This window comes from Halorientalis litorea (genome assembly GCF_023028225.1).
GTDB lineage: Archaea > Halobacteriota > Halobacteria > Halobacteriales > Haloarculaceae > Halorientalis > Halorientalis litorea.
Genome location: NZ_CP095482.1, coordinates 380806 through 492193, shown reverse-complemented (window position 1 = coordinate 492193; position 111388 = coordinate 380806). Strand labels below are relative to the sequence as shown.

General features: G+C 65.0%; 107 protein-coding genes, 3 tRNA genes and 1 pseudogene (1 of these 111 cut by a window edge). 63 read left to right on the top strand and 48 right to left on the bottom strand.

Going from position 1 to position 111388, the window contains the following annotated elements:
• The 3 genes from MUG95_RS02700 to MUG95_RS02690 form a co-directional block, all read left to right on the top strand.
• Nucleotides 1-355, top strand: partial view of a DUF7998 family protein gene (locus MUG95_RS02700; protein ID WP_247009535.1) — the 3' portion only. 212 nt of this gene lie to the left of the window's left edge; the window shows 355 of its 567 coding nt (coding positions 213-567); its start codon lies beyond the left edge, outside the window; the stop codon is at nt 353-355.
• Between the two features lie 111 nt (nt 356-466).
• Nucleotides 467-694 (top strand): DUF2249 domain-containing protein, encoded by a 228-nt coding sequence (locus tag MUG95_RS02695; protein WP_247009534.1) that lies wholly within the window; start codon nt 467-469, stop codon nt 692-694.
• Nucleotides 694-993 carry a cupin domain-containing protein gene (locus MUG95_RS02690; RefSeq protein ID WP_247009533.1) on the top strand — a complete coding sequence of 100 codons (300 nt, stop codon included), beginning with the start codon at nt 694-696 and terminating at the stop codon, nt 991-993. Before MUG95_RS02695 ends, MUG95_RS02690 begins: the two co-directional genes overlap by 1 nt.
• On the opposite strand, the gene MUG95_RS02685 is transcribed toward MUG95_RS02690, so the two are convergent.
• Nucleotides 990-1274 (bottom strand): glutamyl-tRNA reductase, encoded by a 285-nt coding sequence (locus tag MUG95_RS02685; RefSeq protein ID WP_247009532.1) that lies wholly within the window; start codon nt 1272-1274, stop codon nt 990-992. The two genes, MUG95_RS02690 and MUG95_RS02685, sit on opposite strands and share 4 nt — an antisense overlap.
• Complete coding sequence (locus MUG95_RS02680) at nt 1274-1552, bottom strand: DUF2249 domain-containing protein (protein ID WP_247009531.1); 279 nt, start codon at nt 1550-1552, stop codon at nt 1274-1276. Before MUG95_RS02680 ends, MUG95_RS02685 begins: the two co-directional genes overlap by 1 nt.
• 115 nt (nt 1553-1667) lie before the next feature.
• Between MUG95_RS02680 and MUG95_RS02675 the strand changes: the two genes are divergently transcribed.
• Nucleotides 1668-2318, top strand: coding sequence for a helix-turn-helix domain-containing protein (locus tag MUG95_RS02675; RefSeq protein ID WP_247009530.1), 651 nt, complete (start codon nt 1668-1670; stop codon nt 2316-2318).
• Between the two features lie 3 nt (nt 2319-2321).
• Here the strand turns inward: MUG95_RS02675 and MUG95_RS02670 are convergent, their stop codons facing one another.
• Nucleotides 2322-3374, bottom strand: coding sequence for a radical SAM protein (locus MUG95_RS02670; RefSeq protein ID WP_247009529.1), 1053 nt, complete (start codon nt 3372-3374; stop codon nt 2322-2324).
• A gap of 76 nt (nt 3375-3450) precedes the next feature.
• Nucleotides 3451-3750 carry a CGCGG family putative rSAM-modified RiPP protein gene (locus tag MUG95_RS02665; protein ID WP_247009528.1) on the bottom strand — a complete coding sequence of 100 codons (300 nt, stop codon included), beginning with the start codon at nt 3748-3750 and terminating at the stop codon, nt 3451-3453.
• Between the two features lie 136 nt (nt 3751-3886).
• Between MUG95_RS02665 and MUG95_RS02660 the strand changes: the two genes are divergently transcribed.
• The 5 genes from MUG95_RS02660 to MUG95_RS02640 all read left to right on the top strand — a co-directional run bounded on the left by MUG95_RS02660 (nt 3887) and on the right by MUG95_RS02640 (nt 7395).
• Nucleotides 3887-4285 carry a MoaD/ThiS family protein gene (locus MUG95_RS02660; RefSeq protein ID WP_247009527.1) on the top strand — a complete coding sequence of 133 codons (399 nt, stop codon included), beginning with the start codon at nt 3887-3889 and terminating at the stop codon, nt 4283-4285.
• A gap of 169 nt (nt 4286-4454) precedes the next feature.
• Entirely contained in the window at nt 4455-5573 is a 1119-nt protein-coding gene (nirK, locus tag MUG95_RS02655) for a copper-containing nitrite reductase (protein WP_247009526.1), read from the top strand.
• A 105-nt stretch (nt 5574-5678) separates the two neighbouring features.
• Complete coding sequence (locus tag MUG95_RS02650; protein ID WP_247009525.1) at nt 5679-6251, top strand: hypothetical protein; 573 nt, start codon at nt 5679-5681, stop codon at nt 6249-6251.
• 77 nt (nt 6252-6328) lie between these two features.
• Nucleotides 6329-6892 (top strand): hypothetical protein, encoded by a 564-nt coding sequence (locus MUG95_RS02645; protein ID WP_247009524.1) that lies wholly within the window; start codon nt 6329-6331, stop codon nt 6890-6892.
• 68 nt (nt 6893-6960) lie between these two features.
• On the top strand, nt 6961-7395 hold the full coding sequence (locus MUG95_RS02640) for a CBS domain-containing protein (RefSeq protein WP_247009523.1): 435 nt from the start codon (nt 6961-6963) through the stop codon (nt 7393-7395).
• A gap of 162 nt (nt 7396-7557) precedes the next feature.
• On the opposite strand, the gene MUG95_RS02635 is transcribed toward MUG95_RS02640, so the two are convergent.
• From MUG95_RS02635 to MUG95_RS02620, 4 genes are all read right to left on the bottom strand, one after another.
• Nucleotides 7558-7746: a DUF7576 family protein gene (locus tag MUG95_RS02635; protein WP_247009522.1), complete on the bottom strand. Its 189-nt coding sequence runs from the start codon at nt 7744-7746 to the stop codon at nt 7558-7560.
• A gap of 71 nt (nt 7747-7817) precedes the next feature.
• A complete protein-coding gene (locus tag MUG95_RS02630; protein ID WP_247009521.1) occupies nt 7818-8666 on the bottom strand; it encodes an SDR family oxidoreductase in 849 nt (282 codons plus the stop codon).
• 76 nt (nt 8667-8742) lie between these two features.
• A complete protein-coding gene (glmU, locus tag MUG95_RS02625; protein ID WP_247009520.1) occupies nt 8743-9924 on the bottom strand; it encodes a bifunctional sugar-1-phosphate nucleotidylyltransferase/acetyltransferase in 1182 nt (393 codons plus the stop codon).
• A gap of 399 nt (nt 9925-10323) precedes the next feature.
• A tRNA-OTHER gene (locus tag MUG95_RS02620) sits at nt 10324-10427 on the bottom strand.
• 97 nt (nt 10428-10524) lie between these two features.
• Between MUG95_RS02620 and MUG95_RS02615 the strand changes: the two genes are divergently transcribed.
• Nucleotides 10525-11202: an SOS response-associated peptidase gene (locus MUG95_RS02615; protein WP_247009519.1), complete on the top strand. Its 678-nt coding sequence runs from the start codon at nt 10525-10527 to the stop codon at nt 11200-11202.
• 196 nt (nt 11203-11398) lie between these two features.
• Here MUG95_RS02615 and MUG95_RS02610 read toward each other — a convergent pair whose 3' ends face one another.
• On the bottom strand, nt 11399-13231 hold the full coding sequence (locus MUG95_RS02610; protein WP_247009518.1) for an FAD-binding protein: 1833 nt from the start codon (nt 13229-13231) through the stop codon (nt 11399-11401).
• A 240-nt stretch (nt 13232-13471) separates the two neighbouring features.
• Here MUG95_RS02610 and MUG95_RS02605 point away from each other — a divergent pair, with 240 nt between their 5' ends.
• Complete coding sequence (locus tag MUG95_RS02605) at nt 13472-14248, top strand: SDR family NAD(P)-dependent oxidoreductase (protein ID WP_247009517.1); 777 nt, start codon at nt 13472-13474, stop codon at nt 14246-14248.
• A 168-nt stretch (nt 14249-14416) separates the two neighbouring features.
• Nucleotides 14417-15484 (top strand): two-component system sensor histidine kinase NtrB, encoded by a 1068-nt coding sequence (locus tag MUG95_RS02600; RefSeq protein ID WP_247009516.1) that lies wholly within the window; start codon nt 14417-14419, stop codon nt 15482-15484.
• Between the two features lie 72 nt (nt 15485-15556).
• Here the strand turns inward: MUG95_RS02600 and MUG95_RS02595 are convergent, their stop codons facing one another.
• From MUG95_RS02595 to sdhC, 3 genes are read right to left on the bottom strand one after another with little or no spacing between them, the layout of a single operon-like run.
• Nucleotides 15557-16435, bottom strand: a complete 879-nt coding sequence (locus MUG95_RS02595; protein ID WP_247009515.1) for a succinate dehydrogenase/fumarate reductase iron-sulfur subunit — start codon at nt 16433-16435, stop codon at nt 15557-15559.
• Nucleotides 16436-16438: 3 nt separating this feature from the next.
• Nucleotides 16439-16801, bottom strand: coding sequence for a succinate dehydrogenase hydrophobic membrane anchor subunit (locus tag MUG95_RS02590; protein WP_247009514.1), 363 nt, complete (start codon nt 16799-16801; stop codon nt 16439-16441).
• 1 nt (nt 16802) lies between these two features.
• Complete coding sequence (gene sdhC / locus MUG95_RS02585) at nt 16803-17195, bottom strand: succinate dehydrogenase, cytochrome b556 subunit (RefSeq protein WP_247009513.1); 393 nt, start codon at nt 17193-17195, stop codon at nt 16803-16805.
• Between the two features lie 170 nt (nt 17196-17365).
• Between sdhC and MUG95_RS02580 the strand changes: the two genes are divergently transcribed.
• Nucleotides 17366-18022, top strand: coding sequence for a DUF6517 family protein (locus MUG95_RS02580; RefSeq protein WP_247009512.1), 657 nt, complete (start codon nt 17366-17368; stop codon nt 18020-18022).
• A 30-nt stretch (nt 18023-18052) separates the two neighbouring features.
• Here the strand turns inward: MUG95_RS02580 and MUG95_RS02575 are convergent, their stop codons facing one another.
• Nucleotides 18053-19075 carry a succinylglutamate desuccinylase/aspartoacylase family protein gene (locus tag MUG95_RS02575; RefSeq protein WP_247009511.1) on the bottom strand — a complete coding sequence of 341 codons (1023 nt, stop codon included), beginning with the start codon at nt 19073-19075 and terminating at the stop codon, nt 18053-18055.
• A gap of 91 nt (nt 19076-19166) precedes the next feature.
• On the opposite strand from MUG95_RS02575, the pseudogene MUG95_RS02570 reads away from it, so the two are divergent.
• Nucleotides 19167-19403 (top strand): annotated as a pseudogene (locus MUG95_RS02570) (RimK/LysX family protein); the annotation flags it as partial.
• 34 nt (nt 19404-19437) lie between these two features.
• On the opposite strand, the gene MUG95_RS02565 reads toward MUG95_RS02570, so the two are convergent.
• Nucleotides 19438-20049: a DNA-3-methyladenine glycosylase family protein gene (locus MUG95_RS02565; protein ID WP_247009510.1), complete on the bottom strand. Its 612-nt coding sequence runs from the start codon at nt 20047-20049 to the stop codon at nt 19438-19440.
• Between the two features lie 307 nt (nt 20050-20356).
• Between MUG95_RS02565 and MUG95_RS02560 the strand changes: the two genes are divergently transcribed.
• Entirely contained in the window at nt 20357-21652 is a 1296-nt protein-coding gene (locus tag MUG95_RS02560; protein WP_247009509.1) for a twin-arginine translocation signal domain-containing protein, read from the top strand.
• Nucleotides 21653-21751: 99 nt separating this feature from the next.
• Here the strand turns inward: MUG95_RS02560 and cysE are convergent, their stop codons facing one another.
• The 3 genes from cysE to MUG95_RS02545 all read right to left on the bottom strand — a co-directional run bounded on the left by cysE (nt 21752) and on the right by MUG95_RS02545 (nt 24974).
• A complete protein-coding gene (gene cysE / locus MUG95_RS02555) occupies nt 21752-22348 on the bottom strand; it encodes a serine O-acetyltransferase (RefSeq protein ID WP_247009508.1) in 597 nt (198 codons plus the stop codon).
• A 184-nt stretch (nt 22349-22532) separates the two neighbouring features.
• Complete coding sequence (locus tag MUG95_RS02550; RefSeq protein WP_247009507.1) at nt 22533-23684, bottom strand: acyl-CoA dehydrogenase family protein; 1152 nt, start codon at nt 23682-23684, stop codon at nt 22533-22535.
• 138 nt (nt 23685-23822) lie between these two features.
• Nucleotides 23823-24974 (bottom strand): acyl-CoA dehydrogenase family protein, encoded by a 1152-nt coding sequence (locus MUG95_RS02545; protein WP_247009506.1) that lies wholly within the window; start codon nt 24972-24974, stop codon nt 23823-23825.
• A 239-nt stretch (nt 24975-25213) separates the two neighbouring features.
• Between MUG95_RS02545 and MUG95_RS02540 the strand changes: the two genes are divergently transcribed.
• From MUG95_RS02540 to MUG95_RS02530, 3 genes are all read left to right on the top strand, one after another.
• A complete protein-coding gene (locus MUG95_RS02540; RefSeq protein WP_247009505.1) occupies nt 25214-27214 on the top strand; it encodes a 3-hydroxyacyl-CoA dehydrogenase/enoyl-CoA hydratase family protein in 2001 nt (666 codons plus the stop codon).
• 242 nt (nt 27215-27456) lie between these two features.
• A tRNA-Glu gene (locus MUG95_RS02535) sits at nt 27457-27568 on the top strand.
• A 318-nt stretch (nt 27569-27886) separates the two neighbouring features.
• Nucleotides 27887-29872, top strand: a complete 1986-nt coding sequence (locus MUG95_RS02530) for an AMP-dependent synthetase/ligase (RefSeq protein ID WP_247009504.1) — start codon at nt 27887-27889, stop codon at nt 29870-29872.
• A gap of 30 nt (nt 29873-29902) precedes the next feature.
• Here MUG95_RS02530 and MUG95_RS17080 read toward each other — a convergent pair whose 3' ends face one another.
• The 8 genes from MUG95_RS17080 to MUG95_RS02490 form a co-directional block, all read right to left on the bottom strand.
• Entirely contained in the window at nt 29903-30556 is a 654-nt protein-coding gene (locus MUG95_RS17080; RefSeq protein WP_247009503.1) for a helix-turn-helix domain-containing protein, read from the bottom strand.
• Nucleotides 30557-30677: 121 nt separating this feature from the next.
• On the bottom strand, nt 30678-32111 hold the full coding sequence (locus MUG95_RS02520) for a DASH family cryptochrome (RefSeq protein ID WP_247009502.1): 1434 nt from the start codon (nt 32109-32111) through the stop codon (nt 30678-30680).
• Nucleotides 32112-32206: 95 nt separating this feature from the next.
• Nucleotides 32207-32596: a secondary thiamine-phosphate synthase enzyme YjbQ gene (locus MUG95_RS02515; RefSeq protein WP_247009501.1), complete on the bottom strand. Its 390-nt coding sequence runs from the start codon at nt 32594-32596 to the stop codon at nt 32207-32209.
• Nucleotides 32597-32627: 31 nt separating this feature from the next.
• Complete coding sequence (locus MUG95_RS02510; RefSeq protein WP_247009500.1) at nt 32628-33209, bottom strand: DUF7344 domain-containing protein; 582 nt, start codon at nt 33207-33209, stop codon at nt 32628-32630.
• Nucleotides 33210-33626: 417 nt separating this feature from the next.
• Nucleotides 33627-35627, bottom strand: coding sequence for a SpoVR family protein (locus MUG95_RS02505; RefSeq protein ID WP_247009499.1), 2001 nt, complete (start codon nt 35625-35627; stop codon nt 33627-33629).
• Nucleotides 35624-36937, bottom strand: a complete 1314-nt coding sequence (locus MUG95_RS02500) for a YeaH/YhbH family protein (RefSeq protein ID WP_247009498.1) — start codon at nt 36935-36937, stop codon at nt 35624-35626. The genes MUG95_RS02505 and MUG95_RS02500 overlap by 4 nt, the downstream gene beginning before the upstream one ends.
• On the bottom strand, nt 36928-39210 hold the full coding sequence (locus MUG95_RS02495; RefSeq protein ID WP_247009497.1) for a PrkA family serine protein kinase: 2283 nt from the start codon (nt 39208-39210) through the stop codon (nt 36928-36930). The genes MUG95_RS02500 and MUG95_RS02495 overlap by 10 nt, the downstream gene beginning before the upstream one ends.
• Complete coding sequence (locus tag MUG95_RS02490; protein WP_247009496.1) at nt 39210-41282, bottom strand: PrkA family serine protein kinase; 2073 nt, start codon at nt 41280-41282, stop codon at nt 39210-39212. Before MUG95_RS02490 ends, MUG95_RS02495 begins: the two co-directional genes overlap by 1 nt.
• 561 nt (nt 41283-41843) lie before the next feature.
• On the opposite strand from MUG95_RS02490, the gene MUG95_RS02485 reads away from it, so the two are divergent.
• Both MUG95_RS02485 and MUG95_RS02480 read left to right on the top strand, forming a co-directional pair.
• Nucleotides 41844-42227: a DUF5820 family protein gene (locus MUG95_RS02485; protein ID WP_247009495.1), complete on the top strand. Its 384-nt coding sequence runs from the start codon at nt 41844-41846 to the stop codon at nt 42225-42227.
• A 70-nt stretch (nt 42228-42297) separates the two neighbouring features.
• Complete coding sequence (locus tag MUG95_RS02480; RefSeq protein WP_247009494.1) at nt 42298-42756, top strand: UPF0179 family protein; 459 nt, start codon at nt 42298-42300, stop codon at nt 42754-42756.
• Between the two features lie 22 nt (nt 42757-42778).
• Here the strand turns inward: MUG95_RS02480 and MUG95_RS02475 are convergent, their stop codons facing one another.
• The 4 genes from MUG95_RS02475 to tafE all read right to left on the bottom strand — a co-directional run bounded on the left by MUG95_RS02475 (nt 42779) and on the right by tafE (nt 46657).
• Nucleotides 42779-43570: a M14 family metallopeptidase gene (locus MUG95_RS02475; RefSeq protein ID WP_247009493.1), complete on the bottom strand. Its 792-nt coding sequence runs from the start codon at nt 43568-43570 to the stop codon at nt 42779-42781.
• 104 nt (nt 43571-43674) lie between these two features.
• A complete protein-coding gene (locus MUG95_RS02470) occupies nt 43675-44814 on the bottom strand; it encodes a signal peptidase I (protein ID WP_247009492.1) in 1140 nt (379 codons plus the stop codon).
• A 69-nt stretch (nt 44815-44883) separates the two neighbouring features.
• A complete protein-coding gene (tafF, locus tag MUG95_RS02465) occupies nt 44884-46041 on the bottom strand; it encodes a TafF family fimbrial protein (protein ID WP_247009491.1) in 1158 nt (385 codons plus the stop codon).
• 55 nt (nt 46042-46096) lie between these two features.
• The gene (gene tafE, locus MUG95_RS02460) at nt 46097-46657 is read right to left on the bottom strand and encodes a TafE family fimbrial adapter protein (RefSeq protein ID WP_247009490.1); all 561 of its coding nucleotides are present in this window, start codon (nt 46655-46657) and stop codon (nt 46097-46099) included.
• A 173-nt stretch (nt 46658-46830) separates the two neighbouring features.
• Here tafE and tafA point away from each other — a divergent pair, with 173 nt between their 5' ends.
• Together tafA and MUG95_RS02450 are read left to right on the top strand one after the other, a co-directional pair.
• Nucleotides 46831-47517, top strand: coding sequence for a fimbrial protein TafA (gene tafA, locus MUG95_RS02455; protein WP_247009489.1), 687 nt, complete (start codon nt 46831-46833; stop codon nt 47515-47517).
• 213 nt (nt 47518-47730) lie between these two features.
• Complete coding sequence (locus tag MUG95_RS02450; protein ID WP_247009488.1) at nt 47731-49455, top strand: sensor histidine kinase; 1725 nt, start codon at nt 47731-47733, stop codon at nt 49453-49455.
• A 133-nt stretch (nt 49456-49588) separates the two neighbouring features.
• Here the strand turns inward: MUG95_RS02450 and MUG95_RS02445 are convergent, their stop codons facing one another.
• Nucleotides 49589-50470, bottom strand: a complete 882-nt coding sequence (locus MUG95_RS02445; protein ID WP_247009487.1) for a response regulator — start codon at nt 50468-50470, stop codon at nt 49589-49591.
• 487 nt (nt 50471-50957) lie between these two features.
• On the opposite strand from MUG95_RS02445, the gene MUG95_RS02440 reads away from it, so the two are divergent.
• The 3 genes from MUG95_RS02440 to MUG95_RS02430 all read left to right on the top strand — a co-directional run bounded on the left by MUG95_RS02440 (nt 50958) and on the right by MUG95_RS02430 (nt 55200).
• The gene (locus tag MUG95_RS02440; protein ID WP_247009486.1) at nt 50958-51527 is read left to right on the top strand and encodes a DUF7344 domain-containing protein; all 570 of its coding nucleotides are present in this window, start codon (nt 50958-50960) and stop codon (nt 51525-51527) included.
• On the top strand, nt 51524-53815 hold the full coding sequence (locus tag MUG95_RS02435) for a hypothetical protein (protein ID WP_247009485.1): 2292 nt from the start codon (nt 51524-51526) through the stop codon (nt 53813-53815). Before MUG95_RS02440 ends, MUG95_RS02435 begins: the two co-directional genes overlap by 4 nt.
• A 155-nt stretch (nt 53816-53970) precedes the next feature.
• Complete coding sequence (locus MUG95_RS02430) at nt 53971-55200, top strand: DUF5305 domain-containing protein (protein WP_247009484.1); 1230 nt, start codon at nt 53971-53973, stop codon at nt 55198-55200.
• Between the two features lie 31 nt (nt 55201-55231).
• Here the strand turns inward: MUG95_RS02430 and MUG95_RS02425 are convergent, their stop codons facing one another.
• Complete coding sequence (locus MUG95_RS02425; RefSeq protein ID WP_247009483.1) at nt 55232-55714, bottom strand: DUF309 domain-containing protein; 483 nt, start codon at nt 55712-55714, stop codon at nt 55232-55234.
• 62 nt (nt 55715-55776) lie between these two features.
• Nucleotides 55777-56688, bottom strand: a complete 912-nt coding sequence (locus tag MUG95_RS02420) for a sensor histidine kinase (protein ID WP_247009482.1) — start codon at nt 56686-56688, stop codon at nt 55777-55779.
• Nucleotides 56689-56829: 141 nt separating this feature from the next.
• Here MUG95_RS02420 and MUG95_RS02415 point away from each other — a divergent pair.
• From MUG95_RS02415 to MUG95_RS02405, 3 genes are all read left to right on the top strand, one after another.
• Nucleotides 56830-56913: transfer RNA gene (locus MUG95_RS02415), tRNA-Leu, on the top strand.
• A gap of 292 nt (nt 56914-57205) precedes the next feature.
• Nucleotides 57206-58414 carry a hypothetical protein gene (locus MUG95_RS02410; RefSeq protein WP_247009481.1) on the top strand — a complete coding sequence of 403 codons (1209 nt, stop codon included), beginning with the start codon at nt 57206-57208 and terminating at the stop codon, nt 58412-58414.
• 93 nt (nt 58415-58507) lie between these two features.
• Nucleotides 58508-59644: a DUF63 family protein gene (locus MUG95_RS02405; RefSeq protein ID WP_247009480.1), complete on the top strand. Its 1137-nt coding sequence runs from the start codon at nt 58508-58510 to the stop codon at nt 59642-59644.
• Here the strand turns inward: MUG95_RS02405 and MUG95_RS02400 are convergent.
• From MUG95_RS02400 to MUG95_RS02390, 3 genes are all read right to left on the bottom strand, one after another.
• Complete coding sequence (locus MUG95_RS02400) at nt 59641-61356, bottom strand: YcaO-like family protein (protein ID WP_247009479.1); 1716 nt, start codon at nt 61354-61356, stop codon at nt 59641-59643. The genes MUG95_RS02405 and MUG95_RS02400 overlap by 4 nt on opposite strands.
• Before the next feature lie 38 nt (nt 61357-61394).
• Entirely contained in the window at nt 61395-62213 is an 819-nt protein-coding gene (gene tbsP / locus MUG95_RS02395) for a transcriptional regulator TbsP (protein WP_247009478.1), read from the bottom strand.
• A 201-nt stretch (nt 62214-62414) separates the two neighbouring features.
• The gene (locus MUG95_RS02390; RefSeq protein WP_247009477.1) at nt 62415-64106 is read right to left on the bottom strand and encodes a hypothetical protein; all 1692 of its coding nucleotides are present in this window, start codon (nt 64104-64106) and stop codon (nt 62415-62417) included.
• A gap of 144 nt (nt 64107-64250) precedes the next feature.
• On the opposite strand from MUG95_RS02390, the gene glyA reads away from it, so the two are divergent.
• From glyA to MUG95_RS02375, 3 genes are all read left to right on the top strand, one after another.
• Complete coding sequence (gene glyA, locus MUG95_RS02385; RefSeq protein WP_247009476.1) at nt 64251-65498, top strand: serine hydroxymethyltransferase; 1248 nt, start codon at nt 64251-64253, stop codon at nt 65496-65498.
• Between the two features lie 62 nt (nt 65499-65560).
• Complete coding sequence (locus tag MUG95_RS02380) at nt 65561-66703, top strand: hypothetical protein (RefSeq protein WP_247009475.1); 1143 nt, start codon at nt 65561-65563, stop codon at nt 66701-66703.
• Between the two features lie 46 nt (nt 66704-66749).
• Nucleotides 66750-67316, top strand: a complete 567-nt coding sequence (locus tag MUG95_RS02375) for a twin-arginine translocation signal domain-containing protein (RefSeq protein WP_247009474.1) — start codon at nt 66750-66752, stop codon at nt 67314-67316.
• Nucleotide 67317: 1 nt separating this feature from the next.
• Here MUG95_RS02375 and MUG95_RS02370 read toward each other — a convergent pair whose 3' ends face one another.
• A complete protein-coding gene (locus MUG95_RS02370) occupies nt 67318-67998 on the bottom strand; it encodes a helix-turn-helix domain-containing protein (RefSeq protein WP_247009473.1) in 681 nt (226 codons plus the stop codon).
• An 83-nt stretch (nt 67999-68081) separates the two neighbouring features.
• Between MUG95_RS02370 and MUG95_RS02365 the strand changes: the two genes are divergently transcribed.
• From MUG95_RS02365 to MUG95_RS16835, 3 genes are read left to right on the top strand one after another with little or no spacing between them, the layout of a single operon-like run.
• Nucleotides 68082-68693 (top strand): methyltransferase family protein, encoded by a 612-nt coding sequence (locus MUG95_RS02365; protein ID WP_247009472.1) that lies wholly within the window; start codon nt 68082-68084, stop codon nt 68691-68693.
• Nucleotides 68694-68738: 45 nt separating this feature from the next.
• Entirely contained in the window at nt 68739-69632 is an 894-nt protein-coding gene (locus MUG95_RS02360; protein WP_247009471.1) for a bifunctional methylenetetrahydrofolate dehydrogenase/methenyltetrahydrofolate cyclohydrolase, read from the top strand.
• Nucleotides 69633-70127, top strand: a complete 495-nt coding sequence (locus tag MUG95_RS16835) for an NUDIX hydrolase (RefSeq protein ID WP_256463862.1) — start codon at nt 69633-69635, stop codon at nt 70125-70127.
• 44 nt (nt 70128-70171) lie between these two features.
• Here the strand turns inward: MUG95_RS16835 and MUG95_RS02350 are convergent, their stop codons facing one another.
• The gene (locus tag MUG95_RS02350; protein WP_247009470.1) at nt 70172-70891 is read right to left on the bottom strand and encodes a DUF7117 family protein; all 720 of its coding nucleotides are present in this window, start codon (nt 70889-70891) and stop codon (nt 70172-70174) included.
• Nucleotides 70892-70976: 85 nt separating this feature from the next.
• Here MUG95_RS02350 and MUG95_RS02345 point away from each other — a divergent pair, with 85 nt between their 5' ends.
• Nucleotides 70977-71123 (top strand): DUF8555 family protein, encoded by a 147-nt coding sequence (locus MUG95_RS02345; protein ID WP_247009469.1) that lies wholly within the window; start codon nt 70977-70979, stop codon nt 71121-71123.
• 200 nt (nt 71124-71323) lie between these two features.
• Here MUG95_RS02345 and MUG95_RS02340 read toward each other — a convergent pair whose 3' ends face one another.
• The gene (locus MUG95_RS02340; RefSeq protein ID WP_247009468.1) at nt 71324-71599 is read right to left on the bottom strand and encodes an amphi-Trp domain-containing protein; all 276 of its coding nucleotides are present in this window, start codon (nt 71597-71599) and stop codon (nt 71324-71326) included.
• A gap of 221 nt (nt 71600-71820) precedes the next feature.
• Between MUG95_RS02340 and MUG95_RS02335 the strand changes: the two genes are divergently transcribed.
• The gene (locus MUG95_RS02335) at nt 71821-72096 is read left to right on the top strand and encodes a PadR family transcriptional regulator (protein ID WP_247009467.1); all 276 of its coding nucleotides are present in this window, start codon (nt 71821-71823) and stop codon (nt 72094-72096) included.
• Nucleotides 72097-72105: 9 nt separating this feature from the next.
• Here MUG95_RS02335 and MUG95_RS02330 read toward each other — a convergent pair whose 3' ends face one another.
• Complete coding sequence (locus MUG95_RS02330; RefSeq protein ID WP_247009466.1) at nt 72106-73287, bottom strand: AI-2E family transporter; 1182 nt, start codon at nt 73285-73287, stop codon at nt 72106-72108.
• A 108-nt stretch (nt 73288-73395) separates the two neighbouring features.
• On the opposite strand from MUG95_RS02330, the gene MUG95_RS02325 reads away from it, so the two are divergent.
• Nucleotides 73396-74724: a class-III pyridoxal-phosphate-dependent aminotransferase gene (locus tag MUG95_RS02325; protein WP_247009465.1), complete on the top strand. Its 1329-nt coding sequence runs from the start codon at nt 73396-73398 to the stop codon at nt 74722-74724.
• A 19-nt stretch (nt 74725-74743) separates the two neighbouring features.
• On the opposite strand, the gene MUG95_RS02320 is transcribed toward MUG95_RS02325, so the two are convergent.
• The gene (locus MUG95_RS02320; protein ID WP_247009464.1) at nt 74744-75070 is read right to left on the bottom strand and encodes a ribbon-helix-helix protein; all 327 of its coding nucleotides are present in this window, start codon (nt 75068-75070) and stop codon (nt 74744-74746) included.
• 86 nt (nt 75071-75156) lie between these two features.
• Here MUG95_RS02320 and MUG95_RS02315 point away from each other — a divergent pair, with 86 nt between their 5' ends.
• Nucleotides 75157-76053 carry a hypothetical protein gene (locus MUG95_RS02315; RefSeq protein WP_247009463.1) on the top strand — a complete coding sequence of 299 codons (897 nt, stop codon included), beginning with the start codon at nt 75157-75159 and terminating at the stop codon, nt 76051-76053.
• 52 nt (nt 76054-76105) lie between these two features.
• Nucleotides 76106-77020 carry an HhH-GPD family protein gene (locus tag MUG95_RS02310; RefSeq protein WP_247009462.1) on the top strand — a complete coding sequence of 305 codons (915 nt, stop codon included), beginning with the start codon at nt 76106-76108 and terminating at the stop codon, nt 77018-77020.
• Nucleotides 77021-77049: 29 nt separating this feature from the next.
• On the opposite strand, the gene MUG95_RS02305 is transcribed toward MUG95_RS02310, so the two are convergent.
• Complete coding sequence (locus MUG95_RS02305; RefSeq protein ID WP_247009461.1) at nt 77050-77448, bottom strand: hypothetical protein; 399 nt, start codon at nt 77446-77448, stop codon at nt 77050-77052.
• Nucleotides 77449-77587: 139 nt separating this feature from the next.
• Between MUG95_RS02305 and MUG95_RS02300 the strand changes: the two genes are divergently transcribed.
• The 10 genes from MUG95_RS02300 (at nt 77588) to MUG95_RS02255 (ending at nt 89657) form a co-directional block, all read left to right on the top strand.
• The gene (locus tag MUG95_RS02300; protein WP_247009460.1) at nt 77588-78178 is read left to right on the top strand and encodes an NADPH-dependent FMN reductase; all 591 of its coding nucleotides are present in this window, start codon (nt 77588-77590) and stop codon (nt 78176-78178) included.
• A 172-nt stretch (nt 78179-78350) separates the two neighbouring features.
• Complete coding sequence (locus MUG95_RS02295) at nt 78351-79004, top strand: YIP1 family protein (RefSeq protein WP_247009459.1); 654 nt, start codon at nt 78351-78353, stop codon at nt 79002-79004.
• A gap of 23 nt (nt 79005-79027) precedes the next feature.
• On the top strand, nt 79028-79291 hold the full coding sequence (locus MUG95_RS02290) for a hypothetical protein (RefSeq protein WP_247009458.1): 264 nt from the start codon (nt 79028-79030) through the stop codon (nt 79289-79291).
• Between the two features lie 53 nt (nt 79292-79344).
• Entirely contained in the window at nt 79345-81537 is a 2193-nt protein-coding gene (locus tag MUG95_RS02285; RefSeq protein WP_247009457.1) for a DHH family phosphoesterase, read from the top strand.
• Between the two features lie 54 nt (nt 81538-81591).
• Nucleotides 81592-83262: a tRNA uridine(34) 5-carboxymethylaminomethyl modification radical SAM/GNAT enzyme Elp3 gene (locus MUG95_RS02280; protein WP_247009456.1), complete on the top strand. Its 1671-nt coding sequence runs from the start codon at nt 81592-81594 to the stop codon at nt 83260-83262.
• A 103-nt stretch (nt 83263-83365) separates the two neighbouring features.
• On the top strand, nt 83366-85168 hold the full coding sequence (locus tag MUG95_RS02275; protein ID WP_247009455.1) for a histidine kinase N-terminal 7TM domain-containing protein: 1803 nt from the start codon (nt 83366-83368) through the stop codon (nt 85166-85168).
• 51 nt (nt 85169-85219) lie between these two features.
• Complete coding sequence (locus MUG95_RS02270; protein WP_247009454.1) at nt 85220-85942, top strand: MBL fold metallo-hydrolase; 723 nt, start codon at nt 85220-85222, stop codon at nt 85940-85942.
• Nucleotides 85943-86008: 66 nt separating this feature from the next.
• Nucleotides 86009-87040, top strand: coding sequence for an NAD(P)/FAD-dependent oxidoreductase (locus MUG95_RS02265; protein ID WP_247009453.1), 1032 nt, complete (start codon nt 86009-86011; stop codon nt 87038-87040).
• A 48-nt stretch (nt 87041-87088) separates the two neighbouring features.
• Nucleotides 87089-89248, top strand: a complete 2160-nt coding sequence (rqcH, locus tag MUG95_RS02260; RefSeq protein WP_247009452.1) for a ribosome rescue protein RqcH — start codon at nt 87089-87091, stop codon at nt 89246-89248.
• A gap of 40 nt (nt 89249-89288) precedes the next feature.
• Nucleotides 89289-89657, top strand: coding sequence for an Ig-like domain-containing protein (locus MUG95_RS02255; RefSeq protein ID WP_247009451.1), 369 nt, complete (start codon nt 89289-89291; stop codon nt 89655-89657).
• A gap of 1 nt (nt 89658) precedes the next feature.
• Here MUG95_RS02255 and MUG95_RS02250 read toward each other — a convergent pair whose 3' ends face one another.
• Nucleotides 89659-89886 carry a DUF7385 family protein gene (locus MUG95_RS02250; RefSeq protein WP_247009450.1) on the bottom strand — a complete coding sequence of 76 codons (228 nt, stop codon included), beginning with the start codon at nt 89884-89886 and terminating at the stop codon, nt 89659-89661.
• Nucleotides 89887-89987: 101 nt separating this feature from the next.
• Between MUG95_RS02250 and MUG95_RS02245 the strand changes: the two genes are divergently transcribed.
• The 4 genes from MUG95_RS02245 to MUG95_RS02230 all read left to right on the top strand — a co-directional run bounded on the left by MUG95_RS02245 (nt 89988) and on the right by MUG95_RS02230 (nt 93854).
• Nucleotides 89988-90623: an IS6 family transposase gene (locus tag MUG95_RS02245; RefSeq protein ID WP_247009449.1), complete on the top strand. Its 636-nt coding sequence runs from the start codon at nt 89988-89990 to the stop codon at nt 90621-90623.
• 80 nt (nt 90624-90703) lie between these two features.
• Nucleotides 90704-91714: a nicotinate-nucleotide--dimethylbenzimidazole phosphoribosyltransferase gene (locus MUG95_RS02240; protein WP_247009448.1), complete on the top strand. Its 1011-nt coding sequence runs from the start codon at nt 90704-90706 to the stop codon at nt 91712-91714.
• Complete coding sequence (locus MUG95_RS02235; protein WP_247009447.1) at nt 91711-93039, top strand: cobyrinic acid a,c-diamide synthase; 1329 nt, start codon at nt 91711-91713, stop codon at nt 93037-93039. Before MUG95_RS02240 ends, MUG95_RS02235 begins: the two co-directional genes overlap by 4 nt.
• 83 nt (nt 93040-93122) lie before the next feature.
• The gene (locus tag MUG95_RS02230) at nt 93123-93854 is read left to right on the top strand and encodes a histidine phosphatase family protein (protein ID WP_247009446.1); all 732 of its coding nucleotides are present in this window, start codon (nt 93123-93125) and stop codon (nt 93852-93854) included.
• On the opposite strand, the gene MUG95_RS02225 is transcribed toward MUG95_RS02230, so the two are convergent.
• Nucleotides 93851-94675 (bottom strand): alpha/beta fold hydrolase, encoded by an 825-nt coding sequence (locus MUG95_RS02225; protein ID WP_247009445.1) that lies wholly within the window; start codon nt 94673-94675, stop codon nt 93851-93853. The genes MUG95_RS02230 and MUG95_RS02225 overlap by 4 nt on opposite strands.
• A gap of 149 nt (nt 94676-94824) precedes the next feature.
• Between MUG95_RS02225 and dacZ the strand changes: the two genes are divergently transcribed.
• The gene (dacZ, locus tag MUG95_RS02220) at nt 94825-95637 is read left to right on the top strand and encodes a diadenylate cyclase DacZ (RefSeq protein WP_247009444.1); all 813 of its coding nucleotides are present in this window, start codon (nt 94825-94827) and stop codon (nt 95635-95637) included.
• A complete protein-coding gene (locus MUG95_RS02215; RefSeq protein WP_247009443.1) occupies nt 95637-96416 on the top strand; it encodes a mechanosensitive ion channel domain-containing protein in 780 nt (259 codons plus the stop codon). Before dacZ ends, MUG95_RS02215 begins: the two co-directional genes overlap by 1 nt.
• Here MUG95_RS02215 and MUG95_RS02210 read toward each other — a convergent pair.
• The 4 genes from MUG95_RS02210 to MUG95_RS02195 all read right to left on the bottom strand — a co-directional run bounded on the left by MUG95_RS02210 (nt 96413) and on the right by MUG95_RS02195 (nt 100420).
• Nucleotides 96413-96913 carry an acyltransferase gene (locus tag MUG95_RS02210; protein ID WP_247009442.1) on the bottom strand — a complete coding sequence of 167 codons (501 nt, stop codon included), beginning with the start codon at nt 96911-96913 and terminating at the stop codon, nt 96413-96415. The two genes, MUG95_RS02215 and MUG95_RS02210, sit on opposite strands and share 4 nt — an antisense overlap.
• A gap of 64 nt (nt 96914-96977) precedes the next feature.
• Nucleotides 96978-98264 carry a phosphoribosylamine--glycine ligase gene (gene purD / locus MUG95_RS02205; protein ID WP_247009441.1) on the bottom strand — a complete coding sequence of 429 codons (1287 nt, stop codon included), beginning with the start codon at nt 98262-98264 and terminating at the stop codon, nt 96978-96980.
• A gap of 101 nt (nt 98265-98365) precedes the next feature.
• Nucleotides 98366-99559, bottom strand: coding sequence for a methyl-accepting chemotaxis protein (locus MUG95_RS02200; protein ID WP_247009440.1), 1194 nt, complete (start codon nt 99557-99559; stop codon nt 98366-98368).
• Between the two features lie 150 nt (nt 99560-99709).
• Complete coding sequence (locus MUG95_RS02195; RefSeq protein ID WP_247009439.1) at nt 99710-100420, bottom strand: bacteriorhodopsin; 711 nt, start codon at nt 100418-100420, stop codon at nt 99710-99712.
• A gap of 143 nt (nt 100421-100563) precedes the next feature.
• Here MUG95_RS02195 and MUG95_RS02190 point away from each other — a divergent pair, with 143 nt between their 5' ends.
• The 8 genes from MUG95_RS02190 to MUG95_RS02155 all read left to right on the top strand — a co-directional run bounded on the left by MUG95_RS02190 (nt 100564) and on the right by MUG95_RS02155 (nt 110903).
• Nucleotides 100564-101034 (top strand): chemotaxis protein CheW, encoded by a 471-nt coding sequence (locus MUG95_RS02190; RefSeq protein ID WP_247009438.1) that lies wholly within the window; start codon nt 100564-100566, stop codon nt 101032-101034.
• A gap of 55 nt (nt 101035-101089) precedes the next feature.
• A complete protein-coding gene (locus tag MUG95_RS02185; protein WP_247009437.1) occupies nt 101090-101485 on the top strand; it encodes a response regulator in 396 nt (131 codons plus the stop codon).
• The gene (locus MUG95_RS02180) at nt 101482-105084 is read left to right on the top strand and encodes an ATP-binding protein (RefSeq protein ID WP_247009436.1); all 3603 of its coding nucleotides are present in this window, start codon (nt 101482-101484) and stop codon (nt 105082-105084) included. The genes MUG95_RS02185 and MUG95_RS02180 overlap by 4 nt, the downstream gene beginning before the upstream one ends.
• Nucleotides 105081-105737: a hypothetical protein gene (locus MUG95_RS02175; RefSeq protein ID WP_247009435.1), complete on the top strand. Its 657-nt coding sequence runs from the start codon at nt 105081-105083 to the stop codon at nt 105735-105737. The genes MUG95_RS02180 and MUG95_RS02175 overlap by 4 nt, the downstream gene beginning before the upstream one ends.
• Nucleotides 105737-106999 (top strand): chemotaxis protein CheC, encoded by a 1263-nt coding sequence (locus MUG95_RS02170; RefSeq protein WP_247009434.1) that lies wholly within the window; start codon nt 105737-105739, stop codon nt 106997-106999. Before MUG95_RS02175 ends, MUG95_RS02170 begins: the two co-directional genes overlap by 1 nt.
• Nucleotides 106996-107553, top strand: coding sequence for a chemotaxis protein CheD (locus MUG95_RS02165; RefSeq protein WP_247009433.1), 558 nt, complete (start codon nt 106996-106998; stop codon nt 107551-107553). The genes MUG95_RS02170 and MUG95_RS02165 overlap by 4 nt, the downstream gene beginning before the upstream one ends.
• 5 nt (nt 107554-107558) lie before the next feature.
• Nucleotides 107559-108725: a hypothetical protein gene (locus MUG95_RS02160; RefSeq protein WP_247009432.1), complete on the top strand. Its 1167-nt coding sequence runs from the start codon at nt 107559-107561 to the stop codon at nt 108723-108725.
• A 63-nt stretch (nt 108726-108788) separates the two neighbouring features.
• Nucleotides 108789-110903 (top strand): thioredoxin domain-containing protein, encoded by a 2115-nt coding sequence (locus MUG95_RS02155; RefSeq protein ID WP_247009431.1) that lies wholly within the window; start codon nt 108789-108791, stop codon nt 110901-110903.
• A 1-nt stretch (nt 110904) separates the two neighbouring features.
• On the opposite strand, the gene MUG95_RS02150 is transcribed toward MUG95_RS02155, so the two are convergent.
• Nucleotides 110905-111324 (bottom strand): thioredoxin, encoded by a 420-nt coding sequence (locus MUG95_RS02150; protein ID WP_247009430.1) that lies wholly within the window; start codon nt 111322-111324, stop codon nt 110905-110907.
• Between the last annotated feature and the right edge of the window lie 64 nt (nt 111325-111388).

Below are 111388 nucleotides of genomic sequence, written 5' to 3'. Positions count from 1 at the left end.
GAACCTCGACGCCCGCCACCCCGACGCGGGCCTGCGGTACGCCCGTTCGACGGACGAGGCGGGGGTCCTCCGCGTCGAGTTCACGCCCACGACGGAGTTCTGCCCGCAGAGCGACACGCTGGCGAAGGGCGTCTTCCGGGCGTGGAACGGCCTCACCGACCGCCACGAGTACGACCTCGTGCGCGTCCGGGTGGCCGACCTGCACCACCGGAGTGCTGTCATCAACCAGCAGTTGCGCGACCACGAGACCCGATTCGCCGAGTCGGGGGTCCTCCCAGACTCGCGTGCCGGCGGCTACGACGAGGGCGTCCCGAACGAGGCCGGGTACGACCGGGAACCCGACACGCCGTTCTGACTCCGCGTCGGACGCCGGTATCGGCGGACCAGACAGACACTGAACCGGGTAGCAGGACTCGAACACGTTCGGGGAAACTGGGAGACGTGTGGGACGGGAACGGTCGTCCGTATGCCCGAAATCGACGTTCGTGACGTGCCGCCCAAGGACCGTCACCCGAAAATCATGGACACGTTCACGGAGATGGACAGCGGCGAGACGCTGCGGTTGGTCAACGACCACGACCCGAAACCGCTGTACTACGAGATGGACGCCGAAGTCGACGCCTTCGACGCCGAGAACTACGAGGTCCGCCGCGAGGGCGTCGAGAAGTTCGTCGCGGAGTTCCCCAAGAAGTGATGGTGGACCGCGCCTCCCTGCCGGCCCTCTCCGACGGAACCCACGCTCGGCCGTTCCCGGACGGCGAACCCGATGTCGTTCGCCTCGCACTCGACGCCGGTGAGTCCATCCCATCACACACTCATCCGGAGCGTCGCATCGTCTTTCACCTGTTGTCGAGCACGCTCGCGCTGACCGTCGACGACGAGACGCACCACCTCGACGCCGGTGACATCGTTCGGTTCGACGGCCGCTCGGCCGTCTCGCCGGACGCAATCGAGGACAGCGAGGCGTTGCTCGTCCTCGCCGAGCGGAGCTAGTCCTCCCCGAACAACGCGAGTGCGACGCGGGCCACCTCGTCGTCGCCCGACCCGGTCTGTCGGAGTGCCCGCTCGGCGGGGGCAGTCAGTCGTGCCGTCAGCCGCGTCGCCAACCGCTCGACCGCCGCGCGCTTCTCGGGCGTCACGTCGCCGCGCGCGTCGAGCGTCGCGACTGCCCGCTGTACCTGTTCGTCACGGACCGTCGTGGCACGTTCCTCGATGGCGGCGACCCCTGTCGCCTCGGCGGCGGCCGGCTCTGTCGGTACGTCGGCGTCTGACATTACTCGGCAGGCCAGATGGCGGTCACGACGGCGTCGTCCGTCTCGACCGTCGTGTAGGTGTAGCCCCGGTCGTCGAGTTTCGGATAGAGGTGCTGTGGGGCACGGTCGTTGAACTGGACGAGGACCGTCCCGGCGTCGAGTTCGGTCAGGCGTTCGAGCGTGTCGGTCAGGGGCTTGGGCGGCCCGAGGTCGCGTACGTCGAGCTGTTCCCGTGGCGCGTCCGCCGGGACGTCGGTCGATTCGAGTGCTCGCTGCCAGTCGTGTGCTCGTTCCGGCATGTATTACGGTTCGGTCCCGACCGCCCCAACCCTTATCCCGAACAGGTTCGCACGGACAGTCGAACATGTTCGGAGCCACCTACTGGACGATGCGACCGGAAGTCTCCAACGACCAATGCCACGCGCGAAACTGAGAGTCAGGCTACCGCGGCAGATGTGGGTCGGGGCCATCTCGACGGAGTACCCCGACGTGGAGTTCCGGGTACTGGCGGCCCTCCCGACGGATGACACCGGGGTCGGACTGGTCGAACTCACCGGGCCGAACCTCGACGCCGTCGTCGAGGCGATGGGCGACACCGACGCAGTCCTCACACTGGACATCTTGGGTGAGTCGGCCGACCGGGTCCTCGTTCAGTTCGAGACGAGCGAACCGCTCCTGTTGTTCTCGGTGCGCGAGTCCGGCGTGCCGCTAGAACCCCCGGTAGACATACAGGACGGCCGTGCGACGGTGGAGGTGACCGCCTCGCAGGACCGCCTCTCGCAGTTCGGGACACAACTCGAACAGTTCGGGATGTCGTTCGACGTGGAGTACGTCCAGCCGTCGGCCGAATCGGCCGACGACCTGTTGACCGACAGCCAGCGTGACTTGGTCGTCGCCGCAGTCGAGCAGGGGTACTACGACACGCCGCGGACGTGTTCGCTGACGGAACTCGCCGACCACGTCGAGATGGCGAAATCGACCGTCAGCGAGACGCTCCACCGGGCCGAGGAGGCGATAATCAAGGAGTTCGTCGCCGAGTTCCGGGCCGAACTCGTCGAGGATTGAAACTCAGTCACTGCTCGCACCGTAGCCGTCCGGTTCGTAGGGACAGAGCGGGTCGGCCGCCAGCGGGTCGCCGGTGTGCGCGTACGCCCGCGACCGACTCCCACCGCAGACGCCACGGAACTCACAGGCACCGCACTTCCCACGAAGTTGTTCGCGGTCACGCAACCGCGCGAACAGGTCGGCACTCCGGTAGATGTCCGTGATGTCGTCCTCGCGGACGTTGCCCGCCGACTGCGGCAGGAACCCCGACGGGTACACGTCCCCGGTGTGGCTGACGAACGCGAAGCCGTCGCCCGCGACGACGCCCCCGCGCCGCCTGAGGCCGTCGTCGGCGTCCCGCTCCTGCAGTTTCACCCGCCGGTAGTGTGGGGCTTCGGTGGTCTTGACCCCGAACGGTTCGTCGTCGGCCACGTCCGCGAGCCACCGCATCACGTCGTCGGCCCGTTCCGGGTCGATAGGGTCGAGTAGACGACCCCGCCCCACCGGGACGAGGAAGAACACGCTCCAGAGGACGGCCCCGAGGTCACGGACCACGTCCCGGATGGCCGGCAGTTGCTCGACGGTCTGTGCACAGACTGTCGTGTTCACTTGGAGCGGCAGGCCCGCCTCGCGGGCGTGTGCGGCGGCCCGGCGCGTCTCGGCGAAACTCCCCTCGACGCCACGGAAGGCGTCGTGGGCCGCCGCGTCGCCGCCGTCGATGCTCAGAGCCATCCGCCGCAGGCCCGCCGCGTCGAGGTCCGCCACCACGTCCCGGGTCAGCGACGTGGTTCCGCTGGGCGTCAGCGACATGCTCAACCCGATGTCGTCACCGTGTGCGACCAGTTCGGTCAGGTCCGGTCGCTTGCAGGGGTCGCCGCCGGAGAGGACGACCAACTGGTTCTCGCCGAACTCGCGGGCGGTGTCCAGCAGTTCTATCCCCTCTGCAGTCGTCAACTCGTCGGGGTGCCGGGCCGGTTCCGCGTCGGCCCGGCAGTGTTCGCAGGCGAGGTCACACGCTTGCGTAACCTCCCAGATGAGTACGAGCGGTCTGTCGTCCGTGTCGACTGTCGGTGGCATACGTGGGCTGGGTCTGGGTCGGTCATATCGCTGTTCGGGATTCCCACCGTCCGGGAACCCCCGTTCGGCTCCCGGGTCACTCGACGTGGACGCGCGTCACGTGGCCGCCACAGCCACACTGCTCGACGTACTCGTACTCGACGCTCGCGGCCAGTTCGTCGAGTTCGTCGTACAGGTACGTCTCCGGGTGGCCGTGGCCGCCGTGGGTGACGAGGTTCACGTGGTACCCCGACGCGGTGTGTTCGATGGCCGACTTCGCCTGTGCGAGGACCAACGACCGGTCCTCCCCGTGGTGTGGCTCTTCGAGGTTCGCGGACCACGAGTTCTCGTGTACGGTCTCCGTGATGGGTTCGACATCGTCGTGTGAGACACTCATCGTGAACGGACGTTCCCCCGCCACGGATGAAACCCTCTCCCCGAACACGTTCGTCCGAGCGAATCCGACGCAACGGCCGATGGTGCCGAACACGTTCGGGGAAGGCGTTTTTGATCGCGAGTAGTCATCGGTGGGCATGGAAACCGCCACCACGACGCCCGACGCGGAGACGGTCCAGACCACCGTGACGGTGAACTGTACTGGACACGTGCGGCGGGCCGTCGGCGAGCCACGACTCGACTTTACCTTCGAGGGTAACACACTCCGTGCGTTCCTCGACGCCTTCTTCGCGGCGTACGACGTGGCCGACATGATTATCGCGGAGACGGAGACGGAGGCGACGACGGCCGGTTGGGCACCCGAAGACACGAGTATCCTAGGGACGTGGCGGAAGAACCCCGAAGGCGAGCAGACACGGGCGTACGCACGGGTCTGCGTCAACGGCCGGTTCAACGAACACCTCGACGGACTGGACACGCACCTCGACGACGGTGACAGGGTTGCACTCATCTACCCCTTCATGTTCTGCCTGTAGCGGGACTGTCCGGGCCAGCGTGACACCTATATAAACCCCCGTGCGAACCGGTTCGGGAAAATACACTCGTCCTTCTCGCGGGCTGAGAACGCTTCTTAGGCCCTGATAACGGACTTCTCGGTTTATCCCTCTCCCAGTAAGAGATAGACCTGTAACGAGGTGACTCCCAATGCTAGAATCCACCCGGCGGCGGATGTTAGAAGCGCTCGGCATCGGCAGTGCGGCGGCGTTGGCAGGCTGTAACGCCAACGACGCACCGCAGGCGAGCGATACCGCGACGGCAGGCACAGAGAGTTCGATGGCCCAGTCGACCGATACGGACCGGGTGGCCGCGGACCCGACAAACCTCCCGGACCCCGTGGACTGGAACTCCCCGCAGACCCACGAAGTGACGCTCACCGTCGAGGAGGTGACGGCCGAAATCGAACCCGGCGTGACGTTCGACTACATGACCTTCGACGGCCAGATTCCCGGGCCGATGGTTCGCGTCCGGCAGGGTGACACCGTCGAACTCACGATGGAGAACCCACCGGAGAACGCCATGCCGCACAACGTGGACTTCCACGCCATTTACGCCACCGGTGGCGGGGCAGTGGCGACGACGGCCGCCCCGGGCTCCGAGAACAAGATGCGGTTCCAGGCCCGCTACCCCGGAGCTTACATCTACCACTGTGCCGTCCCGAACCTCGACTACCACATCAGTGCCGGGATGTTCGGGATGATACTGGTCGAACCGGAGGACGGTCTCCCCGAAGTCGACCGCGAACTCTACTTCGGCCAGCACGAACTGTACACGAACAAGGGCGTCGGCGAGGAGGGCCACCACGGGTTCGACATGGACGCGATGGCGAACGAACAGCCGACCTACGTCCTGCTCAACGGCGAGAAGTACGCGTGGGCGGCCGCAGGCCGTGGGCCGGTGGAGGTGCAACAGGACGAGACCGTTCGGGTCTTCCTCGTCGACGGCGGCCCGAACTACTCCAGTAACTTCCACCCCATCGGGAACGTCTGGAGTCGGGCGTACCGCGACGGCGGACTTCCCGAGGACCAAGACCCCGAAGAGTACGCCGACAAGAACATCCAGACGATGAAGGTGCCGCCGGGGAGTTGTATGATCGGCGAGATGGAGACGCCAGTCCCGGAGCGTATCAAACTGGTCGACCACGCGCTCAGCCGCGTCGCGCGGCGGGGACTGATGGCCGAAGTCGACGTGCTCGGCGAGGAAGACGATGACATCTACGACCCCGACTTCGACGGCTCCGAGAACGACGGTCCGCGGTACGGGTAGTGCCGTAGTGTTGGAAATCCAACAACACCTAACAGCCTGCAGTGATGCGTTTCAGCCCTCCTAACCACGACAATATATAAATACAATCAGTGTGTGCGACATTGTATGGCAGACGAGGTGGTGGACCCGCTGGGGCAAGCGTTCCGCCGACAACGCAAAGCCGTTGTCGACGGGCAGTTCCTCCTGTGGCGAGGGATGATACTGCATCGACAGGTTGATGAAGTGCTGTTGACCGGACTCGAAACGCAGACGGATGCTGCGGTAAGCACCGTCGAGACGGCCGTTGCGGGCGTTCGAACTGTTCTCGACCCGATTGACCGCTTGCTCACGGTGGATACGGATGGGCAGAGTACGGTCCGTGGAACCATCGACAGACCGCTCGAAGCCGCGATTTCCACCGCCGAGACGGCCGGTGACCAGACCGTAGACGTCGCGGAACGGTGGGCGGCGCAGGTCGAGGACGAAATCCGCGAGCGAATCCTCAGGCTCAACAGCCGTCTCAACGAGTTGATGGAGTCCCACGAACGCATCGAACAGCAACTCAAGGACGTGGCCGGGCAGTACGACGACCCGACCGGCGTCAGCCAGGATCTCCACGAGCGTCTCACCGAACTCGGCGAACGGGTCGCCGAACTCCGCGAGCGCGTCGCCGAACTCCGTGCGAAACTCGAAGGCTGACGCCGACTGGTCCGGTGACTGCTTCGTGGAACGCAGAGATGGAAGCTTTCATACCCTAGGACGTTCGTATAAAAGGTATGGCAGAAGAGAACTCGAATCCAGTCAGTCAGGTGTTCGACCTTCAGCGACGCGCGCTCGAACGGAGCCAAGACGCGATGAAAAACGGGCTGGAATACCAGCAACGACTCAACGATACCGTGCTGAACGCCATCGAAGGCAACACCGACACCGGCGAGCGCGGGACGGAGATGACACGCGAGGCCATCCACAGTACGCTCGACGCCATCGAGCAACTGCTCCCGTCCGACGACGTGGACCTCGACCAAGTTCGTGACACCATCGACGAGCAGTTCGACGCCGCCGAGGAAGCGACCCAGAAGGCGACCGAACAGGCTCAGGAACTCACCGAAACGGGCATGGAGAGTGCCGAGGAAGCCGCCGAAACCTACGTCGACTCCGTCGACGAGCAACTCGACACGCTCATGGAAGCCCACGAGGACTTCGAGGAGCAGACCCTCTCGTTCGTCGACCGGACCGAGGAACAACTGGAGCAGCTCCAAGAACAGGCCGGCGAACCGCTCCAGGGTATCGAGGAGATACAGGAGCGGATGCAGGACCTGCGCGACCAACTGCGCGACTGAACCTTTTCGAGTCGTCGCCCTCGGTGTGGGGGACTACGCTTAAGAGTCCGGCGTCCGACCCTCTTGCTATGACAGACGAGACGCCAGTCAGTGAGGTCATGAGTTCTCCCGTCGAGACGGTGGACCCCGAGACGACCATCGAAGAAGTCGCTCGGATATTCGCCGAGGAAGGGGTCGGCTCGCTCGTCATCGGCGACGACCCGATTACGGGCATCATCACCGAGTACGACGTGGTCAAAAGCATCGGCGAGGGGAAAGACCCGGAGACGACCACCGTGGGCGAACTGATGTCGGAACCAGTCGTGACCATCCGTCCCCAAGACACCGTGGAGAACGCGGGCGACCGGATGGGGAACAACGGCGTGAAGAAACTCCCCGTGACGGAGTCCGGTGTCCCCGTCGGCATCGTCACCACGACGGACCTCGCACACTTCCTCCCGCACCACCGACTCGAGATGGCGAGTCAACCCGAGACGGACGTTCCGGACGGCGAGTTCGAGTGACCTAGCATAAACCGGCCACACATCGCCGGCGAAATCACTAATCGGACGCCGAACCGAGAGTAAATTGCCAGTGGAGTGCGTGTCGCGCTCCTGTCCTCTCCCCTCACTGGCATTCAAACGTTCCCCACCCGCTTCCGAGAAAACACGGCGGCGGGCCTGTCGTTACGAGTCGCCGTCCCAGTTCATTCGGCACCTTTCGTCACAGAAGTGCGCCGACTGCACGGCATCGTCCTCTATCCACGTGATTACGCGATGGGTTCGCTCGTTTAAGATTTGTTCACCACAGGTTGCACACGTCGGGGCATCCTCCGGTGATACATCTTCCCCGACATCCGAAGTTGGGTCGACCATTGAGTGTACCTGCGAAAGCGACCTACTTAATCCCACATATCGCGGCCGACCAGTTCCTGGGTGGGTCGAGGTCAGGGACGTTCGTAGTCGGGGTCGAACATCATCGCCGACGTCGGTCCGGGGTCGCCCTCGGTCAGATTGTACTCCGAGAAGTCTTCGACGCCAGCCTCCCTCAGGATGTCCTCGTCGTACACCGCGTTGCCGGTGAACTCCGCCGGGTCGCGCTTGAGTATCTCGGTCACGGTGTCGGCGACGATCTGAGGCGTCCGCCAGTCGTCTTCAGTCCCCATCCCGAAGTACCGCGTCGCACGCGTGTCGATGGCGGTCACCGGCCAGAAGGAGTTACAGCCGATGTCGTCGCCGCCGAGTTCGTTGGCCAGCGAGAGCGTGATGAACGACATCCCCATCTTCGACCACGAGTAGGCGGCCTTCCCCGGCGAGCGGTCCATGGCGACGGGCGGCGCGTTCGTCAGAATCCAGGCGTCCTCCTCGGTGTCCCGGAGGTGGTCGAGGAACGCTCGGGCGGTGAGATACGTCCCTCGGACGTTCACCTCGTTCATCAGGTCGAAGCGGTTCGCAGGCATATCCTCGACGTTCTGTATCTGGATGGCACTGGCGTTGTTGATGACGATGTTTACCTCGCCCATCTCCTCGATGGCCTCCTCCGCGGCGGCTTGGACGTTCTCCGCGTCCCGGACGTTCACCTGAATCGCGTGGGTGTCGACGCCCTTCTCGGCACACTCCTCGGCCGTCTTGTGAATCGTCCCTTCGAGGTCCGAGTCCGAGTCGTCGACCGTCTTGCCCGTCGAGACGATGTTACAGCCGGCCTCGGCGAGGTCGAGTGCGATTGCCTTGCCGATTCCCCGCGTGGTTCCGGTGATGAACGCCGTCTGTCCACTCAAGTCTGGCTTGTCGAGCATCCGTGGCGTGTGAATCGGTTCCACCACACAAATAGTTCCCCCAACCGTCAGTCTCGGGCTGGCAGTTTATCCCCGTCTACCGGTCTCGTGTCACTGATTCTCCGGGTTTCGTCGTCGCGCCGGGCGAGAGCGTGACGCCCGCGTCGAGGCTGGTGTTTATCGCCGTCTTCGCGCCGTCGCCCGCGACGACGCCGAACTTCCGTCGGCCAGTCGAGACGCGTTCGCCTTTCACCGTGAGTTTTACCGCCTCGTCGTCGTGGCGGAGGTTCGCAACCTGCGTCCCGGCCCCGAGGTTCACGTTCCGCCCGAGTACGCTGTCTCCGACGTACGAGAGGTGTGGCACGTTCGTCCCGGCCATCACGACGCTGTTTTTCACTTCGACGCTGTGCCCGACGTGGACGTCCTCACCGAGGAGCGTCGCACCCCGGATGTAGGCGTTGGGGCCTACGTCCGCACCCGACCGCACGAGTGCCGGTCCCTCGACGACGACGCCGGGTTCGATGCGTGCCCCTTCCTCGACGACGACCGGTCCCCGCAGGTCTGCGTCCGGGTCCACGTCGCCGTGAATCGCCGGGTCCAACTCGCCGAGTTTCCACTCGTTGGCTTCCAGCAGTTCCCACGGCCGTCCGACGCCCAGCCATCGGTCGATGGGCACCGCCCTGACCGCCGTGGACTCGACGACGCGCTCCAGTACGTCCGTTATCTCGTGTTCGCCCCGTTCGCTCCGGGGAACGTCCAGCCACTCCCGCGCCTCGGCCGGGAAGACGTACGCACCGACGTTGACGCGATTCGATGGCGGGTCCGACGGCTTCTCCACGATGCCCCGAACCTCGCCGTTGACCACGTCGAAGACGCCGTAAGGCCGCGGGTCCTCGACTTCGTAGGTGCCTACCGCCGGCCCACCCGAGAACAGGTCGGCCAACCCGTCGGGGTCGTACAGGTCGTCGCCGTTCAGCACCGCGAACGCGCCGTCGATGTGGTCTCGGGCCGCCCGAACCGCGTGGGCCGTCCCCAACTGTTCCTCCTGTACGGCGTAGGACACCGGCACGCCGCGGTAGGCGTCCCCGAAGTAGTCCCGGACCACCGCCGCCTCGTACCCGACGACGAACACGAGTTCGTCGACGCCCGCCGCTACCGCGGCGTCAGCGGTGTGGGCGACGAGCGGACGGTCGGCTACCGGCACCATCGGCTTCGGGAGCGCGTGGGTCAGCGGCCGCATTCGCGTCCCTTCGCCCGCCGCGAGAATCACTGCCTGCATGCACGGCCCTGCCGCTGGCACGGGCAAAGACCTGTCGACTGTTCGCAACTGTAGGCGACGACTTGTCCCCCGACAGCCGCTGGCTTCCGTCGTGACTCGGTGCGACGACTTCCGGAGTGGGTTTTGAACTGGACGGAGCGGGATTTGAACCACGCCCTGACGTACTCGCTACGCTGTGTGCGTCAGGTCTCATTCAAATCCCGGCGTCAATCACAACCGAGTGCATCGCTTGGCGATGAACTGCCTCGCTGAGAATCGATTGGATGGAAGGGGCGGGATTTGAACCACGCCCTGACGTACTCGCTACGCTGTGTGCGTCAGGTCTCATTCAAATCCCGGCGTCAACTCAGAACTCGGGTTCCGTTCGCCGAAGATACGGCTCACGGGCGAGTTCTGAAGTGGAAGGGGCGGGATTTGAACCACGCGAAGCCCAAAGCGGGGAAACCGATGGCCGGTGTTCTGGCAGTCCGACCGTCGGCGCTCTACCACTGAGCCACCCTTCCGAGCGATGTTTAGTACGCCTGCGACGTGTATTAACCCTATGGTGTCCGTTCACACGGCCCCGGAAGCCACAACTTCCCGGCACCCGTCTCACGGGGTATGTGTGGCCGAACCTCGCTGTTCGCTCCGGCATCGGACCTGCGTTCCCGGTTCGACGCGGCCGTCCCGGACGCGTACCGTCCCCGCTACAACGTCGCCCCGACAGAGCCCGTCGAGGTGATTACGGCCGACGCGCCCGCGGAGATACAGCGGTTCTACTGGGGTCTCAGGCCGTCGTGGGCCGATGGCGACGACGAGGGGCTCATCAACGCCCGTGCCGAGACTGTCGCCGAGAAACCGGCCTTCGCCGACGCGTGGGAGTCCCGCCCCTGTCTGGTCCTGTCGTCGGGATTCTACGAGTGGAAAGACACCGAGCGCGGCGGGACACGTCCGTACCGTGTCCATCGTGCAGACGACGTGGCGTTCGCTATGGCGGGCATTCACGAGCGGTGGACGGGCGACGGCGACGCACTCGACACCGTGACGATACTGACCACCGAACCGAACGACCTAATCGAGCCGCTCCACCACCGGATGGCCGTCGTCCTCCCACGTGACGAAGAGGAGACGTGGTTGACTGGCGGCCCCGAGGACCGGCATGCCCTCTGTCGACCGTACCCCGACGACGACCTCGACGCCTACCCCATCTCGACGGCCGTGAACGACCCCGCGAACGACTCGCCCGGTATCATCGAACCCGACGAGAGCGAGCAGTCCGGCCTCGGCGAGTTCGTCTGAGCGGCTATGGTAGCGGCGGGGCAGAATAGCGTCAGTCGCGGTAGCGTTGCGGCGACTATCGCGGTGTGCGGGGCGGCGGAACCGTAGGCACGAGCACAGCACCCGAGAGCGCGTGCCGTACTGTCGGTAGCGTTTCCCCACGTTTCTGCAAGCGGGGGTTCACCGCTTGGCGAACCCCCCGCAGTGCAAAGCGAGTTCAGTACGAGCGTTCTTTCGGCTCGTAGGTCTTGTTCTCGCCCTCGAGGATGACGTCCTTGTAGTAGAGGTCCGGGTTGCCGTCGTTCCACGCGAGCATCGTGTGCTTGAGCCACTCCTCGTCTTTCCGCTCTTGGTGCTGTTCGCGCCAGTGGGCACCGCGGAACTCCTCGCGGGCCAGCGCGCCGAGGGTGATGGCTTCTGCGAGGTCGATGATGTTTCGCGTTTCGATGGTGTGGACGAGGTCCGTGTTGAACGTCCGCGACGGGTCACGGACGTAGACGTCATGATACCGCTCGCGGGCGACACGCAGGTCCTCCAGTGCCTCCTTCAGGTTTTCCTCGCGCCGGAACACGTTGACGTTCTGGGTCATCGTCTCCTGCACGTCCGCGCGGACTTCGGCGTGGTTGACGCCCTCCTCGCGTGAGAGCAGTTCTTCGACCCGCTGGTTCTCGATGTCGACGTGGTGTTCGACGACTTCGCTCGGTTCGACCAGCGCGCCGTCGGCGGCCACGTCCCCGTCGCTCGCGTCGATGGCACCGGGGGACACCGGCGCGCCGAGGTCGTCCTCGGTCTCGGTTTCGGCGGACGGGCCGGTTCCGATTTCGGCCTCGCCGAGGTCACGCCCTGCGGCGTGCCACCCGGCACGGGCACCGAAGACGATGAGTTCCGGCAGAGCGTTCCCGCCGAGTCGGTTCGCACCGTGGACGGAGACGCAGGCGTTCTCGCCCGCGGCGTAGAGGCCGTCGATGCACGTCTCGCCGTTCTCGTCGACCTCGATGCCGCCCATCGCGTAGTGCTGGCCGGGCTTGACCGGCATCGGTTCTTCGAGGCCGTCGACGCCCTCGAAGTCTTCCGCGAGGTGGAGGATGTTCTCCAGTCGGTCGAGGATGCGTTCTTCGCCGAGATGGCGCATGTCGAGGTGGACGTACTCGTCCTCGTGGCCCCGACCCTCGTTGACTTCGGTCAGTTCCGCACGGGACACCACGTCGCGGGAGGCGAGTTCGCCCTCGTTGTTGGCGTACCCGTGCTCGAACATGAACCGCTCGCCGTCCTCGTTGTAGAGGATGCCGCCCTCGCCACGGACCCCTTCGGAGATGAGGACGCCCGTCGAGGGGAGCGTCGTCGGGTGGAACTGGATGAACTCCATGTCCTCCAGCGGGACACCTGCGCGGTAGGCCATCGCGGCACCGTCGCCGGTGTTGGCGACGGCGTTGGTGGTGTGGTCGAACGCTTGACCGGGACCACCCGTACAGAGGATGACGCCGTTGTTGGCGCGGAAGCCGGAAACTTCACCGGTCTTGATGTCCATGGCGACGACGCCGTGGCAGGTCCGCTCCTCGGGGTCGTCGTGGTCGGTCACGGCGAGCCGCGAGACGTACCACTCGTCGTACACCTCGATGCCGCGCTTGACGGCCTGCTCGTACATCGTGTGGAGCAGGTGGTGGCCCGTCTCGGCACCCGCGTAGGTCGTCCGGGGGAAGGAGAGGCCGCCGAACGGTCGCTGGGAGACGCGGCCGTCGTCCTCGCGGGAGAACGGCATACCCCAGTGTTCGAGTTGGATGACTTCCTCGGGACTGCCCTGCGTGAGCGTCTCCGCCGCCGGGGCGTCCGCGAGATAGTCGGCACCCTTCACCGTGTCGTAGGCGTGGTCTTCCCACGAGTCGGCGTCGCGGAGTGCCGCGTTGATGCCACCCTCCGCCGCACCGGTGTGGCTCCGGACCGGGTGGAGTTTCGTCACGATAGCAACGTCGGCCCCCTCTTCCTGCGCGGCAATCGCCGCGCGGAGGCCCGCGCCGCCGCCGCCGATGACAAGAACGTCGTGTTCGTACATTGTATTTAAGTGAGGTGTATCGGACTTAGGACTGGGTAAACTTCAATCTATCCGGTTCCGTCTCTCGAACGGGCCGATTCCGCGCGCCGTACCGGTTCAGTACGACGCACCAGCGGCTGGAACATACGGAGAGCCGACGGTTCCGTCTCGCCGGCCACCACAGAACTGGTCGCTGGGAGGATTTCCGTCGAGTGACCGCCCGGCAAACCGTTATGTTACCCCCGTCGGAGGGTACGTCGTATGACTATCCGCGACAACATCGACTTCGACGGCGACACCGGCATCGTCGTCGGCGGTGCGTCCGGCATCGGACGGGAGATAGCCGACCAGTTCGCGCGCCTCGGCGGCAACGTCGTCGTCGCGGACATCGACACCGACGGTGGCGAGGCGGCGGCGGCCGATCTCGACGGCACCGAGGGAGCGAGCGCGCGGTTCGTCGAGACGGACGCGTCCGCGTACGCCGACTGTACGGAGATGGTCGCCGCCGCCCGCGACGCATTCGGGAGCGTCGACGCCGTGTTCAACTGCGTTTCCCCGCGCGTGGCGTCACTCTCGGAGCGGTCCAAACCGTTCGCCGAGAGCGACCCGAGCGAGTGGGACCCGTACTGGAACGTCGTCCTCCGCGGCGCGGCGAACGTCACCCACGCCGCCCTGCAACCGATGCTCGAACAGGAGTCGGGGGCAATCGTCAACTTCGTCTCGGAGTCGTACAAGGGCCACGACCAACACCTCTCGATGTACGCCGCGACGAAGGCGGGCGTCGCTACCCTCACGAAAGTCGTCTCCAAGGAAGTCGGTCCCGACGGGGTTCGGGTCAACGCCGTCTCGCCCGGCACGACGAAAACCGAGTACACCGCCGACTTCGTGGACCAGTACGGCGACCGTATCGCGGAACAGTACCCGATGGGCCGACTCGGAACGCCAGCAGACCAGGCCCACGCCGCACTCTTCCTGTGTAGCGACGCCGCCGCGTGGATAACGGGACAGACACTCAGCGTCAGCGGCGGCTACCTCTGAGCGGCGACTCGTCCCGCACCGGGGGGCGACTCCGCCCGGACCCGGCCACGCAGTGCCGCCCGTCACGAAATATGACGATTGATATGTATGATGAGATGACTAGTTCGAGTTGGCAATACAGTCACAACAGTTTTTGATGGCCTTGCCGTTGATTTTCGTGGTCGCTCAATGGACGCTCCTCCCTTTCCCGTCGACGACGACGATTTCTACCGCACGCTCGTTCAGAACGCTTCGGAAGGGATGTTGACGATTGACGAGAACAGCCGAATAATCCACGCCAACCCGGCAATCGAGGAGATTCTGGGCTACTCGCCGGACGAACTCGTCGGGAGTTCGAAGATGAAGATAATTCCCGAACGGTTGCAACCGGTCCACGCCGACGCACTGGCGACCTACATCGAATCCGGCGACAGGAGTATCGACTGGGACGGCATCGAACTCCCCACCTTGCACAAGGACGGCCACGAAGTGCCGACGCTCATCAGCCTCCGCGAACACCACCACGACGGTGAACGGCTCTTTACCGGTATCGTCCGGGACATCAGCGAACGTAAACAGCAGGAGGAGACCCTCCAGCAACAGCGGGACCGACTGGACCAGTTCGCGGACATCCTCGCACACGACATCAAGAATCCGCTCTCGGTCGCACTCGGGTACACAGAAATAGCACAGGACAAACACGATGTAGCGGAACTGGACGAAATCGAGGTCGCCCTGCACCGTATTGAGACCCTCATCGACGACGTTCTCTCGCTCTCGAAAGTCGGCGACGTCATCGGTGACACCGCCCCGGTGAACGTCACCGAAACCGTGTGGGACGCTTGGGAAAACACGGACACGGGCGACGCGACGCTGGCAGTCGAGTCGAGTCTCGGCCAGATAGCGGCGGACCGAACCCGCTTCGTGGAACTGCTCGGGAACCTCTTTCGGAACAGCGTCGAGCATAGCACGACGGACGACCAGACGGCGGGCGAAGGCCAGCACGCCGGTGTGACCGTCGAAGTCGGACCGCTCCCCGACGGGAGCGGGTTCTACGTCGCCGACGACGGTCCCGGTATCCGCGAGGCGGACCGCGAGACCGTTCTCGAACACGGGTACTCGACCCGCGACGGAGGGACCGGGTACGGGCTCTCCATCGTCACACAAATCGCCGAGGCACACGGCTGGTCCGTCACCGTCTCCGAGAGCGACAGCGGCGGTGCGCGGTTCGAGTTCGGCGGCGTCGACTTCGTGTAACGCTCGGCGTCTCCCGTGGGTGGGCAGAGAGTGCGACGACGACGGAGAAAAACAGGCCGCGCTACCTCGACATTACCAGAACTTCAGGTTGTTCTTGACGGCTTCCCGCTTGAGTTCTTGGATGTGTTCGGTCAGCGGGATGTCCTTCGGACACACCTCGGTGCAGGAGAACTGGGTCTGACAGCGCCAGACACCGTGCTCCTGTTCGATGATGTTCAGGCGGTGTTGCTTCATGTTCTCGCCCTCGCGTTCGTCCATCGCGAAGCGGTAGGCCTTGTTGATGGCCGCGGGGCCGAGATACTGGTTGTCGCCGGCCGCGATGTTACACGAGGACATGCAGGCACCGCACCAGATGCACCGCGTCGACATCTTGACTTTCTCGCGGTTCTCGCGGGACTGGCGTTGTTCCTCAAGTTCGCCGTCCGGGAGTTCGTCGGCGTCGAAGTACGGTTCGACGGACTCCATCTGGTCGTAGAAGTGTTCCATGTCCACGACGAGGTCCTTGACGACCTCTTGGTGGGGGAGCGGTTCGATGCGGACCGGGTCGTCGAGGTCGACGAGTTGAGTCTTACACCCGAGTCGCTGCTTCCCGTTGACGAACAGCGCGTCCGAGCCACAGATGGCCTGCCGGCAGGAGTGCCGGAAGGTCAGCGTCGAGTCGAAGTGGTCCCGGGCGTAGATGAGCGCGTCGAGGACGGTCATCCCCTTGAAGAAGGGTACCTCGAACGTGTCGAACCGGGGTTCCTCCTTGCCCTTGACCTCGGGGTCGTAGCGGAACACCTTGATGGTCCGCGTCTCGTCGGCGTCGTCGAGTTCGGACTTCGCCTCCCGCTCTAAGTCTCGGCTGGCGGCCCGCTGGCGTTTGTCCTCCATCCGCCGCTGCTGGGCGGCCGACTCGGCGGACTGTTCGGTCTCCTGTGCTTCCTCCTGTTTCTCGATTCCAGTACTCATTGATTAGAACCCTGCCATGACGACGGCGGTTCGGATACCCTGTGCGACGAGGACGACGCTCGCGGCTATCAGCACCCACTTGACGACTCGCTTCTGCGTCCCGTCGATGCCTTGGTTTATCAGCGCGTTGTAGACGCCGTTGACGCCGTGGAACGTCGCAGTTACGAGGAACGCGACCATCGTCCCGAAGTAGCCGACCTGTTGCATCCGGGCCTGCGTGCCCATGAAGCTGATTTCGGCGGCGTGGTTGACGAAGTGCAACAGCATGAAGTGGAACGCGAGGACGCCGATGAGGAACACCGCCGTGAGCCGCTGGAGGAACCAGCGTTTGCCCTTGTGCTCGAACGAGGAGTAGTGTTCGGCCATCTCAGAACGCCCCCGCGGTGAACGTCGGGACGCTCGCCACGACGATAGCGCCCGAGATGACGAGCGACGCGTAGAAACTCTTGTCCTGTGCTTCCAGTCCGACGCCGAGGTCAACGAACAGGAGCCGAACCCCGTTGAGGATGTGGAACACGGCGACGGCCAACAGTCCAACCTCCAGCACCCGGACGATTGCGAGTGCTTCTAGCCCCCGCAGCGTCTCGGTGTACGTGGTGGGGCCAGCAGTGGCGGTACTCAACACGGCGATGTGGGTGAACAGGTAGCCCACGAGCACCCAGCCGGTGAACTTGTGGAATATCCAGGCCCACATTCCGGCCGAGAACTCGCGCCACCGGCCGAAGTCCTCGACGGTGCCCCGGTCGTACGACTGACTCATAGTGTTCGAGGCCAAGAACCGGGAGTGTATAGTAGTTTCTACCTCGCTCCCTCGATTCCCGATTTCGACCGTTCTCCCGGCGTGTGTGGCACTCGACAGCCACCTCTGTGACTGCACACCGTCCCCAGCAGGCCAGTACGGTTATGCCCCTCCACTGTCAGCCCACCAGTATGCAGCGTCGACTGCTCGCACTGGTGGCGGTCGGGGTGGTGGTGCTTTCGGCAGGGTGTGGGTTCCTGCTGGGACTGGAGTCGCTGACGTTCAGTTCCTCGCCGATAGCCGTCTCGGACCAAGCGGTGCAGGAAACCGGGTACGAGGAGGCGGCAGTGGGCCCACAGAACGAGTCGGTGATGTTCTCCGTGTTCGGACAGAACCGAACCGTCGAGGTCACGAACCACGTCGGGCGGTACGAGCGGTCGGTCGACCTCGGTCCGCTCGGGTCACAGCGTGCCGCGACGTTCGTCGCGCTCTCCAGCCCGGAAATCGAAGTCGCCGGGAACACGGTCAACCCCATCCAAAACATCTCCGACGGGGAGATACTGGAGCGAGTCGGCGCACGGTACGAGTCGGTCTCCGTCGAGGAACAGACCGGTACGCGAACGGCCGAATCGCTCGGTAACTCCCGCACGCTGACTCGGTTCAACGGCACCGCGACGGTCGAGGGGACCGGGATTCCCGTCTTCCTCGAAACCGCCCGGTTCAAACACGGGAGCGACTACGTCGTCGTCGTCGCCGTCTACCCGCAGGACGTACCGGGCGAGGCCGAACGCGTCGGAACGCTGTTCGCCGGCCTCGACCACACCGCCGACACCGAGGACGACGGGTAGGTGTCGGCACGGGGATTGACAGATGCCGGGTCAGGACTCGCGCATTCCCTGCGTTCGTTCGACGGCCCGGCGCGTCTTCGCGTCCAGTTCTACCAGATGGCAGATGGGGTTGCCGGGGTAGACGAGCGGGTTCTCGAGGACGCCGACGAGGAGACCGGTGAAGGGCGCGCGGAGTGCCTCCGACTCGGCTTTGAACGGGTTGGTGATGGTGCAGATGTGGTCGTCCTCGTAGACGAGCGAGCCCTGTTCGTAGTGCATGTCGACGAGACCACCGGCCCCCGCCCGGAGCCACGTCTTCTCGTCGCCGTTCTCGCCGTCGATGACCGTCCGCCACCCGGGCCAGTGTACCGTCTCGGTTGGCAAGAGGTCGTACTCGGCGAGGACGCTCTCGACGCCGTCGAGCGCGCTGTCGATGAGAGCACGCTGGAACCGATGGGCCTCGCCCATCTCGACGGTTATCGTCGGGACGCCCGCGGCGGTGGCTTCCTTGCGGAGTGCCCCGTCCGGCCCCTCGCCCGCGATGACGACGTTCGACGCGAACGCCTTCGCGAGGCGCGCGACTTCGGGGTCTGCCATCTCGGCGCGGACGTGAAGCATGTTCGTCCGCCCCCGCGTCGACGTGTGAAAGTCGATACCGAAGTCACAGGGTTCGACGAACTCCTCGAAGATGCGCGCGGCCATCCGCTTTGCACTCGTCGACTCCCTGTTGCCCGGGAACGATCGGTTGAGGTCACGGTCGTAGATGGGGAGGTACCGCTCTTGGGCCATGAACCCCGGCGCGTTCAACACCGGGAGGCAGACGAGCGTTCCCGCCAGTTTGTCGTGGTTCCACTCGTGTGCGACTTCCCGGACCACCTCGATACCGTTGAGTTCGTCGCCGTGAACGGCGGCACTGAGAAACACCGTCGGTCCCGGTCGCTCGCTGTTGATGACGGTGACGGGGATGCGAATCGGGTCGCCGAAGTACGTCTCGCTGATTGGGTGGCGGATGTTCACCGTCTCGCCAGGCGAGACGACTCCGCCGCTGTACGTGAACGCCTCGGCGTCGGCCATGCCACGCTCTCGGCGCGGGTCGTATAAAAACGTACAGTCGATTCGACGGCAGTCACCGCGAGTTCTATCCGCTCTCCGGTGGTATACACCTATGCGTGAATCCGACGCTGTCACCGTCGGCGTGCTGAGTCTCCACAGCAGCAAGGAGACGAAGGCGATTCTGAACGCCGTCGACGACCCCGGACACGGAACCGAGTGGCTCCGCACCGAGAACATCGCCGTCGACATCCGTGACGGGCGGGCGACGCTCGAACCCGACGTTGATGTCGTAGCGAACCGCCTCCTGCTCTCGAACGTCGACGTGACGCGCCGTGCCGACGAACGCGGCGGCGACCGGACGGAAGCCGACGCCGAAGAGTGAGTCACCCCTCGACGACTTCGGCCACGCTCTCCGTGATGTCTTCTCCGACCCGCCAGAGGTAGAGGCTGGCGTAACTCCGGTACGGTCGCCACCGCTCGGCTCGCTCGACCATCGCCGGCCGCGTGAGGTCGGCGTCGAACAGCGTCTCCATCCCCTTCCGAATCCCGAGGTCACCGACCGGGAACACGTCCGCACGTCCGAGCGAGAAGAGCAGTTGCATGTTCGCGGTCCACTCACCGACGCCGGTCACGTCCGTCAACTCCGCTCGCGCCTCGTCGTCGTCCATGTCCGCGAAGAATTCCGTCGACCAGCCGCGCTCCTCGAAGGCCGTTGCCACGGTTCTGACGTATCGGGCCTTCTGCCGGGAGAGACCCGCCTCGCGCAACGTCGCCTCGTCCGTGGCCAGCATCGCCGCCGGCGTCGGGTCGACCGCCTCGAACAGCCGTTCTCGGGTAGCCGCCGCCGAGGCCATCGACACCTGTTGGCGAAGGATAGAGACGACGAACCGTCGGTAAAAGTCGTCCGCTGGCTCGATAGTCAGCGGTCCGTGTGCCTCGACGAGCGGGCCGAGGTAGTCGTCGTCCCGAAGCGTCGCGATGGCGTCCTCGCTCATCGACTTCATCTCGGTCTCGCCGGGTTTCAACGCATCGCTCCCCGTCTCGACCGGTCGCTCGGGCCGTGTCAGCGATGGCTATCGTCGTCTCGGCGGCGACGCCGCTAGGTACGGACCGGACCTGTCCAGTGCCTCGCTAGACGTTGCGGTCACAGTCGACAGAAATCCTGCCGGTCCAGAGTCTTCGTCACGCTGTCGCCTCCGACCGGCGACCGACGAGGTAGGTCAAGACCGACTGTCGTGGCCTAGAACACTACGGACGGCTATTATACAGCCCTATTCACCGGTGGGCCACACAGGCACTCGTATGTCAGACCAGCGAGGCTCGGGTGGCCGCGCGGCCAGCCGCCGTTCGTTCATGCAGGGTATCGGAGCGGCAGGCGCAGGATTGTTCGGCGGGACCGGTGTGGCACAGGCCGCGCCCGCCCTGCCACCGGGCGTGAGTAACGCGTACTACGTGTATCGGACCGAGGACGGGTACGCCGGCGGCGGCCGGTACGAGGTACTTGACGCTCGCGAGAACGAGACGGTGTTCACCACGAGCGGCGGACAGAACGCCCACGAAGCGTTTCAGGCCGCGTTCGACCGGGTGGAGGACGGCGGCACCGTCGTGGCCAGCGGCGACACCTTCCGCTTCAGCGGGCCGGCGACGATGGGGGCGGATACCGCGCTGGTGGGCCAACACGGCACCCGCTTCGTCGTCACGCCGCAGGGTCGCCGAGACAGCCCGTTCCCGGGTCCCAACCAGACCAACCCGCTAGTGGTCGGTCACGACCTGATTCGAGTCCGCGGAGACAACACTGCGGTGACGGGCATCACCTTCGACGCGAACGGTGCGGAACTGGGGTGTCACGCCATCCAAGCCGACGAGGTGACCGGGCTGACCATCGCGAACAACCGCACCGTCGACGGGTTCGAGATGGCTATCTCCTTCTCGGGGTGTCAGTACGTCCTCGCGCGTAACAACGTCGTCCTCGACCCCAACTGGTACGGAATCACGTCACGGGCGGCCACCGACGGACTCGACCTCAAGCGGTCGACGGACGTGACCATCATCGGCAACCGCGTCGCCGGGATGAAGTTCAACAACATCGCCCCATACAACGTGAGCAACTTCACCGTGATGGGCAACGTCGTCTACGACGGCGGCCACAGCCTCATCGCGTGCTCGCCGGCCCAACAGGGTGCAATCGTCGGGAACGTCTGCCGGAACCTCAACCGCTTCGGCGGCGACCCCGGGGGCGAGGCGGGTCTCGAAATCGAGTACAAAGAAACCCACCTCACCGACGCGGTTGCGGGCACGCCCGAAGCCACGTCCTACGACATCACCATCGCGAACAACCACGTCGAGAACTGTCAGGTCGGCTTTATCGCACGGACGGTCCCCGCCGACCCAGACCGGACGTCGTCCCGGGAAGAGGACCGCCCGTACAACTTCACCGTCACCGGGAACGCGTTCAACGACTGCCCGACTGCCATCCGGCTTCGGTCGGGCGACTCGGCGGTGGTCGGGACCAACGCCATCCGTAACGCGGAGACGGCCATCGACCTCGACGACACGTACACGCAGAACGTCGAGCAAGGACTGAACGCGACGCGCTGACCACGCTCCGTTTTTTCAGCCGACACGACTGCACACGACTGACGGGCACCGCTCACGCATCGTGTGCGGTTTCGACGACACAGTCAGTGAGCCGGTGGGTCAACAGTCAGCGAGCCAGTGGGTCGGTTCGCTCTCGGACTCCCGCTCTGGCTGTGGGTCGCTGGACTCGCCCGTCACTTCGGCGGGGACGCCCTTCGCCGTCGCGCCCGCCGGTACCGACTCGGCGACGACGGACCCCGCACCCACCGTCGCACTCTCGCCGACCGTGATGTCGCCGAGCAACGTCGCGTTCGCACCGAGCGTCGCACAGTCCTCGACGGTCGGATGGCGTTTCTCCCGACGCATCGAGTCGCCGCCGAGCGTGACGCCGTGGTACATCAACACGTCGTCACCGATGTCGGCCGTCTCGCCGACGACGACGCCCTGTCCGTGGTCGATGAACAGGCGGCGACCGATGGTCGCCGCAGGGTGAATCTCGACGCCGGTCAGAAAGCGAGCGACCTCCGAGAGGGCCCGCGCCGCGAGTCGGTGGTCGCTGTTCCAGAGGGCGTGTGCGACGCGGTACAGCCAGACCGCGTGCAGGCCGGGGTAGAGCAGGAACACCTCGAGCGCGCTCTTCGCCGCGGGGTCTTTGGCGAGTGCGGTGCGAACGTCTTCGACGATGTGGGTGCGAATCGTGTCGAGTCGGTCGAACATTGTGGATTGGGAGTGTGGGGACAGTCTGGAGACGGGACGAGACTGAAACGGGAACGAGAATCAGCGACAACGACCGGCCAGTCGGGACTGGCTGACGAGCGACCGTCGGTGCGTCGTCGTGCGGACGGACATACCCAGTGCTTGCGGACCGTCCTACATAAACGCAGGGATAGAGCGGACCCGCTTAGAAGCCCTTGCCGAGCAGTTCGCGGGCGACGATGTTCTTCTGAATCTCGGTGGTCCCCTCGTAAATCTGGAGAATCTTGGCGTCACGGTAGAACCGCTCCACGTCGAAGTCGTTGACGTAGCCGGCACCGCCGTGGATCTGGACAGCCTCGTTTGCCACGTCGACGGCGACGCGGGAGGCGTACTCCTTGGCCATCGACGCCAGTTTCGTAATCTGGGTGTCTTGGTCCACCGACCACGCGGCCTTGTAGGTCAGGTTCCGCGCCGCCTCGATTTCGGTGAACATCTCGGCGAGTTTGTGCTGGATGGCTTGGAACTCCGAAATCGGCTGGCCGAACTGCTCGCGCTCCTGTGCGTACTCCAGTGCGCGCTCGGCCGCGCCGCGTGCGAGGCCGACACCCTGTGCGGCGACGCCGGTCCGGGTGTCGTCGAAGAACTGCATCTGCTGGAGGAAACCCATGCCGGGGTTGCCGACGAGGTTCTCCTCGGGCACGCGCACGTCGTCGAAGATGAGTTCCGCCGTGTCCGAGGCACGAATACCGAGTTTGCCGGTAATCTTGTCGGCTTGGAAGCCGTCGCGGTCGGACTCGACGATAATCTGGGAGAAGCCGTTGTAGCGGCCCTCGGCCTCGGGGTCGGTCTGACAGAGGACGACGAAGAAGTCACCCACCGACCCGTTGGTAATCCACATCTTGTTGCCGTTGATGACGTACTCGTCGCCGTCCTTCTCGGCCTGCGTCGAGATGGACGAAACGTCGGACCCGGTGTCCGGTTCCGAGATGGCCGCGCCCATCACGGCCTCGCCGGTGGCGATGGGTTCGAGGAACTCCTCTTTCTGGTCTTCGGTCCCGAACTCCATGATGGCGTCGGCACCGAACGAGGCCGACTGGAGACACAGCGCGATACCGGGGTCGACGGCGAACATCTCTTCGGAGATGATGGCCGCTTCGAGCATCGAGTAGCCGGCACCGCCGTACTCGACGGGAATCTGGGCACCGGTCATGCCCATCTCGGCGGCTTTCTGCATGATCTCTTCGGGATACTTCTCTTCTGCGTCGTACTCGGTTGCGACATCCCGAACCTCGTTCTCGAAGAAGCGGCGCACTTCGCTCCGAATCTGCTCTTGCTCTTCCGTTATCTCGAAGTCCATGACTATCCAATCCAAAGGAGTATAGCTATAATACTTCTTTGCAATCTCGACACGGCCCGTGGAAAGTAGTTTATAATCGACCCAACAGGTTACAGGGTTACCGCCGGCACGGCTGGCCGGGGTCGAGGCCCCCGCAGTTCAGAAGCCCTTGCCGAGCAGTTCGCGGGCGATGATGTTCTTCTGAATCTCGGTGGTCCCCTCGTAGATTTGGGTAATCTTGGCGTCGCGATAGAACCGCTCGACGGGGAAGTCGTCGACGTAGCCGGCACCGCCGTGAATCTGGACGGCTTCCTGCGTCACGTCGACGGCGACGCGGGAGGCGTACTCCTTGGCCATCGACGCCAGTTTCGTAATCTGCTCGCCCTCGTCGACACTCCAGGCACCCTTGTAGGTCAGGTTGCGGGCGGCTTCGATGTCGGTGTACATCTCGGCGAGTTTGTGCTGGATGGCCTGGAACTCCGAAATCGGCTGGCCGAACTGCTCGCGCTCCTGTGCGTACTCTAGGGCGGCGTCGGCGGCACCCTTCGCGATACCGACGCCCTGTGCGGCGACGCCGACACGCGTCGCGTCGAAGAACTGCATCTGCTGGAGGAAACCCATGCCGGGGTTGCCGACGAGGTTCTCCTCGGGCACGCGCACGTCGTCGAAGATGAGTTCCGCCGTGTCCGAGGCACGAATACCGAGTTTGCCGGTAATCTTGTCGGCTTGGAAGCCGTCGCGGTCGGACTCGACGATAATCTGGGAGAAGCCGTTGTAACGGCCCTCGGCCTCGGGGTCGGTCTGACAGAGAACGACGAAGAAGTCGCCGACGGTGCCGTTCGATATCCACATCTTGTTGCCGTTGATGACGTACTCGTCGCCGTCCTTCTCGGCCTGCGTCGAGATGGACGAAACGTCGGACCCGGTGTCCGGCTCCGAGATGGCGGCCCCGGACACCTTCTCACCGCGGGCGACGGGCGCGAGGAACTCCTCTTTCTGGTCTTCGGTCCCGAACTCCATGATGGCCTCCGTCCCGAACGAGGAGGCGGCGATGCAGAACCCGATGCCGGGGTCGATGGCGAACAGTTCCTCGGCGACGGCCACCGTCTCGAGGACGGAGTAGCCGGCACCGCCGTACTCGACGGGAATCTGCGGGCCGAGCAGTCCCATCTCGGCGGCCTTGTCGACGACCTCGTGGGGGTATTTTTCTTCCCGGTCGTACTCGGTTGCGACCGGCGTTATCTCGTTCTCGCCGAACCGGCGCACTTCTTTGCGAATCTGTTCCACCTCGTCGGGCATACTGAAATCCATACCCCCGAATGCGGACACCACTATCATAATGGTTTGTAATCCACGAACAACGTGCTGGCCGTTTCCGGACCTCTCTCGGAGGATTTCGCCGGGGTTCGGTGCCCGCCGTCACGACAGCACGACAGTCTCGCTCAGCCACTCCGGTGACGCGTGAACCGGCCGCTTTCGGCTGGTTCCGGCCTTGCTGCGGAAAGAAAAACGTTGAAAGCAGTTCACGGAGTGTGTTACAACGACGACTTATGGAACTTGAAGACATCGAGACCATCGCGGTACTCGGGGCCGGGAACATGGGCCACGGTATCGCGGAGGTCGCTGCACTCGCCGGATACGACGTTCGACTGCGCGACATCAAAGAGGAGTTCGTACAGAGCGGCTACGAGGACATCGAGTGGAGCCTCGAAAAACTCGCCGAGAAAGACCAGATAACCGACGAGGAAGCCGAGGCCGCACTGGACAGCGTGACACCGCTCGTCGACATGTCCGAGGCCGTCGGCAGTGCCGATGTCATCATCGAGGCCGTCCCCGAGAAGATGGACATCAAAAAGGACGTGTACGCGGAGGTCGAGGAGGCCGCACCCGACCACGCCATCTTCGCGACGAACACGTCCTCGCTGTCGATTACGGAACTCTCGGAGGTCTCGGACCGCCCCGAGCAGTTCTGTGGCATGCACTTTTTCAACCCGCCGATTCGGATGCAGTTGGTCGAGGTCATCTACGGCGGCCACACTGCCGACGAGACGGTCGAGACCATCGAGGCACTCGCCGAGGACTTCGGCAAGACCCCGGTCCGCGTCCGCAAGGACTCGCCGGGCTTCATCGTCAACCGCATCCTCGTCCCGCTGATGAACGAGGCCTGCTGGATGCTCTCCGACGACGTGGCTACCGTCGAGGAGATCGACTCCACGACGAAGTACCACATGGGCCTGCCGATGGGGAGTTTCGAGCTGGCGGACATGACCGGCATCGACATCTCCTATCACGTGCTGGAGTACATGAACGAGGTGCTCGGTGACGAGTACGAACCGGCCCCGGTGATGGTCGAGATGGTCGAGAACGACGAACTCGGCCAGAAGACCGGCAAGGGCTTCTACGACTACGAGGACGGCGACGGTGCCGACGTGCCGACCGACGAGTACAGCGAGGAGGTCGAGGAGCGACTGAACGCGACGCTGGCCAAGGAGATAGCCAACCTCGTCGGCGACGGCGTGGCTCCGCCCGAGGACATCGACGAGGCCGTGATGATGGGTGCTGGGTTCCCGCAGGGTCCCGTCAAGACAGTCGACGAGTACGGCGTCGGGCAGTGCCTCGACAAACTCGAATCGCTGTTCGAGGAGACCGGTGCGGCCCGCTACGAACCGCCGGAGTACCTCGAAGAAGCCGTCGAGGAGGGCGGCTTCTACGGTGGCGACGACGAGGAAGACGAGGGACCGGACTTCGAGGTTATCGCTCTCGAACGCATCGACGTGGACGTGCCCGAAGGCCACAACGAGAAGCAGGTCGGCCACATCAAGATAGACCGACCCCACCGGATGAACACCATCAGCCTCGACGTGCTCGGTGAACTAGACGAGGCCCTCGACATCCTCGAAGCGGAGGAACAGGTCCGGTCCATCCTCATCACGGGCGAGGGTGACAAGGCGTTCTCCGCCGGGGCCGACGTGCAGTCCATGGCGACGAGCGCAGACCCGCTCTCGGCACAGGAACTCTCGAGCGAGGGGCAGGCGACCTTCGGCCGTCTGGAGGAGACGCCCATGCCCGTCGTCGCGGGCATCGACGGCTTCTGTCTCGGCGGCGGCATGGAACTCTCGATATGTACCGACATCCGCATCGCCTCCGAACGCTCCGAGTTCGGGCAGCCGGAACTCGACCTCGGCCTCCTGCCGGGATGGGGCGGTACCCAGCGGCTCGCCAACGTCATCGGCGAGGGTCCCGCCAAGGAAATCATCATGACCGCCGAGCGGTACGACGCCGAAGAGATGGAAGACTTCGGCTTCCTCCGTGACGTGGTGTCGAAGGACGACCTCTTCGACGAGGCCTACGAACTGGCCGCGGACCTCGCACAGGGGCCGCCGGTCGCCCAGAAGATGACCAAACGCGCCATGCTGAAGGGCCGCGACGACACCGAGGCCGGTCTCGAAGTCGAATCCCAGGCCTTCGGCCACCTCATCGGCACGGACGACGTGATGGAGGGCATGACGGCCTTCATGGGCGATACCGAGCCCGATTTTGAAGGCCAGTGACGGAAAAATCGGGCGAGCGTCGGTAGACCGCAGGTCTACCGGAACCGAACCCGACTTCGAAGGGAACTGAACACCCGAAACAGCCGTCAGCAACCGTGCTGACGGACGTGAACCGGCGGTCGAGGCTGGCACCGGTCGGCGGGTAGCGGGTTCCCGTCTCTCGATTGCCCGCCTCGTGACACACTCACACCGCCGCTCCGAAAAGCAGGGTTTATTAATGGACACCTCCCAGACACAGATGCGCACCGTTGGTGTAGTCCGGCCAATCATCTTGGCCTTTCGGTGTCGAAAGTCTGACACGAAGGCTCCGGCAGAAGACAGCCGAGGACCAGGGTTCAAATCCCTGACGGTGCATTCCTGTGGCAATTCCTCTCCGAGCTACCGCTGTCTCGCTTGATTTGAACCCTGCCAGTCGCGCACAGCGAAGCGAGCACGTCTGGCTCCGGTTCAAATCCCTGACGGTGCATTCCTGTGGTGACTAATCGTGACTGAGCGGCGCGACTCTCGGTTCGAACCACGTTAGTTTGTGCTACCACCGATTCCCCGACTACGTTCTAGTGTGGGTCGGTAACCGCTGGCAGGAACCCGGGCGAACGATTCACTCGACTGAACGCTTGAAAAAGGTGTAAACGACCATTGTATATTTATGGATAGATGCGAATAGCAGGTAGCATGGCATCGTCTGACAGCGTGGCGGAGTGGCGGGAAGCGGAGCGGGAGTACGAAGATGAGGTGATAGGACACAACACCATCCCCGAACTGTTCGAGGAAACTGTCGAACGAAACGCCGAGAGGGCGGCACAGAAGTACAAAGGTGGTATCTATTCGCGGTCGCTGACGCCGGATATCGTGCCGGAACCGGACGCGGATGAGTACACCACTATTACCTACGAGCGAATGGGGGACATCGTCCGTCGGCTCTCGACTGGGTTCCGCGAACTCGGCGTCGAGAACGGCGACCGCGTCGGTCTCATGTCGAACACCCGGATGGAGTGGGCACTGAGTGACTTCGGGATTCTCGGGGCCGGTGGTGCCGTCAGTACGATTTACACCGAGTCCTCGCCGAAACAGTGCAAGTACTTGCTGAACAACCCCGGTGCCGACGGGGTCGTGGTCGAGAACGAGTACCTGCTCGACCGAATCATCAAAGTCGAGGAAGAACTCAGTCTGGACTTCGTGGTCGTCATCGACGGACTCGACGAGTACGACGACGTGCCCGACATCTACACGCTCGCGGACGTGTACCAGATGGGCGACGAAGCGTTCGACGAGGAGACGTACCGCTCTCGTATCGCGGACATCGACAGCCACGGCCTCGCGAGCCTCATCTACACCTCGGGGACGACGGGCAAGCCGAAAGGGGTCAAACTGACCCACCGGAACTTCCGAGCGAACATCAATCAGCTCCGCAAACGAGTTGGTCCGCGCCCGGACAAGGACCCGGACACGCCAGCCCTGACAGCCGGGAAGACGACGATTTCGTTCCTCCCGTTGGCACACGTCTTCGAGCGGACGGCGGGACACTTCCTGCAGTTCGCGTCCGGCCTCACCGTGGGGTACGCCGAGAGCCCCGACACGGTCAGCGAGGACATCAAGAAAATCAAACCCAACGGCGGAGCGAGCGTCCCGCGCGTCTACGAACGCATCTTCGAGCAGATGCGCGAGCAGGCCAGCGGGTCGGACCTCAAGGAACGAATCTTCGACTGGGCCGTCGATATCGGGCGACAGTACAGCGAAACGGACAACCCGTCGCTCGGCCTCAAGGCGAAGCGGTCCATCGCGAACCTGCTCGTGTTCCGGTCGGTCAAGGAGGAACTCGGCGGGAACGTCGAACTGTTCGTCAGCGGTGGTGGGAGCCTCAGCGTAGACCTCTCGCGCCTGTTCGATGGCATGGGACTTCCCATCTACGAGGGGTACGGCCTCACCGAGGCGTCGCCAGTCGTCACCTCGAACCCCCCAGAGGACCTCCGCATCGGGACCCTCGGTCCGCCGCTGCCGGATGTCGACATCCGAATCGACGAGTCGAAGGTGAACCAAGAGCAGTTCGAGGACGCCGAGGGTACGGTCGGGGAACTCCTCATCAAGGGGCCGAACGTCACCGAAGGCTACTGGGAGATGCCCGAGAAGACCGACGAGGCGTTCACCGACGACGGCTTCTTCAGGACCGGCGACATCGTCGGGCGTGTCGAGGACGACTACCTCGTCTACCACGACCGGCTGAAGAACCTGCTCGTGTTGGACACCGGCAAGAACGTCGCGCCGGAACCCATCGAAGACGAGTTCTCCACGTCCTCGCGCGTCGACCAGATTATGGTGATGGGTGACGACGAGAAGTTCATCAGCGCGCTCATCGTCCCGAACTTCGACGCCATCGAACGGTGGGCGGAGAACCGCAACATCGAGCTACCGGACACGCGCGAGGAAATCTGTGAGGACGAACGCGTCCGCGAGTGGGTCGACGAGGACGTACAACTCGCGAACCGCAACGTCGAGAAACACGAGACCATCAAGGAGTTCGAGTTGGTCCACATCGAGTGGATGCCGGAGAACGACCTGTTGACGCCCTCGCTGAAGAAAAAGCGGCGCAACATCATGTCCGAGTTCGAGGACAAAGTCGAGAAGATATACCGAGGCGAAGCCGCCACGGCAGACGACTGAGCGCGGCAAGCGGTTCTGTTTTCGACCGCCCTACCGCATCAGTGCCGACAGGACCCGCGACTCCGCCTTGCGGAGGTGCTCGTCGACGGTACTCGGGGCACAGCCGAGCGCGTCGGAAATGTCCTCGTGGGTCGTCTGGCGTGGTATCTCGTAGTACCCTTCCTCGATGGCCGTCTCGAACACTTCGTGCTGGCGGTCGGTCAGGACCGAGAGGATATCTTCGCGGTCGGGTGAGTACTGCCCCGCCTGCTCGACGGCGAACCGAACGCCGTCGGGTGTCTCTTCGAGGGCCTTCCGGAGCATCTCGTGTGTCCCGACGATAGTGGTTCGGAGGCCGCCCTGGTCGGTGAAGGTCAACGGGGTGTCGATGATGAGGGCGTACTTCTGTGCGAGGGCCATCAGACTCCCGGCGGGTTGCCCCGGCGGAACGTGGAGGTAGAGGTGAAACCTGTCGTCCTGAACGTCGAGCACGTCCCACGCGAGGACCGCTGGACTGTCGTCGATAGCCGCTGTCAGGGTTTCGTGGTCGCCGAACAACCGGTAGAGGAGGACACCAGTCCCGTCTCCGAGCGCGTTGACGTGCATCAGCGCGTCCCGACGTACGTCTGGATGGTCGGCGATGACTTTATCGGCGGGATGGATTGCCCCGTCGTCCGGCGAGATGGTGAAGTCGAAATACCTCATGTAACAAGGGTCAGATGAGTTACTGTGCTGTGGTACCTTCTACATAGGGGACATTATGTGTTTCGGCGGATAGATTGACCGAGGGCAGGGGAAAGAATATGAGTCCCGGTGCCCTGAACTGTCACTCGAACTGCTCGTGACCGGCATCTACGTCGACCATCGGGTCGGGGTACTCGATACCGAGTTCGACCCCGTACTGACGTTGTTCGGCCTCGCTCATCGTCCACGGTTCGTGGGCGTATGCGGATGGAAGTCCGTCGAGTTCGGGGCACCAGTGCGTGACGTACTCGGCGTCGCCGTCGTAGCGGTGGGCCTGTCCGACCACGTCGAAGGCCGAATCCCGCGAATCGTTTCCCGTCCCGGCGACGTAGGCCCAGTTCCCCCAGTTGCTGCACACGTCGTAGTCGATGAGGCGTGACTCGAAGTAGGCGGCCCCGAGCCGCCAGTCCACGCCGAGCGTGTTCGCCAAGAAACTGGCGGCGTTCTGCCGTCCCCGATTGGACATGTACCCCGTCGCATTCAATTCGCGCATGTTCGCGTCCACGAACGGTACGCCGGTCTCGCCGGACGCCCACCGCTCGAACGCCGTCCGGTCCTTCCGCCAGTCGATGTCGCGTGCCCGGATGCCGCCGGGCTGGAAGAACTGCGCGCCGTGTTTCTCGAACTGGAAGGCGTCGAAGTCCCGCCACAGCAACTCGAAGACGAGCCAGTACGTCGACTCGTTGGCCACCCGTTCGGCCTCGTACTCACGGACCGCCGCGTGGACGCGCCGCGGGGAGAGACACCCGTGTGCCAGCCACGGGGACAGTTTCGAGGAGTAGTCCGCACCGAGGAGCCCGTTCCGCGTCTCCTTGTACTCCCGTAGCCGGTCACGCTCCCAGACGTACTCGGCCAGTCGCTCCAATCCGGCCGTTTCCCCGCCACGGAACTCGTAGACTCCCCGGTCGTCGATATCGGTTTCCGGGTTCTCGAACCCGAGGTCGGACAGTGACGGAACGTCACCGGAGTCGACTGCCGGTGTCGGCACCGTCTCGGGTGCAGGTACCGGCTCCCGGACTGCGGCGTTTTCCTCCACGTCTTGCCGCCACGGCGTGAACGTGTCGGCGATGTCGGCCACCGGCGTGGGCAGGTCTTCTCGGTGATACAGAGTGTGTGTCCAGTGCGTCTTCAACTCGATACCTTCGTGGGAGAGAGATTGCCGAACCGACGCTTCCGTCTCGTACTCCTCGGTCGCCGGTCGGGTCTGGCAGTGGACGGCGTCGGCGTCGTGTTCCCTGGCGAGAGTGGGGAGTACCCGGTCGGGCCGTCCCTGCCGAACCACGAGGTCACCGTCCCGTTCACGGAGCGACGACCGCAGGTCGGTCACGCTCTCGCGGCGAAACTGTGCCCGTCGCGGCCCCGTCTTGGGAACGCCGTATTCACTCTCCCCGAACTGCTGTGGATCGAACGTGTACACCGGAACTACTTCGTCGGTGTCCTCGACTGCCGCCGCGAGCGGTGGGTTGTCGTGTACTCGAAGGTCGGTACGGAACCAGACGATGGCTGTCTTGGACATGTGAGACGAGGACCGGCGGACCGGTCTACTGCTAGTTGGGGTCCGTCCGCATCAAACCGGCGGTTGCCGTCTCCCGGGAGCGCGTCCCGTCGCCATCATTCACAGACGACTGTGACTGTCCGGGTTCGGGGGCCATCACACTCCACGAGCAACACCGACTGCCACGTACCGAGGTCGAGGGACCCGTCCACCACGGGGAGTGTCACGTCCCGACCGAGAAACATCGACCGGAGGTGAGCGTCGGCGTTGCCGTCCAGTTCGTCGTGGTGCCAGCCGGATTCGGGGACGAGGCCCGCGACTGCCGTCTCGATGTCGTCGAGCAGTCGTGGTTCGGCCTCGTTGACACTGACCGCGGCGGTCGTATGGCGGACGAACACGGTACAGGTCCCCGAGGCGTCCGCCGGGAGCGCGTCGGCTACGTCGTCGGTGATGTCGACGACCGTAACCCGGTCGTCGGTCTGCGTCTCGAAGTCGGCACGTACCATGTGGTGAGTGTCGACGGCGCGGCCCTTCAGCCTACTCGTCGGCGTCAGCCTCGGCGTCGGGCGCAATGTCTTCAGACCGGAGTCCCTCGAACAGCCGTCTGTCCTGTGACCGGACGTGGTACGCCGCGGAGGCGACTAACACGAGCAGGTACCCCGTCGCAACCGTCGGGGCACCGATAGTGCCGAACAGCGGCGTGCCGAGGTTCGCGGTCAGTACCGTCCCGAACCCGAGGACGCCCAGCACGAGGTAGTACTCGGCCCACGTGATGCCGTAGCGGGGGACGACTTCCATGTACGTCGTCACTTCCGTCGCCCTGTCTTGGAGGAGGACCCGCTTGTTGTCGGTGTCGTACTCGAGGATGCCGAGTTCGTCGAGTTTCGGGAGATGTGTCTGGTGCAACGAGACGTAGACGCTCCGCCGCTTGTCACGGGGCGGGGGAGACTCGCCGGTCTCCCTCGCGGCGACGGCCTCCGAGAGGTCACGGACGCTGAGCGTCTCGCCGTTCTCCCGGAGACACTTGATGGCTAACCGGCGTCGGTCGTTGCGCAGGATATCGTGTATCTCGCTCGCATCTAGTGTGTCCGTTCGTGGTCTTTGTGTGGCCGTGCTCATTGTCTCCGTCCACCCCGCCCGCACACCACCAGTGTACACCCAAGTACACCCATCTTACTGCTGGTCAGTTCGCTTCTCTCGTTCTGTATCGCGTTCTCCCATCTAATTAATACCTTCTAAGAACTCATTACGAGACACGGTGGACAGATTAATATGCTTTGTCCAGAACTCTTCGGCCCGTTCAACTCTCCGCCACAGAACCGCTCTACCTGACGAACTGGCTACACGGTCCGCCCGAGGCAGTCAGGGATGCCTCGACGGTGGACTGGACAACCGACTGTTACACTGACTGGTCGCCGTGCGGGACGATTCACATCCCAACACAGCCGCTCTCGTGAAACTCGTTTTCCCAGAACTCGCGTTTGTGAGGGCGCGTAACGACTGTTTACAGCTGTGTGACGGAGAAATCGGGGGCGGTTAGGCGAGCCACTCGTCCGGTTTGGTGTCGTAGTCCACGTCGGTCGCCCCGAGGTGTTCGACCTCGTCCCAGTCGAGGTCACGGACGGTGACCTCCTCGCCGTCGTAGCGGATGAGTTTCCCCCGCTCCTCCGGTTCGGGTTCCTGGTCACGGCGTTTCGCAACCTCGATGTCGTGTTCGTCGAGTTCCTTTACGATGGTCTTGAGGTTCACCGGTCGCCCCCACAACTCGAAGACGCGTTCGAGCGTGTCGGTGGCCTGTTCGACGTCGAGCATCACGCCGTTGTACCGGTGGGCCAACAGCAACTCGTTGCGGTTGTTGTAGTTGCCGTCCTCGACGACGACGGTCGGTTTCCCGAAGTTCGTGAACTGCAACATCAGCTTCTTCTTCACGTCCTCGTAGTCCGTCGACGTGACGCGGTAGTCGCCCGTCGACTGGGTGTACTCGTAGGTGAAATAGTCGTTCTCGTCGACGAACTCCTGTGTGAGGAACTCGTCGAGGAACGTCACGTCGTTGTGGCTCTCCCGGATTTCGCGCATCCGGTCCCACCCGCGCGTGTAGTCGATGTCGGCGAGTGCGTCCGCGACGCTGTCGAAGCGTTCGGTGTCGAACATGTACCGCGAGACGCGTTCGAGTTCCTCCTGCCCGATGCGTGAGACGAACCCACGGTTGGCGGGTTCGACCAGCGAGTAGTGCCGCTCCGCGAGTCCCTCGTAGGTCAGTACCTTCCACGGATACGTCTCGATGTCCACGTCCCCCTTCCGTGCCCGCTCCAGTGCCTCGGCGTCGACGCGCGGGTCGTCGGCGGCGAACTCGTCGAGCGAGGCCGGAATGTCCGATAGCATCGGGTCCGGTGCGATGTGGTCCTGAACTGCCCCGAAGTCCACCCGGTCGTGGAAGTTCCGCCACGTGATGCCGTCGACTTTGAGCAGGTGCTCGACGACTTCCCGGCGGTTGGTCGTGTTCTCGACGTACTGCCAGAGTTCCAACCCGAGTTTGTACGGATTCAGCCCGGGCGACCCCAGCACTTGGGCCATGTGGTCGGCGTACTTGACGAACTCGTCGGCGTCGGCGAACGCCTCCTTCGACATCATCGTCGACTCCCAGTAACTCGCCCAGCCCTCGTTGAGCACCTTCGTCATCTTCTGTGGGGCGAAGTAGTACGCCTCCCGACGGAGAATTTCGAGTATCTCGCGCTGCCAGTCGGTCATGGCTACGGCCTTGCCCGCGTCGGTGTCGTAGGCCATGCCGTGCTCCCGCAGGAAGCCGAGCACGTCCTTCTGGGGGTCGGCGGGGAACGTGACTTCCCCGTCGTCGTCACGCTGGGCTTCGAGCCACTCCTCGTCGAACACCTGCCCCCGGACTTCCTCGGAGAGGTCGAGTTCGTCGAGTTTCTCCGCGACGTCCTCCCGGTCTATCTCGTCGTCGGGACGTTCCTCTCGGAACTCCGTCTCGACGGGCGCGTACGGTTCGTGCTGGTCGATGTTGTCCTCCAGACAGAGGATGCTGTCTATCCACTTCTCGACCGCCGCACGGTCGATGTCGGGGTCCTGCATGTACTCCTCGATGGCGTCGGAGTGGCGGGCCAACATCGCGGCGGCATCCGGGTTGTCGGCGAACATCCCGAACCACTCGTTGTTCGCGAAGAAGTCGGCGTGTGCCTCGACGTGGGTGATGACCGCCTTCTGGTCGGCCATCGTGTTCGACTCCTGTAGGAACGCGTGCGACGGGTTGTCGTTGTTGACGATTTCGAACGCTTTCCCGCCAAGGAACTGGCTCTGCTTCTGTTGCTGGTCGTACTGCATCCCCCACCGCCAGTGTGGGTACCGCTGCTGGAACCCGCCGTAGGCGATGAGTTCGTTCATCTCGTCGTAGTCGACGATCCAGTAGTTGACCGGGTAGGGGTCCAGTCCCAGTTTGGCCGCGAGGTTCGACGCCTCATCGACCGGCTCTTCGAGGTCCTCGGCGATACGTCGCGCTTCGTAACGGTCGGAGTTCATGATTCGTCCTCCGTACTCAGTATCTCGTAGATGGCGTCGACCACGTCCTCGGGGCTAGAGACGTACGCGACGGCCACGTTGTCACTCTCCCGGAAGTGTCGCTCTACCTCCTCTGCGTGTGTGGCGTTGATGGCGTTGCCGCTCGGCTGGGTCTCCACGTATGCGTGGAGGTTCGCTGGTATCTGCTCCATCAGCGGGATGACCTGCTCTTCGGTGTCGTTGCTGGAGTTCTCGGAGTCGCCCGCCGCGAACACGTACCGGTTCCACTCGTGCCACGGGTACTCCTCCTCCAGCACCTCGGCGGCCACCTCGTACGCGCTGGAGATGCGCGTGCCGCCGCCGCTCCTGATGCCGAAGAACTCGTCGCGCTCGACTTCCCACGCCTCGGCGTCGTGGGCGATGTAGACGAACTCGGCGTTGTCGTACTTGCCCGTCAGATACCAGTCCAGCGGCGTGAACGTCCGTTCGACCAGTTCGCGCTTCTTCTCCCGCATCGACCCGGACACGTCCCGGATGTTGACCACGACGACGTTCTTCTCTTTCTCCTCGACGACTTCGGGGTAGCGGTAGCGTTCGTCCTCCCGACGGAACGGTATCTGGTCGACGCCCTCCCGCCGGATTCGCTCTGCGGTGGACTCCCGGTCGACGTTGTCTGCCATCTCGTCCATCGAGGCCCACGTCGACTTCTCGTCGGCCGAGAGGTCCGCGTACGCCTCTTCGAGCCACGAGCGGGAGACGGGGGTGTTCTCCCCGCGCGCCCACTCGAACACCGAGGCCGGCCCCATCCCCTCGACTTTCAGGGCCTCGCGCACGAAGCCGCGGTCGAAGTCCATCGCCAACTTGCGCTTGAGGCCCTTCTTGAACAGCGTCTCGAAGTCCAGCGTCGAGGTGGGACCGGTTCGCGTGATGTCCGTGAAGTCACCTTCCTTCTCCTCGATGACTTCCTTCCCCTTCGGTTCGAGGTCCAGTCCGAGTTCCTCGTCGAGTTCCTCGGCGAACTCCTCGGGGTCCATCTCGTAGTACTCGTGGTCTGCCCCCTCCTCGCCGGGGTCGCCGTCCTCGTCGCCATCGCCGGGCTGTGGCTCCGGTTGGCCGACGGGTTGGCCCTCCTCGGCGTCCTCGCCCTGCCCGACGCCGCCCATGTCCCGCTGGTCGTAGGCGAACTCCGGGAGGTCCACGATTTTGATGGGTATCTTCACCTCGTCGGGGCGGGACTGGCCGAGGTCACCGTACTGGATGAACTCGGCGAGGTCTTGCCGTCGCTCTTCGCCAACTTCCCGGTAGCGGTCGATGTCGTCTCTCAGTCCCATTTGTAACTCACCTGACTCATGACGTGGCGGCTGGTCAACTCGGCGGAGGCCTCGCTGTAGTCGAACATCTCCGTCAGGTTGCGCACGGTGTCCTCCTTGACGGCCGCCGTCTCGGTACCGCTCGGCGGGTTGTCCCACTGTCGTGGGTCGAAGTCCTCGAACGTCCGCCGCACGTCCTCCCAGTCGTGCGTACCGAGTACCGACTTGATGACCGGTATCTCCTTGGGGTTCACGTCCTCGATGCGGAACGTGTCGTCACGGTTGTGCCACGCGTGGCGGTTCAGCGCGGTGATTATCTTGTCCGTGCGGAACGACTCGACGGCGTCGTCGGGGTCGTTGCCGTCGTAGTTACTCTCGTTGAACCGCCCGAGGTGTTCTATCTCGAACACCTTCATCTTCAGCGGGTCGGGGTCGACGAGCTCACCGCGGTCGTTCTCTATCTGCTCGTCGGCCTCCCACGCGTAGACGTGTTCGATGTACTCCTCGACCGTCGCCTCGTCGACGCGCTTGTCCCGCATGATTGCCGCGAGCACGTCGTCTTCCTGCTGACCGAAGACGTGGTTTTTCACCGTCACGACTTGGTTCTCGAACTCGACGCGCTCGCTCCCGGAGAACACCGGTGCGTCGCCGAGTCGTTCGGCCATCGCGTTGAGCACGTCCCGCGGCATCAGGACGTGTTCGACCGGTAACTCCGAGTGGAACCGCTCGCGCTCCTCGTGGAGCAAGTCGGCGATGATGTCCCGGGTGTAGGTCACGGGGATGCCGTGGTCGCCGTCCCGCGCGTCGTCGTTCCAGTCGAAGTCGTCCATGTCGATTCGGTCGTCGCCCTCCTGCAGGTAGCCGCGGTCGAACAGCAGGGCTTTGTCCACCATGTCGAGGCCGTTCGGCACGTCTTCCTCGTCGAGTCGGGTGACGACGGCGTACAGCGCGGCGGCCTCGATGGCGTGTGGGGCCAGTTCCTTCTCGTTGACCGCAGCGTCGCTGTCCCGCACCGAGACGCGGAGCGGTTCGCGTATCCACTCCTCCAGTTCGTCCCACGACTGGGCCGTCCACACGGCCGTCTCGCTCGTCAACTCCCGGCGGAGGAGTTGGGCTTCGAGCGAGAGGTTCGTCAGGTAGTCGAACTCGTGTTTGTCGAGGCGTCGTTTCAACGCTTTCAGCGGGTCCTGTCCCTCACGGTCGGCGTGTTGGTTCAGGCGCGCTTCGAGGTCCGGGTTCGAGATGATAATCATCTGTGTGTCGATGTCCATCCCGATGCCCTTGTCCAGTTTCACGGCTCCCTCGTCGGGGACGTTCAGCAACTTCTGGAGCAGGTCGGCGTGCTGTGCGGCGTCCTCGACGACGGTGAGCAGACCGTTGCCCTGCGAGAGGACGCCGTCGTAGCTGAACGCTTGGGGGTTCTTCCGGCCCCGCGAGTCCAACTCCCGGAGCATCCCCGCCATCCACGACCCGACGAGTCGTTCCTTGGGCGACCCGTCGTCCTCGCTGTGGAGGACGCCGATGCCCCGGCCCACGTCGACGACGAAATTCTTGACGCGGAGGTGTCGGGGGGCCGTAACCGCCGAGAACAGGTCGTCCGTGTCCTGCCGGCGGTACTCCTCTTCGAGGAAGTCGTAGGCTTCCCGCGAGAACGGGTCGAGGTCGCTCTCGACGCGGACGGGAACGTGGTCGTCCAGTCGCTCGTTCAGGTCCGCCAGCAGGTCCTCGCGGACCGACGGCGGGAACACAGTCAACGGGTGGACCTGCACCGGACTCTCGTACCAGTCGTCCTCGTCGCTGACTGTCTCCTCGCCGTAGGTCAGACCGCTGGCGTCGCCCTCGGCCCCGGCGACGTTCCACTCGACGGTGTACCGGCGGCCTTCGTCGGTTTTGGAGTACTCCCGGAGGCCGTTGATGAGACACCGCTTGAGTTCGGACTTCCCCGTCGCCGTCGGCCCGTCGAGCCAGATTATCTTCTCGTCCTTGCCGCGGGCGGCCGCGATGGAGCGCAGGTCGTCGACGAACTGGTTGAGCGTGTCCGTGTTCCCGAGGATGGCGTGTTCGCCGTCGTTGTGCGGGTCGTCGAAGAAGCGGTAGCGTTCCTTCTCCTCGCCCTCCTCGATGACCGTCCGGGTCCCGGCCGCTTCGATGGCCGAGAGCAGGTACTTCGAGGCGTGGGCTGCGAGGTGGGGCCGCTCCAACACTAGGTCGACGTACTCGGCGAGACTCATCGGCTCCTGATACGTCTCTTCGAGGGCCGTATCGGCGGCGTCGATGTAGTCGTGTCTGGCCATCAGTCTTCCATCTCTGCTTTGGCGACCTCTGCACCGGCGAACTCGAGCACCTCCTTGGCTCCTTCCTCGGTGTAGCCCTGTTCGATGAGGGCGTCGACCCACTGGTTGCGCTCGTCGTCGTCCATCTCGCCGCTGGAGACCAGTGCCGAGAAGTTGATGTTGTGCTTCTTGTCTTCCCAAAGTTTGCGCTCTAACGCGCGGCGCAGGCGGTCGTTGTCCTGCGGGTTGAACCCTTCACCCTCGCGGGCGCGGCGGGACACCCAGTTGCTGACCTCCTGCCGGAAGTCGTCTTTCCGGTCCTCGGGCACGTCGAGTTTCTCCTCCACCGAGCGGAGGAACGTCTCGTCGGGTTCCTGTTCGCGGCCCGTTATCTCGTCCTCGACGGTGTTGTCGTCGATGTAGGCCATCACGTGGTCCATGTACTTCTCGCCCTGCCGCTGTATCTCGTCCACGTCGTAGGCCAGCGCGTGGCGCACGTCCTCGATGGCCCGGTCCTTGTACTCCTCGCGGACGAGTTCGAGGTAGCGGTAGTACGTCTCGAAGCGGTCCTCCGGGATGGAGCCGTGGTTTTCGAGGTTCTCCTCGAAGTGGTTGAACGTCGTCAACGGCGAGAGGAACTGACGTTCGCGGTGCATCGAGTCCATGATGGCCTCGGCTATCTCGTCGCCGATGAACCGCGGGGAGACCCCCTCCATGCCCTCCCCGATTTCGGCCATCTCGGCGGCCTCCTCGCGGAGTTTCTTCACGTCGACGTCCTCCTGCTCGTCGACTTCGCCGTTGTAGGCTTTGGCCTTCTGGAGCAGGTCGACGGCACCCGCGTCCGGCTCCTCGATGCGGGTGAGGACGCCGAACAGCCCCGCCATCTCCAAGGTGTGGGGTTCGACGTTGATGTCCGGGAGGTCCGCGTTCCGAAGCATCTTTTCGTAGATTTCGGCCTCCTCGGAGTACTGGAGGACGTACGGGAAGTCGATGCGCTTGGTCCGGTCGTTGAACGCCTCCATCTTCTCGTCGCCCTTCTTGTCCTTGTACTCGGGCATGTTCGTCCGCCCGACGATGACTTGGTCGATGTCGATGCGCGGGTTGTTCTTGGGCTTGATAGTCTGCTCCTGCGTGGCGTGCAGGAAGTCGTAGAGGAACTCCCGCTGGAGTTTCAGCAACTCCTCGCCGCTGAAGATACCGCGGTTGGCGTTACAGAACGCGCCGGAGTAGTCGAAGGCGCGCGGGTCGCTCTCCCCGTAGACGGCTATCTTCGAGTAGTTAACGTCGCCGGTCAGTTCCGTCTCGTCCTGATTCTTCTTGTCCTTGGGTTCGAACGTCTCGATGGCCCGGCGCTGGTTCTCGTCGGCGACGAGACGGACGATTTCGACGTGGTTCTCCAGCACCTGCTGGAGGTCGTCGTCGTAGTGGGCCAGCAGGCGGTCCATGTAGAACTCGCTCGCCGGGTCGAGTGCCTGCTCGTTGCGGATGGTGTAAGGCGCGTCGAGTTCGTCGTTGAGTTTCTCGATGACCGAGTCACGCTGGTCCTGTGGGAGGAGCACCAGCGGGTCCTGATTCATCGGCGAGCGCACGGTGTCGTCGGCCGGGTCCTGGTCGGGGATGATGTCACAGAGGTTCGTCCAGCGGAAGGTGTACATCCGCCCCGCGTCGGTCCCGGTGTAGTGTTCGTAGTAGGTGCGGACCTGTCGGTCGAAGTCGGATTTCCCGGACCCGACCGGACCGAGCAGGAGTTTGATGCGTTTCTCGGGGCCGAGGCCACGCGCACCGCTTTTGACCTTGTTGACGAACTCGTGGATGGCCTCGTGGACGACCCGCCCGTAGAAGGTGTTCTCTCCGTCACGGAGTGGGTCTTCCGAGGCGAGTTTGTACTCGACGACACCGGCGTCCTCGTCGTACTCGGTGCCGTAGTAGTCGAACATGTCTGCGACGCGCTGGTGTGCGTTGCGGGCGATGCGCGGCTCGTCGAATAGCTGGTCAAGGTACCAGTCGAACGTCCGGGTCTCACGGAGGTCCGACGGGATGGAGTCCTGGTACTCTCGACTCAACTCTGCGAGGGTGTCCTGTGTACCGGTCATGCTATCACGGAAAGGTTGAGGCCGGCTCCAAACGCCGTCCGTTCGGTCCGGCCGTGCGGGTGGCTCCCCGCACCGTTCGGCGGTGCCTCCCTCGACGGCCACCACGTGGCTACTGTCGACACTCCGGACTGATCGCAGGCGTGCGCAACGCGCGCCCGGCAGAACCGGGGTGTTCGGACTGTAGTTGTCATGTGCAACCATACCATGCCACTCGGCGCGCACTCCGGTGGTCGGATGAGACCAATAAATCCCGGGCGGCGACGGTGAGAGCGGCCACGGTGTGGTGGTCGTGTATGGGTGGGCTTACCACCGATACTATTTATTATATGAGTGTTGCGAACTGATAAGCCTTCTCCCAATTCGGCGTTTTCGCGCCCTCTCTGACGGGTACTTAAACGATGAAAGTGGCATACGTCGTCCGGTATTCTGGCCGGCCACGCCGGCCGCCGTCACGCCCGTTTATATGATGGCCGGGTGCGTGTGTGGTAGTTGCACGGGTCGTGACCGTCCCCGAGGCGTCCGACCGGGGCACTCATTGTGGTCGCCGCGTAACGCCTCGTCATGTCCTTCGAGACGCTCCCGCCGGGGTGGGAGGTGTGGAACGAAGGCGAGACGGAACACGTCCTCGTCTACCGTCCCGACGTGTTCGACAGCCACTCGTTCCCCGCACCGTGTCTCCCGACGCTCTATCTCACGAAGGGACAGCGCGGCCGACGGCCCGGACAACACCGACCCGACCCGGGCGACCCGTGGTACGTCACCCTGTCGCTCGAACCCGAGGTGACACGCGACACCGAACAGTACGACGACCAAGACGCCGCCATCGAGGGCGCGCTGTCGCTGGCCGACCGGTTCGCCGCCGGTGACATCGACTACCGCGCGCTGTATCAGGTCCCCCGCGAGGCGTACCTCGACGAACTCGACCGACTGACCGGCCGGGCGTGACGACCGCACTGTACGTCGGTCGACGTGTTCCGGCGGGAGACTTAACCGCGGTGCCGGAGAACATCCGTTGATGCCGACGGTCACGCTCATCGGAACGCGACTCGCAGACCCCGGGACCGAGTTCGTCTACGGCGGCGAAGCGACGGCGTGTGAGGGCTGTCCGTACCGTGACCAGTGTCTGAATCTCGTCGAGGGCCGGAGGTACCGCGTGACCGCCGTCCGTGAGAACGCGAGCACCCTCGACTGTGCCGTCCACGATACCGGCGTCACGGCCGTCGAAGTCGAACCCGCGCCCGTCCTCGCGAACGTCGAGTCACAGGAAGCCTACGCCGGAAGCGCGGCAGAACTCCCGGGGCAGTGCCCACACACTGGGTGTCCGTCCCACGAGTTCTGTGAACCCGCCGGTGCCGACTTCGACACCGAGTACCGCATCGACGAGGTGGTCGGCGACCCGCCACACGACTACTGCATGCTCGACCGGGACCTGACGCTCGTGGAGTTCGCCCCCGCCCGCGACGCCGACGAGTGACTGCCGGACGACGACACGGCCGTCAGGCGGTGAGCGTGTCCACCTTCTCGGCGGTGTAGCCGAACACGTCCTCGTACCCGTACGGCGACATCAGGACGGGATAGAACGGTTCGTCGGCGACGTACTCCTCCTCGTCGGCGGCGGCGTACGCCTCACCCACGCCGACGCGCCGGAAGTTCGACGCGAACACCTCGTAAGCCTCGGCGGCGGCCTTCGGTATCGGTGCGGTCAGGCGGTAGACCGGTAACTCAGCCTGGTCGGCCCCCGTCCCGCCCGGGAGCGCGCCCGTCGCCCGGAGGAACGCCCGGGTGACGCCGACGGCGTTCTCGGCGGCCGCATCGGACCCCTGATAGCCACACTCGACTTCGACCAACTGGTCGGCCACCTCGAACAGTCGCCCCTCGCTGAACGCCCCGGTTTCGACGACGGCGTCGACGGGGAGCCGTGGACAGACGCGCCGGGCGAACGGGGTCCGCTCGCCCACGAGGGCGAACAGGCCACCGTAGGACTGCGTCGAGTGCAAGGAGAGTACCTCACAGCCCGCCAGTTCGTCGGCGAGTGTCGCCGCCAACCGCCCTTCGTGGGTATCGCTGTCCGGGTCACCCGGGAACGCTCGGTTGAGGTCTTCGTCCACGTACCGGACCCCGCGCTCGGCGGCTTCCTCGTTGGCGACCACGAACTTCACCGGTCGCTCGACGGTCAACTCTTCGGCGAGGAGCGTCTCGACTGCGTGTTCCCCACACGGTTCGTCGCCGTGTATTCCGCCGACAACCGCCACTTCAGCGGGGCCGTCTCCGACCGTCTCGACACGCATTTCTTGCTCGATAGTCGCGGACGCGCCGTCTTAGTCCTCACGCATTGCCACTGGCCTGTTGGTGTGGGGCCCTGCTTCGACACTTGCCGACCGCCGGAGGTCGCTCACCGGAGTGCCCGTTTGATGCGGACAGAGAGGGGGATGTCTCGCCCGGTGTCACGCGTACGCCGCTTGCGAACCCCGACTAGCCCGAACACGAGTGCCACGATGCTGAAGACGAGCGCGCCGTTGATTGCTCCCAGCGCGACCAGCGGGTGTATGTCGTGCAGCGTCAGCAGCAGGGACGGTGGCAGCACTACGATATACCGGCTTTCCGGCAGTCGCACCGTTCGCTCCTCGCCGGACGACGGAACAGGGACGAACATCGTCGTCGACGCTGTACCGCCCCCGACGACCTCGAGCTGTCGGCTGTTCAGTGTCACATCCGCCGGTGGCTCGAACACGACCAGCATCGTCACCGCTCCACCGTTTCGTGCCGATAGCTTTGCTTCGGCCGTCTCACCCGGTCCCACACCGCTGCCCTGTGCAATCTCCGCTGTCGATATCTCGTGCGTCGTACTCGGGGACACCATCGCGAGGTTCGCTGGCACGACCACGATGGCTATCAAGAATATCACCGCGTACCGCGGGTCGACCGTATCTTGGCCCCGCGTTCGGCTTCTGTCCCGGGAGGTACCCCGACGGAACTGATTCACAGTCGTCAGAACCAGCAGTACCAACCCGGATAAAAAGAGTGCCCCGCCCACCTCCTGAGCGTTGTCTGCCCCCTCGACCCCGACTGCGGCTGCAACGGACGCTTGCACCTCGAACACGAACGCGCGTGTCCCGAGGATTGCCGTCCCGAGGGACGGAATCCGAACTATTCGACCGCCGGGCTGCCAAGCAGTTGCGACAATCTGACTCTCGGTCACTGGCGGCTCGACGCCGTCTTGGTCGGTGAAGGGGTTCCCGTCCCCCTTCGTGATGTACCCTCGGTCCGTCTCACCGACGATACGGTGCGTAGTCAATTCACCGCCTTCGATTTCCTGGGATTGGAACACCACTACGTCACCCTCGTCGATATCACCGGTCAACTGGTCGGGGACGACGACGAACCCATCGCCCTCCTGAATCGTCGGCGACATGCTGTCGGAGGTGACGAAACTAAACAACACTGGCTGGCCGAGTACGACGCCCGCGATGAGTGCGAGAACTGTCAGAACAACGACAACTTCTGCCGCTCTAACCAGATACGTTCGGAACATCGAGGGATGCCGCTTGTCGGCCTTACATTACGGGACAGTAAATCGCTGTCGCTCGGCCGGTCGACCCGGTCAGTCGTCTCGTCCCTCACCGCCGCGCCCGTCAGCAACCGGCTCGACGTGCCGGCCTTCGATTTCCGGCAGTTCCCAGTAGCCCAGCATGACGCCGAAGACAACCGACGCGCTCAGGAGAGTGACAAACAGCACCATGCCTTGGAAGCCCAGCGTCCACAGGGCGGCCATCGCCACCTGTGTGAGTACGAGTACCACTAACCACAGTAGTCCGAGGCGGCCGAGTGCGTATCTGAACCGCGGCTGTTTCGTCCCCGCTGGCGTCTCCAGCAACGGCAGCACACCACGGAGTCGGGTCTGCGTGAGGTAGTCGGCCACCACGGTGAGGACTGCGACGAACAACACCCACACGTACCACGGGAGGACCAGCCACCCGAAGGTGAGAGAGAGCGTACCCGGTACCGGCAACACGACTGGCCCGTCTAACAGCCCCGGCAGGACCGAGTCACCCGAGTCGGCAACCAGTCCACCGGTTCCGGTGTCCGTCTCCGTGTCCGCGTCCGGCCCCGACTCTGTGTCTCCGGTGTCACTGTCGGTACCAGTATCGGTCTCGGTATCAGCGTCACCGCCGTCGGGACTCGCTCCGGTCCCAGTCCCGGCGTCGGTGCCACCGCCACCAGCACCACCCCCGGCACCCGAACCACTGCCGCCACCACTACTCCCAGCACCTGACCCACTGTTAGAACTCGATACTGGTGACTCGTAGGTTATGTTCTCGACGAAGCTTCTGGACGTACTAGAATCAACGTCGGCGACGACGCCGAGCCTGACAGACTCGTTCGGGGCGAGCGTAATCGAGTTGTTCTGTCCCTCGATTGTATTGCCGTTGTCCATCCGAACGATTGTTATCCGACTACTTGCGTTTCCAATCCACACGTCTGCGGACCTATTGCTCCCCTCAATACCCTCGTACCCGACGACGAAGACATCGTTGAATCTGCTCTCGGTTCCGGGGATGGTGGTAATCGAGACCCTGAGCTTCCCATCGGGACCGATTTCGGCGTAGCGGTCGCCGTTCGGCGTATCCGCCGGTTGCAGGTGTATCCCGCTGTCGTCACCGAGCTCGTCGGTTTGCCCGTCGAACGGGACTGCACCCGTGGCTATGACCGTCCCGCAGACGACTAGGGCAAGCCCAACGATGACGTGCAGGTGTTTCATACAGTTGCCGGTCGGAACGAACCGTCACGCGTGCCCCGAGAGAGGAACGGGAGCGTTACGCGCTGGAGTGGTCGCCTTCACGCGCGGCGAACACGATAGTGTTGATCGTATCGATGGCTGACCCACTGTTCCCGTTCCGGAGGTCCACTTCGATAGTGAGGTCGACGCTCGTGGTTGAGTCTACATCGACGGCGTTGTCACCGGGGGTACCCCCGTCGACGATTGTGTTCCCGTTCGTGTCCTGAATGTCCAGCACACTCCCGATGAGGTTGTTCGGGTCGTCGCTCTGACTCGGGTCTACGGAGAGGCCGACGTTCTGTCCGCCGCCGTTGGTTACCGCAAGCGCGTCCTCGAACCGTGTCGTCGCCTGCTCGTTGAGGTTCGATTGCTTGACCTTGATGATGCTACTCCCACCCACGCTTTCGGTTGCGATGATGTTGTCTCCGGCCGGGGAGTTCGCCGCGAACGTCAGTATCGCACTCGCGTCGTCCGTGGTATTGATTTCGACGGTCCGCTCTGCCTCGACTGCGGTGAACGCCCCGGAGCCGAACGCCCCGCCGACGCCCATGCCGACCGTCCCGAGGCCGAGCAGTACGTTTCGTCTGTTGATATCCATTGGTCACACGGACGCACCTGTGGGACTTATTAATTGCCGCCGTTATGCCGTCTAAAGGCCGTCATTATCCGCTCAAGCACGCCTTTAGTCCCGCTCAAGCAGCCTAATAATAAGTCCCTATACCCACTGATGGGTGGTAAGGCACGTACTACGTGCTAGGTAAAATCATGAAGATGAACCGTAGAAACATACTGGCTGGAATGGGTGCATTAGCAATCGGTGGCGGCGGCCTGCTCGGGTCGGGCGCGTTCACGTCCGTCGAGGCAGAGCGGACCGTCGAAGTGAACGTCATCGGTCCCGACGAGGTGACCAACGCGACCGAAGACGTGGACGCGCTGACGGACGAGTACGTCGACGTGCGCGTCGATGCGGCGTTCAGTACGGTCTTCATCGACTCAGCGGACGGCACGACCACTACAGACCAAGACGAAACCACACTGAATCCGACGAGTTCGGCCGAAGTCGTGAGCAGTCACGGGGCCTCCGACACCGAAGTGAGTCTCATCGCGAACGACGTGACACTTAGATTCGGTGCTGACGACGGTGGACTCCCTCAAGATTCGACCATCAACTACGACGACCTGTTCGTCATCGACAGTTCGGACATCGACGGCAACGCCGACGGTGCCGATTACGACGTGACGCTCGAGACGACAAACAACAAGTTCCTCAACATCGCAGACAACGGCACACAGGCGTCTGGCGACGCTAGCGGCGACTTCCCGACAACTACCATCGGCGGCGACAGTGGTAGGACAGTCCTCAACAGCAACGTCGACACCACTGGCATCTCAAACGCCAGTGGCTCCAGTCCCGACGACAGTGACACGCTGACGATTCGTATCGAGCCGACGCCGTAGACAGCCCGTCGCCGCTCGAAGCGACTGGACGATGCCACTGCGGTGACAACCGGTACCGCGTGATTTCGTTCGACCCCGTTCACGCGACAGTGGCGGTGTCTCGCCACTAGAGACGTTTACTGCCGAGTCGGACACTGAACCGCCTCGAACACAACTGTTAATATCGGTAGTTCTGAAGTAGGTTTCCCGATGGGCTATCAGTTTACGCCACTGATGACTCTCTACGCCCTTATATTCCTCCTCACCTTCGGACTGGGTATCTACGCGGTGCGACGATATCTCCGGCGTGACCGTCGACTCTCGGTGTTCGCGTTCGCCACGCTGATGTTCGGGTTCAGTTTCTGGGAGATAACCAACTTCGTGGCGGCCGCAGTCGTCCGATCGGAACTGACGCTCATCGTAAAAAACGTTACGAACGCTGTCGTGATACCGTTCGTCTGTTTCGGGACGCTCTTTTTCGCCTTCTCGTTTGCCGACAAACGGCGGTGGATACGGTGGGCCGCCGTCGTTAGTGCCGTCCAACTCGTCGGACTCAGTGTCCTGCTCGCGTTCGACCCGGTGTTTCTGTACGAACCGCGAGGACTCACTGTCCGCGGGCCGATTACCGTCCTCGGGGTCACCGTCGAGCAATGGGTGCTGCTGGACCGCGACCTCAATCTGTCGTTCGCGCTCCACCAACTGTACATCTACGCGGTTACACTCTTCGGTGCCGGTGTCGTCCTCCCGTACATCGCTACGAACAACACCGACGACACCACTAGCCAGGCGGTGCTGATGGCAGTCGGCTTCGGGACGCCTCTCGTAGTGAACGCGCTGTTGCTAGCCGGGATTATCCCGCCGCATCTGAACGTTACCGACTTGGGACTCGGTCTCACGGCGGTCGCACTCGCGGTCGCTATCTTCAGGTACCAACTGTTTCAGGTCGCGCCAATCGGTCGCCAACAGCTATTCGATGTAATGGACGACCCCGTCGTGTTGGTCGACCACAACAACCGTGTCGTCGATAGCAACCCGACGGCACGGCGGGTGTTCGAAGTCGACTCGGAGTGGAGGGGGATGCACGAAACAGCGTTTCTCGGCGGGTTCGCCGAAACGCTCCGCTCCGTTCGAGATACCGACGAGACGGAACCGGAGCCGCTGCGATACACCGACGACGCGGGCCGATGTTTCGACGCGAAGACGACGGCGGTCGGTGACGGCGGGAGTCGGCTCATCACGTTCAGGGACATCACGACACTCGAAGCGACGAGACGGGACCTCGAACAGTCCAACGAACGCCTCGACGCGTTCGCGTCCATCGTGTCACACGAGCTGCGGAACCCGCTGAACGTCGCGATGATTCAAACCAATCGGCTAGATGTGGAACCCAGTGACGACGCTGAACGTCTCGAAGACGCGCTGGACCGGATGGAGTCGATGATAGACAGCATGCTGGAACTGGCTCGTGCTGGTGAGGACGTCGAGCAAACTGAAACGTGCTCGCTGGCCGAACACGCCGAACAGTCTTGGAATCACGTTCAGACTGGCGAATCGGAGTTAGACTGTCGTGTCGGAGACACGGCAATCGAAGCCGACCCAGTTCGACTCCTTCAGCTCTTCCAAAACCTATTCGAGAACGCCACGGCCCACAACGACGGGCCACTCACTGTTCTGGTCGGAACAGTGGGCCCAGACAGTAATACCGTGATTGACGAGGACAGCGTCGGGTTCTTCGTTGCGGACGATGGCGACGGTATCCCCGAGGACGAACGGGACGCAATTTTCGAACACGGACACACCACGAGCAACGACAGCACCGGCTTCGGCCTCACTATCGTCCGATACATCGCCGAGGCTCACGACTGGTCGATTCGAGTCGCTGATGGCATCGACGGCGGAATACGAATCGAAATTACCGATGTGACCGCCAGCCGACCGCAATCCGAACACTCCACGTAGTCGACTCCTCCCTGTGACTGGTTTCTCCACTGTGGTTTGGCCGGACCACACGCGGAGAAACCGGCTGAACGGCCGCCTCTCGACACAGACAGACCCGTGACGGCGCGCTGGCACGCGCCCGGACAACAGCTAGCTACTGGCGGGAGTGCACCTCACTCGCCGCTGGGGGGAGGAGCGGTTCGAGCGTCTGTTTCTGCTCCGGAGAGAGGTCCAGTTCCTCGATTCGACTCGCACAATCTTGATACCCTTGCATCTTCTGTGCGGCTTCCCCGTGTGTCTCTGTCAGTGCCAACTGCTTCGAGCGGAGAGCCAAGTACGTCCGTGCCGCCGAATCCATATCCGTTCGGCTGAGGAGTGACTCCAACCGAGCCTTTATTCCGTCCTCTTCGACCGGTTTGTGAAGGTAATCGTCGATGTCCAACGTAGCTATATCGTCGTCCGGCGCGATACCGGAAACGACGAGAACCACTAGCTGTTCGTACTGTGCTCGGAGCTGGGTCGCAACGTCGTCGCCGGACATCTCGTCCAGTCGCCGGTCGAGTACGACGAGGTCCGTGCTGTCGGAACACTTTTCGAGAGCCTGCTCCCCGGTCCGGGCGTGTCTAACACCGTAGGACTCGTCGAAATACTCCGAAAGAACCGATGCGACCATCCGTTCGTCTTCGACGATTAACACCGATGCTCGGCGTTCGTCGTACCGCTCGTGCCATGCAGTTAGAAGGTCCAAGGCGGGCACAATGGCACGCCCCTTTTCAGTCAGTTCGTATCCCTCTTTACCGCTGTTCTCGACGGCTTCCGTCGTTCTGAGGAGATTTCGGTCACAGAGGTCAGACAGTCCGTCCGACAGCATTTTCGGCGAAATTCCGCCGAGACTAGCCTCGATCTCCGAGTAGCTGGCATTGCCTACTTCGTAGACACTGTAGAGGATAACTGGATACCATTTGTAAGAGAACACCTCCGTTGCGGACTGGAGTCGCTCTACACTGATTCCGGTATCTGACACGGTGCTTCTCATCGGCCGAAATTTGTCCGTGAGAAACAAGTACTCTTTGGGTGTATCGTGCCAGCACACGGCGGATCTCGGCGCGCTGACTACAATATTTCAACCAGATGACTTAGGATATTACTATTGCGAAACGGAACCGGCGAACATTCACCCCCTGCATCGTGGGGTCCGGTCGATACGGGAAACGCTGATTCCGAGACGCGTGCCTGCAGACGAGCGGTTACATCAGTCCTCTCCGTGAGACCGGTCGAACCCACGCAAAAATCCATTTCCGAGAACCACTGTCACCGCTACGACCGGCACACTACCACTATATTGCACCGAGTTATATTATCAAGTTATTAATATCGTTGAACTCGCATACGCCCTTTCGAACGTTACAATATCAGTTTTGAACATAAACTCAAACGGTTGTTGAATGGGTTTTGAAATGGTAAGGCGTGACTATAGCCTTCGTAAGCAAACCGTTTTGACTGTTTAGATACTACCGCATATAATGGCAGCTGAAGACGTGTCAGGACGCGAACAGTGTGAGACTTCGACGATATCACGGGACACACTGTTCGACCTGCTGAGTAACCATCGCCGGCGGTACGCACTCCATGCTGCCCAGCGGACCGACGGCCACTCGGAAATTTCAGACCTCGCAGAGCAAGTCGCGGCGTGGGAAAACGGGAAACAGCAGCACGAAATCACGTCCGACGAACGTCACCGCGTGTACACATCGATGCAGCAGACACACCTCCCGGCTATGGAGCGTGCGGGCGTCATCGAGTACGACAACGGAACGGTTACTCTGACCGAGCAGGCGCGTGCCCTAGATATCTATCTCGACGTGGTTCCCGAGCAGTCGATTCCGTGGGGGGAGTACTATCTCGGACTTGCATCCTTGTCAGGGGCACTGCTCGCAGCCGTCTTCTTCGGCGTGTTCCCGACGAGCGTCCCGAACCTCGCGTGGGGGGGACTCGTCGTCGTGCTGTTTCTCGCCTCGGCACTGTATCACGTCTGGCAGAGCCGACAGATGCGTCTCGGAGCCGCTGAGACGCCGCCCGATGTCGAGCAATGAAAAAGAAGTGGACTCGTCGCGGTGCGTTGGCACTCATGGGGAGCGGTGCCGGTATCGCTATCGCCGGGTCCGGAAGTTTCACAGAGACTGAGACGGACCGCCCGGCCAATGTCGACACGTCGGGAGACGGTCCGAGTAGCACCGCGTTGCTCGGCATCAATACCTTCGGGAATCAACTGGCGTTCGAGGCCGAAACGCGAGAAATCGCCCGACTGACGAACAACACCGGTGAGACGCTCGATACAGTCTCCGCGAGCGTCGCAAACAACTCTGCTCTCGCTTTCGACGTGACAGTCGACAGTACTCCCGGCTCGCTCGCTCCTGCAAGTTCCGGGACGGTGACTGCGACAGCGACCGGCGCGAACAGTGACTGTGTGGTGCAGATGGATTCGGTCGAACTCGATATCTTCGCATCGAGTTCGTCCGGTTCGGCCACGAACATCACCGCAACGCGCACAGTCGACCTCTCGCTCGTGAACTGCATCAACTTCGAGCCGTCCGGGACCAGCACGCCCGCCGGATTCGTTCCCGACGCTGGCAACCAGTTCGCGCTCCGGGACGCCTTCGACTCGGAGTCGACGCTTGAGTACGGTTGGAACCGCGACCAGACTGCCGCGACGAGAGAACGGAACACGGACCCGACAACTGAGGACGATACGCTAATCCACTTCAACGCGGACGGCCGAATCCCGTCGCCCTACGACGCCTCACAGGACGGGTTCTGGGAGTTCGACCTTCCGGCTGGCTGGTACGACGTGCGGATGCGGTGTTCCGAACCGGATTACCTCGACAGCGAGTACTCCTTCGACGTCGACGGCGGGGCCGCCGTCGTCCCGCTCCGCGACCCCGAGTTCGACGACCAGCAGAACCAGCGTACCAACAACGCAGAAACCTACAATTTCACCGTCGAAGTTGCCTCCGGCGATGTGTTGAACATCACGCCGCCGGCTGGAACCTACAATCCGAAGATTTCGTGGCTCCAGTTCCAGTCCCGCGACGACACCCCACAGGAAGCGAACTTCGCTGTCACAATCACCGCTTCCGACGACTACGTCGACGAGGGTGACACTGTCACAGTCGACACCGAAATCACGAACACCGGCGACCAGCGCGACATACAGTCGGTCACACTCGATGTCGCTGGACAGGGGCAAGTCGATAGCACGACTGTCGCGCTCAAGCCGGCCGTGACCACACAGATACAACTCGAATGGGACACGGGTGCCGCTAACGCCACCCCGGGAACGTACGACCTGACGGCCGCGAGCGAGGACACGAGCGACACCGCGACGACCGAAATAAGCGGTGACGTGGAGTACAGCGGCGGCACGGCAAGCACCGGTGAACGAGGGCGATACGAACAGGATGTCGTCTTCGATATCGTAAACAACCGGGCCAGAGAAATCGAATTCACCGGTCTCCGGGTCGAGAGTACCAACACGGCCGCTGACCGACTCGACAACACCAGCGAGAAGGAGACGTTCGTCTGGGTCACGAGCGGGTACGACCCTAACAGCAGGGGCGACCACGACTACGAGAACCAGCAGAACAACGGCCCACCGTACGACATCGTCGACGGGGGGCAGAGCGACCGCGCTGACTTAGTGCCAAACGGGAGTACCGAGACGCTGGCACCCGGCGACACCGCGACGGTGGAAGTCACCGGATTCAGGGACGACGGCGGGCCGATTACAATGGGTGGCACAGAAGTCAGTGACATCAAAATCGGCAGTAAGACGAACATCGGCGGCACCACGCTCGACGTCACGCTCTTCTTCGAGACGCCCGACGGAACCGAACGGAGCAAGACGCTGACTATCGACGGCGTCACCGGTGACTTGGAGTACATCCGCGGCTCCGCGGTAACGTTCGACGCAAAGGGAACCAACGACGGTATCGCGTTCAACCTGCTGAACAACGACGCCAAGAGCTTCGGTGCTGGCACCGAGGTCGGCTTCGACCAATTCACCGTCGAGAGTACGACCAGCTCGGATGCATTCAACTTCGACAACGGAACCACCGACCTGCTGGCCGCAGTGAGCGGAACCTCCGCCGACTACATCGAAGACGGGGGATTCGACGGCTACGAAATCGGTGAGACAATCCCGCTCCCTGCGGACCCGGACCAACCGGCGGGCGAGGACTCACGATGGAACGTTCGCGGGTTCGAAACCCGGTACTTCGACAGTCCCGTCGACATGAGCGGCGAAGACGTACTGATTACAATCGAGCGAGAAAATAGCTCGGCACCCGGTGGCGCGATTCGGTTCAGAATAGAGAACCTATGAAGCGAGTGCCTATCGACGGTTACTGAACGGACTGCTGACATGAATATAGATCCAATTTCGGGGCCACGACAGCACCCGAACGGTCTAGTGCCCCGAACCCGACTGTCCGATACGACTGTGCTGTTCGACCAACTCTGTGTCCGGGGTAGCACACGATGACGGACACGCGGCTCTCCGTGTCCACCCGCGCCTTCCTCAAACGGTGGCTCCCGCTGGTCGTCCTCGGTTTCGCCGTAGTGGCACTCCTCGGAGGGTACGTTACCTACGACGCACACGTCGACGGGCCAGAAACCGTCGTCGAGGAACAGACCACTGGTAAGTGGACGGTCCAGAGTGATTTCGAACACACTGCGATAGTCCAGCGTCAAACCGACGTTTTCACCTCTGGAAACCGCTTGGAAAACCGGCCGCTCTACTTCACGACGGTCTCACCGGAACTCGACAGTAGTTACACAATCTCACACAACAACACGGACGGCGAACCGGCGACTGCCTCGGTCGACCTGTCGCTGGTCGTTCGCGCAGTCGAACAACAGGACGAGCAGACTATCGTCCACTGGCGAGCGCGTGACTCGCTCGCAACTCTCGACAGCGTCGAAGTCGCCGACGGCACCGCCGAGTCGGCGACGGCCAGTGTGAACGTTCCGGCGGTTCTCAGACGTATCGAGGCGATTCGAGAGGAGTTAGGTGCCAGTCCGGGCCGGACTGAAGCACTAATTGTTGCCGACACTACTGTGGAGACCACTCTTGGGGGCGAATCGTTCACAGATACCCGTACCGACCGCATCGAAATCACACCGAGCGACGGCTTCTACCGTGTCAGCACGTCGGTCCAATCCCGTGAGTCGTACCAGACAACCGAGACAGTAACCCGAACAATCGAGCCGTCACTGCTCGCGCTGTACGGTGGGCCAGCGGCCCTCCTCGTTGGGGTGGTGGGCATCGTCGGTACCGCCCTTCTCAGCCGTCGTGATTGGCTGGCCGTGTCCGAACGCGAAGCGGCGCGCCGGGAGTTCGAGCGTGCGCGGACCGACCTCGATGAGTGGATATCCTCCGCTGAGATACCGGCACCCGGAAATCGGACGGTCGTCCACGCGAACTCGCTACCCGCACTGGTCGACATCGCCATCGACAGCGACAGGCGTGTACTCGAATCGGACGACCGGTACGCTGTGATTGTGGGGGACATACTGTACACGTATACGGCCCCGACGGGAGCGGACCCACTGGACGGATCGGGCGGGACGACTGTCCAATCGGAACGAGATGCGACGGACGGCAACACGTCCGACCTCCTCGAACCGAATACTTCGCCCGGGGACGCAACCGACGAAACTGCCGCTGACTCCTCCGCAGACGGTGACGACGACTCCGATGAGGTGTGATGTGTGGCACCACCACTCTCTGCACGACTCGCTACTCTACTGCCTCGGCGTACTCGTAGTCCGCTGGTCCTGCTTCCGGTCGGTCGCCATCGAGTTCGATCCGCCACTCATCTAACACGGCCGGGTCGCCCAACGCGTTCGTCAGGTGCGTCCGCACGTCGAGTACGTCGACGCCGTAGAAATCGTTGGGAACACCGTGGAGATACTGTAACGCCGTCTCGAAGAGGCTACACATCCCGTCGTCGTTCTCGAAGTCGAAGTGCTTGTACGCCCCTGCCGCCACCTGCACCATCCCGTGGAGGAACTTGCTCTCGACCGTCCCGCTCCCGTAGTTGTACCACTCGACCTCGAAACAGTCGTGTGATTCGTGGAACTCGCCAGCGTTGTAGAGGGCGACACCGTGGACCGTCGCCCGTCGGAGCGTCCCGTGTTCCCACCGCTCCTCGTCGGCGCGCCAACCGGTGGGGTTTCCGGTCGGCGGACCGACGGACGGGTCCCGGGTGTGGTCGTCCATACCGTCCCGTTCGATTCGGAGGGGAGTAATTCCGTCGGACGAGGCGGCGGGTCGGCCGCCGCTCACGCCGTGGTGCCGTCCCGCGGGTCGGCCGCCGGGAGCGTGATGACGACGACGCTCCCCTGTGGCTCGTTGTCGACGATGGTGAGGTCACCGCCGGATTCGGTGACGACGGTCCGCACCAACCACAGGCCGATGCCCTGCGAGTGGTGCATCGGCTTCTCGATGCCCGCGGTCAACAACTCCCGCTCCATCTCCGGGATGCCGGGGCCATCGTCGCTCACTTCGAGGCGGACGCGTCCGTCGCTCGTGTACGTCACGCCGACGCGCACCGTCGTGTCCCCGTCTTCGTTGTGACACACGGCGTTGTCGAGCAACTCCCCGACGGCCGTATCTATCTGTTCGTAGGTCTGCACCCACGCCGAGTCCGGGAGGTTCGTGTGAAACTCCGCGTCGGGATGGGTTGTGCGGGCCGACTGGACCGCGTCTTCGACGACGGTGACCATGTCGTGGGGATACGGCCTGCGGCTGTCTTCGAGCGTGAAGTTCCGAAGCGCGGTAGCCTTTCGACTCATCTCCACCAACCGGTCGATGGACGCTTCGATTGTCTCGACGCGTTCGCTCCCACCGTCGGTCGCCACGTACTCCAAGTTCCCCCGGATGATGCCGCAGACGTTCCGGAGGTTGTGCCGGAGGAGACGGTGGAGAATCGACGTTTGCTGGAGGGCCTGCTGTAACTGCTCCGTGGTCCGCTCCAGTTCGGCCTCCCGAACCGAGACGAGGCTGTAGATGAGCAGGGCTGACCCGACGACGAACACCCATCCTTTCACCGTTTGGAGCCACGCTTGGAGACTCGGGTCCTGAACAAGAGCGTCGACGATTCTGTCCGACAGGAGAATCCAACTGCCGCTGACGAGCGCGTAGACGAGAGCGATGGCGGCTGGCGTCAGCTCGGGCACATAGTCGCTATCCACGGCACTCTTCGTCCGAATACCATTGGCTAACAACCTATTAGAAGTTTGGGGGGTTTGGTGTGGCTGGCCGTCGTCCACCCAGATTACTGCACGGGCGAAACGCAGGTTATTCAAACCGACCGGGTGTAGCTGTCGGTGCGTGCGAGGGTAGCCAAGCCTGGAAACGGCGGCGGACTCAAGATCCGCTCCCGTAGGGGTCCAAGGGTTCAAATCCCTTCCCTCGCATGCCTGAGCGTGACCCTCGGGGAACGCTCGGCCTGCGTAGGAGGGTTTGAACGAGGCGGGACGCGTCCCGGCGTTGTTCGAATCCCTTCCCTCGCACTGTTGGCCACTACGGCCCCTCGCAAAACAGTGCAGGAAGATCCGTTCGGAGCGATCTTCCCTCGCAACTTCTCTGACATACCCGCAACGAACACGCAGAGGGAGGACCGCACAGTGCCACGTAGTTAAAAAGTACCGTTTCAATCCGGCAAACCCTTCTTATGGATTGGTAAGATGGTATAAACAAGCCACAAATATGCGCCGCCGAACGCTGCTAGCGACCATCGGTTCGGCCCTCTTTGCGGGGTGTGGGTCTCTCGACCAGGCCACCACCGGCCCCGCGGAGGCTGTCGACGAGAAACAGCGCATCCCTGCGGGCGTCGAACCGGTCGAGGACATCGGGGTTCAGGGGGACCTCGGTGTCGACGGAGGTGCCGATGTCCAACCGGTCGACGATATCGGTATCGACCAAGACATCGAGATAGCGGATGACATCGGCGTCCGCGGTGACCTCAGCTACGGGCGTGGAACCCAACTACAGGGGGAGGGACTGGACGAGGGTGGTGACCCTATCGAAGTGAACGAGCGAGCAGCGGACCTCATCGAGCGAGCGCGGTCGCAGCTTCGGTCCGCGATTACGACCTACACCTCGCAGGAAGGGGCGAGGGCCGTGCTGACCGACGTGAACGCGGCGACGGCGGATTTCAGCGCGCTCGCAGTCACGCGGGAGGTTAACTCGGCACGGGAAATCCTCGACATGGCAAGCGGCCCGGCCACGATGGGGCAGCGGACGATTATCATGGCTTTGGGTCAGTGTGCCTCCTTTCTGGAACACGCAGCGCAGGTCGACGAGGCACTCACGGACGCCTACGAGGAGTACGAGTTCATGAAAGGCCGAGTGCTGAGCGAACAACAGCCACAGGCCCGGATGGCCCGGCAGCGTCTGCGGTCGAAGGTCGACGACGCGGAGTCGGCCTACGAAGCACTCGAACGCGTCACGAGCATGCAAATGATGGCGGCCATGGAAGAGATATCGGCGGAGATGTACCGGACGAAAATTCGACAGCTCGGCAACGGCATCCGAACGCTCGAAGATTTCGGTGAGGCACTGGAACGTCTCAAGTCCGCAATCCGGAAGACCGACGTGGCCGCCGACAAGTACGGCGACGAGCAGTACCGGGCGGCGGCCAACAGGTTGGTCACGGCCATCTCGAACGCGGGGATGTCGACGACGCTGCTCCGAAACACCGACGAAATCACGGGGCTGCGGGACGAGGCTATCGACACGTCGCTACTCTCTCGGACGCTCGAACAGACGCTCCACGACCTCGAACGACACGCAAGCGCGAAGGCAGACGAAAACCGGATACTCGCGACCGAGGCACTCGAAGCAGCCGAACAACACTACGACTCGAACGACGCCGTTTCCGGCCTCAGTGCGTGGACCGGCTTCCCATTCTCGTGACCGGTAGGCTCTCGCCCTGCTGTCCTGCCCCGCGGTGTCCCGACGGCGCACACGACCGGAAACGTCAAACGGCCGGATTACGGGACTTCGGGTATGCAGGTGACAGAACGAGTCGACGCCGGACGGGCGTGGGTCGGGACGGCCGTGGCTGCCGTCGCCGTCCTCGCTCTCGGGTCGCTCCTTTTCCCCGCGCAGGTGTATCGCGGGTTCGTCTGGCACTACTTCTGGGGACCAGTCTACGCCGACGCACACAACGCTCTCTGTGCCGTGAACGACGGAACCGTACAGTTGCTGTACTCGGAGGGCAGCTGTCAGGCCGCCGTCGAGCAGGGCCTCGTCGTCGCCGAACCGGGCTACACGCTCGTCTCCGAGGTGGGGTACATGATTGTCCTCCTGTTCGCGCTGGTCGGCGTCCTCCAGTTGGTACGGCGGCTCAGGGTCGGAACTGACCGCAGACTCCTCGTCGCGCTGGTTCCGTTCATGCTCTTCGGCGGTGTCCTCCGGGCCGTCGAGGACGCGAACGACGCCGTCCCCGAGGGGGCGACACAGGCCATCAGTTACCCGCTGAACACCTTCTTAATCAGCCCGCTCATCTACGTCACCGTCTTCCTCGTGACGCTGGGGTCCCTCGTCGCGGCCATCTGGCTCCAGCGAAACGGCTACACGGAGGGGCACATCCGACCGCTCGCGGCGATGGGGAGCGGGGCCTTCCTCGTCACTTTCGGGTTCCTCCTCTCGCAGGGCCTGACTGCCGACTACGTGGCGTTCCACCCGCAGATTCTCACCGTCGTCGTCGTCGTGGCGTCCTTCCTCGCCGGGGGTATCTACGTCGTGACGGAGCGGTTCGCCCCGAACATCAACGCCGGGACGGGGATACTCGGCCTCGTCGTGCTGTGGGGTCACGCCATCGACGGTGTGGCGAACGTCGTCGCCGCCGATTGGCTCGGTGTCCTCGGCGTGAACCTCAACTACGTTCCCAAACACCCCGCGAACGCGTTCATCGTGCGCACGACCGAATCGCTCCTCCCGCAGTCGGTACTCGCGGTCACTGGATCGTCGTGGCCCTTCCTCGTCGTGAAACTCCTCGTCGCGTTGGCCGTCGTCTGGATATTCGACGCCGAAATCTTCGAGGAGAGCCCGCGCTACACGTTGCTCCTCCTCGTCGCCATCGTCGCCGTCGGCCTCGGGCCCGGCACCCGTGACGTGGTGCGGGCGACGTTCGGAATCTAAGGGAACGGGTGGTGTGCCCGGTCGAGTCGCGGTTCGAAGCCCAACGCCTCGGGCACCGTCGCCGCTCGCTCCCCGAAGTAGGGGTCGTCGAAGAACAGCGGTTGTGCCGCCGGAACGAGTACCCGGACCGCCTCGAAGCCGACTGCCGCCACGTCGCGCGTCGTCGTCCGCGCCCCGTAGGCCGACAGTCCAGCGTCGGTGACCCGCTCGACGACCGCTTCGAGGTGGGCCTCGCCCGTGGGTACCGTCTCGGGGCCGACGCTCGCCGCGGGAATTACGTCCGCGGGATTCGCGAACGCGGCCGCGTCGCCGGGAGAGCGCGCGTACCGGCCGATGGTACCGTCTGCGTCGGCGGCTTCGGCCTCTCCCATCGCACGGAGTTCGACCCAGTTCTGGAGAGCCTCCTCCAGCGCGTCGCGGGCGGCGCGGGTCGCGTCGAGGTGCGCACTCAGCCCGAATGCCAGCCGCGGCCACGTCTCACGGGTGACGGCGACGGCCACCACCGGTACGTCCACGTCCTGCGTGAGGAGCAGCGGCGTCACCGACAGCCCCTCCGACTCGGCACGGGCCGCCAGCGACTCGAACCCCTCGTGGGAAACATCGAGGCCGAGCGGCTCGAACGTCGAGTACCACGCGAGCATCGCGGCGTCGCGTTCGACCGTCTCGTAGAGGCCGCTGAGGAGGGCCTCGACAGTGCCGTTGCCCAGTCCCAGCCCCGTCGTCACCGCGGGCCGGAACCGTCTCTCCGGTGGTGGAAAGTGGACGAACTCGGCCGGAATCCGGACGCGTTCCTCAGTGGCGAGGTTCCGACCCGTGACCCACGGGATGGCCGTCGCCGCGCTGGGGTCGGCCCAGCCGTCGTCGGGCCGGACGAATACTGAGGGATGAACGGCACCCGCTACGTCGGCGGGCGTCGCTCGCTCAAGCGCGGCCGTCCGGTAGACGCCCGCGCAGTACCGTTCGAGGCCCTCACCCAGGGCGGCCATGAACGCGGCGTTCCAGTCGGCGTCGACGCCTGCGGCCTGTGGCCCGGCCGTGGCGTCGCTGAACCCGCTCGTGTCGGCGAGCGTGGCGAGGTAGTACGGGGCCGGGAACGATTCGAACTCCCCGACCTCCGCGACGACGCCGACGCGTTCGTCGACCGCCTGCTCGGCGCGGGCGAGCGATTCTTCCAGCGTGCGGTCGACCGACTCGACCGCGAGCGACCGGTCCCGGGCGGCCGCACACGAACAGTCGGGGACCGGGAGGAACTGCCGTCGCGTGTGTGGGACCTCGACGATGCCACCCGCCACGATGGAGTCGTGGCCGGCGAGGAAGCGGACGGCTTCGCGGCCAGCGACGGCCCCTGCGAAGCGCGCGGTTTCGGGCGACGGGTCGACCGTCCCACCGTGGTCCGTCTCGGCGTTCGCCGCGACGCGCGCCCGGAGACACTCGTAACAGCCCGCCGTCGGGCCGAAGCCGGTGACCGCCGCCTCGACGACTGGGAACCCGCCGAGTCCGCCCAATTCGACCGCCAGCCACGGGCAGTCGGACTCGCGGGCCGTCTCGTTCGCCCGTCGGAACGCCGCGTCGCCGGCCGTCCCGACGACGACGGCGAGGTCGGCACCGGCGATGCCACCGGGGTCTACGTCGGCGACGGGTTCGGAGACGTCCGCGAGGGCGGCGGCAACTGCGTCACGCGCCGGACCGGACCCGACGAGAGCGACTGTCATGACCGGGGCGAGGGCGGCCCGGGAAAAAAGCGCGGGGATTAACTGGCGAGTAGGCTCTGGGCGACGCTCGCGAGTTCGTCCGCGTCGGCGTCGGTCAGCCGGTCGTCACCGAGCATCAGCCGGAGCCGTGGACGGCCGACGTCGATGGGGACTTTCTCGGTGTCGATGAGTCCCATCTCTTCGAGTTCCGTCTTGGTGCGCGAGAACGTCGCTTTCGAGGCGAGGCCGATGTCTTCGCCCCACTTGCTGATGTCGTAGAGGAGTTCGCCGTTCTTTGCGGCCGCGAGGAGGGTGATGGTCACCTCGTCCAGTCCGTCGCCGTTCCCTCGGGCGGTCTGGAGCGAGTCGAGAATCGCTCCGAAGTCCGTCGCCGTCGCGTCGCCGAGGTCCTCGGTGAGCGTCGACTGGACCGCGGAGAGTCCGGGCGTCCTGAGGTCGAACGCCTTCGCTCCCTCCCATACCGCGCCGTACTGGTCGCGGGCGTCGGATACGAACGAGTCGTCGTCGGTACTCAGCCCCGCGACGCGGCCCGCGACCGTGACCACGGCGGCTACGTCAGTGGCCGTGACGAGCAGCGGGTTCTCGCTCGGAGTGTCGACTGTCCGCAGTGCCAACTGGTCGTTTTCGACGAGGTCGGCCGCTCTGCTGGCGACGATGAAGTCGCTCATCGCGTCCTTCAGCGGTCGCTCGGCGGCGAGCAACCGGACGGGTGCGAGGTCGCTCGCTTCGGACATGACCGATACGAGGTCGTCGACGATATCCGCCGACGGCCCGACGACGTAGACGGGTTCGGACGCGGCCGAGAGTGCCCGCGTCAGTAACTCACCAGTGCTGTCGGCGATTTCGTTCTCACTCATGACTATGATGCGTATCTACCAGTCAGACCCATTTAATTTTACCGGCCATTTCACAAGTAATAACACGGGAAGCGCCGAAAATCACAAGAGTCGTGAATAGAGTTTATCCACCACTCCGATATCATTAATGATAGGGTAAGTTAGAAAAACGGACCTGTTGGTCACGGTGGTTCTGTAAGGAAGTCACGGTGGCGCAGGCTCTCAGTCGAGGGAGTCGACGAGTTCACTCGACCAGTGGAAGTCGCCGCCGTAGACGACCGGGAAATCGCTCTCGGCCAGTATTTCGGTTAGTTCTCCAGTGTCGAGCGACTGTGTGGCCGCCGTCCCGGTGAGGTAGGACGTATCACCGCAGGGCGACTGGAACGTCCCGCCGGTCCGCCGGGTCGGGGCCGCCTCGCAGGTCAACTCGTACCCGTCCGTGCGTGTTTCGAGCCAGCCGACGACGGGCGTCTGCTCGGGTGCCGTGAGGGTGTAGGTTCCGTCCCCGACGACGGCGTAGTCTTTCCCCATCATGACGCGCCGTCGCGCCAACTGCATCGCCGGTTCGAGGCCGAACCCGTGGACGAGGAGTCGCGCGAAGGCCGTCCCGACTTTGGCGGCCTGTTCGTCGAGGACTTTGCTGAGCGTGACGGCACCGCCGACGCTCCCCCGTTCGACCAGTTCGGTGCCCTCGTGGTAGGAGCCACAGGCGTTCAGGAAGAAGGTGCGAGCCTCGCAGGTGTCGAGCGTCGCCGCCGAGAACCGCCCGTCGGGACAGGCCAGTCCGTCCCGGTCACAGTGGCCGATGTAGTGAACGAAGTCCGTCGGCGTGGCGAACACGTCCGCGAGTTCCCGCGTCGTGAGTCGCTCTCGAACCGTCACCGACAGCGGACGGTCGGCCGCCCGCTCGCGGTAGATGTCCGCCACGGCCGCATGTTCTTCCCGCATCGCGTCGTCGTTGAGGACGACGGTCACGTCGAGTTCGTCCGCGCCGTCGTGGCGTCGCTCGTACGTCCGGCGGTTCTCGACGGCCCGCGGCGTCATCTTGAACGCGTCTATCGGCGTCCCCGCGGCCAGCCACCCGTGCACCTGTCCTGCCTGTAACTCGGGGTCCAACACGTCTACCGACTGGACCGGTTGCCGTGTGGGACTGCCCGACCGGTAGAAGTCGGTCAGTGCCCGGTCGAGCAGGTCCGGCTCCCCGAGTTCCGTCGCCTCGGGCAGGTAGACGAGGCTCAGCGAATCGAGGAGGTCGGGGAGACACTGGACGTTCTCCATCTCGGGGTCAGCGTACGTCGAGAACTGCCACTCGGGCAAATGCTCGTCCAAGTCGGCGTCGGCCAGCCAGAAGTACTCCCCCAACCGCTCGACCGACCGGAGGGCACGCATTCGCTCGGCGTCGAGGCCGAACTGGTCGAGCAACTCCCCGCGTCGCGCTGGCGGCGCGTGCTCCCTGACGAGCGAGTCGAGGAAGAACACCCGGCGGAGCACCCGCCCGACGCCGTGCTGGAAGGTCGGCAACTCCCGGAACCGGCACTCGATACCCGTCTCCGGGACGAACAGCCGCGGCGGTCCGTGGGCGTCGAGTTTCACCTCCGCACCGAGGTAGTACGCGAGCGGTGCCACGACGAACAGGTAGTCCAGTTCCGGCGGGACGTGGAGTTCGATGCCCGTCTCCGGCACGTCGTCCCGAACCGCATCGGGTATCGATAACTCCGCCCCGAGTTCGAGCGCGGGCGGACGGCCACGCATCGACGGGTGTGAGCGTGCTGGCCCGGTCGTTTCGAGGGCCGCCGAGAGATGAGAGAGTCCGGCCGCGACGCCCTCCAGCGTCGGGGGGACGGTAATCGTCGGACCGTCCCCGTCGGTACCGGCGACTCCGTTCCCCCGTTCGCTCGCCACCCCGGAACTCATGCCTCGTCTTCCCTCTCGACGCACTGTCGCATTACCTTTCGGTCGGGATATAGCCGGGTCATTAAGTGCTTTCGCCGCTGGCACGGCGGGTCCCCGCTGTCGCAGAAAGGTAGATTATTGACTGCCCAGCGTCGTAGTCACGGTATGGACTACGAGGCTATCAGGGAAGTCGACCCAGCGGTCGCGGACGCGCTTGCGGGCGAAGTCGACCGGCAGAACGACACGCTCGCGATGATTGCGAGCGAGAACCACGTCAGCGAGGCGGTACTGGAGGCACAGGGGAGTGCCCTGACGAACAAGTACGCCGAGGGCTACCCCGGCGAGCGCTACTACGCCGGCTGTGAGTACGCCGACGAGGTGGAGAACCTCGCCATCGAGCGCGCGAAAGAACTCTGGGGAGCAGAACACGTCAACGTCCAGCCACACTCCGGGACACAGGCGAATCAAGGTGTCTACTACGCCGTCCTCGAACCCGGCGACAAGATTCTCTCGCTCGATTTGAACCACGGCGGCCACCTCAGCCACGGCCACCCCGCGAACTTCACCGGCCAGTTCTACGAAGTCGAACAGTACGAAGTCGACGCCGACTCCGGCTACATCGACTACGACGCGCTCCGCGAACACGCCGAGGACTTCGACCCCGACATCATCGTCTCGGGTTACTCCGCGTACCCGCGCGAGGTGGACTTCGAAGCGATTCAGGAGGCCGCCGACGCAACCGACGCCTACCACCTCGCGGACATCGCCCACATCACGGGACTGGTCGCCGCGGGCGTCCACCAGTCGCCCGTCGGCGTCGCCGACTTCGTCACCGGGTCGACGCACAAGACCATCCGCGCGGGCCGTGGCGGCATCATCATGTGCGACGAGGCGTACGCCGACGACATCGACGCCGCCGTCTTCCCCGGCGGCCAGGGTGGCCCGCTGATGCACAACGTCGCCGGGAAGGCAGTCGGATTCAAGGAGGCTCTCGAACCCGAGTTCGAGGCCTACGCGGCACAGACCGTCGACAACGCCAAAGCACTCGGCGACCAGCTACAGGAGCGGGGCTTCTCGCTGGTTTCGGGCGGGACCGACAACCACCTCGTCCTCGTGGACCTGCGCGACTCCCACCCCGACACCACCGGCAAGGACGCCGAGGCAGCACTGGAGGAAGTCGGCGTCGTCCTCAACGCAAACACCGTGCCGGGTGAGACGCGCTCGGCGTTCAACCCCTCGGGCATCCGTGCCGGGACGCCCGGCCTCACGACCCGCGGTTTCGACGAGGCGGCCTGCCGCGAGGTGGCCGACATCATCGCCGACGTGGTGGACGCCCACGACGACGAGGACGTGAAGGCCGATGCTTCCGCCCGTGTCTCCGCGCTGACCGACGACCACCCGCTGTACCAGTGACTGGCGTGTCGGCGGTCCGATAGGCGGATACTTTTTTCAGCACTGACAGACGAGACGGAAATATGGCCCTCCAACCGACCAGTTGGGTCTCCCCCGAACCCGACGCCCCCTCGCTCGCCGAGTACGCGTCGCTGTACGCGCTCTTGCTCGCGGTGGCAGTCGCACAACTCGTGTTGACCAGTGTCTCCCGAACTATCGCCAACATAGTGCCGGTGGTCCTGAGCGCGCGACTCTTCGGGACGGCCGCCGCCACCCTCCTCGCGATGGCCGGCCTCGGCGTCGCGTACGCCGCCCTCACGCGTGTCTCGGACGTGGGACTCGACTGGTTCGAGCTGGCTCGAATCGGCCTGTCGCTGACCGGCCTGCTCCTCGTCGCCTTCTACTACCTGCACAGCACGGTGTCACTTCCCGTCTCCGAATGGCTGGCCCCCGCGATAGCGACCGCAGTGATGGGACTACTGGCGGGTGCGTACGCGCGAGCCAGCGGGTTCGACCTCCGTCTGTCCCTCCCGAGCCGTAACGCGGCCCCCGTCGTCGCGGGGGCCGTCCTCGGCCCAGTGCTGGTCGTCGCGGCGGCAGTCGGTGTCGCCGCCGTCGTACCCACCGAGTCGATGCGGTGGCTCCGCGGGACGTTCCTGTCCGCACAGTTGATTTCGACGGCGGGGTTCCTCCAGGATACTGTCGTTCCCGTCCTCGTCGGTGCCGTCGGGACTGGGCTGGTGTTCTTCGGGGCAGTACAGGAATCCCTCCGGCAGAACGCACCCTCCGGCGAAGTCGTCGCCGTCGTCACCGTGTTGGTCGGCACCTACAGGCTGGCCGTCACCGGAACACTGGGGTTCGTGACCGACATCCTCTCGTTCGTGCCCGTCGCCGTCGGTATCGGCCTCGTCCTGCTCGTCGCCGCACTCGTCGGTTCCCTCTGGACCGCGCTCGACCCGTCACTGCCCGACACTGCTGGGCCAGGCGTCGCGGCACTCCTCGGGTTCGCCGTCGTCTCGCTGCTGGCCGTGGTCGTCCAACTCGCCGTGTCGGACCTCGCGTCGTTGGTGAGTTTCGCCGTGGCACAGACGGCCGTCGTCGGCATCGCCGCAGTCGCGTACGACCGAACGCGGTCAGTCTGGATTCCGGTCCTCTCGCTCGCTGCCTTCCAGCTAACGGCCGCCACCGTCCAGCAGTTTCAACTCGTCTCCACAATTGTACAGTGAGCCGACGGGAGCCACCGCTTAACTACCTCTCTGCGGTACCAGTCGTATGCCCGAACTCACGGTGTCCCGCCGTCGGTTCCTCCGCCGCGGCGTCGCAGTGGCGGCAGTCGGTACGCTCGCCGGGTGCGGCAGCGCTGGTGACGACGGGACGACGAACCCGGAGACGACGAGGGACGGGTCCGACTCGCCGTCGGACGGTGGTACGGAGGCCGAGGACGAGACGGCCGGCACCGAGACGGCGACGCTCGACCTGCGAGAGGCGAACGTCGTCGGCGTCGAGACGATGCCGACCGACGACGGCTATCGGTTCGCGGTGACGCTCCACCACGACGACGAGGGCGAACCGGGGTACGCGAACTGGTGGCAGGTCGAACGCCGCGACGGCACGCGACTCGGCCGCCGTGACCTTCGGCACCCACACGACAGCCAACCGTTCACACGCGACGCGACCGTTTCGGTTCCCTCGGACGTGTCCTGTGTCGTCGTCCGCGGACACGACCAGACTCACGGGTACGGCGGGCGGGCGATGCTCGTGACGCCCGAGACGGGCGCGACCCGGCGCGTCGAGCAGGGCACAGACCGGCAGTCCCTCGACGGCGCGGACTGTCCCTGACTCACCCCACGTCGTGCCGCCCGTGTCTGGTGACGAGTCGCTCCATCACGGACGCCTCCGCACGCTGGAGGAGGACCGCCGCCGTCGACTCCGCACAGTCCAGTTCGGCGGCCACGTCAGCCACCGACGCCTCGCGGGGGTACTCGTAGAACCCTTCGTCGGCCGCGACTTCGACGGCCTCGAACTGGCGGTCGGTGAGGTCACCCGCGACGGGCGCGTGTCTACGGTCGTACTCGCCGATTGCGTCGACCCGAACGTCGATGTCGTCGGGGAACGCCTCGACCATCGCCTGGAGGTCCTCGCTCTCGCCGACGACGGTCAGGTAGAACGCCGCCTGTTCGTCGTAGACGATGGGCAGCGTGACGATGAGGCCACGCTCCACGAACGCCTGCCGCCACGTCACGTCTTCCGGTCGCGTCTCCTGACGGATGTAGGCATAAAACGAAGCGTCGTCGACTGGCGTGATGTCGTACCACTGCACCGAATCGACCGACTGTAGCCGCGCCTCGTATGGGTCGCGCGACCCCTCGACGTAGAACAGGACGTACTCGATACCGGCGTCGGACGCGACGCTGAACGCCTGTAGTTCCTCGTACTGCACGGCGTCGCCCTCGCGGATGAACTCCTGCATTGGGTGGAGCATCCACGAGGGTTGGACGAGGCGGAGGTCGATGTACCGCATCTCCCTGCTGTTCGCCCCTCTCGTATAAATAGGCTAGTCGGTTCGCCGTTACTGACAGCCGCCGTCCCCCAGAAACACGACGTATGCTGACACTCACGACGGGACTGTTCGCGCTTGGCGTCGTACTGGCAGGTGGGCAGTTGCTCGGATACGTCGCCAGTCTCCTCGGCTGGTCGGCGTACTGGCCGCTCGGAACACAGGACCGGTGGTACTACCTCCACTGGGGCGTCTCCGTCGGAGCGAACCTCTGTCTGGCCGCGGTGGCACTCCTCGACTGGAACGCGCTGGGCGCGCCACAACCGCTGACGCTGGCCGTCGGAGCCGTCGTCTTCGTTCCGAGTTACGTGGCCGGCATCGTGGCCGGGTCGGACCTCGGCCAGGAGGAGACGATGGGGTTGACCGGTGACCTCCGAACTGACGGTTGGTACCGCTACTCTCGGAACCCGCAGTACGTCTGCTACAGCGTCGCCTCGGTGGGCGTCGTCGTCCTCGCGGCCTCTCCCTTGGCGACCGTACTGGCTCTCCTCCACCTCGCGTGGTGGCTCCTCATGCCGTTCGCCGAAGAGCCGTGGCTCCGCGACCAGTACGGCACGGAGTACGACCGGTACTGCGACCGCGTCCCCCGTTTCGTCGGGTGGCGGACAGCCCGCGCGCTCGTCGGTGCGTCCGAGGCGGAGACCGGGACCGGCGTCTGACCCATTCCGAGACGTTCAAGAGTCGGGGCCGCGCCCCTCTAACCGATGACCGACATTATCGACGGGAACGCCGTCGCGGCCGACGTGCGTGACGGCCTCGGCGACGCCATCGACACCCTCGCCGACGCGGACGTGACGCCGTCGCTCGCCACCGTGTTGATGAGCGACGACCCAGCGAGCGAGACGTACGTCTCGATGAAACAGGACGACTGCGAGGAGGTCGGCATCGACGCCATCGACATCGAACTCGACCCCGACGCACCCGCCGAGGAACTGTACGATACCATCGACGACCTGAACGACGACCCCGAGGTCGACGGCATTCTGGTCCAGATGCCGGTCCCCGACCACGTCGACGACCGGGCCGTCCTCCGTCGCATCGACCCGCTGAAAGACGTGGACGGGTTCCACCCCGAGAACGTGGGCCGCCTCGTCGCCGGGAACGCCCGCTACAAACCCTGCACGCCCCACGGCGTCCAGAAACTGCTCGCCGCCGCCGACGTGGAGACCGACGGCGCGGACGCCGTCGTCGTCGGCCGGTCCGACATCGTGGGCAAACCGATGGCGAACCTCTTCGTCCAGAAAGACGAGTACGGGAACGCGACGACGACGGTGTGTCACTCCCGGACCGAGGACCTCGCGGCCAAGACACGCGCGGCCGACATCGTCGTCGCCGCCGCGGGCGTCCCCGAGATGATAGACGGCGACATGCTCTCCGAGGGCGTCACCGTCGTCGACGTCGGTATCAACCGCGTCGACGCGGACACCGAGAAAGGCTACGAACTCGTGGGCGACGTGGAGTACGAGAGTGCGAAAGAGAAAGCAGGTGCCATCACGCCCGTGCCCGGCGGCGTCGGCCCGATGACGCGTGCGATGTTGCTCTGGAACACGGTCAAAGCGGCGAGCCTCCAACACGACGTGCCGGTCGACCTCCCCTGAATGCCCGGCTTCGACACTGCCGTCGAGACGCTCGCGGAGCGGGCGGGTGTAACCCGCCGCGAGAAACACGTCGAGGCCGACGAGGACGGGTTCGCGGCCCTGCGCGAAAAGTTCGCGGACGGCAGGTGGGCTGTCGGTGCCATCGTCACGAACGCCGAGGGGCAGGTCCTCCTCGTCCGCGAGGACGGCCGCTGGCTCGCTCCCGGGGGGCAGGTCGAACCCGGGGAGACACACGCCGAGGCGCTGGTCAGGGAGGTCCGCGAGGAGACTGGTGTCGAAGTCGTCCCGGACGACCCCGTGGCGGCCACCGAGGTGACGGTCACACACGGCGGCGAGACGGTGGGGTTCGCCTTCGCACACTACACGGCCACGCCGGAGACGACGACGCTAGCGGCCGACCCGGGGCGGGACGGCGAGGGCATTACGACTGCCGAGTGGCGGCCCGACGTGCCCGCCGACACCGTGGACCGCGACGTGGTAGTGGCGAATCGGTGAGACGGGGCCGTAGCGGTACCACCCACGCCGGCGACGGCGGGTAACTACGTCCCGGGGTCGAGGGTGTCGAGGTGGTGGTGTGCCTGCGCGAGCGCGGTTTCGTCGCCCTCCGCGAGATAGTAGCCGAGTGCCTGTGCCGCGCCCACGAGTGCCTCGGCGTCCGCCAGCGACACGTCGCCGTCGAGTGCGTCGACGCGCTTGCGGTGTTCACGGATGCGCGACAGCACGCCACGGGCGGTTTCGTCCGGGTTCTCGTCGAGGTAGGTTCGGAGGTCGGTACTGTACTCCTCGACTGCGGTGGCGTAGGCCAACCCGCGCGCGTCCCGCATCGAATCGGGGACGATGGACGGCCCCGGCCGTTCGCCGTCGTCGGCCCCGCGTAGCAAGTCGAGGACGTAGTACTCCTCGTCGTCGCTCGTCCGCATCTGCCGGCCGACGGCCGTCGCGGCGTGGACGAGTTCGACGGCCGCGAGATACGTGTCGCCGAGGGGCTGGAGGTCACCCGCGTCGATGAATCCCTGCTTTCTGACGTAGGAGCGACACGCGTCCGCCGCGTCCTCGACGAGGACTCGGAGCGGGTCATCCTCGATGCGGTCCCGAACCGCCGTCAACTCGAGCGTGACGGGACTTGCGGTGTGTTCTTTCCGGTCGTCGACGCCGACGCTCTTGAGACTGCCGCAGTCGGGACACTCGACGCTGCCCGTGTCGTAGTAGGACCACCGGTGACCACAGACCGTACACTCGCGGTCCCCGCGTATCTTCATACGCGCCTCTACCGTGCCGAGGCTCAAAACGGAACCGCTCGCCGCGAGTGCAAGATACTTCCCTCGCTCGCCCTATAGAAATCATATGCGCGACGAAGAGGAAATCCGCGAGCAGTACGAGTTCCTGAAAGAGCAACTCGACGACGAGAACATGAACCATCAGGGTGTCCGGCAGATGTTCACCTACTACAAGCGTGCCCTCGGGTGGACGCTCGAAGAGGAGTACATCTGAACGGTCGCCCGATGACACTCCGGTGACGCTCAGCCAGAACTCTTAAGTTATCGTACCCACTCGTATCAGGTGACGCTTCGTCTGGAGGGCCGAAGCGTCAGCGGGGACCAATTCAGGGCGGCAAGCAATCGCACGGGCTCTTTTCACCCCGTGCGATTTGCTTTCCACTTTCGTACGTTACATGGTGAGCGACGCGCCCTTTAGTCGATGCTGAGCGAGTCCGCTCCAGTCCCGCCTTCCGGCCACTCGAACTCCAGTTCGACACTGAGTTCGCCGTCGCCACTGGCCGGTCCTTCGCGCTCGACCGCCACCTCGAACTCCACCTCGCGCGGTGTCTCGACTGTGATGGCGTCGTCGCCGGCTTCCAGCGTGAGCGTGCCACCCTCGTCGAGGCGGTCGGCGACCGTCCGAAGGTACGCCGCAACTTCGCTCCGTGACGCGCGCTTTTCGACCTCGAACAGCGTTTCTTCTGTCATCTTCTTCCCGTACGCGGCCGACGGAGATAAACGTGCGTCCCGTATGGTATCGTATTCGACATAATGTCCGTCTGTGAACGCCCCGCCGCGGCAACTCTCAATCAGTTTCTTGATTATGATACGACTGGAATCCGACTCTCGGGGATACCAAACCCCGTTGACGGTCCGAAAGCCGATATATTTATCATATTCCGACAGTAATGATGATGTGGACATTACCGATGTACGACCTGACAGGATTTCAGCGTGATCTGCTGTACGTTATCGCCGGCCGGGACGAACCTCACGGTCTCGCGATCAAAGAGGAACTCGAAGACTACTACGAGAAGGAAATCCACCACGGGCGTCTCTATCCCAACCTCGACACGCTGGTCGACAAGGGCCTCGTCGAGAAGGGGCAGCGAGACAGACGGACGAACTACTACAGTCTGACACGGCGCGGGCAGCGCGAAATCGACGCGCGTCGTGAGTGGGAAGAACAGTACGTGAGTCAGTGAGGTCGTCGGTCACTCGCCGTCCGCTGGTTGTTCGTCCGCCGATTCGTCGCCGTCCGTAACCGACTCCTCGGTAGCGACTGCCTCGTTCGTCCCGTCGGGTGTCGGGTCGAGGAGGTACATCGGGTCGACTGCACCGGGATGTACGGGCTCGCGCGCGAGGAGTTCCGGGAGGACGATGCGCCCGAAGTGGAAGACGACGACGAGTATCAGCGGCCCGAGGAAGATGCCGTACCACCCGAACATAACTGGGCCGAGGATGTACGCGAACATGACGAGGCCGACGTGGAGGTTCCGCCCGGAGACGTACGGCCTGAGGAAGAAGTCGGGCAACGAGTCCACGACGACCAGCGAGACGGCGAAGACGGCGAAAACGAACCCGTACCCGCTCCCGTCCATCGCCGCTTGGAATCCGAGAAACCCGACGATGGGAAAGTAGACGATTTTCATGCCGACGACGGGGACCAGACTCCCGACACCGGTGAGCAACCCGGTCAGTGCCGGATACGGGATAGCGAGGCCCGGTGGCGCGAAGACGTTGAGGACGTTGAACGCGATGGCCCCAATCGCGCCCGTGACGATCGCGTTGAGGATATTCCCGAAGAAGATACTCTGGAGGCTCCGGTCGACGGCCCCGAGGTACGACCCCAAGACACCGCCGTCGTCGGCGAACTGCATCAGCCACCGTGAGAGTTTCCGTCCGTCGCGGAGCAGATAGAACGCCACCGCGAGCATCACGAACAAGTGCAACAGCCCGTTGCCGATGAAGCCAATGTACTCGAGGCTGGCCCGGAGCGTCGACTCGACGGTATCGAGGCCGATGCTGTCACCGAGCAGCGATGCGGGGTCCTCGACGATTTGGGACACGTTGGTGTACGGTTCGACCACCGACAGCAGTGGCCCGAAATCGCCGTTCTGTAGATCCGACAGTTCCTGCAAACCGATGGCGAGCGTGTACGCGAGGAGCGCGAGGGCCGGGACTGCGAACACCCCCAACGCGAGTGCCGCCGCGATAGTCGGATGTCGGACACGTCGGTGAATCCGGTCGTAGGCGGGGCGTGTGGCGTAGTAGATGAACAGTGCGAAGACGAACGTCCCGACGAACGCGTAGAGGATGAACGCGACGACGGCCAGCAGGGCGGCCCCGATGGCCCACCAAATCGCCCGCATCCGGTCGATACTGAATCCGAGCATACGCCGCCTTCAGTACCCTGACAAATAAGTCCCTGCCCACCACGCCGTGGCGGCCGTGCTGGCTCTGACGGCCGACCGGTTAATACCTTGGCAGTGCGAAACATTAGCATGGAAAGGGACACGACCGAACCGTGCGTCGAGGACTTGCCCGGCGAGCGAGCGCGGGCACAGGTGGCGTACCACCACGCGACGGCCGCGCCGAGTACGTACGTCTACGAGTTCGTCTGGGACTACACCGCACCCGCCGACGGCCCGTTCTGTACGGACATCGACGGGAACGTCCTGCTCGATTTCACGAGCCACGTCGGGGCGGCACCGCTCGGCTACAACAACCCCGACCTGCGGTCCCGGTTGGCGGCGTTCGACCTCGTGGACCCACTGAAAATCGCCGGGCAGGACTTCTACGCCGCGAGCGGTCCGCCCGGTGACGCCCCGATTCCCGGCGCGGCCGACCTGATGGACCGGCTGACCGAGGTGACCGACGGCATGGACACCGTGTTCCTCTCGAACAGCGGTGCCGAGGCCGTCGAGAACGCCATCAAAATCTGCTACGACCACACCAGCGGCGAGTACGCCGTCACCTTCCACGGTGCGTTCCACGGCCGGACGCTCGGCGCGCTCTCGCTCAACCGCTCGAAGTCGGTGTACCGCCGCGAGTTCCCCGAGATTTCGGGAGTCCACGACGTGCCCTTCTGTACGGACCGCTCGTGTGACGCCACGACCTGTGGCTGTGGCTTCTTCACCGACGACGGCTCACAACTGCGTCGGATGCTCGACCCGGAAACCGGGTTCGTCCCGCCCGAGGAGACGGCGTACGTCGTCGTCGAACCCGTCCAAGGAGAGGGCGGGTACCGGTTCCCGAGCGACGCCTTCGCGAGCGAACTGGCCGAGGTGGTCGAGACACACGACCTGTTGCTCGTCGCCGACGAGATACAGTCGGGCATGGGCCGCACCGGCGAGTTCTGGGCCTCGGACCACTACCCGTTCGACCCCGACGTGGTCGCGGCCGGGAAGGGCCTGCGCGTCGGCGCGACCATCGCCAGCGAGAACGTGTTCCCCGACGAGACCAGCCGACTCTCCTCGACGTGGGGCGGTGGCGACGTTCTCGCGTGCGCGCAGGGCGCGCTCACCATCGATGTCATCCGCGAACAGAACCTCCTCGACAACGCCCGCGAGCGAGGCGCGCAGTTCCACGAGACGATGGCCGACGAGACGCTGCCGGGCGTGGTCGACGTGCGCGGGCGGGGGTTGATGCTGGCCGTCGAGTTCGACACGGAGGCCCGCCGGGACGACACCATGGCGGCGGCACTGGAACGTGGGCTACTCACGCTCGGGTGTGGCCACAAGACGCTCCGCATCCTCCCGCCGCTCGACGCGACGGCCCGCGAAATCGAGCTGGGGTGTTCCCTCCTCGGGGAGGCGGTCAGGGCGGTCTGAGGTCCCCTGACACCGGTGGTCAGAACTGGTACCGTCGGTCGTCGTTCTGCTGTTGCTGTGGGAACTGGTTCCCGGTCATCTCCTCGAAGGTCATCCCCGAGAGGTACTCGTCGTAGGTCGTGTCGTACTGGGACCGCAGGTGGAAGTCGAGGTTCCCCGTCTCGACGGCCGTCTGAAACAGCATGTGGACGGCCCGACGGACGAGTTCGTCGGGCTCGTCCGGTTCCAAGGCGGCGGTGAGCATCGCCAACTCGTTGCGCGTCTCGCGGTCCAACTCGACGGCGAGCGTGTCGCCGAGGTCACCGTAGGTTTCCTCCACGTCGTCTCTGAGGTCGTCCAGCGTCATGCCCGACGGGAGGACTGCCCCGAGGAAACGCCTTTCGACTGTCCCACTGCACAAGATATTTACTCGCGACGACAGGCCGACCAGATATGACGCGCCGCCTGCTGGCCCTCGCTCTCCCCCTACTGCTGGCTCTCGTCGCAGTCTCGACTGCCGGGTGCATGACCTTCGGGACCGACTGTCCGAGCAGTTACTCCCTCGACTTCGAGAAGCGGACGGTCGCGGAAATCGGCGACGAACTGCTCGTGGACGACCGATTCGACCGCACCTTCGCCGAGCGAGTCGAGCGCGACGGGACGGTGAACGAGACGACCATCGGCGAACCGCGACTCCGGAACGGAACGTACGCCTCGGTGAACGGGTCGTACTACCTGTTTACCTACCGGACGACGGACGAGCGGCGACTGGACGGCTACGATTTCGACATCGAGTACGACAGCCAGACGACGCCGGGTGCCGGAGCCGACGTGGTGGCCTACGACGACCTGCCCGCGGCCGACCGGCGGGCCTTCGACCACCTCCACCCTGACCGGAACATCAGCGGTGTACGGTCGTTCTCCGGCGGCCGTGACTACGCCTACCCGAACGCCACCGCCGAGTCGTCGTCGCTGTTCCTCGACCGCGAGTCGGTCTGGGTGGGGTACGAGGGACGGGCCTACGAGATTACCGTCGAGGGCGAGGCGGCCGTCTTGGAGACGGACCGCCGGTACACCGCGACGGAAGTCGCGGCTACTGAGGACGCGTGGCAGGAGTACGTCGTGGACACTCACGTTCGGAACCTCACGCTCGAGACGGCGGGACAGCGCGAGGTGGTGGAGACGGCGATAACGGACGAGTACCGCAACTGCACGCAGACGCCGACCGGCGACTTCGGGGCCGTCGTGGACCGCCTCACGACCGACGAGACGGAGACGATTTACGGGGACGAGTACGTCCGGTACAACGGGACGTACTACAGGGTGGAACTGACCCACGCCGTCGCCTGAGGCCGACGGCGAACCGCCACGCGTAAGCGACCCGTTGCCCTACCTGCGGGCGATGACCGAGGAGGCGGCCGACCACCTCGCGGACGTACCCGTCGAGGCGGTTCGGGAGGCACTGGTCGAGTGGTACGAGGCCGACCACCGCGCGTTCCCGTGGCGCGAGACCGAGGACCCCTACGAGATTCTCGTCTCGGAAGTGATGAGCCAGCAGACCCAACTCGGCCGGGTCGTCGAGGCGTGGGCGGCGTTCCTCGACCGGTGGCCGACCGCCGCGGCCCTCGCCGACGCCGACCGGGCCGACGTGGTGGCGTTCTGGACCGACCACAGCCTCGGCTACAACAACCGCGCGAAGTACCTCCACGAGGCCGCTCGACAGGTCTGCGAGGAGTTCGACGGCGCGTTCCCGCGGGACCCGGACGGGCTCTCGGAGTTGATGGGCGTCGGCCCGTACACCGCGAACGCCGTCGCCTCGTTCGCGTTCGACAACGGCGACGCGGTGGTCGACACCAACGTCAAGCGTGTCCTCCACCGCGCCTTCGACGTGCCCGACGACGACGCGGCTTTCGAGCGGGTCGCGTCCGAACTCATGCCCGACGGCGAGTCCCGCGTCTGGAACAACGCCATCATGGAACTGGGCGGTGTGGCCTGTGAGAAGACGCCTGCCTGCGACGCCGCGGGGTGTCCGTGGCGCGAGTGGTGTCACGCCTACGAGACCGGCGACTTCACCGCGCCGGACGTGCCGACCCAACCCGACTTCGAGGGGAGCAGACGGCAGATGCGCGGGCGGGTCGTCAACGTCCTCGGGGAGTACGACGAACTCCCCATCGACGAGTTGGGGCCGCGGGTCCGCGTCGACTACGCGCCCGACGGCGAGTACGGCCGCGAGTGGCTTTGGGACCTCCTCGCGGACCTCGAAGCGGACGGGTTGGTCGAGACTGACGACGACGGCACGGCGCGTCTGCGGCGGTGACCTGTGGCCGAGACGACCGTACGCGGCCGTCACGCCTCGACACGTTCGATGCCGACCTCGTAGCGGTCCGCCTCGTCCGCCCGCTGGTGCAACTCGAAGGTGAACTCACGGGTGCTGTCGGCGTTAAGTGGTCGTGTCATCTCCTTCGACGCACGGTAGAGTCGCTCTCCGTCGGCCGTGAAGAACGAACACGAGAACTGGGGCACCGTCCCGGCGGGTGTAATCGCCTCCTCGCCCTCGTTCCGGAACTCGACGGTGACGTACAGTTCCGTTCCAGCGGCGGTCGCCCGGAACCCCGCCCGGTGGTCGGTCACGGCCACGTCGGTGTCGTTCGTGGCGACCTCTCCGGTCGCGGGCGGGCCGGAACAGCCAGCGAGGCCGACCAGCCCCAGTCCCGCGAGCGTCCGGAGGGCGTCGCGTCGGTTCATGCTCGATACAGCAGTGACGTGCGTCTCAACGTATCGTCCGGAGAGTCCGGACGCTCCGTACCCGACCCGTCTGGTCGGAGTCGGTCTCCCGCCGGGACGTGGCGTACCAGCTAAGACCCTGCCAGACGACACCCCGGTTATGACACCGCCACACGTCGTCGCGATATGTGGAAGCCACAGGGACGAGAGCCACACCCGGAAGGCACTGACACACGCCCTCGAAGCCGCCGACTCGGCGGGCGCGGAGACCGACCTCCTCGACCTACGGGAGTGGGACCTCCCGGTGTTCGACGCCGACGACGACGATGCCGGCGACGCCGCCGCGTTCACGCGCCGGGTCCGGGAGGCGGACGCCATCCTGCTCGGGACGCCGGTGTACCACGGGTCGTACTCGTCGGTGCTGAAGAACGCGCTCGACTACTGTGGGTTCGACGAGTTCGAGAACAAGACCGTCGGCTTGCTCGCCGTGGCCGGCGGTGGGTTCCCGATTACCGCACTCGACCACCTCCGCTCGGTCTGCCGGGCACTGAACGCGTGGGTCCTCCCGCATCAGGCGGCGGTTCCGAACGCCGCCGGCGCGTTCGACGGGAGTGCCGAGGACTGGTCGTTCACCGACGACGGGGCCGCGGCCCGCGTCGCAACACTCGGCGAGCGAGCGGTCGAGTACGCGAACATCGAACCGGACCCGGCGTGTTTCGAGAGTGCGGAGAACGTCGGCGCGGACGACTGACACGGAGAACGTCGGTTCGACACGGAGTCGTGCGGGTCGGTGGGGCGGACGACTGACACGGAGAACGTCGGTTCGACACGGAGTCGTGCGGGTCGGTGGGGCGGACGACTGACGATTAGGGTATCGGCCCGAACCCGCAACCGTCAAGCCCGGACCGTTCGTACCTCCGCGTGTGACTCAGTGGGTCGAGAACCCGACGGGTGGCCGCGACAGGGGTCCCGTCGCGCTCGCGCGGGCGTGGTTCGAAGTCCTCGTCCGGCCTCGGCGGTTCTTCCGGTCGGGTGTCGCACCGGGCGACCAGGCACCCGGCCTCGTGTTCGCCGCCGTCGTCGTCTTCGTCGAGGAACTCTCCCGGATGGTGTTGGTTGCCGAGGCGTACCCGGTGTTGACGAACCAACCGGTGGCCTCGCGGGCACTCGGGTTGGCACTCGCCGTCGTGTTGGTGATGCCCGCCGCACTCCACCTGACGACGGCACTCCAGACGGTCATCCTGATACCGTTCGTCGCCGACCGCGCGGGCGTCAGCGAGACGGTGCAGGTGTTCGCCTACGCCACCGCGCCGTGCGTGCTCGCGGGGCCACCGATTCCGGCACTCCGGGTGGCCTGTGCCGTCTACGGGAGCGTCCTGCTCGTCGTCGGAATGGACGAACTGCACGATATCGGGTTCCCGAAGGTCCTCCCCTTGGTCGCCGCGCCGGTGGCCATCATCTTCGGGTACGGGTTCCGTGGCTTTCTGGCCGTCGAGCAACTGCTAGTCGACCTCGGCTACGGCTGGGTCGTCCACGAACTAGGGGCCGTCCTCGCCGCCGCTCCCGGGACGTTTTAGCGGGCGGCGGGCGAACTGGTATTATGCTCAGCCTGCAACTGGACGACTTCATGCTCGAACTCAAAGACGGGTCGCTCAAGAACGTCGGGCCGGCCGACAAGTCCGCGACGACGAAACTGTACGACGTGGAGAGCGTCGAAGTGCGGGAGTTCGGGGACAAGCGCGTGAAACTCGCGTTTGCCGACGAGTCGGGCAACGAGGTGGAGATAGCACTCTTTCCGACGGACGCGAGTGAGGTGGCACGGGGCATCGAACTGCTCGAAGACGAGAGTCCGGTGTTCGAGTAAGTGAGCGAAACGTTTCGACAACAGTTTTAGGCCGGACCCTCTTCGTGCGGCTAATGGGAAGCTGTATCATCTGTGGCGCCGATGTCGAGGGCCACATCTGCGAGACGCACCAGCAAGACGTTGTTTTCGAGTTCCGTGGCACACATCCGAATCAACTGACGCCGGGACGGTTCTACCGTGGGACCGTCGACGGCTACGCGGAGTTCGGCGTCTTCGTCGACATCGGCGACAGCGTGACCGGTCTGTTGCACCGTAGCGAACTCGACCAACGGCTCGAGAGTCTGGACTGGGAGCCGGGCGATTCGGTGTTCGTCGAGGTCAAGAGCGTCCGTGACAACGGTAACATCGACCTCGGCTGGTCAATTCGCCAGTCCGCCCGCGAGTTCCGCGGCACGCTCATCGACGACCCGGACGAGGACCACGCGCTCCTCGCCGAGGAAGCCGACGACGAGGACGACGAGGACGACGGCCCCGTTCGACGACAGGCAGGTGACGCGGGGTCGGGAAACGGGAGTGAGGGTCGCCAGCGTGCGACCCGTGACGAGGAACCGGACGCGACCGAGACGGACGACACCGCCGAGGGCAGCGAAACCGACGCACCCGAGACGGGCGAAGCCGAGACTGCCGAACCGGCCGCCGAGGCACCCGAAGCCGACACGGCCGACGCAGACGACGCGGCCGAGGCTGACTCCGACGATTCTAGCGTCGGCGGCGGTGCAGTCGTCGAGGAGCGGGCACGGGAGTACGACCTGACGCCGGTCGAAACCCTCGACGACCACGTCGGCGAGGATGTTCGCATCGAGGCGGAAGTCGTCGACATCCGTCAGACAAGCGGCCCAACAGTGTTCGAGGTCCGCGACGAGACGGGTGGGGTCGACTGTGCTGCCTTCGAGGAGGCTGGTGTCCGAGCCTACCCCGGCGTGGAGACGGGCGACATCGTGCGACTCGACGGCGAAGTTCGCCGCCGCCGCGGCGAACTGCAGGTCGAAACCGAGGCGCTGGTGGTCCTCGAAGACGACGAGCGGACGACCGTCACCGACCGGATGGCCGACGCGCTGACCGAGCGCGCGCGCCCCGACGAACTGGACCTGCTGGCAGACGACGTGGCCGCCGACACTGTGACCGACAGCATCCGCGAGGCCGCGACTGCGATTCGGCGGGCCGTGTTGGAGGACCGCCCGGTCGTCGTGCGACACAACGCGACTGCCGACGGGTACGTGGCGGGCGTCGCCATCGAGCGCGCCACCCTGCCGCTAGTCCGTGACCAGCACGGCGGGGCAGACGCCGAGTATCACTACTTCGACCGACGGCCGCTGGAAGACGGCGTCTACGACATGGCCGACGCGACGAAGGACGTGACGGGGATGCTCGACAACCGCGAGCGCCACGACGAGAAACTCCCGCTGTTCGTGTTCGCTGCCGCGGGTGCCACCCGGGAATCCCTCGACGGGTTCGACCTGCTCTCCATCTACGGCGCGGAACGGGTCGTCGTCGACGCCGCCGAGGCCGACGCGGACGTCGCCGACACCGTGGAGACGCTCGTCTCGCCGTCCCTCGCGGAAGCCGACGAACCGACGACTGCGAGCGCGCTCGCGACGAACGTCGCCGTCCACGTCAACGAGGACGTACGCGAGGGAATCGCCCACCTCCCGGCCGTGAGCTTCTGGGAGGGGACGCCGGAGGGCTACCTCGACGCGGCCGCCGACGCCGGGTACGACGGCGACGACGTGCGCGAAATCCGCGAGGCAATCGCGCTGAAGGCGTTCTACCAGTCCTACGAGGACAAGCGCGAACTCATCGCGGACCTGCTGTTCCCGGAGACTGACGAGGAGCGTGGCCTCGCCTCCCACGTCAGCGAGCAGTTCCGCACGAAGATGGACGAGGAAGTCGAGACGGCCGAGGCCAACCTCGAACGTCGGGACGTCGGCGGCGTTCGGATGGCCCTGCTCGACACGGACGCTTACACGCACCGCTACGAGTTCCCGCCGACGACGCTGCTGGTGGACGAACTGCTCCGCCGCCACCGCGACGACGTGACGCTCGTCCTCGGGTTGGCGGAGGACGAACTCTACGTCCGCAGCACGACGGCACTCGACGTGCGCGCCGTCGCGGAGGCGGCCGCCGAGCGCGAACCCGAGGCGGGTATCGCGGCTAAGAGTGCCCGTGACGGAGCCATCGAGTTCCTCTCGGGGGAGCGCGCCGCCGTCCTCGACGCAGTCCTCGACGCCCTCGCAGAGCGGGTATAGTCGGTCCGACACCCTTATTCGCGGCACGCGACGATACTCGATAGCGACAGTCCAATGAGTACGGAGACGCCCGACCCGAAGGAGACGGAGGCGTTCGAGCGAGTCTGTGCGGAGTTGGTCGACCGCATCCTCGCCGGGGACATCGACCGGGAGGACGTGGAGAGTGCCAAACTGGAGGTTTGCTCGGAGTACTCCGCCCCGAAGGTGCCGAAGAACTCGGAAATCCTCGACTTCGCGCCACACGAGCAACGCGAGGAGCTAGAGGAAGTTCTCCGGCGCAAGCCCGTGCGGACCGCATCGGGCGTCTCCCCCATCGCAATCATGACCTCGCCCCACCGGTGCCCACACGGGAAGTGTCTCTACTGTCCCGGCGGCCCGGACTCGGAGTTCTCCAGCGCGCAGAGCTACACCGGGCACGAACCGGCCGCCGCGCGCGGGAAGCAGAACGACTACGACCCGTACGGACAGGTACGACTCCGGCTCGAACAGTTGCGGGAAATCGGCCACCCCGTCGACAAGGCCGAACTCATCCTGATGGGCGGGACGATGACCGCGCGGAGCCACGACTATCAGGAGTGGTTCGTCAAGCGCGCCATCGAGGCGATGAACGACTACGACGTGGACGGGCGGCCCGACCCGGCCGAGGACGTGAGTTTCGCACAGGACCCCGACGAGTACGAGTTCCGCTATCTGGAGGACGTGTTGACCGAGAACGAGACGACCGACGTGCGTAACGTCGCCACCACGTTCGAGACCAAGCCCGACTGGTGTGACCCCGAGCAGATAGACCGGATGCTCCGACTGGGCGGGACGAAGGTGGAGGTGGGCGTCCAGACGACCTACGAGCGAATCAACCGCGAGATGCACCGCGGCCACGGCGTACAGGCCTCCATCGACGCCAACCGCCGCCTCCGTGACTCCGGGTTCAAGGTCGGCTTCCACATGATGCCCGGCCAACCGGGGATGAGCAAGGAGATGTGTCTGGAAGACTTCCGCCGCCTGTTCGAGAGCACCGACTGGCGGCCGGACTACCTCAAGATATATCCGACCCTCATCGTGGAGGGGACGGCCACCTACGACATGTACCACCGCGGCGACTTCGAGCCGTTGGGCAACGAGGAGGCGGCGGAACTGGTCGCGGAAATCAAGTCGATGATTCCCGAGTACACGCGTCTCCAGCGCGTCCAGCGGGACATCCCGGCGGACCACATCGAGGGCGGCGTCTGGAAGTCGAACCTCCGGCAGTTGGCCCGCCAGCGGATGGACGACCACGGCTGGACGTGTGACTGTATCCGGTGTCGGGAAGTGGGGATGAACGACGCCGAACCGGAGACGGTCGACCTCGACGTGCTGGAGTACGAGGTAGCCGGTGGCCGGGAACACTTCATCAGTTTCGAGGACAGGGAACAGGACCTCCTCGTCGGGTTCTGTCGCCTCCGGTTCCCGAAGGACCCGGTACGGCAGGAACTCGACGACGCGGCCCTCGTCCGGGAACTGCACGTCTACGGCAGTCAGGTCGGCGTCGGTAGTGTCCCCGAGTCAGCCACCGACGCCCAGCACCAGCACCGTGGATACGGCCGCCGTCTGTTGGCCGAAGCCGAACGACTGGCGGCCGACGCCGGGTTCGGGAAACTCGCCGTCCTCTCGGGCATCGGCGTCCGGCAGTATTATCGAGAAAAACTCGACTATCGGCAGGACGGGCCGTACGTCTCAAAGCGACTCTGAGTACTGCTCCTGTGGCTGTAGCCGATAGGTGGTCTCTGCCGTTTGGTATCATGTGTGATAATAGCAGGGGACTGTTTATGTTCAAACACGTCTCAGGTAGTGTATGGTACTCCAGTTTACTGCGTATCTCGTCCTCCTTTCGGTGTCGGCAGCCCTGACGGCTGTCTTGGGGTACGTGCTCTGGAGGCGGTCGGACGGTCACCTCTTCTCTGCGGACGGGAGTCTCTCTGTCGTGCAGTTCGCCATCTTCCTGTGGGCGGTCGGACAGGCACTCGTGCTCGGTACGGTCGGTCTCGGATTGGATCTCGCTGGACTCTACCTCTCCGAACTCGGTATCGCGCTGACCGCTCCGGCGTGGGTGTTCTTCGCGCTGACCTACACCGGTAACGAGGACTGGCTTACCCGTCCGCGGCTGGCGGCCCTCCTCGGGGTGCCGGCCGTCGGGTTGACGCTCGCACTCACGAACAGCCCCCTCGGGTTCCACGAACTGTACTACGCGAACGTCGCGTACACCGCCGACGGGGCTACGGCCTCGCTCTCGTTCGTGTCTGGCCCGGCTCGGTGGTTCTACGCGGCACTCATGGTCGGTGCCCACGTCGTCGGGGCGACGTTCGTCGTCCGGAAGTTTCTGGCGTCCCGGAACGTCTACCGCAAGCGGACGTTTCTCGTCCTCTCGGTGGATGTCGTCGCCGTTCTCGCGACGTTGGTCGCCATCTCACCGTTCGACCCGGTACCGTACACGACGCTCGTCCCGTCCGTGTACGCGCTCTTCGCGCTCGTCTCGTTGCTCGCCCTCGTCAGTTACCGGACGCTGACGCTCATTCCACTCCGCCCCATCCTCGATGCGGTCGGGCCACGGTCCAAGTCGCTCGCCCCGGCCGCCCGGGACCGCATCATCGAGGAGATGGACAGCGGCGTTCTCGTCCTCGACCACGACAACAGACTGGTCGACGTGAACCCCATCGGCCGCAGGATGCTCGGTGCGGCCGACGACCGGATTATCGGGAAGGCATTGACGGACATCATCGACCCGAACGTGTACGCCTCCGGGGACGTGTCGGTTCTCGACCCGGCGGTCACGACGGGGCAGTTCTCCGGCGTCTGGGTGTCACTCGACGGTGAGGAACGCTGTTTCGACATCTCGGTCACACCGCTGACCGACGACGACGAGGTGACCGGTCGCGCGCTGCTCATCCACGACGTGACCGCCCGCGAGCGTCGGAAACAGCGACTCAAAGCGCGGACGACTGAACTCGAACGACAGAACGAGCGACTCGACGACTTCGCCGCTATCGTCTCACACGACCTGCGCAACCCGCTGAACGTCGCCAACTGTGCGGTCGACCTCGCTGAGGAACACGGTGACCCCGAGTACTACGACAAACTCCGCTGGTCCCACGACCGGATAGAGACGATAATCGACGACGTCCTGACCCTCGCACGGCAGGGACAGACGATAGAGGAGACCGAACCCGTCACGCTCGATGCCGCCGCCACCGACGCGTGGCGACACGTCGAGACGGACGAGGCATCGCTGAGCGTCGTCGCCGACACCACTGTCGAAGCCGACAAGGGTCGCCTCGTCCAGGTCTTCGAGAACCTGTTCCGCAACGCCGTCGAACACAGCAATGGAGACGTAACGGTGACCGTCGGGCCGCTCGAGGAGGGCCTCTACATCGCGGACGACGGTCCCGGCATCCCCGAGGACAAGTACGACGATGTCCTCGAACGCGGGTTCACGACCAGCGACACCGGCACCGGCCTCGGCCTCTCCATCGTCCGAACCGTCGTCGATGCCCACAGCTGGGACATCACGGTTACGTCGAGTACCGAAGGCGGTGCCCGCTTCGAGATAACCGGTGCCACCGCACCCGACACACCGACTCTCACACACGGGACCGCTTGAGTCCGCCGGTGGCACCGAGTGGCTTTAGCGGGTGGCCACCCAACGTTCGGTATGGCACAGCAGGTGGCGGCTGGCGTGTGGTTACTCGACCTCGGGTTCGTGCCACCGCTCGCCACCAACGCCTACCTCGTGGACGACACGGAACGTTTCTTCGACGAGTCTGGGGCTGGCACCGGCGTCACGCTGGTCGACACGGGCCTCAGGTGGAACCGCCGCTCGCTTCGTTCGGAACTCGCGGCGGCCGGGTACACACTCGCCGACGTGGACCGAGTCCTCCTCACCCACTACGACCTCGACCACACGTGGGGTCTCTCGGGAATCGCCGGCGAGATGTCCAGTCCCGTGTACATCGGGGCCGCAGACGGCCGTCTCGCGGCCGGTGACGACGACCCGCCGCTCCTCCACCACAAGGGCCTCTTTCACCGCGTCGCCCGACGGGTCGCCCCCCTCCCCGACGACGTGACCGTCGAGTACGTCGAGGACGGCGACCGAATCGGCAGGTTCACCGCCTATCACACGCCCGGACACAACCCCGGACACACGGTGTACGTCCACGACGGCGGCGTCGCACTGCTGGGTGACCTCGTCTGGGAAGAGGACGGCGAGTTCACGCCCCCAATCTGGTTCGACTCTTACGACGTGGGGGAGATACGCGAGAGCATTCGCGACTTCGCCACCCGGAGCCCCACCTTCGAGGTGGCCTGCGTGGGCCACGGCGACCCCATCACCCCCGACGGCGACGACGCACTCGAACGCCTCGCGGCACGACTCTGACTCTCCCGCCGACCCGGCGTCCCGACGAGAGGGACACTTTTGGGAGTGGCTCCCCTCGTCTAGACGATGACAGAGGACGTGGCAATCGTCGGTGCTGGCGCGGCGGGGTCCGGTGCGGCGTACGCGCTCCGGGACGCGCCCGTCGACGTGACTGTCTTCGAGAAGAGCAGAGGCGTCTGTGGGCGGGCCGCCACGCGACGGCGCGAGGGGTGTCGGTACGACCACGGCGCGAACTACGTCAAGACCGACGACGAGCGCGTCACCACCCTCCTCACCGACGAACTCGATGCGGACGGACTGGTCGACATCGAGGAACCAGTCTGGACGTTCGACGCCGAGGGCACGATTGCGGAGGGGCGTGACGCCGACGAGCGCAAGTTGACATACGCCGACGGCATCACCGGCTTGGCCAAGCGACTGTTCGACGAGACGGACGCCACCGTCCACCGCGAGACGCGGGTGACGGAACCGGTCCGGGAAGACGGCAGGTGGCGACTCTACGACGCCGACGCCACCGACCTCGGTGCCTTCGACACGCTCCTGTTGACGCCGCCGGCCCCCCAGACGGCCGACCTGCTCGGGAACGCGAACTGGGAGCACAGCGTCCGCCGTGACATCCGGGAAGCGGTCGCCGTCGTCCCGTACCGCACCATCGTCACCGCCGTCCTGCACTACCCGTTCGAGGTGGACTGGCCCTACTACGCGCTGGTCAACACGGACAAAGAACACGACGTGGGGTGGGTCTCCCGCGAGGAGTGCAAGGACGGACACGTCCCCGACGGTGAGAGTTTGCTGGTCGTCCAGATGGGGGGCGATTGGTCCGTCGCCCACTACGACGACCCCGACGCCGAGACGACGGCGGCGGCCGCCGACGCGGTTGCGACGCTCGTGGACGACGACAGACTCGCCGACCCGGACTGGACCGACACCCAGCACTGGCGGTACGCCCTGCCCGAAGGCGGCGTGGACGACGCCATCGAGGCGGCAACAGACCACGGCCTCTACTTCGCCGGCGACTGGGTGGCCGGCGAATCCCGCGTCCACGCCGCCCTGCGGAGCGGGCTAGAGACGGGCGAGGCCATCGCCGACGAGGTCTGAGAGGCACCGAGACGACACCCATTTGAGGCCGCCGCGGCAGGTACGGGCATGGACCGAAAGCAGGAGTTGACCAGCGTGGACATCGCCGCGCTGGTTGGAGAGTTGGGGGCCTACGAGGGCGCGAAGGTCGACAAGGCCTACCTCTACGAGGACGACCTCCTGCGCTTCCGGATGCGCGATTTCGACCGCGGGCGCGTCGAGTTGCTCGTCGACCTCGGCGAGACGAAACACGTCCGCGTCGCCGACCCGGAGAACGTCCCCGACGCCCCGGGCCGTCCGCCGAACTTCGCCATGATGCTCCGCAACCGCCTGTCGGGGGCGGACCTCGTGGGCGTCGAACAGTACGAGTTCGACCGCATCGTCGAGTTCCACTTCGAGCGCGGCGACGGTGATACGACCGTCGTCGTGGAACTGTTCGGGGACGGCAACGTCGCCGTTCTCGACGCGACGGGCGAGGTAATCGACTGCCTCGAAACCGTCCGCCTCAAATCCCGGACCGTCGCGCCGGGGGCACAGTACGAGTTCCCGGACGCCCGGTTCAACCCACTGACTGCCGACCGGGAGGCGTTCCGGGCACGGATGGCCGACTCCGACACCGACGTGGTGCGGACGCTCGCCACGCAGTTGGACTTCGGCGGCTTCTGGGGCGAGGAACTCTGTACCCGCGCCGGCGTCGAGAAGACGCTCGACATCGCCGACGCGGACGAGGCGGTGTACGACGAGCTCTTTCGCGTCGTCTCGGACCTCCGTGACCGTCTGTCGGGTGCGGACCTCGACGCCCGCGTGTACTACGAGGGCGACGACGGAGACGAGGCCGACGGCGACGAAGGCGACACGGACCGCGGCTTGCGCGTGGACGCCACGCCCGTCCCGATGGAGGAGTACGCTAGTCTGCCGAGCGACTCTTTCGAGACGTTCACCGCCGCGCTGGACGACTACTTCACACACTACGAGGCTGACCCGACGCCCGGCGTGGAGGCGGGCGGTGGTCGCCAGCGTCCCGACTTCGAGGGCGAAATCGAGACGAAAGAGCGCATCATCGCACAGCAGGAGGGTGCCATCGAGGATTTCGAGGCCGACGCCGAACGGGAGCGCGAACGTGCAGAACTCCTCTACGCGAACTACGACCTCGTCGACGAAATCCTCGCGACCGTCCAGTCGGCCCGCGCCGAGGATGTCCCGTGGGACGACATCGCCGACCGCTTCGCGGAGGGCCGCGAGCGCGGCATCCCGGCCGCCGAAGCCGTCCGCGACGTCGACGGCTCCGAGGGGACGGTAACGGTCGCCATCGACGACCACGAGATTACGCTCGAGGCCGACACGGGCGTCGAGAAGAACGCAGACCGTCTTTACACCGAGGCCAAGCGTATCGAAGAGAAAGCAGAGGGGGCACGCGAGGCCATCGAGCGGACCCGCGAGGAGAAAGCCGAAATCGAGCGGCGACGCGAGGAGTGGGAGGCCGAGGACGGGGACCAGACCGGTGACACGGACGACACGGTGGACGAGGCGGCCGATATCGACTGGCTGTCCAAACAGTCGATTCCGGTCCGGCAATCCGAACAGTGGTACGAGCGGTTCCGCTGGTTCCACACGAGCGACGGCTTCCTCGTCATCGGTGGCCGCAACGCCGACCAGAACGAGGAACTCGTCAAGAAGTACCTCGAAGGCGGTGACAAGTTCTTCCACGCACAGGCCCACGGTGGCCCGGTGACGGTGCTGAAGGCGACGGGGCCGAGCGAGTCGTCGAAGGACGTGGATTTCCCGGACGCGACGCTCCAGCAGGCCGCCGCGTTCGCGCTCTCGTACTCGTCGGTCTGGAAGGACGGCAGACACGCGGGCGACGTGTACATGGTCGACCCCGATCAAGTGTCGAAGACGCCCGAGAGCGGCGAGTATCTCGAAAAGGGCGGCTTCGCCGTCCGCGGCGACCGGACGTACTTCGGGGACGTGCCAGCGCGCGTCGCCGTCGGCGTGCGGTGTGAACCGGACACCCGCGTGTTGGGTGGGCCGCCCGCGGCCATCGAACCCGACACCGAGACGACCATTCGGCTCGAACCCGGCCGGTACGCCCAGAACGACATGGCGACGATGCTCTACCGCGAACTCAAAGACCGGTTCGCCGACGAGTCGTTCGTCCGCAAGGTGGCGAGCGCGGACCGGATTCAGGAGTTCCTACCGCCCGGCGGGTCGCGAATCGTCGAGGACTGACTGGCCAAGAGTTAACGACCTCCGACGAGGAGATGCGACCATGCCCTCCAGACGCGCGGTTCTCACAGGTGTGACAGCAGCGGTCGTCGGAACCAGCGGGTGCCTGTTCGGCGAGGGACAGGCGCGCGGTGCGACCGACGTAATCGTCCACAACGAGTCGTCGAGCGAGCGGTCGGTCTCGGTGACCGTCACCCACGGCGAGGAGACGCGCATCGACCGGACGCTCGAACTCCCCGTGGCCGCCGCCACGACCATCAACAACGAGGTGTTGATGGACGCCGACTACACGGTCAACATCGACGTGGCCGACGGTCCCACCGAAACACACGAGTGGACGGACGCGGAGAAACCAATGCACGTCATCGTCGACGACAGCGAGAACGTCGTCTTCGCGGTGCAGGTCGGCTGACTCAGTGTTTGTGCGTGAACAGAAGCGGGTTCCCGTCGTGGGTGGTCGTACAGATGTCCATCGCGAAGTCCAGTTCGAGCGAGTTGAACTCGTCCTTGCAGACGATGAGGTTGTCGAACCGCTCCTCGCAGGCGGGACAGGCGATGCCGACAGTGTTCTGGTGGATGCTGACGGCGTCGCTCTCCTGCCGTGGCGTCAGGGACGAGATGAGTTCGTCGTACCCTTCCATACCGTAGAGCGGTCCCGCTGTCGTGATAAAACTGTCCCGCGGCGTGGGGGCGGTGTTCAGATAAGCTTGAAAGGTGAGGCGGATGCGGTTTTTAGTGCTCTATGCCAAAAACCGACCGCCTCAACGGCTGTTTAGACCAGATCGAGTTAGAGTTTGTGGAGCGCGAAGCGACACCGCAACTGCTGATGAAACTCAGTATTCAGTTGCATCTTGCTGGACTCTCGCTTTCGAATACTGTTTCGTTTCTTGATGTATTCGGTGTCCAACGCGCACGATCCACTGTTCACAACTGGGTTCACAAGGCCGATCTACAGCCCCAGGATGGACGCCAGCCAGATCACGTTGCGGTCGACGAAACTGTGATCCAGCTTGACGACGAGCGCTACTGGCTGTACGCCGCCGTCGATCCTGACACGAACGAATTACTCCATACAAAGCTTGAGCCAGTGAGAACAAACGCTTTCGCTCACGCGTTCTTTGCCGAACTCCGCGAGAAACACGCCGTCGACGACGCCGTGTTTCTCGTCGATGGTGCCGCCCCGCTGAAAGACGCCTGTCAACGACACGGCCTCGATTTCAGATATGAACGTCATGGAAATCGGAACAGTGTCGAACGTGTCTTTCGTGAGGTAAAACGACGTACTTCTTCGTTCTCAAACTGTTTCAGCAACGCCGAGCGAGACACAGCTGACGACTGGCTCCAATCGTTTGCCTTCGCATGGAATCAGCTAATCTGAACACTACCGGCGTGGGACGGCGAATTAAAGTGCAGTTGGACTAACGACAGTAGTATGGAACAACGGACACGGGGGAGAGCGTGACGCGACTGGTCCTTGTCGCGGGAACGACCGGCACAGCGAGCATCGACGGCATCAGTGCCGCGGGTGCGGACTCGGACCTGATGGTCCACACGCCCTGCGCGGACGCCGAAATCGTCGAGTACGGACACCCGGTTCGGTCGCCGGTGGTCCCGGTGAGTCCCAGCGGGTGTCCGACGCCCGCCGTCGTGACCCGCGCGGTCCGGGACCTGCTCGGGTTCGACGTGACCGTCGTGGACGGCGGCCTCGCGGAACCGACCGGCGCGCCGACGGTGACCGTCGGTGCGCGGCCGGGCGAGGACATCCGCGAGCAAGACCCCGTGCCGACGGCCCCCGGTGTCGTCGCGGCCGCACGGGAGTTCGGGCGTGCGATACCCGACGACGAGGTGTTCCTCGCGGAGTCAATCCCCGGCGGGACGACGACGGCACTGGGCGTGCTCCGCGCGCTCGGCGAGGACGCGACTGTCTCCTCGTCGCTCCCGGAGAACCCGCTCGCGCTCAAAGAGGAGGTGGTCGGCGAAGCATTGCGGACGAGTTCGCTCGACACGGGCGAGGCCGCCGGGTCGCCGACCGTCGCGCTCCGGCGGGCGGGCGACCCCGTGCTGGCCACCGTGACGGGCCTCCTCGTCGGCCTCACCGAATCGGACACGGCCGTCACGCTCGCCGGAGGGACGCAGATGCTCACCGCCGCGGCACTGGCGCGCCACGCCGGCGTCGAGACGCCCCTCCCGCTGGCCACGACGGCCTTCGTCGCCGAGGACGACAGTACCGACCTGCGGCGTGCGGCCGACGCGCTGGACGTGTCGCTGACCGTCACCGACCCCGGGTTCGACACCGCGGACCACCCGGCGATGGCCGCCTACGCCGCCGGCGAGGCGAAGGAAGGCGTCGGGATGGGTGGCGCGCTCGCGCTGGCGGACCGGGCGGAAATCCCGATGGCTCGCGTCCGCGAGCGCGTCCGTACGGTGTACGACGCCCTCGTCCCCGACCCGCCGGAGGCCGGGCCGTGAACGGCGTCGTCCTCGCGGGGACGAAATCCGGCGTCGGGAAGACGGTGGCGACGCTCGCCACGATTCGGGCGTTGCAGGACGCGGGGCACGAGGTCCAACCGGCGAAGGCCGGACCGGACTTCATCGACCCGAGTCACCACGCCGTCGTCGCTGACCGCCCGTCCCGGACGCTCGACTGCTGGCTCGAAGGCACGGACGGCCTGCGCCGGAACTACCACCGCGGGAGCGGCGACGTGTGCCTGGTCGAGGGTGTCATGGGGCTGTACGACGGAGACTGTTCCAGCACGGCGATGGTCGCCGACGCACTCGAGTTGCCGGTCGTTCTCGTCGTCGACGCCAAAGCCGGGATGGAGAGCGTCGCGGCCACGGCCCTCGGCTTCCGCGAGTACGCGACCACCGCCGGGCGGGACATCGACGTGGTCGGCGTCCTCGCACAGCGTGCCCACGGTGGCCGCCACGCCGAGGGTATCCGCGACGCACTCCCCGACGGCATGGCGTACTTCGGCCGCATCCCGCCGACGCCGGACCTCGACATCCCGGACCGCCACCTCGGTCTCCACATGGGGACGGAGGCACCGCTCTCCGAGGACGGACTCTCGGCCGCCGCCGAACACGTCGACGCCGAGGGGCTGGCCGCGCTGGCCCGCGAGCCACCGACGGGTGGCGACCCGCGCACGGAACGGGGGGAACACGACCACGGGCCACGCGTCGCCGTCGCCGAGGACGCCGCCTTTTGTTTCCGGTACCCTGCGACGATGGAGCGACTGCGCTCGCGGGCCGACGTCGTCACGTTCGCGCCGACGGCCGGTGACGACCTCCCCGACTGTGACGGCGTCTACCTCCCTGGCGGCTACCCGGAACTCCACGTCGAAGCACTCGCAGGAAGTCCCGCGCTCGACACGCTCGGCACCCGTGCGAGCGAGGGCCTCCCGGTTCTGGGCGAGTGCGGGGGACTGATGGCCCTCGCCGAGTCGCTCACGACGGCCGACGGCGAGACGGGGGCCATGGCCGGTGTCCTCCCCGCAGAGGTCCGCATGCACGACCGGTATCAGGCACTCGACCACGTCGAACTGCGCGCGACAAGCGACACCCTCACCGCCACGGCGGGCGACACTCAACGGGGTCACGAGTTCCACTACAGCAGTGCCGACATCGGCCGGGACGCCCGCTTTGCCTTCGAGATGGAGCGCGGCGACGGCATCGACGGCGACCACGACGGCCTCACCGAGTACCGGACGCTCGGTACCTACGCCCACGTCCACGCAGAGAGCGGCGCGTTCGATAGGTTCGTCGACGCACTCGACGGCGACGAATATTCAGGCTGACGACAATTCACTCTCTCTCTCCCGCTAAATTCCCCGCTAAGCCGACCACAGATTATTTGTAGTCCTGTAAAAAAATAAGAGACGTGCGCCGCCGGGAACTGCTGGCCGGCCTCGCGGTGGCAGCCTTCGCAGGGTGCAGTGACCGCGTGCCGGCCGATGGGGTGGGGACCTCAACAGAGCCGACAGTGGAATCGCCGACGGAGACAGCGACGGCCGCGGCGTCGCCGACGCGGACGGAGACGGCGACGCGGACGGAGACGGCGACGCCGGACCCGCCGTGGTCCGACCAGACACAGCGGCTGTTCGACCTTCTCTCGGAGGGGGGATTCACCATCTACTTCCGGCACGCCGCGACTGACGAGACGACCGACGTGCCCGACGACCGACTCGACCTCGAGGACTGCTCGACACAGCGGAACCTCTCACAGCTGGGTCGCGAGCAGGCCCGGCTGACTGGCGTTGCCTTCGAGAACCTGGACATTCCGGTCGGACAGGTCCTGTCGAGTCGGTACTGCCGGTGTCGGCAGACCGCCGAACTGGCCTTCGACGACGTGCGCACCACCGGCGACCTCACGTCCGGGGTCGAGAATCGGTCCGAACGCGTCGTCGACCGCGTGACGACGCCGCCCGAGAACTCGGACACGAACACGGTCCTCGTCTCCCACACCTGCCCATTCGAGGCACGGGAGCGACTGCTGGGGGACTTCCGGTTGGGTGAGGGTGATTCGGCCGTGTTCAACCCACACGCACGACCCGAGAACGCCCTCGTCCGCATCACGCGGTCGAGTACGTGGCGGGACGCGGCGCGGTTTTAGTACACGTCCGCGAGGAACGAGCGAAGGGCGTCGTTGGCCGGGCCGGGGTTTTCGAGATTCGAGGAGTGGCCGGCTTCGGGAATCGTCTCCATCCGTGCGTCGGGGAGGTCGTCGAGCATCGCTTCCGCACGCTCGGGTTCGATAGAGATGTCCTCCTCGCCGTGGAGGACGAGGACGGGAACGTCTATCTCGTCGAGTCTGTCCGCGACGCCGTCCCGGTAGAGCCACGACATCACCTCGTCGTAGATGGCTGTCCCGGGATAGGTCTGCCACCGGTTTTTCCAGTGGTTCACGAGGTCCGTCCGTTCCTCGTTCGACGTTTCGCCGAACAGCATGTTGCCGACGATGTCGGCCATCTGGTCGGGCACGTCGCCGGCGTCTTTCGTGGTGTCTATCCACTGCTGGTAGGTCTCCTGTTCGGCCTCCTCGTGTGGCGTCGCCATGCTGTCGATGAGGACGATACCGTCGAGGGTATCGGGGTAACTGAGGGCGTAGCGGAGGGCCATGAACCCACCCATCGACATCCCCGCGAGGACACAGGAGTCGATGCCCTTCGCGTCGACGAGCGTCCGGCAGTCGTCAGCGAGGTCGTCGAGGTCGTAGGGACCTTGCCACCGGTCGGTCCGGGCGCGGTTCTGGTAGGCGATGGTTCGGTAGTCGGGTGCGAGCGCGTCCAGTTGTGGCTGGAACATCGTCCAGTCCATCAGCGTCCCGTGGCTGAACACGACCGGCGGCCCGTCCCCGCGGTCCACGGAGACCGCCTCGGTTCGGTGCCGATACAGTTCCGTGGCCGGGTCCGGGTCGTCTGGCAACGTCGGCATACGTGTATCCACGACTGGAACTGTTAAATAAGTGCCAGCACGCCGCGGTGAGAACGCCCCGGGACGGCAGTCGAGTCGTGTGACGCGTGTGAGACGCGCGCACGACGGCCCCAGAAGGCTTTTTTCTACCTGTAGAGTTAGATGTGACAATGACCGACCTCCAAGAGGTACTCGGGCACCTCGTCGCCGACGTGGACGCAGTTTCCCTCTTTTCGCCGAGTGCCTCGTTCTACCGGGACTTCGAGGCTGACGACGAGACGCCCGTCGTCGTCGTCGCCGAGGAGAATACGGTGGACGCCGACACCTTCGTCGAACTCCCACTCGAATTCAACGACGTGGCGGCCCGCGTCCGGTTCGGTATCGAGGGCGCGCTGGACAACGACTTCATCGACCCCGAGGCGGAACTGGCCTGCGCGGTACAGACGTTCGGCGACGACACCGACACCGTGATGCGGTTGCAGGCGGACCACTTCGAGCAGTCGGGCGTCTACAGCCTGTTCGTCAACTCTCGGGCCGAACCGGAGGTCATCCGGAACGTGGTGGACGTGGCCGTCGAACTGGGGAAGAAGGGCCAGAAGGGGAAACCGGTCGGCGCGCTGTTCGTCGTCGGTGACGCCGGGAAGGTGATGAACAAGTCCCGGCCGCTCTCGTACAACCCCTTCGAGAAGTCTCACGTCCACGTTGGCGACCCCATCGTGAACGTGATGTTGAAGGAGTTCTCCCGACTCGACGGCGCGTTCGTCATCTCCGACGCCGGGAAGATAGTCTCGGCCTATCGCTACTTGGAACCGTCGGCCGAAGGTGTCGACATCCCGAAGGGCCTCGGTGCGCGACACATGGCGGCCGGCGCGATTACGCGGGACACGAACGCCATCGCGGTGGTTCTCAGTGAAAGTGACGGCCTCGTGCGCGCGTTCAAGGGTGGTGAAATCGTTCTCGAACTCGACCCGGAGGCGTACTGATGTCACTCCACGAAACACTAGTGCAGTTTTTCACTAGTTCACGGGTCCTGCTCGCCAGCGGCATCTTCGTCGTGGCCCTCCTCGTCGGCTACGTCGTCGGGCGGACGGTGTACCGTCTGTTACGGGCTGTCGGCCTCCACGAGACTGTCGAGGGGACGGCCTTCGAGCGGAGCGCGCAGGGCCTCGGTACCTCGACGGTGGGCCTCCTCGCGCAGTTCGTCTCACTGTCGATTTACATCGCGGGGGCACTCATCGCACTCGACGTCGCCCGACTGCTCAACACGGCCACCGTCCTGCCGTTCATGGCTGGCTTCCTCCCTCGCGTCCTCGTCGCTGTCCTCGCCGTCATCGCTGGCCTCGTCGTCGGTGACAAGGCCGGGGTGCTGGTCAGCGAGCGTCTCCGTGGGATCAAACTCCCGGAGGTCGGGTTCATTCCCACGCTGGTCAAGTACAGCGTGTTCTACATCGCGTTCCTTATTGCCCTGAGCCAACTGGGCGTCGCCACGAGTGCCCTGCTCGTAATGCTGTTCGGCTACGTCTTCGGTCTCGTCTTCCTCACCGGTATCGCCCTCAGGGACCTCCTCTCCTCGGGCGCGGCCGGAGCGTACCTCCTCCTCGAAGAACCGTACAGCATCGGCGATGAGGTACGGGTCGGGGACCGCTCCGGTATCGTTCAGGAGGTGAACCTCTTCGTCACGCACGTCGAGAGCGACGGCGAGGAACACATCGTCCCGAACCGCGAGGTCCTGCGCTCGGGCATCGTCCGCATCCGCGATTAGACTTCTTCCGCCGGAACGCCCGCCACCGTCGTGTCGGCGGGCACGTCCTCGGTGACCAGCGAGTTCGCGGCGACCCGCGCGCCATCACCGATTTCGACACCCGGAAGGACGATTGCCCCGGCCCCGACCATCGCCCGTTCGCCGACGACGACTTCCCCGGTCCGGTACTCGTCCTGCAGGAACTCGTGACAGAGGAGCGTCGCGTCGTAGCCGACGATGGCGTGTGACTCGATGGTTATCAACTCGGGCCAGAACACGTCCGGGGTGGCCTCCAGTCCCCACGAGACGCCCGCACCGACGGTGACGCCGATGCGGCGCAACAGCCAGTTCCGCAGGCGAAGACTCGGCGCGATGCGGGCCGCGAGGACGAGGGCGTACGTGAACATCACCCGCAGCGGATGCTTCGCGTCCGTCCAGTACTGAAGGGAGTTCAGCGGCCCCGGCGTCGCGTGGGCGGTGGTCCGGGCGTGCCGCGTGTCGTCGCTGTCGTCACTCACGCCCGTTGGTTCGCCGTCGGCCGTCTTGAAACTACTGTGCCGGCCGTGTGGCGAGGTGGCCGGACTACCGCAGGGTGTCCATGTGGTCGATGCGACTCTGGACGAGGTCCGGCTTGCCGATGTCGTGGCGGACGCGGAGGCCCTCTGTCCCGGCACGTTCGAGCGCGCCTTCGGCGATTTCTTCGGCCTCGGTGATGGTGTCCGCGACGCCGACGACGGCGAAGGAGCGGGAGGTAGTCGTGTAGATGCCGTCTTCACGCTCGTCGACACTCGCATAGAAGAGGATGGCGTCGCCCGCGCTGTCGGGGTCGATGGTCACCTTCGCGCCCGCGTCCGGGTCGGTGGGGTAGCCGTCGGGGACGGCGTACTTACAGACCGTCGCCTGTTCTGCGAACGTGAGTTGCGGGAGGTGGTCGCCGTCCCGAGCGGCGGTCAGCACGTCGAGGAAGTCCGTCTCCAGAGTCGGCAGGGTGTTCATCGCCTCGGGGTCGCCGAAGCGTGCGTTGAACTCGACGACTCTCGGCCCCTCGCTGGTGAGCATAAACTGGCCGTAGAGGACGCCCTTGTAGCCGTCCAAGGCATCGACGACGGCTTCCATGATGTCGACGGCGTCGCGATAGTCGTCCTCGTCCATGAACGGGAGTTCGAGCGACGCGTCGCTGTAACTGCCCATGCCGCCGGTGTTCGGCCCGTCGTCGCCCTCGTACGCACGCTTGTGGTCCTGGACGGCGGGCGTGACACGCAACTGGCCGTTGGCGACGAACCCCTGAATCGTGAACTCCTCGCCGACGAGTCGCTCTTCGAGGACGATGCGGTCGTACTCGGACTCGCGGATGTAGGTCTTTGCCTCCTCGGCGGTCACTTGGTCGCCGATGACGCGGACGCCCTTCCCGCCGGTGAGGCCCGCGGGCTTGACCGCGAGGTCACCGTCGTACTCGTCGACGTAGTCGCAGGCCGCCTCCATGTCCCGGAACTCCTCGAAGTCGGGACACCCCGGAACGTCGTGTTCCTGCATGAAGCGACGCTGAAAGCCCTTGTCCGTCTCGATGCGCGCTTCGTCGGCCTGCGGGCCGAACGCGTACACGCCCGCCTCGTCGAGCGCGTCCGCGACACCGGCCTGTAGCGGTGCCTCCGGACCGACGACGGCGAGGTCGGCGTCGACGTCCTCGGCGTACTCCACGACTGCCTGCGGGTTCGTCGTGTCGAGCGTCTCGAAGCCGGCAGCCACCGCGGCGATACCGGGGTTTCGGTTCCCGGCACACGCGTACAGGGTCGCGTCCGAGTCTGCGAGCGCGCGGGCGACGGCGTGCTCGCGGCCACCGCCACCGACGAGCAACACGGTTTCTGTCATGTATCAACGGCCGACCGGCGGTACTGTAAGCGTTCTCATTCACTAGAAGAGCGTCGTGACCGCCCGCGTGGCGTCCCGGCGGAGCTGGATGTCGTCCGCGGTCACTCGGCGGGTGGGCGCTCCCGGCCCGCGTCGAGTGTCGCGCTGTCGTCGGTTCGCTCCGACAGGTTGAGCTGTGAGAGGGTCTGCTGGAGTTCCGTGGAACTCTCCGAGAGGTCCTCGACCTGTTCGGAGAGGGTCGAGAGCAGTTCGGCCTGTTGGCGGAGGACGCTCTCCACCGCTTGGCGCGTGCCAGACCGGATGTCCTCGGTACTGTCCTCGATTTCGTTCGCGGATTCCTCGGTCTCTTCGGCCAGTGACTTGACCTCGTCCGCGACGACCTGGAACCCCTCCGCGCTGTCGTCGTCGACCTTCGACGCCTCGATACCGGCGTTCAGCGCGAGCATGTTGGTCTCGTTCGCCACGTCCGAGATGAACTCGGAAATCTCGTCGATACGGTCCATCCGGTCACCCAACTCCGCAATCGAGTCGACCGTCTCGTCGAGTTCGATGTCCAACCCGTCGCCGCCCGCCCCGTTCTCGTAGTCGATGTCCACGTTCTCGAACTGCTCGAAAGCCGTGGTCATCTCGCCTTGGTCGCTGATTTCCTGTGCGACCTCCCGAATCTGGACGCTCGCCTGCATCGACTGTGCCGTCTGCTGGGCGAGCAGGTCCGACGCCGTCGACACGTCCTCGGTGAACGCGTAGAGGTCACCGATGGCCGTCTCCAGTTGGTCCATCATCACGTTGAAGTCGCCCGCGAGTTGGGCCATCACGGGGTCGTCGACGTCTTCGTCGAGTCGCTGTGACAGGTCCCCCTTCCCGACCAGTTCCATCGTATCACAGAAATCCGATGCACAGGACCTGAGTTCCTCGCTTTTCGTCTCGCTCTCCCGGATGCGCTCTTGCAGGGCGTCGCGCACGGCCGCGTACGATTCGTACAGCTCGCCCATGTCGTCGTCCGTCTCGACATCCACGTCGAGCGTGTCGTCCTCCCGTGCCCGCTCCGTGAGAATCGTCAGGGCCGTCATCGACTCCCGCCCGAGCGCGGCACTGATGAACAGGAGTGCGGTCAGGGCGACGAGGGTAATACTCACGAGACCCGAGAGCAACTCTCCCTGTACCGCACCCGACAACTGTGGTGCGAGTTGTGAGTAGACGTTGTATCCGGCCACGACCACCAGCGCGGCGATGACCACGCCCCCCAGACCCAGTTTCCGTCGATACCCGCGTTTGATTCCGGACGCCTGTGACATATGGGCGTAATTACTAACGGGGTGTAATAAACGGTAGGGGCGATTTAATTCATCGGTACTGGGTGTGATTTAATACAGCGGGCGACGCGGCGGCTCCTCGGGGACCTGTTCTCACCGCCGATACGAAGAGTCGAGCGCGCCGTGGCGGGCTTAGCTCGGTGACGCGTCGATGTCGCCTGTGACGAACGTCCGGAGTTCGTACTGCCGGAGGAGCAGTACGGCGATGATACCGACCATCGCCGCGATGTCGAGCGTGACGTTGACGAAGTGATAGTCCGCGACGGTCAACACCTCGACACCGAACGGACCGAGGACGAACACGGCCATGTACAGCGTCCAGAGTCCGATAGTCAAGTCTCGGAGGCTGGTAAAGAGGCTCCGTGACCCGTCTTCTTTCTCCACCATCGCCGCGCTGTATGGGCGCAGGAAGGTGAACACGATACCGACGAAGAACATCACGGACATCCCGAACATCCCCCACCGGATGAGGCCGTCGTTGAGGGCCGCGACGAACCCGGCGACGACCAGCAGAATGGCCGCACCGACCGCCGACAACCGGTTCTCCATGTCCGCGCTGGACAGCATCCCGAGGTAGTACGTGATGACGGCGGTGGCGAACAGCCACCCGACGTATCGGATGGCGGTCAGCTGTAGCAGTTTCGGCAGGACTGCGGGAATAATCTCGACTTCCACCGCAGCCATGACGCTGTAAGCGATACCTGCGACGAGAGCGAAAAACGGCGGCAAGTTGTAGAACGGCGAGCGGAGCCGGCCACGGAGTGCCCCGACGACGATGGCCGTGACAGCCGCGGTGAACAGTGCCGCCGCGGCGAGCCCGAACCAAATAACTGTCTCTACCATGTGAAACAAACAGATACGGTCGGGGTATTTACCGTTGGCTACGTTTTGACAGCCGAAATCGACGGAAGATTATTATACCACTTCTCGGAACGTTCGGTGATGTCCGCTCAGGGTGCTATCGTCCGGCGCGGAGGGGGAAACAGATGAGCAGTCAAACGGCGAACCGGACCGCTGACCCGGACAGCGTCCAGTTCCTCCGCCTCGTAGTCGGTGACTACCGCTGTGCTGTCGAGGCGGGCCGCGTGGCAAACATCGTCGAGACGCCACACCTTACGCCCGTTCCGAACACACCGGCCATCGTCACCGGCGTCGCCCAGCTCCGCGGCGAACTGACGCTCGTTCTCGACGGCGCGGCAGTCGTCGGGGCCGACGAGACGAACCCGGACGACGGGACGCGAACCGTGGCGTTCGAGCGTGACGGTGAGGGGACGACGCTCGCCGTCGAAATCGACGATATCGACGGACTGACCGACGTCCACGTCGACGACATCGAACCGGGCGCGCCGCCGGGACTCGACCCGGCCGCGTTCCTCGCCACCGTGGCGTCCGAGGACGACGTACTCGGGGTTCTCGACGTACCACGCCTGACCCAACGGACCGACGAAATGATATGAGAGTGATACTAACGGGGCAAAAATTAAATCAATCCTTCTGCCCATTGAAAATGTCATGTCCCTCGGCGTACTGATTGTCGACGACTCGGGTTACATGCGGGCTAACGTAGCGTCAGCCCTCGATATCTCCGGCTTCGAAATTGTCGCGGAAGCCGAGAACGGCGCGAAGGCCGTTCAGCAGTTCAAGAACAACCGTGACAAAATCGACCTCGTGATGATGGACATCGTGATGCGGAAGGCAAACGGTGTCAAGGCCACGGCCGCCCTCAACGAACTCGACGACGACATCAAGGTCATCATGTGTACGAGCGTCGGCCAGAAGAAGAAGATGAAACTCGCCGCGAAGGCGGGTGCCGACGGCTACCTCATCAAGCCGTTCAGCGACCGTGACGTGAAAGAGGCTATCCGGAACGTCTTCGAGGAGGACGCCCTGCCCAAACAGATACGATGAGTGACGACAGGTTCGTCCGGGAGGCGCGCGCGGACGTCCGCCGCTTGAGCGAGTCCCTCGTTTCGCTCGAAGACTCGCCGGACCGCGACACGGTCGACGGCCTCTTCCGGACGGCCCACAACCTCAAGGGGACGCTCAGCATGGAGGGGTACGACGGGGCGAGTGCCCTCGCACACGCCCTCGAAGACCTCCTCGATGCGGTTCGGGCGGGCACGCTCGACCCCGACCGCGAGGTGACCGACCACGCCCTCTCGGCCACGGACACTCTCGCCGCGATGCTCGACGAGATAGAGCACGGCGGGACCGTCGAGACCGACCCCGAACCGGTCGTCGATTCGGTCCGGGCCGTCGCCGACACGGCGGCCTCCGACGACGAGGCCGGCAGTCCGACCGACGTGGCGCGGTCGCCCCCCGAGACGCCGCCCGAGGACGACGAAACCGACTCCACGACCGAGGAGTTCGTCACCGACGAGCGCGTCGAGGCGGCTCTCGACGCGGCCAGCGAGTTCGACGACCTCGACGCCCTCGCGGCGGACATCGAGGAACCGGATATCGACCTCGAAGATGTCCAAGGTGGGGGGTCGATGGACGACCTGTTCGACGACGCCGAGGACGACGCGGCCAGCGAACTCGAAGCCGAAGACGATACCGAGGAGTCGTTAGCGGCGGCGTTGGACGACGACGAGTCCTCGTTCGCCGACGAATTTCTGGACGAGGTCCCGGTCGAGGACACCGCCGGCGAACCCGAGGCCGACGGTGAGTCCAGCGACGGGGACCAGCACGACCGCCCACAGTCCGACGACGCGCTCACGGACGTGAACCCGTCGGACCTCGACCTCGACGAAGCCGAACCCGCCGAGGAAAGCCTGTTCGGCGACGAGGGCACCGGTTCGCTCGGCGGGTCGGACAGCGAGGAGACGCCCTTCGACACTGCGGAGCCGCCCGAGGGAGACGCCGACGCGACACCCGGTACCGACGAACCGGCCGACGCGGCCGAACCAGCGGCCGAGGCTGAAGCCAGCGACGCCGCGGCCGAGACCGATTCGGACACGGACCTGTTCGACGCCGAAACTGGCTCGGAAACCGACTCGGACACCGGAACGGCCGACGCCGAAGCCGGGCCGGAGGCCGATGCCGACGCCGCCGGGGCCAGTTCGACTGCGGACGCGGCCGACGGCGACGGTGTGACCGAGGCGGACGCGGAGTCGAGCGTCTCGGACCTGTTCGCCGGGACCGACGAACCGACGGACGCGTTCCCGGACGACGACACGACGGCGGACTCGGCCACCGACGAGGAGTCCGTCTCGGACCTGTTCGACAGCGACGGAAGCGACGGCTCGGCGGCCGCCGAGGCGGGTGGAGACGAACCGGCCGACGTGAGTGCCGCCGAGACGACCGCAGAGCCGTCCGACGAGGACTCCGTCGGCTCGGAGATAGATTTTATCTGGGCGAAACAGTCGGTCGAAGACGAGGAGACGTCCGTCGACGAACTCCAGTCCGAAATCGAGGAGGAATCGTTCGGCGAGTTCGACGACGAGGACGAGATGAGCATTCAAGAGCTCATCGACATGGAGGCCGACGGGGACGAACCGGCGGACGACACCGCCGACGAACCCACCGCATCCGACGACGGCCACCCGGAGACGGACCCCGAGGCGGAGACGGGTGTCGACGCCCCAACCGACGCGGCGGCCGACACGCCCGACGAGACACCCGCCGAGGGCGACTCCGCGGCAGGTTCGACTGCCGAAGAAGCCGAGGTGCCGTTCGCCGCAGACCCGTTCGAGGCCGATACTGCCGAGGCGAGCGACGGAGCCGAGGCGGCCGACGGTCCAGCAACCGAAGCCGAAACGACCGACACGGCTGAGACACCCGAGCCCGTCGAGGGACCGGGGCCGACCGACCGAGCGGACGCCACTGTGGCCGACGACAGTCCCGAACCCGCCGACCCTGCCGATGCCGACGAGGGCATCGACACCGAGGCGGTAGAAGAGTTGCTGAACCAGGCGGACGCCGAGATGGCGGCCGACGACGGGGTGGACGCGGCAGACGGAGCGGATGCCCCGGAGACGGTGGCGGACGACGGGACCGACCGGCCGGACTCGGCGGACGCCGAGGACGACGAGACGGAGTCCGTCGTGGACGTGTTGGAGCGACAGGCGTCCGAGATGGCGGCGGACGACGACACGCTCGACAGTGCCGTGGACGACGACCTCGGGACCGACCTCCTCGACGAGGAGGAACTGGACGAAGCCGAAGCGGACGCCGACGTAGCTGGAGCCGACGATATCGCCTTCGAGTCGGACAGTACGCTCGACGAGTTCGAGTCGCGGTTCGAGGGGATGTTCGAGTCGTCGGACGACGCCACGGGCGGGCCGGCGGGTGCGGCGAAGACCATCGCGGAGAGTTCGCTCCCCTCGGGCCGGTTCCAGTCACCCGACGAGGAACGGCCGCGGTCGCTGGCCCGTAGCGGGGCCGACCTCCAGTCGCTCACCGTGGAGGCAGAACACGCGGACGAGTTGCTGTCGGTCGCGGAACGGCTCTCGCGGCACGTCCGGCAACTCTCACGGGAGGTCGAGGCCCCGGCGGCCGAGGAGACCGTCTCCTCGCTCGACACCGTCGCGCGGACGCTCCAGCGGACGGTCATGGGCATCCGGCTGATGCCGCTCCGGCGCGTGACCGACCGCCTCCCGCGCGTCGTCCGCGACGTGGCGCGGGAGACGGGCACCGAGGCGGAGGTGTCCGTCGACGGTGCGGACATTCAACTCGACCGGGGCGTCATCGAACGCATCGGCGACCCGCTCGTTCACCTCGTGCGCAACGCCGTCGACCACGGTATCGAACCGCCCGCCGAGCGCGAAGCGGCAGGGAAACCGCGGACGGGGCAGGTCGAGGTCCGGGCCGCCCGCGAGGGTGACGACGTACTCATCGAAGTCGAGGACGACGGTGCCGGTATCGACCCGGACCGCGTCCGCGACGCCGCCGTCGAGGCGGGCGTTGTCGCTGAGTCGGGGGCCGCCGACCTCTCGGAGTCCGACGTGCTCGACTTGCTCTTTCACCCCGGGCTGTCGACGCGTGAGGGCGTGACCGAGACGAGCGGTCGCGGTGTCGGCATGGACGTGGTGAAACAGACCGTGACGGGGCTGAGCGGTGCCGTCGAAGTCGAGAGCGACCCCGGCGAGGGGACGCTCGTCCGGCTTCGAATCCCGGTGTCGGTCGCCGTCGCGGAAGTGCTGTTCGTCGAGGCCGGGGACGAGCGGTTCGCGGTACCGACGGCCGACGTGGAACACGTCGGCCCGGCAATCGGTGCTCGCGTCACCGACGGTGGACTGCTCGAGACGACGGCGACAGCCGACCGGACGCTCGAACTCGCGACGACGCTCGGCGGGAGCGACGTACCTGCTGGCGACGACGCGGCCGTCGTCCACGTCGACACCGGCGAGGAGCGACTCGAACTGCGCTGTGGCGGCGTCCTCGAACGCCGCGAAGTCGTTATTACCCCGTACGACGACCTGCTGGCCGACGTGCCGGAGCTGAGCGGCGCGACGACCGGGAGCGACGGGGAGTTAATTCACGTACTCGATACATCAGAACTATGATGGAGAAAGAACAGGAGAGCAGACCGGAGGGGTTCGACATGGCGAATCGCCGGTTTCCCATCGGGAAACTGAGCGTGATGAATCGGCTGGCGGAACTGGGGACGAACAGTGCGGCCGACCGTCTCCAGCAGGTCAACGCGACCAACGGTGTCGTCGAAACCGACCCCGTGCAGGTGGGGTACGCGACGGACGCGGCACTCACCCAGAGTTTCGGGACAGGCGAGCGGACGGGTGCCCGCATCCAGATACGGGAAGTGCCACACGGGTACGTCCTCGTGTTGTTCCCGCTCCGGGCCGCCAACAACGCCGCGGCGTTGATGCTGTCGAACACGGTCGATGACGTTTCGGAGGTGTCGGGCGAGATGGCCCGTAGTGCCCTCACGGAACTCAGCGGCATCCTCGCCAACGGCTACTTCGACGTGTGGGCCAACCGATTTGGCGAGGAAATCGTCGTTTCCGAACCGAGCGCGGTCCAGAACACGGAGCGGGAAATCGTCCAGCAGGTCGTCAACACTTCGGACGACGTTGGCCTGTACCTCCGGTCCCGACTCCGAGTCCCGGCGTCGGGGGTCACCGCGAACGTCTACCTGTTCCCGGAGACGGAGACGTTCCTGCAGTTGACCGAACGCGTCAATCCGAGTATGTTGGAGTAATGCACCTGAGTGTCGACACACTGGGGACGTTCTACCAGATGGCCCGCCAGGGTGCCGGCGTCGCGGCCGACCGCCTCACCCAGATGACCGGCGTCGAGAGCCGCGTCACTGCGACCAGAATCGAGTTCGCCACGCCCGAACAGATAGAGGCCGAGTTCGCCGAGGACGCGAACAACGCCGGGACGATGGTCGACCTCGGCGGCGGCATCGAGGGGCGGACCTTCCTGCTGTTCGACCGGGACGAGGCCATCGACCTCGCTCGGGCGATGGTCGAAGACCTCGGAGACGTGGACACGACCATGTCCACCGAGGACCTCGTCGCGAGTGCCATCACCGAAGTCGGCGGTATCATGAACAACGGCTTCATCGACGGGTGGGCGAACGTCCTCGACCGCAAGGTGGACGTTTCGACCCCGCGCTTCGTCTCCGGGACCGACATCGGCGAACTCGTCCGGCCCGCCGAGGGGGGCGACCTCGCGCTCTCGTTCAGGAGCCGCATCCGCACGCGGGGCCGACACATCGGATTCAGACACTACTTCATCCCGGCACAGGATTCGGCACTCGACTTGTTCTCCACGGAGGACGGCATCGAGTACGAGAATCTCGCCGGGTTCGACCGGGTGGCTCAACGTGGGACCGACCGCGTGACTGAGGACCTCTCCCGCCTCACCGGCATCGACACGACAGTGGACGTGCGTCGAGTGAGTTTCATCTCGCTCGACGCCATCCCGGAGGCCGTCCCGAACGACATCCACGCTAGCGTGGCGTTCAGTTTCAGCGGCGTCCCGAGCGGCTACCTCCTCTTCCTGTTCGACGAGGCGTCGGCCCACGAACTCGTCCGGACGATGACCGGGACCGACACCGACGACGGCCTCGGCGAGATGGGTCGGGACGCACTGCAGGAGGCGGCCAACATCATGGCCAGCGGGATGCTCGACGGGTGGGCGAACGTTCTCGACTCCAGCATCGACCACTCGACGCCGACGTTCGCGTGGGAGATGGGGCCGGCCGCTGTGGACCCACTCATCGTCGGCCTCTCCCGTGACCAGGAGTTCGCTTTCGTCTTCGACACGGAGATTCAGGCCGAAAACGACGCGTTCGACGCCGACGTGTACGTCATCCCGGACGAGAACGACCTCCGGGAGGCACTGGAGGCAATCGACATCAACCGCGTCGAGACGGCGCGAGCGGCGGCAGACGTGGACGTGGGTGAGTTGTCCGAAGACGACCTCGAAGACGTCGAGGAGGTGTCTCCCGAATGAGCGACGACATGTACACCGGCGGCGCGACGCGTGTCACCCGCGACCGGCGCGTCGTCGGCGTGGCGAACTACGACGTTGCCTCCGACGGCGAGACGCTCGTCGCGTACGGACTGGGGGCCTGCGTCGCAGTCGGCCTCTACGACGAACAGAACGGCATCGGGGCACTGGCACACACGATGCTCCCCGAGGAACCGGCCGACGCGACGGCCGCACCCGGGAAATACGCCGACGCCACGCTCAGAGCGATGCTGCAGGAAATCGTCGAGGCTGGCGGCGCGTACGGGTCACTCGAAGGGTGGCTCGTCGGCGGTGCCGACATCTTCCCGGTCGAACACTTCGACCTCCCGCAAGGTGTCGGCGAACGCACGGCGTCGGTCGTCCGCGACGAACTGGCGGCACTCGACATCCCCGTCGTCGCCGAGCAAATCGGCGGGTCGGAGGGGCGAACGGTCGAGTTCGACACCGCGACGGGCGACCGGTACATCCGCCGCGCGAACAGCAACAAGGCAGTCATCTTCGGCGACGACAACCCAAACCAAAACCCGCGAGAGTGACACCAATGGCACCTGTAGACGACCGCCCCGACTGGTTCGGTGAGGACGAGACGACGGAGTCCCCGACGACTCCCGAACGCGACGACCTGACCGACCAGACGTGGTTCGAGGAGATGGACCGTATCGAAACATCACCCGGTGACCCCCCGGAACGGGACACGGCTGGCGACGACGCTGCGCGCGAGTTCGTCGACGAGTCCCCGGCAGAGGGGTCGGCGGACGCGGACACGGCCGCCGACACACCCGCAGACTCGGCAGCCGAACCGCAGGATGGCCCGGCGGAGACAGGGGGACCTGCTGACGAACCCGAGGTGTCGGCCTCTGCGACGGACCCGACGGAGACGGCGTCGACACCCGAATCGGAGACGGCCGAAACCGAGCAAGAACCAGAGACGGCCGAACCAGAAACGCCCGAATCGGAGACGCCGGCCACAGAGCACGAACCGGACGCTGGCCCCGCCACCGAGGCGGACCCGGCCGGCTCCGCGGCGGAAACAGCCGACACGGACCCGACGGCCGAGGCGTCGCGGCCCGAAGCAGACGCGGAACCGGATGCGGAATCGCCGGCGTCGGAGGCGGGTCCCGACTCACCGCCCCCCGGTGTCCCCGAGTCGGACGGCCCGGAGCGCGCGGACCCGGCGACGCCCGAGGACACGCCGTCGGTCACCGACTCGGACGCCGGCGAAGACCAGACGGTGCCAACGGACTCGGACGCTGGCGACGAGCAGACGACGGCATCAGACCCGGCCACAACCGCCGAGTCGGCCACCGACACGGAGCCAGCCCCGGACCCGGGGCCGGCGGACGCGGACTCGGCCGGCGACGTGACACCGGAGAGCGACGTGGCCGAGGATGCCGACACGGCCGAGCGTGCCGACGTGGCTGGCAGCACTGACTCGGCCGGGAGCGTCGACACGGCCGAGCGTACGGATACTGCCGGCTCGGAAGCGGGCGCAGAGACGCCACCGTCCACGGAGACGGGGGCGGCCGATGCAACGTCCGACGACGAAGCGACGGCCTCCCCGTCGGCGGCGAGCGACCCAGCGGCGGAGACCGGGCCGAGCGTCGAGACGGACCCGGAGACCGGGATGGCGACGAACGCCGACCCGGACGACGCCGACGAGTCGAGCGGTGGCCTGTTCGCCAAGATAAAATCGTTCCTCGGCCTGTAGGTCGGTGCCGGGGACGGGGTCCCCGACGACGGGTCTTTGTCTGTGGACATCATTGCCAATCGCATGAGCGACGCCGCGGCCTCCACAGACCGCAACCGTCTCGACGACGAGGAGAGCCCGTATCTCCGTCAGCACGCGGACAACCCCGTCAACTGGCAACCGTGGGACGACGACGCCCTCGCCGCCGCGCGCGAGCGGGACGTACCCATCTTCCTCTCCATCGGCTACTCGGCCTGCCACTGGTGTCACGTGATGGAAGAGGAGTCGTTCGAGGACGAGGCCATCGCCGAGACACTCAACGAGGACTTCGTCCCGATAAAGGTCGACCGGGAGGAACGGCCGGACCTCGACAGCGTGTACCAGACTATCGGGCAGATGACCGGTCGGGGTGGCGGGTGGCCTCTCTCGGTGTTCTTGACGCCCGACGGTGAGCCCTTCTTCGTCGGGACGTACTTCCCGAACGAACCGAAACGCGGGATGCCGGGCTTCGGGGAACTCCTCGAAGACATCCACGAGAGTTGGGTCGAGGACCGCGAGGGCGTCGAGGAACGTGCCGAAAAGTGGACCGACGCCGTCCGCGGCGAACTCGAAACGACGCCAGACCCCGGCGACGCCCCCGACGAGGGCGCGCTCGACGACGCGGCGGCGGCCGCCCTCCGAGGAGCGGACCGCGAACACGGTGGCTGGGGGCGCGGCCCGAAGTTTCCGCAGGCGGGCCGGGTCCACGTTCTCCTGCGTGCCCACGCACGCACCGGCCGCGACGAGTACCTCGACGTGGCCCGCGAGACGCTGGAGGCGATGGCACTGGGCGGTCTCTACGACCACGTCGGCGGCGGGTTCCACCGCTACTGCACGGACCGCGAGTGGGTCGTCCCTCACTTCGAGAAGATGCTCTACGACAACGCCGAGATACCACGCGCGATGCTCGCGGGATACCAGGTCACCGGCCGGGAGCGGTACGCTCGCGTCGCCCGCGAGACGTTCGCGTTCGTCGAGCGCGAACTCACCCACGCGGACGGCGGCTTCTTCAGCACGCTCGACGCCCAGAGCGACGGCGAGGAGGGGACGTTCTACGTCTGGACGCCAGACGAGGTTCGGGCGGCCGTCACGGACGAGACGGACGCCGACCTCTTCTGTGACCGCTTCGGCGTCACGACACCCGGCAACTTCGAGGGGTCGAACGTCCTCACCGCCGCAACCGACGTGTCCGACCTCGCCGAGGCGTACGAGATGGACGAGCGCGAGGTCGAGGAGCGACTCGAAGATGCCCGCGAACAGGTCTTCGCGGCCCGGAGCGAGCGGACGCGCCCGGCGCGCGACGAGAAAGTTCTCGCTGGGTGGAACGGGCTGATGGTGTCCGCCTTCGCGGAGGGCGCGCTGGTCCTCGGCGACGACGCCCTCGCCGACACTGCGGCGGACGCGCTCTCGTTCGTCCGCGACCACCTCTGGAACGACGACGAGGGACGCCTCTCGCGCCGGTACACGGACGGGACGGTGAAAATCGACGGCTACCTCGAAGACTACGCGTTCCTCGCCCGCGGCGCGTTCGACCTGTATCAGGTGACCGGCGATGTCGACCACCTCGCGTTCGCGCTCTCGCTCGCGCGGGCTATCGAGTCCGACTTCTGGGACGACGACGCGGGGACGTTGTACTTCACGCCCGTAGACGGCGAGGAACTGGTCGCGCGGCCGCAGGAACTCACCGACCAGTCCACGCCGTCGAGTGCCGGCGTGGCCGCCGAGGTACTGCTCGCACTCGACCACTTCGTCCCGCGGGCAGGCTTCGCCGATATGGTCGAGCGCGTGCTGGAAACACACGGCGGGAGCGTCGAGTCGGACCCGCTTCAACACGCCTCGCTCGTCCTCGCGGCCGACCGGTACGCCGCCGGGAGCCGCGAACTGACCGTCGCCGCCGACAGCCTCCCGACGGCGTGGCGCGAGGAACTCGCCGACGCGTACGTGCCCGCCCGCCTCCTCTCTGTCCGGCCGCCAACGGCCGAGGGCTTGGAGTCGTGGCTCGACGCGCTGGGAATCGAGGAGGAACCGCCGATTTGGGCCGACAGGGACCGGCGCGACGGCGAACCGACGGTGTACGCCTGCCGGTCGTTCGCGTGTTCGCCGCCGCGTCACGACGTGGCGGACGCGCTCGCGTGGTTCGACGGCGACGCGCCCGAGTGACTCAGGCCTCGGCGTCGAGTTCGGCGAGTCGCTGTGCGAGGTAGACGGCGACGGGAACGTCCGCGTCCTCGACGTAGCGGGCGAGTTCCTCGCCGCCCGATTCGCCCTCCGCAACGCGCTCCACGACCACGGTCGGAATCCGCTCGATGTCGTAGGCCTCCACTTCTGGGCCGGTCTTCGAGCCGTCGTCCTCCTTCTCGGTCGGGTAGTGCTCGACGCGTTCGTCGGGAACGTCGGCGGCGGCGAGCGCGGCACCGAACGCCGGCAACTGCGCCCGACAGTCCGTACACCAGTCGCCGCCCCACACCTTGAACACCACGTCGTCACCGAGGGCGGCGAGGGTGTCGACAGTCTCTTCGTAGGATTCGGCGTCCCACACCGGGTCCGGTTCCATCGTCTTGAGCCGTCCGTGTTCGCTCATGCTCACCGGTAGTCGAGCCAGCGGCTTAACGGGTCCGCTCGCGCGCGTCACCGGCGGCGGCACC

What these genes read in the sequence shown, in the direction of transcription:
- MUG95_RS02695 (WP_247009534.1), top strand. Translation starts at nt 467, where the DNA reads ATGCCCGAAATCGACGTTCGTGACGTGCCGCCCAAGGACCGTCACCCG.
- MUG95_RS02690 (WP_247009533.1), top strand. Translation starts at nt 694, where the DNA reads ATGGTGGACCGCGCCTCCCTGCCGGCCCTCTCCGACGGAACCCACGCT.
- MUG95_RS02685 (WP_247009532.1), bottom strand. Translation starts at nt 1,274, where the DNA reads ATGTCAGACGCCGACGTACCGACAGAGCCGGCCGCCGCCGAGGCGACA.
- MUG95_RS02680 (WP_247009531.1), bottom strand. Translation starts at nt 1,552, where the DNA reads ATGCCGGAACGAGCACACGACTGGCAGCGAGCACTCGAATCGACCGAC.
- MUG95_RS02675 (WP_247009530.1), top strand. Translation starts at nt 1,668, where the DNA reads ATGCCACGCGCGAAACTGAGAGTCAGGCTACCGCGGCAGATGTGGGTC.
- MUG95_RS02670 (WP_247009529.1), bottom strand. Translation starts at nt 3,374, where the DNA reads ATGCCACCGACAGTCGACACGGACGACAGACCGCTCGTACTCATCTGG.
- MUG95_RS02665 (WP_247009528.1), bottom strand. Translation starts at nt 3,750, where the DNA reads ATGAGTGTCTCACACGACGATGTCGAACCCATCACGGAGACCGTACAC.
- MUG95_RS02660 (WP_247009527.1), top strand. Translation starts at nt 3,887, where the DNA reads ATGGAAACCGCCACCACGACGCCCGACGCGGAGACGGTCCAGACCACC.
- nirK (WP_247009526.1), top strand. Translation starts at nt 4,455, where the DNA reads ATGCTAGAATCCACCCGGCGGCGGATGTTAGAAGCGCTCGGCATCGGC.
- MUG95_RS02650 (WP_247009525.1), top strand. Translation starts at nt 5,679, where the DNA reads ATGGCAGACGAGGTGGTGGACCCGCTGGGGCAAGCGTTCCGCCGACAA.
- MUG95_RS02645 (WP_247009524.1), top strand. Translation starts at nt 6,329, where the DNA reads ATGGCAGAAGAGAACTCGAATCCAGTCAGTCAGGTGTTCGACCTTCAG.
- MUG95_RS02640 (WP_247009523.1), top strand. Translation starts at nt 6,961, where the DNA reads ATGACAGACGAGACGCCAGTCAGTGAGGTCATGAGTTCTCCCGTCGAG.
- MUG95_RS02635 (WP_247009522.1), bottom strand. Translation starts at nt 7,746, where the DNA reads ATGGTCGACCCAACTTCGGATGTCGGGGAAGATGTATCACCGGAGGAT.
- MUG95_RS02630 (WP_247009521.1), bottom strand. Translation starts at nt 8,666, where the DNA reads ATGCTCGACAAGCCAGACTTGAGTGGACAGACGGCGTTCATCACCGGA.
- glmU (WP_247009520.1), bottom strand. Translation starts at nt 9,924, where the DNA reads ATGCAGGCAGTGATTCTCGCGGCGGGCGAAGGGACGCGAATGCGGCCG.
- MUG95_RS02615 (WP_247009519.1), top strand. Translation starts at nt 10,525, where the DNA reads ATGTGTGGCCGAACCTCGCTGTTCGCTCCGGCATCGGACCTGCGTTCC.
- MUG95_RS02610 (WP_247009518.1), bottom strand. Translation starts at nt 13,231, where the DNA reads ATGTACGAACACGACGTTCTTGTCATCGGCGGCGGCGGCGCGGGCCTC.
- MUG95_RS02605 (WP_247009517.1), top strand. Translation starts at nt 13,472, where the DNA reads ATGACTATCCGCGACAACATCGACTTCGACGGCGACACCGGCATCGTC.
- MUG95_RS02600 (WP_247009516.1), top strand. Translation starts at nt 14,417, where the DNA reads ATGGACGCTCCTCCCTTTCCCGTCGACGACGACGATTTCTACCGCACG.
- MUG95_RS02595 (WP_247009515.1), bottom strand. Translation starts at nt 16,435, where the DNA reads ATGAGTACTGGAATCGAGAAACAGGAGGAAGCACAGGAGACCGAACAG.
- MUG95_RS02590 (WP_247009514.1), bottom strand. Translation starts at nt 16,801, where the DNA reads ATGGCCGAACACTACTCCTCGTTCGAGCACAAGGGCAAACGCTGGTTC.
- sdhC (WP_247009513.1), bottom strand. Translation starts at nt 17,195, where the DNA reads ATGAGTCAGTCGTACGACCGGGGCACCGTCGAGGACTTCGGCCGGTGG.
- MUG95_RS02580 (WP_247009512.1), top strand. Translation starts at nt 17,366, where the DNA reads ATGCAGCGTCGACTGCTCGCACTGGTGGCGGTCGGGGTGGTGGTGCTT.
- MUG95_RS02575 (WP_247009511.1), bottom strand. Translation starts at nt 19,075, where the DNA reads ATGGCCGACGCCGAGGCGTTCACGTACAGCGGCGGAGTCGTCTCGCCT.
- MUG95_RS02565 (WP_247009510.1), bottom strand. Translation starts at nt 20,049, where the DNA reads ATGAGCGAGGACGCCATCGCGACGCTTCGGGACGACGACTACCTCGGC.
- MUG95_RS02560 (WP_247009509.1), top strand. Translation starts at nt 20,357, where the DNA reads ATGTCAGACCAGCGAGGCTCGGGTGGCCGCGCGGCCAGCCGCCGTTCG.
- cysE (WP_247009508.1), bottom strand. Translation starts at nt 22,348, where the DNA reads ATGTTCGACCGACTCGACACGATTCGCACCCACATCGTCGAAGACGTT.
- MUG95_RS02550 (WP_247009507.1), bottom strand. Translation starts at nt 23,684, where the DNA reads ATGGACTTCGAGATAACGGAAGAGCAAGAGCAGATTCGGAGCGAAGTG.
- MUG95_RS02545 (WP_247009506.1), bottom strand. Translation starts at nt 24,974, where the DNA reads ATGGATTTCAGTATGCCCGACGAGGTGGAACAGATTCGCAAAGAAGTG.
- MUG95_RS02540 (WP_247009505.1), top strand. Translation starts at nt 25,214, where the DNA reads ATGGAACTTGAAGACATCGAGACCATCGCGGTACTCGGGGCCGGGAAC.
- MUG95_RS02530 (WP_247009504.1), top strand. Translation starts at nt 27,887, where the DNA reads ATGGCATCGTCTGACAGCGTGGCGGAGTGGCGGGAAGCGGAGCGGGAG.
- MUG95_RS17080 (WP_247009503.1), bottom strand. Translation starts at nt 30,556, where the DNA reads ATGAGGTATTTCGACTTCACCATCTCGCCGGACGACGGGGCAATCCAT.
- MUG95_RS02520 (WP_247009502.1), bottom strand. Translation starts at nt 32,111, where the DNA reads ATGTCCAAGACAGCCATCGTCTGGTTCCGTACCGACCTTCGAGTACAC.
- MUG95_RS02515 (WP_247009501.1), bottom strand. Translation starts at nt 32,596, where the DNA reads ATGGTACGTGCCGACTTCGAGACGCAGACCGACGACCGGGTTACGGTC.
- MUG95_RS02510 (WP_247009500.1), bottom strand. Translation starts at nt 33,209, where the DNA reads ATGAGCACGGCCACACAAAGACCACGAACGGACACACTAGATGCGAGC.
- MUG95_RS02505 (WP_247009499.1), bottom strand. Translation starts at nt 35,627, where the DNA reads ATGAACTCCGACCGTTACGAAGCGCGACGTATCGCCGAGGACCTCGAA.
- MUG95_RS02500 (WP_247009498.1), bottom strand. Translation starts at nt 36,937, where the DNA reads ATGGGACTGAGAGACGACATCGACCGCTACCGGGAAGTTGGCGAAGAG.
- MUG95_RS02495 (WP_247009497.1), bottom strand. Translation starts at nt 39,210, where the DNA reads ATGGCCAGACACGACTACATCGACGCCGCCGATACGGCCCTCGAAGAG.
- MUG95_RS02490 (WP_247009496.1), bottom strand. Translation starts at nt 41,282, where the DNA reads ATGACCGGTACACAGGACACCCTCGCAGAGTTGAGTCGAGAGTACCAG.
- MUG95_RS02485 (WP_247009495.1), top strand. Translation starts at nt 41,844, where the DNA reads ATGTCCTTCGAGACGCTCCCGCCGGGGTGGGAGGTGTGGAACGAAGGC.
- MUG95_RS02480 (WP_247009494.1), top strand. Translation starts at nt 42,298, where the DNA reads ATGCCGACGGTCACGCTCATCGGAACGCGACTCGCAGACCCCGGGACC.
- MUG95_RS02475 (WP_247009493.1), bottom strand. Translation starts at nt 43,570, where the DNA reads ATGCGTGTCGAGACGGTCGGAGACGGCCCCGCTGAAGTGGCGGTTGTC.
- MUG95_RS02470 (WP_247009492.1), bottom strand. Translation starts at nt 44,814, where the DNA reads ATGTTCCGAACGTATCTGGTTAGAGCGGCAGAAGTTGTCGTTGTTCTG.
- tafF (WP_247009491.1), bottom strand. Translation starts at nt 46,041, where the DNA reads ATGAAACACCTGCACGTCATCGTTGGGCTTGCCCTAGTCGTCTGCGGG.
- tafE (WP_247009490.1), bottom strand. Translation starts at nt 46,657, where the DNA reads ATGGATATCAACAGACGAAACGTACTGCTCGGCCTCGGGACGGTCGGC.
- tafA (WP_247009489.1), top strand. Translation starts at nt 46,831, where the DNA reads ATGAACCGTAGAAACATACTGGCTGGAATGGGTGCATTAGCAATCGGT.
- MUG95_RS02450 (WP_247009488.1), top strand. Translation starts at nt 47,731, where the DNA reads ATGACTCTCTACGCCCTTATATTCCTCCTCACCTTCGGACTGGGTATC.
- MUG95_RS02445 (WP_247009487.1), bottom strand. Translation starts at nt 50,470, where the DNA reads ATGAGAAGCACCGTGTCAGATACCGGAATCAGTGTAGAGCGACTCCAG.
- MUG95_RS02440 (WP_247009486.1), top strand. Translation starts at nt 50,958, where the DNA reads ATGGCAGCTGAAGACGTGTCAGGACGCGAACAGTGTGAGACTTCGACG.
- MUG95_RS02435 (WP_247009485.1), top strand. Translation starts at nt 51,524, where the DNA reads ATGAAAAAGAAGTGGACTCGTCGCGGTGCGTTGGCACTCATGGGGAGC.
- MUG95_RS02430 (WP_247009484.1), top strand. Translation starts at nt 53,971, where the DNA reads ATGACGGACACGCGGCTCTCCGTGTCCACCCGCGCCTTCCTCAAACGG.
- MUG95_RS02425 (WP_247009483.1), bottom strand. Translation starts at nt 55,714, where the DNA reads ATGGACGACCACACCCGGGACCCGTCCGTCGGTCCGCCGACCGGAAAC.
- MUG95_RS02410 (WP_247009481.1), top strand. Translation starts at nt 57,206, where the DNA reads ATGCGCCGCCGAACGCTGCTAGCGACCATCGGTTCGGCCCTCTTTGCG.
- MUG95_RS02405 (WP_247009480.1), top strand. Translation starts at nt 58,508, where the DNA reads ATGCAGGTGACAGAACGAGTCGACGCCGGACGGGCGTGGGTCGGGACG.
- MUG95_RS02400 (WP_247009479.1), bottom strand. Translation starts at nt 61,356, where the DNA reads ATGACAGTCGCTCTCGTCGGGTCCGGTCCGGCGCGTGACGCAGTTGCC.
- tbsP (WP_247009478.1), bottom strand. Translation starts at nt 62,213, where the DNA reads ATGAGTGAGAACGAAATCGCCGACAGCACTGGTGAGTTACTGACGCGG.
- MUG95_RS02390 (WP_247009477.1), bottom strand. Translation starts at nt 64,106, where the DNA reads ATGAGTTCCGGGGTGGCGAGCGAACGGGGGAACGGAGTCGCCGGTACC.
- glyA (WP_247009476.1), top strand. Translation starts at nt 64,251, where the DNA reads ATGGACTACGAGGCTATCAGGGAAGTCGACCCAGCGGTCGCGGACGCG.
- MUG95_RS02380 (WP_247009475.1), top strand. Translation starts at nt 65,561, where the DNA reads ATGGCCCTCCAACCGACCAGTTGGGTCTCCCCCGAACCCGACGCCCCC.
- MUG95_RS02375 (WP_247009474.1), top strand. Translation starts at nt 66,750, where the DNA reads ATGCCCGAACTCACGGTGTCCCGCCGTCGGTTCCTCCGCCGCGGCGTC.
- MUG95_RS02370 (WP_247009473.1), bottom strand. Translation starts at nt 67,998, where the DNA reads ATGCGGTACATCGACCTCCGCCTCGTCCAACCCTCGTGGATGCTCCAC.
- MUG95_RS02365 (WP_247009472.1), top strand. Translation starts at nt 68,082, where the DNA reads ATGCTGACACTCACGACGGGACTGTTCGCGCTTGGCGTCGTACTGGCA.
- MUG95_RS02360 (WP_247009471.1), top strand. Translation starts at nt 68,739, where the DNA reads ATGACCGACATTATCGACGGGAACGCCGTCGCGGCCGACGTGCGTGAC.
- MUG95_RS16835 (WP_256463862.1), top strand. Translation starts at nt 69,633, where the DNA reads ATGCCCGGCTTCGACACTGCCGTCGAGACGCTCGCGGAGCGGGCGGGT.
- MUG95_RS02350 (WP_247009470.1), bottom strand. Translation starts at nt 70,891, where the DNA reads ATGAAGATACGCGGGGACCGCGAGTGTACGGTCTGTGGTCACCGGTGG.
- MUG95_RS02345 (WP_247009469.1), top strand. Translation starts at nt 70,977, where the DNA reads ATGCGCGACGAAGAGGAAATCCGCGAGCAGTACGAGTTCCTGAAAGAG.
- MUG95_RS02340 (WP_247009468.1), bottom strand. Translation starts at nt 71,599, where the DNA reads ATGACAGAAGAAACGCTGTTCGAGGTCGAAAAGCGCGCGTCACGGAGC.
- MUG95_RS02335 (WP_247009467.1), top strand. Translation starts at nt 71,821, where the DNA reads ATGTACGACCTGACAGGATTTCAGCGTGATCTGCTGTACGTTATCGCC.
- MUG95_RS02330 (WP_247009466.1), bottom strand. Translation starts at nt 73,287, where the DNA reads ATGCTCGGATTCAGTATCGACCGGATGCGGGCGATTTGGTGGGCCATC.
- MUG95_RS02325 (WP_247009465.1), top strand. Translation starts at nt 73,396, where the DNA reads ATGGAAAGGGACACGACCGAACCGTGCGTCGAGGACTTGCCCGGCGAG.
- MUG95_RS02320 (WP_247009464.1), bottom strand. Translation starts at nt 75,070, where the DNA reads ATGACGCTGGACGACCTCAGAGACGACGTGGAGGAAACCTACGGTGAC.
- MUG95_RS02315 (WP_247009463.1), top strand. Translation starts at nt 75,157, where the DNA reads ATGACGCGCCGCCTGCTGGCCCTCGCTCTCCCCCTACTGCTGGCTCTC.
- MUG95_RS02310 (WP_247009462.1), top strand. Translation starts at nt 76,106, where the DNA reads ATGACCGAGGAGGCGGCCGACCACCTCGCGGACGTACCCGTCGAGGCG.
- MUG95_RS02305 (WP_247009461.1), bottom strand. Translation starts at nt 77,448, where the DNA reads ATGAACCGACGCGACGCCCTCCGGACGCTCGCGGGACTGGGGCTGGTC.
- MUG95_RS02300 (WP_247009460.1), top strand. Translation starts at nt 77,588, where the DNA reads ATGACACCGCCACACGTCGTCGCGATATGTGGAAGCCACAGGGACGAG.
- MUG95_RS02290 (WP_247009458.1), top strand. Translation starts at nt 79,028, where the DNA reads ATGCTCAGCCTGCAACTGGACGACTTCATGCTCGAACTCAAAGACGGG.
- MUG95_RS02285 (WP_247009457.1), top strand. Translation starts at nt 79,345, where the DNA reads ATGGGAAGCTGTATCATCTGTGGCGCCGATGTCGAGGGCCACATCTGC.
- MUG95_RS02280 (WP_247009456.1), top strand. Translation starts at nt 81,592, where the DNA reads ATGAGTACGGAGACGCCCGACCCGAAGGAGACGGAGGCGTTCGAGCGA.
- MUG95_RS02275 (WP_247009455.1), top strand. Translation starts at nt 83,366, where the DNA reads ATGGTACTCCAGTTTACTGCGTATCTCGTCCTCCTTTCGGTGTCGGCA.
- MUG95_RS02270 (WP_247009454.1), top strand. Translation starts at nt 85,220, where the DNA reads ATGGCACAGCAGGTGGCGGCTGGCGTGTGGTTACTCGACCTCGGGTTC.
- MUG95_RS02265 (WP_247009453.1), top strand. Translation starts at nt 86,009, where the DNA reads ATGACAGAGGACGTGGCAATCGTCGGTGCTGGCGCGGCGGGGTCCGGT.
- rqcH (WP_247009452.1), top strand. Translation starts at nt 87,089, where the DNA reads ATGGACCGAAAGCAGGAGTTGACCAGCGTGGACATCGCCGCGCTGGTT.
- MUG95_RS02255 (WP_247009451.1), top strand. Translation starts at nt 89,289, where the DNA reads ATGCCCTCCAGACGCGCGGTTCTCACAGGTGTGACAGCAGCGGTCGTC.
- MUG95_RS02250 (WP_247009450.1), bottom strand. Translation starts at nt 89,886, where the DNA reads ATGGAAGGGTACGACGAACTCATCTCGTCCCTGACGCCACGGCAGGAG.
- MUG95_RS02245 (WP_247009449.1), top strand. Translation starts at nt 89,988, where the DNA reads ATGCCAAAAACCGACCGCCTCAACGGCTGTTTAGACCAGATCGAGTTA.
- MUG95_RS02225 (WP_247009445.1), bottom strand. Translation starts at nt 94,675, where the DNA reads ATGCCGACGTTGCCAGACGACCCGGACCCGGCCACGGAACTGTATCGG.
- dacZ (WP_247009444.1), top strand. Translation starts at nt 94,825, where the DNA reads ATGACCGACCTCCAAGAGGTACTCGGGCACCTCGTCGCCGACGTGGAC.
- MUG95_RS02215 (WP_247009443.1), top strand. Translation starts at nt 95,637, where the DNA reads ATGTCACTCCACGAAACACTAGTGCAGTTTTTCACTAGTTCACGGGTC.
- purD (WP_247009441.1), bottom strand. Translation starts at nt 98,264, where the DNA reads ATGACAGAAACCGTGTTGCTCGTCGGTGGCGGTGGCCGCGAGCACGCC.
- MUG95_RS02200 (WP_247009440.1), bottom strand. Translation starts at nt 99,559, where the DNA reads ATGTCACAGGCGTCCGGAATCAAACGCGGGTATCGACGGAAACTGGGT.
- MUG95_RS02195 (WP_247009439.1), bottom strand. Translation starts at nt 100,420, where the DNA reads ATGGTAGAGACAGTTATTTGGTTCGGGCTCGCCGCGGCGGCACTGTTC.
- MUG95_RS02190 (WP_247009438.1), top strand. Translation starts at nt 100,564, where the DNA reads ATGAGCAGTCAAACGGCGAACCGGACCGCTGACCCGGACAGCGTCCAG.
- MUG95_RS02185 (WP_247009437.1), top strand. Translation starts at nt 101,090, where the DNA reads ATGTCCCTCGGCGTACTGATTGTCGACGACTCGGGTTACATGCGGGCT.
- MUG95_RS02180 (WP_247009436.1), top strand. Translation starts at nt 101,482, where the DNA reads ATGAGTGACGACAGGTTCGTCCGGGAGGCGCGCGCGGACGTCCGCCGC.
- MUG95_RS02175 (WP_247009435.1), top strand. Translation starts at nt 105,081, where the DNA reads ATGATGGAGAAAGAACAGGAGAGCAGACCGGAGGGGTTCGACATGGCG.
- MUG95_RS02170 (WP_247009434.1), top strand. Translation starts at nt 105,737, where the DNA reads ATGCACCTGAGTGTCGACACACTGGGGACGTTCTACCAGATGGCCCGC.
- MUG95_RS02165 (WP_247009433.1), top strand. Translation starts at nt 106,996, where the DNA reads ATGAGCGACGACATGTACACCGGCGGCGCGACGCGTGTCACCCGCGAC.
- MUG95_RS02160 (WP_247009432.1), top strand. Translation starts at nt 107,559, where the DNA reads ATGGCACCTGTAGACGACCGCCCCGACTGGTTCGGTGAGGACGAGACG.
- MUG95_RS02155 (WP_247009431.1), top strand. Translation starts at nt 108,789, where the DNA reads ATGAGCGACGCCGCGGCCTCCACAGACCGCAACCGTCTCGACGACGAG.
- MUG95_RS02150 (WP_247009430.1), bottom strand. Translation starts at nt 111,324, where the DNA reads ATGAGCGAACACGGACGGCTCAAGACGATGGAACCGGACCCGGTGTGG.